The 113,843-nt window shown below is 64.7% G+C and carries 106 protein-coding genes, 1 tRNA gene, 1 pseudogene and 1 riboswitch (2 of these 109 running past the window's edge); of the genes and pseudogenes, 56 read left to right on the top strand and 52 right to left on the bottom strand.

All coding sequences use genetic code 11. From position 1 onward, the window contains the following. The 8 genes from BA190_RS11395 to mutL form a co-directional block, all read left to right on the top strand. Positions 1-1,217, top strand: part of the annotated coding region (locus BA190_RS11395) for a pseudouridine synthase (protein WP_371260313.1) (this coding region is incomplete at its 5' end). Its footprint begins 858 nt before the window's first position; 1,217 of its 2,075 annotated nt are in view. 10 nt (positions 1,218-1,227) lie between these two features. Next, positions 1,228-1,785, top strand: coding sequence for a 16S rRNA (guanine(966)-N(2))-methyltransferase RsmD (rsmD, locus tag BA190_RS11390; protein ID WP_068286410.1), 558 nt, complete (start codon positions 1,228-1,230; stop codon positions 1,783-1,785). Positions 1,786-1,897: 112 nt separating this feature from the next. Next, on the top strand, positions 1,898-2,305 hold the full coding sequence (locus BA190_RS11385) for an OsmC family protein (RefSeq protein ID WP_068286408.1): 408 nt from the start codon (positions 1,898-1,900) through the stop codon (positions 2,303-2,305). Next, positions 2,302-2,562, top strand: a complete 261-nt coding sequence (locus BA190_RS11380) for a TfoX/Sxy family protein (RefSeq protein WP_068286403.1) — start codon at positions 2,302-2,304, stop codon at positions 2,560-2,562. Before BA190_RS11385 ends, BA190_RS11380 begins: the two co-directional genes overlap by 4 nt. Positions 2,563-2,687: 125 nt before the next feature. After that, positions 2,688-3,995 carry a pitrilysin family protein gene (locus BA190_RS11375; protein WP_082979659.1) on the top strand — a complete coding sequence of 436 codons (1,308 nt, stop codon included), beginning with the start codon at positions 2,688-2,690 and terminating at the stop codon, positions 3,993-3,995. A gap of 176 nt (positions 3,996-4,171) precedes the next feature. Beyond that, positions 4,172-5,413 (top strand): pitrilysin family protein, encoded by a 1,242-nt coding sequence (locus BA190_RS11370; protein ID WP_068286397.1) that lies wholly within the window; start codon positions 4,172-4,174, stop codon positions 5,411-5,413. A gap of 252 nt (positions 5,414-5,665) precedes the next feature. Beyond that, a complete protein-coding gene (locus BA190_RS11365; RefSeq protein WP_156771485.1) occupies positions 5,666-6,091 on the top strand; it encodes a hypothetical protein in 426 nt (141 codons plus the stop codon). A 290-nt stretch (positions 6,092-6,381) separates the two neighbouring features. Further along, on the top strand, positions 6,382-8,220 hold the full coding sequence (gene mutL / locus BA190_RS11360; RefSeq protein WP_068286390.1) for a DNA mismatch repair endonuclease MutL: 1,839 nt from the start codon (positions 6,382-6,384) through the stop codon (positions 8,218-8,220). A 79-nt stretch (positions 8,221-8,299) separates the two neighbouring features. Here the strand turns inward: mutL and BA190_RS11355 are convergent, their stop codons facing one another. The 3 genes from BA190_RS11355 to ileS all read right to left on the bottom strand — a co-directional run bounded on the left by BA190_RS11355 (position 8,300) and on the right by ileS (position 12,691). Beyond that, positions 8,300-8,929: a hypothetical protein gene (locus BA190_RS11355; RefSeq protein WP_068286388.1), complete on the bottom strand. Its 630-nt coding sequence runs from the start codon at positions 8,927-8,929 to the stop codon at positions 8,300-8,302. 123 nt (positions 8,930-9,052) lie between these two features. Beyond that, positions 9,053-9,607, bottom strand: a complete 555-nt coding sequence (gene lspA, locus BA190_RS11350; protein ID WP_068286387.1) for a signal peptidase II — start codon at positions 9,605-9,607, stop codon at positions 9,053-9,055. A gap of 3 nt (positions 9,608-9,610) precedes the next feature. Next, a complete protein-coding gene (gene ileS, locus BA190_RS11345) occupies positions 9,611-12,691 on the bottom strand; it encodes an isoleucine--tRNA ligase (protein WP_068286383.1) in 3,081 nt (1,026 codons plus the stop codon). Between the two features lie 311 nt (positions 12,692-13,002). Here ileS and yghU point away from each other — a divergent pair, with 311 nt between their 5' ends. Next, positions 13,003-13,878, top strand: coding sequence for a glutathione-dependent disulfide-bond oxidoreductase (gene yghU / locus BA190_RS11340; RefSeq protein ID WP_068286378.1), 876 nt, complete (start codon positions 13,003-13,005; stop codon positions 13,876-13,878). 217 nt (positions 13,879-14,095) lie between these two features. On the opposite strand, the gene BA190_RS11335 is transcribed toward yghU, so the two are convergent. The 8 genes from BA190_RS11335 to BA190_RS11300 form a co-directional block, all read right to left on the bottom strand. Beyond that, a complete protein-coding gene (locus BA190_RS11335) occupies positions 14,096-15,001 on the bottom strand; it encodes a S1C family serine protease (RefSeq protein ID WP_068286375.1) in 906 nt (301 codons plus the stop codon). Between the two features lie 166 nt (positions 15,002-15,167). Beyond that, positions 15,168-15,839, bottom strand: coding sequence for a spermidine synthase (locus BA190_RS11330; RefSeq protein ID WP_068286480.1), 672 nt, complete (start codon positions 15,837-15,839; stop codon positions 15,168-15,170). 162 nt (positions 15,840-16,001) lie between these two features. After that, complete coding sequence (locus BA190_RS11325; protein ID WP_068286477.1) at positions 16,002-17,726, bottom strand: biotin carboxylase N-terminal domain-containing protein; 1,725 nt, start codon at positions 17,724-17,726, stop codon at positions 16,002-16,004. A 5-nt stretch (positions 17,727-17,731) separates the two neighbouring features. Further along, the gene (locus BA190_RS11320) at positions 17,732-19,339 is read right to left on the bottom strand and encodes an urea amidolyase family protein (RefSeq protein WP_068286372.1); all 1,608 of its coding nucleotides are present in this window, start codon (positions 19,337-19,339) and stop codon (positions 17,732-17,734) included. Further along, the gene (locus BA190_RS11315; RefSeq protein WP_068286369.1) at positions 19,339-20,115 is read right to left on the bottom strand and encodes a LamB/YcsF family protein; all 777 of its coding nucleotides are present in this window, start codon (positions 20,113-20,115) and stop codon (positions 19,339-19,341) included. Before BA190_RS11315 ends, BA190_RS11320 begins: the two co-directional genes overlap by 1 nt. 47 nt (positions 20,116-20,162) lie before the next feature. After that, positions 20,163-20,846, bottom strand: a complete 684-nt coding sequence (gene pcp / locus BA190_RS11310; RefSeq protein WP_068286366.1) for a pyroglutamyl-peptidase I — start codon at positions 20,844-20,846, stop codon at positions 20,163-20,165. 124 nt (positions 20,847-20,970) lie between these two features. Next, positions 20,971-21,924, bottom strand: coding sequence for a DUF979 domain-containing protein (locus BA190_RS11305; RefSeq protein ID WP_068286363.1), 954 nt, complete (start codon positions 21,922-21,924; stop codon positions 20,971-20,973). A 1-nt stretch (position 21,925) separates the two neighbouring features. Continuing rightward, positions 21,926-22,660, bottom strand: a complete 735-nt coding sequence (locus BA190_RS11300; RefSeq protein WP_068286359.1) for a DUF969 domain-containing protein — start codon at positions 22,658-22,660, stop codon at positions 21,926-21,928. A 420-nt stretch (positions 22,661-23,080) separates the two neighbouring features. Here BA190_RS11300 and BA190_RS11295 point away from each other — a divergent pair, with 420 nt between their 5' ends. Further along, positions 23,081-23,776, top strand: coding sequence for a GntR family transcriptional regulator (locus BA190_RS11295; protein ID WP_068286356.1), 696 nt, complete (start codon positions 23,081-23,083; stop codon positions 23,774-23,776). Positions 23,777-23,801: 25 nt separating this feature from the next. On the opposite strand, the gene BA190_RS11290 is transcribed toward BA190_RS11295, so the two are convergent. Both BA190_RS11290 and BA190_RS11285 read right to left on the bottom strand, forming a co-directional pair. Further along, positions 23,802-24,116 (bottom strand): DUF6665 family protein, encoded by a 315-nt coding sequence (locus tag BA190_RS11290; protein ID WP_068286353.1) that lies wholly within the window; start codon positions 24,114-24,116, stop codon positions 23,802-23,804. An 82-nt stretch (positions 24,117-24,198) separates the two neighbouring features. Then, entirely contained in the window at positions 24,199-25,851 is a 1,653-nt protein-coding gene (locus tag BA190_RS11285; protein ID WP_068286351.1) for an FAD-binding dehydrogenase, read from the bottom strand. A gap of 194 nt (positions 25,852-26,045) precedes the next feature. Here BA190_RS11285 and BA190_RS11280 point away from each other — a divergent pair, with 194 nt between their 5' ends. The 3 genes from BA190_RS11280 to BA190_RS11270 are packed head-to-tail and all read left to right on the top strand — an operon-like array spanning position 26,046 to position 27,800. Further along, positions 26,046-26,633, top strand: coding sequence for a hypothetical protein (locus tag BA190_RS11280; protein WP_068286348.1), 588 nt, complete (start codon positions 26,046-26,048; stop codon positions 26,631-26,633). Continuing rightward, a complete protein-coding gene (locus BA190_RS11275; RefSeq protein WP_068286345.1) occupies positions 26,630-27,193 on the top strand; it encodes a hypothetical protein in 564 nt (187 codons plus the stop codon). Before BA190_RS11280 ends, BA190_RS11275 begins: the two co-directional genes overlap by 4 nt. Continuing rightward, complete coding sequence (locus BA190_RS11270; RefSeq protein WP_068286342.1) at positions 27,180-27,800, top strand: hypothetical protein; 621 nt, start codon at positions 27,180-27,182, stop codon at positions 27,798-27,800. Before BA190_RS11275 ends, BA190_RS11270 begins: the two co-directional genes overlap by 14 nt. Here BA190_RS11270 and BA190_RS11265 read toward each other — a convergent pair. Then, complete coding sequence (locus tag BA190_RS11265) at positions 27,775-29,040, bottom strand: hypothetical protein (protein WP_082979655.1); 1,266 nt, start codon at positions 29,038-29,040, stop codon at positions 27,775-27,777. The genes BA190_RS11270 and BA190_RS11265 overlap by 26 nt on opposite strands. Positions 29,041-29,349: 309 nt before the next feature. Between BA190_RS11265 and BA190_RS11260 the strand changes: the two genes are divergently transcribed. From BA190_RS11260 to BA190_RS11245, 4 genes and pseudogenes are all read left to right on the top strand, one after another. Continuing rightward, positions 29,350-31,179, top strand: coding sequence for a glycoside hydrolase family 15 protein (locus tag BA190_RS11260; protein ID WP_068286339.1), 1,830 nt, complete (start codon positions 29,350-29,352; stop codon positions 31,177-31,179). A 45-nt stretch (positions 31,180-31,224) separates the two neighbouring features. Further along, a pseudogene (locus BA190_RS11255) lies at positions 31,225-31,605 on the top strand (VOC family protein); the annotation flags it as partial. A gap of 111 nt (positions 31,606-31,716) precedes the next feature. After that, the gene (locus BA190_RS11250; RefSeq protein WP_202908455.1) at positions 31,717-32,292 is read left to right on the top strand and encodes a TetR/AcrR family transcriptional regulator; all 576 of its coding nucleotides are present in this window, start codon (positions 31,717-31,719) and stop codon (positions 32,290-32,292) included. A 17-nt stretch (positions 32,293-32,309) separates the two neighbouring features. Then, on the top strand, positions 32,310-33,248 hold the full coding sequence (locus tag BA190_RS11245; RefSeq protein ID WP_068286471.1) for a DMT family transporter: 939 nt from the start codon (positions 32,310-32,312) through the stop codon (positions 33,246-33,248). Positions 33,249-33,256: 8 nt separating this feature from the next. Here BA190_RS11245 and BA190_RS11240 read toward each other — a convergent pair whose 3' ends face one another. From BA190_RS11240 to BA190_RS11205, 8 genes are all read right to left on the bottom strand, one after another. Further along, positions 33,257-33,946, bottom strand: a complete 690-nt coding sequence (locus BA190_RS11240; RefSeq protein ID WP_068286332.1) for a DUF4336 domain-containing protein — start codon at positions 33,944-33,946, stop codon at positions 33,257-33,259. Positions 33,947-33,990: 44 nt separating this feature from the next. Further along, on the bottom strand, positions 33,991-34,761 hold the full coding sequence (locus BA190_RS11235) for a pyrroline-5-carboxylate reductase (RefSeq protein WP_068286329.1): 771 nt from the start codon (positions 34,759-34,761) through the stop codon (positions 33,991-33,993). Continuing rightward, entirely contained in the window at positions 34,758-35,717 is a 960-nt protein-coding gene (locus BA190_RS11230; protein WP_068286326.1) for a bifunctional riboflavin kinase/FAD synthetase, read from the bottom strand. The genes BA190_RS11235 and BA190_RS11230 overlap by 4 nt, the downstream gene beginning before the upstream one ends. A 5-nt stretch (positions 35,718-35,722) precedes the next feature. Beyond that, the gene (locus BA190_RS11225) at positions 35,723-36,595 is read right to left on the bottom strand and encodes a TIGR01459 family HAD-type hydrolase (protein ID WP_068286323.1); all 873 of its coding nucleotides are present in this window, start codon (positions 36,593-36,595) and stop codon (positions 35,723-35,725) included. 160 nt (positions 36,596-36,755) lie between these two features. Continuing rightward, positions 36,756-37,607 (bottom strand): patatin-like phospholipase family protein, encoded by an 852-nt coding sequence (locus BA190_RS11220; protein ID WP_068286320.1) that lies wholly within the window; start codon positions 37,605-37,607, stop codon positions 36,756-36,758. Between the two features lies 1 nt (position 37,608). Beyond that, positions 37,609-38,880, bottom strand: a complete 1,272-nt coding sequence (purD, locus tag BA190_RS11215; protein ID WP_068286317.1) for a phosphoribosylamine--glycine ligase — start codon at positions 38,878-38,880, stop codon at positions 37,609-37,611. Between the two features lie 169 nt (positions 38,881-39,049). After that, positions 39,050-39,988 (bottom strand): 4-(cytidine 5'-diphospho)-2-C-methyl-D-erythritol kinase, encoded by a 939-nt coding sequence (locus tag BA190_RS11210; protein WP_068286313.1) that lies wholly within the window; start codon positions 39,986-39,988, stop codon positions 39,050-39,052. Next, complete coding sequence (locus tag BA190_RS11205; RefSeq protein ID WP_068286310.1) at positions 39,978-42,101, bottom strand: tetratricopeptide repeat protein; 2,124 nt, start codon at positions 42,099-42,101, stop codon at positions 39,978-39,980. Before BA190_RS11205 ends, BA190_RS11210 begins: the two co-directional genes overlap by 11 nt. A gap of 271 nt (positions 42,102-42,372) precedes the next feature. Between BA190_RS11205 and BA190_RS11200 the strand changes: the two genes are divergently transcribed. Both BA190_RS11200 and BA190_RS11195 read left to right on the top strand, forming a co-directional pair. After that, entirely contained in the window at positions 42,373-43,605 is a 1,233-nt protein-coding gene (locus BA190_RS11200) for an MFS transporter (RefSeq protein WP_068286468.1), read from the top strand. 153 nt (positions 43,606-43,758) lie between these two features. After that, positions 43,759-45,582: a tetratricopeptide repeat protein gene (locus BA190_RS11195; RefSeq protein ID WP_068286306.1), complete on the top strand. Its 1,824-nt coding sequence runs from the start codon at positions 43,759-43,761 to the stop codon at positions 45,580-45,582. Between the two features lie 40 nt (positions 45,583-45,622). On the opposite strand, the gene BA190_RS11190 is transcribed toward BA190_RS11195, so the two are convergent. Further along, a complete protein-coding gene (locus BA190_RS11190; RefSeq protein ID WP_068286303.1) occupies positions 45,623-46,837 on the bottom strand; it encodes an N-acetylglucosamine-6-phosphate deacetylase in 1,215 nt (404 codons plus the stop codon). An 81-nt stretch (positions 46,838-46,918) separates the two neighbouring features. Between BA190_RS11190 and BA190_RS11185 the strand changes: the two genes are divergently transcribed. Further along, positions 46,919-47,680 carry a DeoR/GlpR family DNA-binding transcription regulator gene (locus tag BA190_RS11185; RefSeq protein ID WP_082979653.1) on the top strand — a complete coding sequence of 254 codons (762 nt, stop codon included), beginning with the start codon at positions 46,919-46,921 and terminating at the stop codon, positions 47,678-47,680. Between the two features lie 27 nt (positions 47,681-47,707). Here BA190_RS11185 and BA190_RS11180 read toward each other — a convergent pair whose 3' ends face one another. Together BA190_RS11180 and BA190_RS11175 are read right to left on the bottom strand one after the other, a co-directional pair. Then, positions 47,708-48,079, bottom strand: a complete 372-nt coding sequence (locus BA190_RS11180; RefSeq protein ID WP_068286299.1) for a hypothetical protein — start codon at positions 48,077-48,079, stop codon at positions 47,708-47,710. Positions 48,080-48,094: 15 nt separating this feature from the next. Beyond that, positions 48,095-49,771: an electron transfer flavoprotein-ubiquinone oxidoreductase gene (locus BA190_RS11175; protein ID WP_068286297.1), complete on the bottom strand. Its 1,677-nt coding sequence runs from the start codon at positions 49,769-49,771 to the stop codon at positions 48,095-48,097. A gap of 455 nt (positions 49,772-50,226) precedes the next feature. Here BA190_RS11175 and BA190_RS11170 point away from each other — a divergent pair, with 455 nt between their 5' ends. The 11 genes from BA190_RS11170 (at position 50,227) to BA190_RS11120 (ending at position 60,861) form a co-directional block, all read left to right on the top strand. Further along, complete coding sequence (locus BA190_RS11170) at positions 50,227-51,243, top strand: SPFH domain-containing protein (RefSeq protein WP_068286294.1); 1,017 nt, start codon at positions 50,227-50,229, stop codon at positions 51,241-51,243. 230 nt (positions 51,244-51,473) lie between these two features. Continuing rightward, positions 51,474-52,154 (top strand): DUF4178 domain-containing protein, encoded by a 681-nt coding sequence (locus BA190_RS11165; protein ID WP_068286291.1) that lies wholly within the window; start codon positions 51,474-51,476, stop codon positions 52,152-52,154. Next, the gene (locus BA190_RS11160) at positions 52,154-53,722 is read left to right on the top strand and encodes a DUF4178 domain-containing protein (RefSeq protein ID WP_162275088.1); all 1,569 of its coding nucleotides are present in this window, start codon (positions 52,154-52,156) and stop codon (positions 53,720-53,722) included. Before BA190_RS11165 ends, BA190_RS11160 begins: the two co-directional genes overlap by 1 nt. Continuing rightward, on the top strand, positions 53,719-53,919 hold the full coding sequence (locus tag BA190_RS11155; protein ID WP_156771484.1) for a hypothetical protein: 201 nt from the start codon (positions 53,719-53,721) through the stop codon (positions 53,917-53,919). The genes BA190_RS11160 and BA190_RS11155 overlap by 4 nt, the downstream gene beginning before the upstream one ends. 9 nt (positions 53,920-53,928) lie before the next feature. Next, positions 53,929-54,156 carry a DUF350 domain-containing protein gene (locus BA190_RS11150; RefSeq protein WP_156771483.1) on the top strand — a complete coding sequence of 76 codons (228 nt, stop codon included), beginning with the start codon at positions 53,929-53,931 and terminating at the stop codon, positions 54,154-54,156. Between the two features lie 166 nt (positions 54,157-54,322). Next, a complete protein-coding gene (locus BA190_RS11145; RefSeq protein WP_068286283.1) occupies positions 54,323-55,831 on the top strand; it encodes a polyamine aminopropyltransferase in 1,509 nt (502 codons plus the stop codon). A 123-nt stretch (positions 55,832-55,954) separates the two neighbouring features. After that, positions 55,955-57,607 carry an FAD-dependent oxidoreductase gene (locus BA190_RS11140; protein WP_068286280.1) on the top strand — a complete coding sequence of 551 codons (1,653 nt, stop codon included), beginning with the start codon at positions 55,955-55,957 and terminating at the stop codon, positions 57,605-57,607. 26 nt (positions 57,608-57,633) lie between these two features. Continuing rightward, positions 57,634-58,041, top strand: a complete 408-nt coding sequence (speD, locus tag BA190_RS11135) for an adenosylmethionine decarboxylase (protein WP_245314667.1) — start codon at positions 57,634-57,636, stop codon at positions 58,039-58,041. 59 nt (positions 58,042-58,100) lie between these two features. After that, positions 58,101-58,490, top strand: coding sequence for a GntR family transcriptional regulator (locus BA190_RS11130; RefSeq protein ID WP_068286277.1), 390 nt, complete (start codon positions 58,101-58,103; stop codon positions 58,488-58,490). After that, on the top strand, positions 58,487-59,380 hold the full coding sequence (locus BA190_RS11125; RefSeq protein ID WP_068286274.1) for an ABC transporter ATP-binding protein: 894 nt from the start codon (positions 58,487-58,489) through the stop codon (positions 59,378-59,380). Before BA190_RS11130 ends, BA190_RS11125 begins: the two co-directional genes overlap by 4 nt. Continuing rightward, positions 59,377-60,861 carry a hypothetical protein gene (locus tag BA190_RS11120; RefSeq protein WP_068286270.1) on the top strand — a complete coding sequence of 495 codons (1,485 nt, stop codon included), beginning with the start codon at positions 59,377-59,379 and terminating at the stop codon, positions 60,859-60,861. The genes BA190_RS11125 and BA190_RS11120 overlap by 4 nt, the downstream gene beginning before the upstream one ends. Positions 60,862-60,887: 26 nt before the next feature. Here BA190_RS11120 and BA190_RS11115 read toward each other — a convergent pair whose 3' ends face one another. The 8 genes from BA190_RS11115 to ctrA form a co-directional block, all read right to left on the bottom strand. After that, positions 60,888-61,286, bottom strand: coding sequence for a hypothetical protein (locus BA190_RS11115; protein WP_068286268.1), 399 nt, complete (start codon positions 61,284-61,286; stop codon positions 60,888-60,890). A 60-nt stretch (positions 61,287-61,346) separates the two neighbouring features. Next, on the bottom strand, positions 61,347-62,912 hold the full coding sequence (gcvPB, locus tag BA190_RS11110; protein WP_202908454.1) for an aminomethyl-transferring glycine dehydrogenase subunit GcvPB: 1,566 nt from the start codon (positions 62,910-62,912) through the stop codon (positions 61,347-61,349). Further along, the gene (gcvPA, locus tag BA190_RS11105) at positions 62,912-64,252 is read right to left on the bottom strand and encodes an aminomethyl-transferring glycine dehydrogenase subunit GcvPA (protein WP_068286264.1); all 1,341 of its coding nucleotides are present in this window, start codon (positions 64,250-64,252) and stop codon (positions 62,912-62,914) included. The genes gcvPB and gcvPA overlap by 1 nt, the downstream gene beginning before the upstream one ends. 3 nt (positions 64,253-64,255) lie before the next feature. Further along, complete coding sequence (gene gcvH, locus BA190_RS11100; RefSeq protein ID WP_068286260.1) at positions 64,256-64,627, bottom strand: glycine cleavage system protein GcvH; 372 nt, start codon at positions 64,625-64,627, stop codon at positions 64,256-64,258. Positions 64,628-64,726: 99 nt separating this feature from the next. Further along, the gene (gene gcvT / locus BA190_RS11095; RefSeq protein WP_068286257.1) at positions 64,727-65,881 is read right to left on the bottom strand and encodes a glycine cleavage system aminomethyltransferase GcvT; all 1,155 of its coding nucleotides are present in this window, start codon (positions 65,879-65,881) and stop codon (positions 64,727-64,729) included. Positions 65,882-66,060: 179 nt separating this feature from the next. Then, positions 66,061-66,167, bottom strand: a riboswitch (glycine riboswitch). Between the two features lie 92 nt (positions 66,168-66,259). Continuing rightward, the gene (locus BA190_RS11090; RefSeq protein ID WP_068286251.1) at positions 66,260-66,856 is read right to left on the bottom strand and encodes a hypothetical protein; all 597 of its coding nucleotides are present in this window, start codon (positions 66,854-66,856) and stop codon (positions 66,260-66,262) included. Positions 66,857-66,952: 96 nt separating this feature from the next. Then, positions 66,953-67,735, bottom strand: coding sequence for a 5'-methylthioadenosine/adenosylhomocysteine nucleosidase (locus BA190_RS11085; protein WP_068286453.1), 783 nt, complete (start codon positions 67,733-67,735; stop codon positions 66,953-66,955). Positions 67,736-67,900: 165 nt separating this feature from the next. Then, positions 67,901-68,602, bottom strand: coding sequence for a response regulator transcription factor CtrA (gene ctrA, locus BA190_RS11080; protein ID WP_068286247.1), 702 nt, complete (start codon positions 68,600-68,602; stop codon positions 67,901-67,903). A gap of 852 nt (positions 68,603-69,454) precedes the next feature. On the opposite strand from ctrA, the gene fliJ reads away from it, so the two are divergent. Then, positions 69,455-69,814 carry a flagellar export protein FliJ gene (fliJ, locus tag BA190_RS11075; protein WP_068286244.1) on the top strand — a complete coding sequence of 120 codons (360 nt, stop codon included), beginning with the start codon at positions 69,455-69,457 and terminating at the stop codon, positions 69,812-69,814. A gap of 72 nt (positions 69,815-69,886) precedes the next feature. Here fliJ and BA190_RS11070 read toward each other — a convergent pair whose 3' ends face one another. Genes BA190_RS11070 through chpT form a run of 3 tightly spaced genes read right to left on the bottom strand, consistent with a single transcriptional unit; the run spans position 69,887 to position 71,286 of the window. Beyond that, positions 69,887-70,195: a hypothetical protein gene (locus BA190_RS11070; protein ID WP_082979650.1), complete on the bottom strand. Its 309-nt coding sequence runs from the start codon at positions 70,193-70,195 to the stop codon at positions 69,887-69,889. A 55-nt stretch (positions 70,196-70,250) separates the two neighbouring features. Beyond that, positions 70,251-70,631, bottom strand: a complete 381-nt coding sequence (locus BA190_RS11065; RefSeq protein ID WP_068286241.1) for a RidA family protein — start codon at positions 70,629-70,631, stop codon at positions 70,251-70,253. Positions 70,632-70,641: 10 nt separating this feature from the next. Then, entirely contained in the window at positions 70,642-71,286 is a 645-nt protein-coding gene (gene chpT, locus BA190_RS11060; protein ID WP_068286236.1) for a histidine phosphotransferase ChpT, read from the bottom strand. Positions 71,287-71,533: 247 nt separating this feature from the next. Between chpT and cysQ the strand changes: the two genes are divergently transcribed. From cysQ to BA190_RS11045, 3 genes are all read left to right on the top strand, one after another. Beyond that, positions 71,534-72,340, top strand: coding sequence for a 3'(2'),5'-bisphosphate nucleotidase CysQ (gene cysQ / locus BA190_RS11055; protein WP_256390527.1), 807 nt, complete (start codon positions 71,534-71,536; stop codon positions 72,338-72,340). Positions 72,341-72,636: 296 nt separating this feature from the next. Beyond that, positions 72,637-73,230: a DUF1134 domain-containing protein gene (locus BA190_RS11050; protein ID WP_068286233.1), complete on the top strand. Its 594-nt coding sequence runs from the start codon at positions 72,637-72,639 to the stop codon at positions 73,228-73,230. A gap of 221 nt (positions 73,231-73,451) precedes the next feature. Next, positions 73,452-74,624 (top strand): hypothetical protein, encoded by a 1,173-nt coding sequence (locus tag BA190_RS11045; protein WP_068286231.1) that lies wholly within the window; start codon positions 73,452-73,454, stop codon positions 74,622-74,624. 131 nt (positions 74,625-74,755) lie between these two features. Here the strand turns inward: BA190_RS11045 and BA190_RS11040 are convergent, their stop codons facing one another. Next, positions 74,756-75,655 (bottom strand): pseudouridine-5'-phosphate glycosidase, encoded by a 900-nt coding sequence (locus tag BA190_RS11040; RefSeq protein ID WP_068286229.1) that lies wholly within the window; start codon positions 75,653-75,655, stop codon positions 74,756-74,758. Next, the gene (locus tag BA190_RS11035) at positions 75,652-76,590 is read right to left on the bottom strand and encodes a carbohydrate kinase family protein (protein ID WP_068286222.1); all 939 of its coding nucleotides are present in this window, start codon (positions 76,588-76,590) and stop codon (positions 75,652-75,654) included. Before BA190_RS11035 ends, BA190_RS11040 begins: the two co-directional genes overlap by 4 nt. Positions 76,591-76,827: 237 nt before the next feature. On the opposite strand from BA190_RS11035, the gene BA190_RS11030 reads away from it, so the two are divergent. The 3 genes from BA190_RS11030 (at position 76,828) to BA190_RS11020 (ending at position 79,935) form a co-directional block, all read left to right on the top strand. Beyond that, the gene (locus BA190_RS11030) at positions 76,828-77,826 is read left to right on the top strand and encodes a lytic transglycosylase domain-containing protein (protein WP_068286220.1); all 999 of its coding nucleotides are present in this window, start codon (positions 76,828-76,830) and stop codon (positions 77,824-77,826) included. A gap of 293 nt (positions 77,827-78,119) precedes the next feature. Further along, a complete protein-coding gene (locus BA190_RS11025) occupies positions 78,120-78,932 on the top strand; it encodes a transporter substrate-binding domain-containing protein (protein WP_068286216.1) in 813 nt (270 codons plus the stop codon). Positions 78,933-79,101: 169 nt separating this feature from the next. Next, entirely contained in the window at positions 79,102-79,935 is an 834-nt protein-coding gene (locus BA190_RS11020) for an amino acid ABC transporter permease (protein ID WP_068286209.1), read from the top strand. A gap of 6 nt (positions 79,936-79,941) precedes the next feature. On the opposite strand, the gene BA190_RS11015 is transcribed toward BA190_RS11020, so the two are convergent. Then, positions 79,942-80,292, bottom strand: coding sequence for a DUF6717 family protein (locus BA190_RS11015; protein ID WP_068286202.1), 351 nt, complete (start codon positions 80,290-80,292; stop codon positions 79,942-79,944). A 60-nt stretch (positions 80,293-80,352) separates the two neighbouring features. Here BA190_RS11015 and ftrA point away from each other — a divergent pair, with 60 nt between their 5' ends. Further along, positions 80,353-81,351, top strand: coding sequence for a transcriptional regulator FtrA (ftrA, locus tag BA190_RS11010; RefSeq protein ID WP_068286444.1), 999 nt, complete (start codon positions 80,353-80,355; stop codon positions 81,349-81,351). An 18-nt stretch (positions 81,352-81,369) separates the two neighbouring features. On the opposite strand, the gene BA190_RS11005 is transcribed toward ftrA, so the two are convergent. After that, positions 81,370-81,669 (bottom strand): helix-turn-helix transcriptional regulator, encoded by a 300-nt coding sequence (locus BA190_RS11005; protein WP_068286200.1) that lies wholly within the window; start codon positions 81,667-81,669, stop codon positions 81,370-81,372. Positions 81,670-81,814: 145 nt separating this feature from the next. Between BA190_RS11005 and BA190_RS11000 the strand changes: the two genes are divergently transcribed. Then, on the top strand, positions 81,815-82,879 hold the full coding sequence (locus tag BA190_RS11000) for an alkene reductase (protein WP_068286198.1): 1,065 nt from the start codon (positions 81,815-81,817) through the stop codon (positions 82,877-82,879). 271 nt (positions 82,880-83,150) lie between these two features. Here BA190_RS11000 and BA190_RS10995 read toward each other — a convergent pair whose 3' ends face one another. After that, entirely contained in the window at positions 83,151-84,758 is a 1,608-nt protein-coding gene (locus tag BA190_RS10995; protein ID WP_068286191.1) for a peptide chain release factor 3, read from the bottom strand. Positions 84,759-84,980: 222 nt separating this feature from the next. Here BA190_RS10995 and BA190_RS10990 point away from each other — a divergent pair. After that, positions 84,981-85,055, top strand: a tRNA-Gly gene (locus BA190_RS10990). 202 nt (positions 85,056-85,257) lie between these two features. Here BA190_RS10990 and BA190_RS10985 read toward each other — a convergent pair. Continuing rightward, positions 85,258-86,010 (bottom strand): SDR family oxidoreductase, encoded by a 753-nt coding sequence (locus tag BA190_RS10985; protein ID WP_068286189.1) that lies wholly within the window; start codon positions 86,008-86,010, stop codon positions 85,258-85,260. A 197-nt stretch (positions 86,011-86,207) separates the two neighbouring features. On the opposite strand from BA190_RS10985, the gene BA190_RS10980 reads away from it, so the two are divergent. Then, a complete protein-coding gene (locus BA190_RS10980) occupies positions 86,208-86,753 on the top strand; it encodes a TetR/AcrR family transcriptional regulator (RefSeq protein WP_162275087.1) in 546 nt (181 codons plus the stop codon). 365 nt (positions 86,754-87,118) lie between these two features. On the opposite strand, the gene BA190_RS10975 is transcribed toward BA190_RS10980, so the two are convergent. The 5 genes from BA190_RS10975 to BA190_RS10955 form a co-directional block, all read right to left on the bottom strand. Next, positions 87,119-88,024, bottom strand: a complete 906-nt coding sequence (locus BA190_RS10975; RefSeq protein WP_068286440.1) for a substrate-binding domain-containing protein — start codon at positions 88,022-88,024, stop codon at positions 87,119-87,121. A 300-nt stretch (positions 88,025-88,324) separates the two neighbouring features. Then, positions 88,325-88,816, bottom strand: a complete 492-nt coding sequence (locus tag BA190_RS10970) for a hypothetical protein (RefSeq protein ID WP_068286186.1) — start codon at positions 88,814-88,816, stop codon at positions 88,325-88,327. 80 nt (positions 88,817-88,896) lie between these two features. Then, positions 88,897-90,120, bottom strand: coding sequence for a PLP-dependent aminotransferase family protein (locus BA190_RS10965; protein ID WP_068286182.1), 1,224 nt, complete (start codon positions 90,118-90,120; stop codon positions 88,897-88,899). 191 nt (positions 90,121-90,311) lie between these two features. Then, positions 90,312-92,708 (bottom strand): glucan 1,4-alpha-glucosidase, encoded by a 2,397-nt coding sequence (locus BA190_RS10960; RefSeq protein ID WP_068286176.1) that lies wholly within the window; start codon positions 92,706-92,708, stop codon positions 90,312-90,314. Further along, complete coding sequence (locus BA190_RS10955; RefSeq protein ID WP_068286166.1) at positions 92,705-93,595, bottom strand: ROK family protein; 891 nt, start codon at positions 93,593-93,595, stop codon at positions 92,705-92,707. The genes BA190_RS10960 and BA190_RS10955 overlap by 4 nt, the downstream gene beginning before the upstream one ends. Positions 93,596-93,610: 15 nt before the next feature. Between BA190_RS10955 and BA190_RS36815 the strand changes: the two genes are divergently transcribed. Beyond that, on the top strand, positions 93,611-94,195 hold the full coding sequence (locus BA190_RS36815; RefSeq protein WP_245314665.1) for a DUF1127 domain-containing protein: 585 nt from the start codon (positions 93,611-93,613) through the stop codon (positions 94,193-94,195). Positions 94,196-94,415: 220 nt separating this feature from the next. Here the strand turns inward: BA190_RS36815 and BA190_RS10950 are convergent, their stop codons facing one another. From BA190_RS10950 to BA190_RS10930, 5 genes are all read right to left on the bottom strand, one after another. Continuing rightward, positions 94,416-94,619, bottom strand: coding sequence for a hypothetical protein (locus tag BA190_RS10950; RefSeq protein WP_068286156.1), 204 nt, complete (start codon positions 94,617-94,619; stop codon positions 94,416-94,418). After that, positions 94,616-95,332, bottom strand: a complete 717-nt coding sequence (locus BA190_RS10945) for an aldolase (RefSeq protein WP_068286149.1) — start codon at positions 95,330-95,332, stop codon at positions 94,616-94,618. The genes BA190_RS10950 and BA190_RS10945 overlap by 4 nt, the downstream gene beginning before the upstream one ends. Positions 95,333-95,447: 115 nt before the next feature. Then, positions 95,448-96,401, bottom strand: a complete 954-nt coding sequence (mbfA, locus tag BA190_RS10940; protein WP_068286146.1) for an iron exporter MbfA — start codon at positions 96,399-96,401, stop codon at positions 95,448-95,450. Positions 96,402-96,476: 75 nt separating this feature from the next. Further along, on the bottom strand, positions 96,477-97,052 hold the full coding sequence (locus BA190_RS10935; protein WP_162275086.1) for a Yip1 family protein: 576 nt from the start codon (positions 97,050-97,052) through the stop codon (positions 96,477-96,479). Positions 97,053-97,135: 83 nt separating this feature from the next. Beyond that, a complete protein-coding gene (locus BA190_RS10930; protein ID WP_068286144.1) occupies positions 97,136-98,299 on the bottom strand; it encodes a dihydrodipicolinate synthase family protein in 1,164 nt (387 codons plus the stop codon). Between the two features lie 331 nt (positions 98,300-98,630). Here BA190_RS10930 and BA190_RS10925 point away from each other — a divergent pair, with 331 nt between their 5' ends. The 13 genes from BA190_RS10925 to BA190_RS10865 all read left to right on the top strand — a co-directional run. Beyond that, positions 98,631-99,689, top strand: a complete 1,059-nt coding sequence (locus BA190_RS10925) for a LacI family DNA-binding transcriptional regulator (protein ID WP_068286141.1) — start codon at positions 98,631-98,633, stop codon at positions 99,687-99,689. After that, positions 99,689-100,711, top strand: a complete 1,023-nt coding sequence (locus BA190_RS10920) for a Gfo/Idh/MocA family protein (protein ID WP_068286139.1) — start codon at positions 99,689-99,691, stop codon at positions 100,709-100,711. The genes BA190_RS10925 and BA190_RS10920 overlap by 1 nt, the downstream gene beginning before the upstream one ends. Before the next feature lie 4 nt (positions 100,712-100,715). Next, complete coding sequence (locus BA190_RS10915) at positions 100,716-102,308, top strand: acyl CoA:acetate/3-ketoacid CoA transferase (RefSeq protein ID WP_068286136.1); 1,593 nt, start codon at positions 100,716-100,718, stop codon at positions 102,306-102,308. Positions 102,309-102,323: 15 nt separating this feature from the next. Continuing rightward, on the top strand, positions 102,324-103,097 hold the full coding sequence (locus tag BA190_RS10910; RefSeq protein ID WP_068286133.1) for an enoyl-CoA hydratase/isomerase family protein: 774 nt from the start codon (positions 102,324-102,326) through the stop codon (positions 103,095-103,097). Further along, a complete protein-coding gene (locus BA190_RS10905; RefSeq protein WP_082979643.1) occupies positions 103,094-104,623 on the top strand; it encodes an aldehyde dehydrogenase family protein in 1,530 nt (509 codons plus the stop codon). Before BA190_RS10910 ends, BA190_RS10905 begins: the two co-directional genes overlap by 4 nt. Positions 104,624-104,805: 182 nt before the next feature. After that, the gene (locus BA190_RS10900) at positions 104,806-106,071 is read left to right on the top strand and encodes an ABC transporter substrate-binding protein (protein ID WP_068286130.1); all 1,266 of its coding nucleotides are present in this window, start codon (positions 104,806-104,808) and stop codon (positions 106,069-106,071) included. A 103-nt stretch (positions 106,072-106,174) separates the two neighbouring features. Then, positions 106,175-107,104, top strand: coding sequence for a carbohydrate ABC transporter permease (locus BA190_RS10895; protein ID WP_068286127.1), 930 nt, complete (start codon positions 106,175-106,177; stop codon positions 107,102-107,104). Continuing rightward, a complete protein-coding gene (locus tag BA190_RS10890; protein ID WP_068286123.1) occupies positions 107,104-108,039 on the top strand; it encodes a carbohydrate ABC transporter permease in 936 nt (311 codons plus the stop codon). The genes BA190_RS10895 and BA190_RS10890 overlap by 1 nt, the downstream gene beginning before the upstream one ends. 4 nt (positions 108,040-108,043) lie before the next feature. Then, positions 108,044-109,156 (top strand): ABC transporter ATP-binding protein, encoded by a 1,113-nt coding sequence (locus BA190_RS10885; RefSeq protein ID WP_068286121.1) that lies wholly within the window; start codon positions 108,044-108,046, stop codon positions 109,154-109,156. Positions 109,157-109,434: 278 nt separating this feature from the next. Then, a complete protein-coding gene (locus BA190_RS10880; protein WP_068286119.1) occupies positions 109,435-110,928 on the top strand; it encodes an FAD-dependent oxidoreductase in 1,494 nt (497 codons plus the stop codon). After that, the gene (locus tag BA190_RS10875) at positions 110,925-111,701 is read left to right on the top strand and encodes a 3-ketoacyl-ACP reductase (RefSeq protein ID WP_068286115.1); all 777 of its coding nucleotides are present in this window, start codon (positions 110,925-110,927) and stop codon (positions 111,699-111,701) included. The genes BA190_RS10880 and BA190_RS10875 overlap by 4 nt, the downstream gene beginning before the upstream one ends. Positions 111,702-111,935: 234 nt before the next feature. Continuing rightward, positions 111,936-113,549: a GMC family oxidoreductase gene (locus BA190_RS10870; RefSeq protein ID WP_068286111.1), complete on the top strand. Its 1,614-nt coding sequence runs from the start codon at positions 111,936-111,938 to the stop codon at positions 113,547-113,549. A 12-nt stretch (positions 113,550-113,561) separates the two neighbouring features. Continuing rightward, a protein-coding gene (locus BA190_RS10865; RefSeq protein ID WP_068286108.1) for a Dabb family protein crosses the window boundary here: on the top strand, positions 113,562-113,843 show its 5' portion. 27 nt of this gene lie beyond the right edge of the window; only the first 282 of its 309 coding nucleotides appear in the window; it begins with the start codon at positions 113,562-113,564; its stop codon lies off the right edge, out of view.

Here is a 113,843-nt window from a genome sequence, read left to right as displayed (position 1 = left end):
AGGGGCTGACGGTCGACGGCGTCGACTATGGTCGCATCGAAGCGCGCCTCGACAAGGAACAGGGTTCCAATTCCTGGCTGACCCTCGGCTTGCGCGAAGGCAAGAACCGCGAAGTCAAGAACGTGCTGGGCTCCATCGGCCTGGAGGTCAACCGCCTGATCCGCGTGTCCTACGGGCCGTTCCAGCTCGGCGACCTGGCCGAGGGCGCGGTCGAGGAAGTGAAGACCCGGGTTCTGATGGACCAGCTCGGCCCCGAGCTGGTTGCCGAGGCCGGCTGCGAGTTCGAGGCGCCAATCCACGAGGCCGCCGGCGAAAAGCCGGTCAAAGCTGCGGCCAGGCCCGCAAAGGGTGGCCCGGCGCGCGGACTGCGTGTCAAGTCGGAGGAAGACGGCAAGGAACGCGTGATGCGTGGCAGCCTGGTCGAGGATCGCCATGGCCGGCGTGTGCTGGTCCAGCGGGTCGCTGACGTGGCCGACGAAAAGCCGGCTCGGCGCAAGCCCTTCCGTTCCCGCGACGAGGAGGGCGGCGACCGCCCCTTCAAGGCCCGCGCGCCTTTCCGGGATCGTGACGAAGGGGGCGAGCGTCCGCGCAAGCCCTTCCGTGCGCGTGCCGAGGAGGGCGGCGACCGTCCCTTCAAGCCCCGTCCTTCCTTCCGCGACCGCGACGAAGGGGGCGAGCGCCCGCGCAAGCCCTTCCGTGCGCGTGCCGAGGAGGGCGGTGACCGCCCGTTCAAGCCGCGTCCTTCTTTCCGCGACCGCGACGAAGGGGGCGAGCGCCCGCGCAAGCCGTTCCGGCCGCGTGGCGAGGAGGGCGGCGACCGCCCATTCAAGCCGCGTCCCTCCTTCCGCGACCGCGACGAAGGGGGCGAGCGTCCGCGCAAGCCGTTCCGGCCGCGTGGCGAGGAGGGCGGCGACCGCCCATTCAAGCCCCGTCCCTCCTTCCGCGACCGCGACGAAGGGGACGAGCGTCCGCGCAAGCCGTTCCGGCCGCGTGGCGAGGAGGGCGGCGACCGCCCGTTCAAGCCCCGTCCCTCCTTCCGCGACCGCGACGAAGGGGGTGATCGTCCGCGCAAGCCGTTCCGCCCGCGCGATGGAGAGGGCGGCGACCGCCCGTTCAAGCCCCGTCCTTCCTTCCGCGATCGCAATGATGGCGGTGAACGTCCCTCGCGTCCACGCCCAGGCGGCAAGCCGGGCGGTGCGCCGCGCCGGGGGCGTTGACGGCTGACCGATGCGCATCATCGGCGGGCAATTTCGCGGCAAGCAACTGGCTACACCGAAGTCGGAGGCGATCCGGCCGACTTCGGACCGCTTGCGTGAGACCTTGTTCAACATCCTCGCGCATGGCTATGACGATCCCGTGCGCGACGCACGCGTGATCGATCTGTTCGCCGGCACGGGCGCGCTCGGTTTCGAGGCCCTGTCGCGCGGAGCCCGCTTTGCCACCTTCGTCGACGAGGGCGCGGAGGCGCGTGGGCTGATCCGCTCCAATGTCGAGGCGATGTCCCTGGGCGGACGCACCCGCCTGTTCCGCCGGGATGCGACCAAGCTGGGCATGATCGGGCCGGGCGAGCCCTTCTCGCTGGCTTTTCTCGACCCTCCCTATGGCAAGGGGCTGGCATCACAGGCACTCGTCAGCCTTGCCGATGGCGGCTGGCTGACCAAGGGAGCGCTCTGCGTGGTCGAGGAGGCGACGGACGCCCCCCTCGAAGCGCCGCCCTCCTTCGCTCTGGCCGATCAGCGCGACTATGCGGGCACCAGGCTCAGCTTCCTCCATTACGAGCCCTGATGTCCGACGCCGGGGCGCATTGATCGGGCGACGGCTTCAGCCTCCGCTTGGCATCGCTTTCGCCTTTGCCGCCTTGCTGTCATGGTCGGTCGTATCCAAAACGGGGGCAGGCATGGCGACGGTAACGGTCGAACTGCGCAATGTCGGTGAGACGCAGGCAGCCATGGGCTGGGCCGGCGGACATACCATCGTGGTGGACCGCCCCGAGGGCAACGCCGGCGGCATGGGGCTCGGCTTCAATGGCGCCCAGCTGCTCGCTCTGTCGCTTGGCGGCTGCTTTTGCAACGACCTGCGCTACGCTGCGGAAGAAATGGGTGCCGCCGTCGATACCATCGCAGTCAGCGTCGCGCTGGAGCTCGAGGGCAAGCCGCTGTTGGCGACTGCTGCAAAGCTCAAGGTGCGCTGCCGCATGTCGGACGGGTCAGACCCGCAGCCGGTGATCGAGCGCGCGAAAACGATCTGCATGGTGGCCAATTCCCTGCGCAGCGGTGTACCGGTTGGCATCGAGATGGTCGCGTGAGCAGGCGCATCCGGGACATGCGCAATCTTGGCCCGGTCACCGAGCGCATGCTGGTCGAAGTCGACATCTGCAGTCCGGAGGATCTCCGGCGGCCGGGAGCCGTCGCCGCCTATCGGCGCCTGAAGTTCCGGTTCGGGCGCGGCATCAGCCTGAACGCCCTTTATGCCTTGGAAGGAGCCTTGAGCGATCGGGACTGGCGCGAGATCGACCGAGGCTTGAAGGAATTGGTCGACCGGAAGGAGGAAGGGAGCCGGTAGGGATTGTTTTCTTCGGACCTATGCCTTGCTAGGCTCATGCTCCAGGGGGTAAGGGATACTTCACTTCCCGCGTTTCCTACCCATATTGGGTGGATCTTTCGCTTTCCCTCCCGATCGGACCTTTCATGACGCTTGCGCTTATCCCCGGTCTCGGCGGTGCTTCCCATGCCCAGGGCCCGGCGATCACGGATTTCACGCTTCCCAACGGCTTGCATGTGGTGGTCATTCCCGACCGCCGTGCGCCGGTGGTCACCCACATGGTCTGGTACAAGGTGGGCGGGGCGGACGAGCCGAAGGGCAAGTCGGGCATCGCGCATTTCCTCGAGCATCTGATGTTCAAGGGCACGGAGAAGAACCCGGGCGGCTTTTCCAAACAGGTTGCGGAGCTGGGTGGCCAGGAGAACGCCTTCACCTCCTATGACTACACCGCCTATTTCCAGCGGGTGGCCAAGGAGCATCTCGGCACCATGATGGCCTTCGAGGCCGATCGCATGACCGGGCTCGCCCTTACCGACGAGGTCGTCGACCCCGAGCGCAACGTCGTGCTCGAGGAACGCAAGATGCGGGTCGACAACGATCCCAATTCGCAGCTTGCCGAAGAGATCGCCTCGACCCTGTTCACCCACCATCCCTATGGCACGCCGATCATCGGCTGGGAGAACGAGATCGAAGGCCTCAGCCGGCAGGACGCCATCGATTTCCACAGCCGTTTCTACACGCCGAACAATGCCAGCTTGATCGTGGCTGGTGACATCACGGCCGACGAGGTGCGCGAACTGGCCGAAACCCATTACGGCCCCGTGGCCAGGCGTGCCGACCCGCCGCCGCGTCTGCGGCCGCAGGAGCCCAGGCAGCGCGCCGACCGCCGCGTCCGGCTGGCCGACAAGCGGGTGGAGCAGCCGATCTATCAGCGCCATTGGCGTGCGCCTTCCTATATCCAGGCCCGCAATGGCGAGGGCGAGGCGCTCGACCTCCTGTCGCAGATCCTTGGCGGCGGGCAGACTTCGCGGCTTTATCGTGCCCTGGTGGTCGACAAGAAACTGGCTTCGGCCGCCGGCGCTTTTTATGGCGGTTCCGCCGTGGACGAGACGCGTTTCGGCGTCTGGGCCATCCCGATGCCCGGCGTCAGCTTCGAGGCGCTGGAGGCAGCCGTCGACGAGGAGATCGGGCGCATCGTTGCAGAGGGCGTGAGCGAGGCGGAATTGGAACGCGCCAAGACGCGCCTCGTCGCCGACGCGATCTATGCCCAGGACAACCAGTCGACCCTGGCGCGCTATTACGGCGCCACCCTGTCGGTCGGCGGCAAGGTGGAGGACCTGCAGCTCTGGCCGCAGCGCATCGCCGCCGTGCCGTCCGGAAGACTGCCGGAAATGGGCCGGGCCGTTCTGCTGGAGGGCAAGTCGGTGGTCGGCCTGCTCGAAGGGCAGGCTTGATACGTTTCGCACGTCATGATGGATGCAGCCAGGCAGACCGGCAGCGCCGTCTATGATTGTCTGGATTGCTGCGCCGCGCTTTTCCTGTCGGGAGTCTTGCAGCGGCGTATCAGTCTCCTGCCGTCATCGCCGGCCTTGCCGGTTGTGACGATCGGTTTTTGTGAACGAGTGTTTTCATGATCCAGAAGATCGTCTCGCCTCTTGGCATCGAAGCCTGGCTGGTCGAGGACTATGCCGTACCTGTCATCGCCATCGACTTCGCCTTCAAGGGCGGAGCGGCGCAGGATCCGCCCGATAGGCCAGGCCTTGCCCACATCATGTCGGCGCTGTTCGACGAAGGGGCCGGTCCGCATGACGACGAGGCCTTCCAGCGCCTGATGGAGGAGAATGCCGTCGAGCTTTCCTTCCATGCCGCTCGCGACCAGATCAATGGCTCGTTGCGCACGCTGGCTGATCGCAAGGCTTTCGCCTTCGATCTTCTCCACTATGCCGTCAGTGAGCCGCGTTTCGAGGAAGCCGCGGTGGAACGCGTGCGCCAGAGCCTGCTGGCCAGCTTGCGCCGTGAGGCCAGCGATCCCAACGCCATGGCATCGCTGGCTTTTTTCGCCGGGCTTTTCCCCGACCACCCCTATGGCCGTCCGACCCGCGGCACGCTGGAGAGCATCGGTGCCGTCAACCGGGACGAAATCGCGGCCCAGCACCGCCGCCTGCTCGCCAAGGACGGGCTGACGGTGTCCATCGTCGGCGCCATCGATGCCCACGATGCCGAGGAGATGCTGGACAAGGTGTTCGGCTCGCTGCCGACCACGGCCCTGCTGCAGCCGGTGCCGGAGGCCCAACTCGCGGGCCTGGGCACTCGCAAGGTGATCGATCTCGACGTGCCGCAGACCGTACTGCAATTCGCCACCCCCGGCGTGAAGCGCGACGATCCCGACTTCATGGCCGCCTTCCTGCTCAACCACATCTATGGCGGCGGCAGCTTCTCCTCGCGCCTGTTCCAGAAGGTGCGCGAGGAGAGGGGCTTAGCCTATTCGGTCTCCACCCAGCTCGGCGCATTGGCCCGCGCCGCCTTTGTCGGCGGTGGCGTTGCCACACGAAACGACAGGGCGGCTGAAAGTCTTGCCATCATCGAGGCGGAGATGGCCGAGCTCGCCAGCAACGGGCCCGGCGCTGCTGAATTGGAAAGCGCCAAGAAATACCTTACCGGCTCCTATGCGCTGCGCTTCGACTCATCGACAAAGATCGCCAACCAGCTGACCATGATCCAGATCGAACGGCTTGGCATCGATTTCATCGATCGCCGCAACGGCCTGGTCGAAGCGGTGACGCTGGACGACACCAAGCGCGTGGCCCGGCGGATGTTTGGAGGTGGCAAACCCTTCGTCGTGGCCGTCGGGCGCCCGGAAGGGCTGTCCTAGGATCGCAGGAGAACTCCTGATGCCGACCCGCGTCATCCCGGCGATGACCGGGTAAAGGCATTGCACCACAAAGAACATGGCGAAGAACGGCAAGAAACGACGAGAAGATCGAGCTCGATCGAACGTTTTCTTCTCGCCGGACAAGGTTAAATCGTTCTGCTTACGTCACACTGACTATTGCACGAAGGGGCCGACTGCATCACCCTGTCGCTCGTCGAGAAGCGGCGGGGGTCGCTCAAGCGGGAGGATGTCATGAAGCTTTGGAGTGTTTCGGCTGTCGTCCTTGTTGGTCTCATGGCGGCAGGCTGCGTGAGCACCGGTCTAGGCACCTCGCGCGGGCCTGGCGCCAGCGGCGCTGCCGTCGCGGTGCAATCCGGGCTCGTCAGCAAGATCGATCAGTTTTCTTATATTACCCCAGCCTGCCGGGAAGTGCCGGGCGTCGCGGCTAGCGTCACCAAGCAGGCGGGCTATGGCCGGGTGAATATCCGTAGGACCCGCGACTTTTCTCCTTATGAGGCCGGCAATTCCAGCGCCGCCTGCAATTCACGGCGCGTGCCGGTCTGGCAGGTGCTCTATACTTCCGCACCCGGTTATCGAGGTCCGGACCAATTTGCCTATCGCAAGGCTTTCCCCGATGGCAAGGTGCTCGACGTCATCGTCAATGTCGATGTGCAATAGGGCAAACAGGCGTTCATGACCGGACGCTTCCTTGCTCGCGCTCTTTGCTTCCAGCCGGTCCAACGGATCGGCTAGAGTATCTCTGCGATTTGCAGTGCTTTCGCCAAATCGCAAAACGCCTTGGAGCTTGAGGCTTGCCTGCCGGCCGTTCCGATGGCCGGCCCCATGGTGTATTGTTTCCGGCACGTGACGCATTCGTTCTCCACTCGGAAGGGCGAATGCATCAAGCCCTTGATTTTGCGCCTGATTTTTCTCTGGTGGAAAGCAGGCGCTGATGGACGATTCGCCCTATGGCCATCCGTGCTCTCCCCCAGATCCTGATCGACCGCATCGCCGCCGGCGAGGTGGTGGAGCGGCCGGCGAGTGCCGTAAAGGAATTGGTGGAGAACGCCATCGACGCCGGCGCCCGCCGCATCGAGATCGTCACCGAGGGCGGCGGGCAGCGCCTGATCCGCATCGTCGACGACGGTTCAGGCATGTCGCCCGAGGACCTGGCTTTGGCCGTGCAGCGCCACGCGACGTCCAAGCTGCCGACCGAAGACCTGCTCGCCATCGACACGCTGGGTTTTCGCGGAGAAGCCTTGCCATCCATCGCCTCGGTGTCGCGCCTCAGCATCACCACGCGCGAGCGTGGCTCGTCCACAGGGGCCGTGATCGCCATTGAAGCCGGCGAGCACCAGGCAATCCGCCCGGCAGCGATCGGGGAGGGCACGCGCATCGAGGTGCGCGACCTTTTCTATGCCACTCCGGCCCGCCTGAAATTCCTCAAGACTCAGCGTACCGAAGCGGCCGCGATCGGCGATGTCGTCAAGCGTCTCGCGATGGCCAACCCCGCCATCGCCTTCACTTTGGCCGGCGAAGACCATTCTCCCTCGACCTGGCCGGCCGGTGACGAGGAGACGCGCCTCGGCACCTTGCTGGGTGCCGACTTCATCGACAATGCGATTGCCATCGACGTGACGCGCGGGGATGTCCGCCTGCATGGCCATATCGGTCTGCCGACCTTCAATCGCGGCACCGGGCAGCACCAATATCTGTTCGTCAACGGGCGGCCGGTGCGCGACAAGCTGTTGCTGGGTGCCGTGCGCGGTGCCTATGCCGATCATCTGCCCAAGGACCGCTTTCCGGTTCTGGCCCTCTTCCTCGACATCGCCTCGCAGAATGTCGACGTGAATGTCCATCCGGCCAAGGCGGAGGTCCGCTTCCGTGATGGCGGCTTGGTTCGCGGCCTGATCGTCTCGGCGATCCGCTCCGCGCTGGAGCGGGAGTCAGGCCGTAGCTCAAGCGGCAATGCCGATGTCGCCCTCGGCCTGCTCGCCCGCAGCCTCAACCGCCCTGCCGATCTCGACTGGGATTGGCGGGCGTCGCCCGCGGCGCCTCATCTTGCGGGTATGGGAGACGGCGGCCTGGCTGGCGGTGGCATGGGCAATGGTGGCTTGGCTGCAGGAAGCGGTTTCGCGGCGCCCGCCCAGGCCGGATTCGACGCGCTGGTGATGCCTTCCGCGGATGCGCGCGCCACGGCAGTGTCTCCCGCGCCCGACAGTCTCGACCGGCCGCTCGGCGCAGCCCGCGCGCAGCTGCACGAGACCTATATCGTGGCCCAGACTCGGGAGGGCGTCGTCATCGTCGACCAGCACGCCGCCCATGAACGCCTGGTCTATGAGCGCCTGAAGCGCGAGCGCGCGGCCGCCGGTGCCAAGTCGCAATTGCTGCTGATTCCGGAAGTCGTCGACCTCGATCCTGCCGATGTCGAGCGCCTGACTGCGGCGAGCGAGGATCTGGCGGCTCTCGGCCTGGTCGTTGAGCCGTTCGGGCCGGGTGCCCTTCTGGTACGCGCCACCCCGGCTGCGCTCGGCAGCACCGATCCGGCCGCGCTGATCCGCGACCTCGCCGACGGCTTTGCCGAATGGGGTTCGGAGATCGTGCTGGAGCGGCGCCTCGACCATGTCGCTGCCACCATGGCTTGCCACGGCTCCGTACGGGCCGGGCGGCGCCTGTTGCCGGCGGAGATGGATGCGCTCCTGCGCGAGATGGAAGTCACTCCCAATTCAGGCCAGTGCAACCACGGCCGGCCGACCTATGTGACGCTGAAGCTCGGCGACATCGAGGCCCTGTTCGGGCGACGGTAAACCCGAAACGGGAATGCACAAACGAAAGGGCCGGTCTTGGAACCGGCCCTTTGGCATTTCGCTTGTTCGACCGCTTTTCTTACTTCACCCGCGGGGTCTTGAAGACTCGGTCGAACCAGGATTCACTCTTGTTGCCCTCGGAAGGCAGGGGCTCGTTGCCGGCAAGCGGGGCCGAGGCGAGCGGCTTGCGGTAGCCAACAGGCGGCTCAGTCAAGGAACGGCGTGGCGGTTCGACGCCGGCGGCGAGTGGCGTGTTGTCCTCGCCGAGGTTGAGGCGCTTCTGCAGCTCGCTGGGCTTGAGCGGAACCGAACTGGCCTTGGCCGCGTCAAACGGCTCCGGCGCGTCGACCCGACCGGCACCCGGCACGCGGCCTGCCGCCATCTCGTCAGGCGAGAGCCGGCCATCGCCGTGCTCGGCCTTGCTGCGCGGCATCACGCCGGCGGCCTTGCGCTTCTTGTAGTCGGGATCCACCGGCCAGTTCGGGTCATTGTCCGAAGTCGCAGCCGTGCCGGGCGGCGGCAAGTCTAGCTTGCCCGGCTTGGCCAGCGGTGCACGGTCGGAATAATTGATCGCCGGCGCATCGTCACTGGTGCCGAGCATCTTCTGGAAGAAGTTCTGACCGAGGGACTGCGCATTCGCCGCACCCGTCGGCGCCAGGGCAACCAGTGCCGTCGCCGCAGCCAGGCCAAGCCAAATCTTTGTCCGCATCCTGTATCCCAATCACTGCTAGATTTCGGTGCAAATTCCGGGAGAGACTTTCGCTCTACTGCCCGGAAAATGCGTCAAAACCAAGAAACCACCGCTCCTACGAGCAACCAGTACCTGAAAAAGTCAGGAAGACCCGTGCGTCTGTGGCTCTTTGTTCACCACCATGTCATACAACAGCAGGGCCACGCCCGCAACGATGGCGACATCGGCCAGGTTGAAGACATACCAGGAAAAATCGCCGGCATGGAGCAGGAAGAAGTCGGCAACGCCTTCCCGCTGCAGCCAAGTGGGGGCCAGCGGTCCCTCTATCGCCAGCAACCCGTCGACGGCATTGCCGATGGCGCCGCCTATGATCAGGCCGATGCCGATCGCCGATGATTTCGTGTGGATACGGGCAAGCCAGGCGAGAAGAAGCACGGTGGCAATGAGGCGAAAGGCGACGAGCAGGATGAGGCCGATCTGGCTTTCCTGCTGGAACAGGCCGAACGATACTCCCCGATTCCAGACCAGGGTGAACTTCAGGAACGGCGTCCAGTCGACGGCCTCCTGATACATGATCAGCTCACCGATCTGGAAGATGTGGAGCGCCCAATATTTGAAGCCCTGATCGATGATGATGGCGAGAACCGCCACCATCACCCCGATGAAGGTGTAACGCCCGAAAAACACTGACTTCATCCCTCAGGCTCCCGCCGCCTGCCATTCGCGCATCGCCGCCGCGTCGCGCGGGGTGATGTCCGGGAAGGCGGGGTCGGCGGTCTTCGGATCGAAATAGCGCCAGGACCGCGCGCATTTGACACCATCGGCCCGGCCGGGAACGACGGCGATGCCGGCAACGCCGTCGAGGCGATAGGCCTCGGCCGGACCTTCGTCGGCCTGTAGCGTCAAGCCGGAGACGATGCAGACATCCTCGAAATCGACGCTGTGCAGGACCGCCAGCGTCGCTTCGTCTGCGACATGGACGGTTGGTGCAGCCTCGAGCGAAGAGCCGATGCGCTTGGCCGCGCGCTCATGCTCCAGTGCGCCGGTGACCACGCGCCGTGCCTCGCGCACGAGCTCCCACTTCTGCGCAAGCGCCGGGTCGAGCCAGGCAGGATCGGCCGCCGCGAAGGGCTGCAGATGCACCGAGTTCTCCTCGCCGAAGCGGGAGGTCCAGGCCTCTTCCATGGTGAAGCACAGCACCGGCGCCAGCCAGGTCGTCAGGCAGGTGAAGAGCCTGTCGACCACGCTCAGCGCAGCCCGGCGGCGCAGGGACGATTTCGGATCGCAATAGAGCGCGTCCTTGCGTACGTCGAAATAGAAGGCGGAGAGATCAGCCGTCATGAACGTCGCCAGCAAGGCGACCACGCGCTTGTAGTCGTAGCTTTCATAGGCGGCCCGCACCTCGCCATCGAGCTCGGCCAGCCGATGCAGCATCAGCCGTTCGAGTTCCGGCATCTGTCCGGCGGCGACACTGTCGCCTGCCTCGAAATGGGCGAGCGTGCCCAGCATCCAGCGGATGGTGTTGCGCAGCTTGCGATAGGTGTCCTCGACCGTCTTCAGGATCTCGGGCCCGATGCGCTGGTCATCGGCATAATCGGTGGTGGCGACCCAAAGGCGCAGGATATCGGCACCGGAACGCTTGATCACGTCCTGCGGGGCGACGGTGTTGCCGATGGACTTCGACATCTTGCGGCCCTGCTCGTCGAGCGTGAAGCCGTGGGTGACCACGATGTCATAGGGCGCCCGCCCGCGCGTGCCGCAGCTTTCCAGGAGCGAGGAATGGAACCAGCCGCGATGCTGGTCGGAGCCTTCCAGATACATCACGGTGTCGTCGCCGCCATCGACCTTGCGCTTGATGCCGGCGAGGCCCGGGAAGTGCTTGGGATCCTCCAGCGTGAAGGCATGGGTGGAGCCGGAGTCGAACCAGACGTCGAGGATATCGTTGACCTTGACCCAGCCTTCACCGGCGCGCGCGCCGAGGAAACGCTCGGCGGCACCCTCCTGGTACCAGGCGTCGGCGCCTTCGGTTTCGAAGGCTGCCGATATCGCCTGGTTGACGGCCTCGTCCTTGAGGATCTCGACGCCACCACCCGGCTTGTCACGCATGAACACGGCGATCGGCACGCCCCAGGCGCGCTGGCGCGACACCACCCAGTCAGGGCGGTTGGCGATCATGCCGGTGATGCGGTTCTCGCCGGCCGCCGGCACCCATTGGGTCTGCCGGATGGCGTTGAGGGCGAGCTCGCGCAGCGACGAGCCGTCACCGAGCGTCGGCCCGACATCGTTGCGCAGGACGCCCTCCTCCGTACGGGCCGGCGTCGCCGCCGGTACGGTGCCCGGAGCCACCTCGTCGATGGGCTTGTCCATCGCGATGAACCATTGCGGCGTGTTGCGGAAGATCACCGGCTTCTTCGAGCGCCAGGAATGGGGGTATTGGTGCTTGATACGGCCACGGGCCACCAGCTTGCCGTCGGCGACCAGTGCCTTGATCACGGCGTCATTGGCATCGCCCTTGTCGCCCTTCTCGGTGATGACGCGCTTGCCGGCAAAGCCGGGGGCGTCGGCCGTGTAGAAGCTGTCGCCATCGACGGGATAGGGGATATGCGTGTTGATGCCGCGCGCGTTCAGTTCGCGCTGATGCGCCGTCCAGACGTCGAAGTCCTCGCGGCCATGGCTGGGGGCGGTATGCACGAAGCCGGTGCCGGCTTCGTCGGTGACATGCTCGCCCTCGAGCAGCGGCACGTCGAAGCCGTAGCCGGGGTCGAAGCCCGCCAGCGGATGGGCGGCGGTGAGGCGCGCCAGCTCGCCGGCCTCGACGCCGCCGAGGCGCTCATAGGCTTCCACCTTGGCTGTTTTGAACACCTCCTCGGCCAGCTTGTCAGCCAGGATGAAGCTGTCGCCCACCTTGGCCCAGTTGTTCTCGGGCGCTGATGTGACGAGATAGAGCCCATAGGCGACGCGGCTCGAATAAGCGATGGCGCGGTTGCCCGGGATGGTCCAGGGCGTGGTGGTCCAGATCACGAAGGCGGCCTTGGCCAACTCGTCGCGCGTGGCACCCGAGCGCACCGGAAACTTCGCCCAGATCATGTCGGAGGTATGGTCCTCATACTCGATCTCGGCCTCGGCCAGAGAGGTCTTCTCCACCACCGACCACATCACCGGCTTGGAGCCGCGATAGAGCTGGTCGCTCATGGCGAATTTCATGATCTCACGGGCGATCTGCGCCTCGGCCGCATAGGCCATGGTGAGATAGGGATGCTCCCAGTCGCCTTCGACGCCCAGGCGCTTGAACTCCTCGCGCTGCACGCCGACCCAGTGCTCGGCGAAGGCCCGGCATTCGCGGCGGAACTCGACCAGCGGCACCTCGTCCTTGTTCTTGCCCTTGGCGCGGTACTGCTCCTCGATCTTCCATTCGATCGGCAGGCCGTGGCAGTCCCAGCCCGGGACATAGTTGGAATCGAAACCGAGCATCTGCTGCGAGCGCGTCACCAGGTCCTTCAGGATCTTGTTGAGCGCGTGGCCGATATGGATGTTGCCATTGGCATAGGGCGGGCCGTCATGCAGCACGAATTTCGGCCGGCCGGCCGAGATGTCGCGCAGGCGCTGGCGCAGATTCTGGGCCTGCCAGCGGGTCAGGATCTCCGGCTCCTTCTGCGGCAGGCCGCCGCGCATGGGGAAGGCCGTCTGCGGCAGGAACAGGGTCTTGGAATAGTCGTAAGCCCCAGAGCTCGCCTTCGAGCTCTCGGCGGTCTCGCTGGAGGGGGACGCAACATCGGTCATGAACAGGGATCCGTCGATACGGAGGAAAGGGAAAAGCGGCGCAAACCCGGACCTTCCGCGGAGCTCAGCCGAGCCCGCACGCGGAAGCCGGGACGATAATTCGGGCTATGCGCAGCATATATGTCATGCGGGCGTGAATAGCAGGCTCTGCGCGCGGGATAAAGCGGTGAGGGGAGGAGAGGTCGGGATTTTCTGGGGCAGTGCCACCTGTCTTGCCCTAGCATGAGCTTCCGCCTCACCCTATCTGCCATGAAGGCAGCCCCTGTACTCGCTGGCCCTTTCACTGATAGGCTCTGACCTGGAGTTCGAGAATGACCGGTTCGTCCGACTACACGCCCCCGAAGATCTGGACCTGGAACAAGGCGAATGGCGGTGCGTTCGCCAATATCAACCGGCCGATCGCCGGCCCCACCCACGACAAGGAGCTGCCGGTCGGCCGCCATCCCCTCCAGCTCTATTCGCTGGGCACGCCGAACGGCGTCAAGGTCACCATCATGCTGGAGGAATTGCTGGCTCAAGGCCACAAGGGCGCCGAATATGATGCCTGGCTGATCGAGATCGGCAAGGGCGACCAGTTCGGCTCAGGCTTCGTCGACGTCAATCCGAACTCCAAGATTCCGGCCTTACTCGACCGCAGCGGCCCCGAACCGATCCGGGTGTTCGAATCCGGCTCGATCCTGTTCTATCTCGCCGAGAAGTTCGGCGAGTTCCTGCCGAAGGACCCGGCCACCCGCGCCGAATGCATGTCCTGGCTGTTCTGGCAGATGGGGAGCGCGCCCTATCTCGGCGGCGGCTTCGGCCATTTCTACGCCTATGCGCCGACCAAGATCGAATATGCCATCGACCGTTTCGCCATGGAGGTGAAGCGTCAGCTCGACGTGCTCGACCGCCGCCTGGACGAAGTCGAGTATCTGGCCGGCAGCGACTACACCATTGCCGACATGGCCGTCTGGCCCTGGTATGGCGGCCTTGCCAGGGGCTGGCAGTATGGCGCGGCAGAGTTCCTGCAGGTCGAGGACTACAAGAATGTCCAGCGCTGGGCCGAGGCGATCTTCCAGCGGCCGGCCGTGCAGCGCGGGCGCATGGTCAACCGCACCTCGGGCGAGCCGTCGAGCCAATTGCGCGAGCGCCATGACGCCAGCGATTTCGAGACCAGGACGCAGGACAAGCTGGAGGCCGCGAGCTGATGGTCATCCCGGACGCGCTGCAGCACGTAGTGATGCGGCGCGGATCCGGGGCGGCGAGCAGGATGAAGCATAATACCAACGGCGGCGATGTTTGACCCGTGTGTCATTGCGAGCGCAGCGAAGCAATCCAGGAGCCGTGGCCGCTACGTTTTCCAGCACTGGGTTGCTTCGCTGCGCTCGCAATGACGATGCAGATCCGGGACGACCTTTTGTCTCGTCACTGCAAAGGCGGCTTGCGCAGGAAGGCGTTGCGATCGGCCGATTTGACGCGCAGCCAGCTCTCCCGGCCATCGCGCAGGACCCGCATCGGCACCTCGACGCCGGCCGGGCCGCCGCTCCACACCTTGCGATAGAAATCGGCGAGGCCCCGGACTTCCTCGTTGCGGATGTCGGAGATGATGTCGCCCGCCTTCAACCCCGCCTTGGCGGCCGGTGATCCCTTGGCCACGCTGGCGACCACGACCTTGCCGTTGCTTTCGGCCGAGAAGGCACCGAGCCAGGGGCGCGGTGGCTGGTCGACCTGGCCCCGTGTCAGGAGATCGTCGAGAATGGGGGGCAGGAGGTCGATGGGCACGACCATGTTGATGTCGAAATCCTCGCCGCCGCGTTCCATCTGCAGGAGCAGGGATCCGATGCCGAGAAGCCTGCCGTCTTCGCCGACCAGGGCCGCGCCTCCCCAGCCGGGGTGGGCAGGCGCGATGAAGATCGCCTCGTCGAGCAGATATTCCCAATAGCCGGCGAATTCCTGCTTGGCCACGATACGGGCGTCGACATGACGCCCCGCACCGTCGACGAACACCGCCTCGTCCCCGACAGCCGCCTTGCCGGAGCTGCCGAGCCCCAGCGCCGGCAGGCCGAGCCGGCCGAGCGCCTGTACCAGGCCGAAGCCCGTCGCCTGGTCATAGGCCACGACATGGGCGGGAACCACACGCCCATCCTGGGTGGTCAGCCAGATCTCGTCGGCTTCGGTAACGAGATAGCCGATGGTGAGCACCAGCCCGTCATCGCGGATGACCACCCCGCTGCCCTCCCGCTCGGTGCCGAGCGCGGTTGCGGTGAAGGCGTCCTGTGGAATCTTGGCACGCACGGCCACGACCGAGCGCATGATCGAACGAAGTGTCATGGCATTCATCTTGGTGAAGAGCGTCCGCGGCGAGGCAGGATGCGCAATACCCGGGAAGCGGGCAAGAAAGATCTTCTAGAGTTATGCAGCCGGGCGGCGTGCTGCAAGGGCATAGGAGGCAAGAGCGGCGATCGTGGAGTGGACCCGGCCGTCGGCCGGATCGCAGTCAGCTTTTCTTGGCAAACCAGATCACATGCCGGGCGCCGCTTCGCCCCTTGTTGGCCCGGACGCGGACCTCGTCCACCGCAAAGCCTGCCTGGCGTAGCCGCCTGTCGAAGGCCGAAGAGGGGCCTTGCGACCATACTGCCAGCAGGCCGCCCGCCGTCAGCGCTCCCCGGGCAGCCGCGAGGCCTTCCAGGCTGTAGAGGCGGTCATTGCCGGCATGGGTCAGCCCTTCGGGGCCGTTATCGACGTCGAGCAGGATCGCATCGAAGCGGTGCCCGGCGCGGATCACGCCGTTGACATCGCCGAGCTCGATGCTGACGCGTCGATCATCGAGGCTGCCCGCGAAGATCTCGGCCATCGGTCCCCGGGCCCAGGTCACGACGGCTGGCACCAGTTCGGCGACCACGATCTCGGCATCGTCCGGGAAACTTGCCAGCGCGGCGCGCAAAGTGAAGCCCATGCCGAGGCCACCGATCAGGATGCGAGGGTGCCTGCGCGCCGCCAGGCGCTCGGCGGCCAGCGTTGCCAGCGCTTCTTCCGAGCCGCTCAGCCTGCTGTTCATCAATTCGTTGCTGCCGAGCATGATCGAGAATTCGCTACCGCGCTGCTTGAGGCGCAACTCGCCGCCGCCGTGGGGGATCGTCGCAGTCTCGAGGTGCTTCCAGGGGATCACGGCGGGCTCATAGGCGGGAGGCGATGGCAAGCGTCTAGCAGAACGTGGCGACAATTCCAGTTTCTATCGGCGGGTCCACTAGAAACCGGCGCAACAAGCCTTCTCCCGCAAGGGGAGAAGGCTGGTCGCGCTCATTCTTGCGAGTATGGCGTGTCGTCGCTCCTATCCGATGCGCGCCATCACCATGCCGGCCGTCACGGTGGTGCCGGCTTCGATCTCCTGCGCCAGCTTCCCGGCCCGGTGGGCCTTGATTTGCATTTCCATCTTCATCGCTTCCATCACGGCGACGACATCGCCCTCCGCGACTTCGGCGCCGTCTTCCGCCTGCCAGGAGCGCAGCGTGCCGGCCATCGGCGCGATGACCGCATCGGGGTGGGCCTCTGCTGGGGCTGCTGCGGACGGCGCCGCGGATGGTGCGGCCTGCAGCCCACCCAGCAGGGCGGCGGGCAGGCCGAGGGTGACACGCCGGCCATCGATCTCGACCGCGGTACGGAACAGTGTCGCTGCCGGCAGCGGTTCGGGCCGTGTGGCGGCAGCGAGGGTGGCGGCAAAGTCGGTCTCGATCCAGCGAGTGTGGACCTTGAAATCCTGCTCGCCGGTAAAGTCGGTGTGGCCGATCACCGTGCGATGGAAAGGCAGCACCGAGGCGACCCCCTCGATGCGGAATTCGGCGAGGGCCCGCCGGGCACGCGCAATGGCCTCGCGCCGCGTCGCGCCGGTGACGATGAGCTTGGCCATCAGGGAATCGAAGCTGCCGGGAATGGTCGAGCCGGCGGCGACGCCGCTATCCAGGCGGATACCGGGGCCGGAGGGCGGCTCGAAGGCGGTGATGAGGCCGGGGGTCGGCAGGAAGCCGCGCCCGACATCCTCGGCATTGATGCGGAACTCCAGGGCGTGGCCTCGTGGCGCTGGTGTCTCGGTGATGCCGAGGGAATGGCCATCGGCGACGCGCAACTGCTCGACCACCAGATCGATGCCGGCGGTCTCCTCCGTCACCGGATGCTCCACCTGCAGGCGGGTATTGACCTCCAGGAAGGAGATCGCGCCCGAGGCGCTCAAGAGGAACTCCACCGTGCCGGCGCTGACATAGCCGGCCTTGGCGCAGATATCGCGCGCGGCCTGGTGGATGCGGGCGCGCTGCTCGTCGCTCAGGAAGGGGGCCGGGGCTTCTTCCACCAGCTTCTGGTTGCGGCGCTGCAGCGAGCAGTCTCGGGTGCCGAGCACCACGACATGGCCATGGCGATCGGCGATCACCTGCGCCTCGATATGGCGGGGGCGGTCGAGATATTGCTCGACGAAGCATTCGCCGCGCCCGAAGGCGGTGACCGCCTCGCGCACGGCCGAGTCATAGAGTTCGGCGACCTCGTCCATGCGCCAGGCGACCTTCAGCCCGCGCCCGCCGCCGCCGAAGGCGGCCTTGATGGCGATCGGCAGGCCATGCTGCTCGGCAAAGGCGAGGACTTCGTCGGGGCCACTCACCGGATCGGCGGTGCCGGCAACCAAGGGGGCGCCGACCGCCAAGGCGAGCTTACGAGCCTGCACCTTGTCTCCCAATTGCTCGATGGCCGATGGCGGCGGGCCGATCCAGGTCAGGCCGGCATCGATCACGGCCTGGGCAAAGGCGGCGCGTTCGGAGAGGAAGCCATAGCCCGGATGCACGGCGTCGGCGCCGCTGCGGCGGGCGATGGCGATGAGCTTGTCGATGTCGAGATAGGTTTCGGCCGGCTTGTCGCCACCCAAGCCATAGGCCTCGTCCGCCATGCGGGCATGCAGGGAGTCGATGTCGGCATCGGCGTAGACGGCGACGGAGGCGACGCCATAGTCGGCGCAGGCCCGTATCACGCGCACGGCAATCTCGCCCCGGTTGGCGATCAGGACCTTCTTGATGGGCATTATAGTCCCCCTGGAAACTGGGTGATCGGCCGGAAACGGATCTGCGCTCCGATGGGAATCTGGCCGGCGCGATCGAGATGGTACGGGGCGACGGCGGCGATGACGGGATAACCGCCGGTCAACGGATGATCGGCGAGGAACAGTACCGGCTGCCCCGACGGCGGTACCTGGATCGAGCCCTGGATCGTGCCTTCGCTCGGCAGTTCCTTGCCTTCGCTTGCCGGCGCGCGCTTCAGCGCCCGCTCGCCGGCGAGGCGGATGCCGATGCGGTTGGACTGGGGCGTCACCGACCAGGATTGGCTCTCAAAGTTCTCGAGAGCCTGTTTGGAGAGCCAGTCGGAGCGCGGACCCATGACGACGTCGAGAATGACGGGGTCACCCGGCTTCGGTAGCGTGGGTGGGATGTCCGGCAGCCCCGTCACAGCGCCGGGCGGCGGCGCGAGCCCGGACAGGCGATCGCCGACCGCAATGGCCGGCGGCCCGATCTGGGCCAGCGTGTCGGTGGCGGCGCTGCCAAGTACCGGGGCAACGGCGAAGCCGCCGCGCACGGTGAGGTAGGAGCGCATGCCGGCCTGGGGCTCCCCGAAATGCAGCCTGTCGCCGGCAGTGAGTGCGATGGCGGCGTAGCGCGGCACCAGGTAGGCAGACCCTCCGGCGGTCGTCAGGGTGAGCGGTCCCTCGGCGCCGGTGACGGCGACCACAGTCTCGCCGAGGCACAGGAGTTCGCAACCGCCATAGGCGATCTCGATGCCTGGCAATGGGCTGGGGTTGCCGACCAGCCGGTTGGCGCTGCGCAGGGCAGCGCGGTCCATCGCGCCGGAAACGCTGACGCCCTGCCGCGCCTGGCCGGGGCGGCCCAGATCCTGGAACAGCATCTGGGGACTTGGCTTGACGACGTCGAAGAGCGGGATGGAAGAAGGGATGCCCTCATCCTGGCCTTGTGCCAGCCGGGGGAGGGAAGCGCTGGCGTCGCGTTTCCGCGTCTGATCCTTCCTGCCGCTGGCTTCGACGAAACGTACGCGGTCGCCGGGCTGCAGCAGAGCGGGGCGCTCGCGTGCAAGGTCCCACATCGGCAGGTCCGTCACGCCGATGATCTGCCAGCCACCGGGGCTGGCCTGCGGGTAGACGGCGCTGAAATGCCCGGCAAGACCCACGGAACCTGCGGCCAGGCGTGGACGCGGCGTGGCGCGCCGGGGCAGGTCGAAGCTCGGATGGCCGCCGCTGAGATAGGCAAAGCCCGGCGCGAAGCCGGTAAAGGCCACGGTGTATTCGCTGCCGGTATGGCGCCGGATCACCTCCTCGACCGGAATTTCGAGGAGATCGGCAACCTCGGCAAGATCCTCCCCATCATAACGGACCGGGATCTCGATCAGGGTGCCGCTCTGCTCGACCTTGGCATCGAGGCGACGCCGGCTGATGGCGCTGATCAGCTCTCCTTGTGCGATGGCGGCCGGACGAAAGCGCACCAGCAGGGTCCTGGCCGCCGGCACGATGTCCTCGATGCCGGCGATGGGCTCGGTGCGCAGGGAGGCCTGCAGGGCCAGGGTTTGCGGCAGGTCGGGTAACTCCACCATGAGGGCATCGAGATTGACCGGCAGGAAGCGCATCAAGGCTCTCCGTCCGCTGGCGTCATGAAGGAGCGCACGGCCACCCCCGAGCATTCCAGCAAGGCACGGATCTCGCGGGCCATGGCGACGGCACCGGGGCTGTCGCCATGGACGCAGATCGAATCCGCTTCGATGCGGACTGCGCTGCCGTCGATGGCGGGAACCGTGCCTTCGGTGACGAGGCGCAGCATGCGTGCCGCCACCTCTTTGGGATCGTGCAGCACCGCGCCGGGCTCGCGGCGAGACACCAGCGAGCCGTCGGGCATATAGCCCCTGTCCGCAAAGGCCTCGGCGACCACGGTGAGGCCGGCGGCCCAGGCCCAGCCGATCAGGGGAGAGCCGGCCAGCGCTACCAAAGTGAGCCCCGGATCGATCTGCCGGATCCCCTCGATGATGGCCTCGGCCTGCCGCCGGTCGTTGGCTATGGTGTTGTAGAGGGCGCCATGCGGCTTGACGTAGGACACGCGGGTGCCGGCGGCGATGGCCAGGCCCTTGAGCGCGCCGATCTGGTAGATGGTGTCGGCGATCAGGTCCTCGCCGGCGACATCCATGTTGCGCCGTCCGAAGCCGCCGAGATCGGGGTAGGCGATATGCGCGCCGACGGTAACGCCCTTGGCCGTGGCGGCCCGCAGCGTGGCGAGGATGCCGGTGGGATCGCCGGCGTGAAAGCCGCAGGCGACATTGGCGCTGGAGACGATGGCGAGCATCGCCTCGTCGTCGCCCATGCGCCAGGCGCCGAAGCTCTCGCCGAGATCGCTGTTGAGATCGATATTCATGGCACGAAGCTCCCGATGACGTCACGCCGCCCGGCTTGCCTGGCGGCTCAATGGATCTGCCCACCGCTCTCCCGTACGTCGTCCTGGACGGTGAGGGCGGTGCGCGTGAGGTACCTGATCGCCTCCACCTGCGTCGCCAGCGCCAGGCTCGGCAGCCCGGACCGGCGCGCGGCATGCTCGGGCAGGCAGGGCATATGGACGAAGCCGCCCCTCGTGCCGGCAAGTGGGCGGTGCGTCGCCAGCCGATGCATCAGGGCGAAGAAGACATGGTTGCACACGAAGGTGCCGGCTGTGTTGGAGAGCGAGGCCGGGAGGCCCGCCGACCTGAGGTCGCGCACGATCGCCTTGACCGGCAGCGAGGAGAAATAGGCAGCCGGCGCCCCCGATATCACTGGGATATCGATCGGCTGGCGGCCGTCATTGTCGGCAATGCGCGCATCGTCGAGATTGATCGCCACGCGCTCTGGCGTGATCTCGGCGCGCCCGCTCGCCTGTCCGAGGCTGATGACGAGGCGAGGCCGCCATTGCCTCAGGGCCTCGTCCAAGCGCTCGATGGCGGCCCCGAACACGCAGGGCAATTGCACCGCGCGGACCAGGGCACCCTCGCAGATCCAGCCATCCAACGCCCGGGCAACCTCCCAGGAAGCGTTGGTCTCATCGTTTTCGAACGCTTCGAAGCCGGTGATCAACACGGTTGGCGGCGTCTGGTCTGGCGGCTTTTTGGGGCTCATGACTGCTTTCCGCAAAGGATGTCCTGGAGTGCTTTGCGATTTGACGGAATCGCCTGGAATCGCAAAGACGCGTCGAAACAAGGAGTTAGAGTAAATAAGCGTTCATACTTGAACGCGTTTTGCTCTAGAGAGGCATCAGGACATAGAGCAGTACGACATTGGCGGCGAGCAGCGCCAGCGCCGTCGGAATCTGGGCGCGGATCACCGCATTCTTGTCGATCTCCAGCAGAGCGGCCGGCACGATGTTGAAATTGGCAGCCATGGGGGTCATCAGCGTACCGCAATAACCCGACAGCATGCCAACGGCGGCGATCACCGCTGGATTGCCGTGATAGACGCCGATCAGGACCGGCACGGCGACACCGCCCGTCATCACCGGAAAGGCGGCAAAGCCATTGCCCATGATCACGGTGAACAGCGCCATGCCGACGACATAGAGAGCGACCGCCACCAGGCGAAGGTCCATGTTGACATAGCTGGTGGTGAGGTGGGCGACTGCCTTGCCGACACCGGCATCGGAAAAGACCAGGCCGAGCATGCCCAGCATCTGCGGCAGGACCAGGGCCCAGCCGAGTGCATCGGTGAGACGGCGGGATTCGCGCAGGCCCTGGACGGGTGTTTCGCGCGTCAGCCAGCAGGCGAGGACGAGCGCAACGATGCAGGCGATGCCGAGGGCGAGCAGGGTGGTGTTCTTGGGATCGAACAGCGGCGTGCCGCCGATGGCGGCGTAGTGGCCCGACAGCGTGATCACCATGGTCAGCAGCGGAATGGCAAGCGCCGGTACGAACAGCTTGTTGCCGAGCCGTTTTGCACTGGCCACCGCTGCGGCGACGCTGGGAATGTCGTGGCGGCCGGCACCGACCCCGCCGAGCCCGGCAATCAGCGCCAGCACGACGACGCCCACGCCGACCACGGCCGGCGGCAGGAAGTCCCCGATCAGAAAGGCCAGTGCATAGAGGCCCCAGAACAGCGCGCTGCTGAAGCGCTTGGGATGGTTGCGGTCGGCCAGGGTCATCACGGCGGTGACGGCCAGGATCGCCCCGACGAGATAGAACAGGTGTGAAAGGGAGAGGATCATGTCAGCCCTCCGACTGCACTTCAGGCCGCAGGCCGGCATCGGACGGAGCCTCGGCTAGATCGCGGGCAATGGCCGCATCGAGGCGTGACAGCCGGAAGGCATGGATGGCAAAGGCCGTCAGCGCCGTCGGGATGCCCCACAAGGCAACATGAAGCGGCTCGACCTCGACGCCGGCCTCCCGGAGGAATGTCGTCATCAGGACGATCGCGCCGAAGGCGACGAAGATGTCCTCGCCGAAGAACAGGCCGACATTGTCGGTGGCAGCGGCAAAGGCCCTGAGCTTATGGCGGACCCGCTCGGTGAGCGAGCCATGCCGGACTTCGGCCGCGCCTTCCGCCATGGGGGCGATCAATGGGCGCACCATCTGGGGATGCCCGCCGAGGCTGGTCAGGCCCACCGCTGCCGTCAGCTGTCGGGCGGCGAGATAGACGATGAGCAGGCGGCCCGATGTCGCCGAACGGATCCTGCTGATCCACGCCTGGGCATGCTGGCGCAGGCCATGGCGTTCGAGCAGGCCGACCACGGCGAGCGGCAGCAGCAGGATCACCGCCAGATTGCGCGTCTTCAGGAAGCCGGTGCCGATGGCGGAGAGAACCTGCAGCGGCGGGAAGCTCGCGGCGAGGGCCGTGCCGATGGCGGCAACGATCACGACGAGCATGGGATTGAAGCGCAGGACGAAGCCCGCGACGATGATGGCCACGCCGATCAGGGGCCATAGGCTGATGTCACTAGGCACGGTGTTCGCTCCCCGGGGACATTGGATGGTCTGGATACGTGATCGGCTCTTGTAGGGTAATATTGCCCGATCCACCGGCAATATCATCGAAATTGATGCCTTGATCAAGGACTTTGATTGAACGTATATAAATTATTGTTCAACAATATGATGATGCTTTCCGAACGATCGGAACGCGGGACCTTAGGCGATGCCTTTTGACCGGGTCCTGTCCGCGTGGCAGCCGGGTTTCCGCCCTTCAGGCGCGGACGTGGCCTGCCCGGCAGCACGCCTTCTTTTCAGCCCAGGCCGTTTGTCGCCGTGAGACCCTAGGGGCTTCGTTGTGAATCCCGAGGATTGCCCTACAATCCGGCTCGTCGTCATGGACAGATGGAATGGCTACGTTGAGTGAAGATTGGACAATGGCACGAGGCACCGCCCATGACGCAACCGGGTGATCCCCGTCCGGCCTCATCCGTCCTGACGCTCGGCGAGCGTGTGGCCGAGCAATTGCGACGCAAGATCACGCAGGGCGAATTCGGCCCCGGACAGCGCCTGTCGGAGCAGGCGCTCAGCGACGATCTGGCCATTTCCCGCAACACGCTGCGCGAGGTCTTCCGGGTGCTGACCAAGGACGGCCTGCTCAGGCACGTTCCCAATCGCGGCGTGTTCGTGGCGGTGCCGAGCATCGCCTCGATCATCGACATCTATCGCGTCCGGCGCCTGATCGAATGCCAGGCCCTCGCCCAGGCCTATCCGCGCCATCCTGCCAAGAAGCGCATGCGCGATGCGTTCGAGGAAGCCCTGCGCTGCCGGACGGTGGAGGATTGGCCCGGGGTGGGCACGGCCAACATGGCCTTTCATATGGCCGTGGTGGAACTGGCCGACAGCGAAAGGCTGAATCTGCTCTTCGCCCAGGTTCTGGCGGAGCTGCGGCTCGCCTTCGGCATGCTGCAGGATGCCGAATTCCTGCACGCTCCCTTCGTCGACAGGAACCTTGCCATTCTCGAACTGGCCGAAGCGGGGCAGTTCGACAGGGCGGCCGCCTTGCTCGGTGACTATCTCATCCATTCCGAACGCCTGGTCCTTGCGGTCTATGCGCGGCGCATGGCGGATGGCAGCATTGGGGAATTGTAGGGCGTCCGCTTCTCGATGGACCGTGTCAGCGCTTGACGCCCAGCCTGACCAGCACTTCGGGCGGGATCCTGAGCTCGCGGATGACACCGCCATGGGAAGCCATGCCCATCAGCTCTCGCTGGATGAAATAGCCATAGACCGCGTCGACGGCGTCGGCCAGCAGGCGGGAGCGGGCGGGGTCCTCGGGTGCCGCCGCGTGCAGGGCGGCCATGGCCTGGCCGGCGGCCTCACCCGCCCGTTCCAGCGAGGCGGCCTTCTCCACGCGGATCTCGGCGCCGAGGACGTCGAGGGCCGAGCGGGCGGTGGCAGGGGAGAAATTCTGGGGCAGGCGGACGCTCATGCCGACATACTGCCGCTGGCTGGAACGCTTGTCGATATCGTCTTGGCGAGAAGCCTGCGCTCGTAGTGGCTGCGGGTCGCGGCTACAGTGCTGCAGCCGCCGCCCGTCCGGCTTGCCGCCCGCTGAACAGGCAACCGCCGAGAAAGGAACCTTCCAGCGCCCGATAGCCATGCATGCCGCCGCCGCCGAAGCCGGCGGCTTCGCCAACGGCATAGAGGCCGGGCAGGGGAGCAAGGTCCCCGCCGAAGACCCGGCCGTCGAGATCGGTTTCCAGGCCGCCCAGCGTCTTGCGCGTGAGGATGTTGAGCTTGACTGCGATCAGCGGGCCATGGGCGTGATCGAGCAAGGCGTGCGGCCGCGCGGTACGGATCAGCCGGTCACCGAGATAATGGCGGGCATTGCGGATGGCCATGATCTGACCGTCCTTCCCGAAGCGGTTGGCGAGGTCGCGGTCGCGTGCCTCGATCAACTGCCGTATCGCGGCGGGGTCGAGCAGGGGCTCCTGCGTCAGGGCGTTCATGCCGGCGACGAGACGTTCCAGGTCGTCGGCCACCACGAAATCGGCGCCATGCTGCTTGAAGGCTTCCACCGGCCCGGTCGCCCGCCGGCCGATGGCGCGACGCAGCGTCAATTTCCAGTTGCGGCCGGTGAGGTCCGGGTTCTGCTCCGAGCCCGAGAGCGCGAATTCCTTGCGGATGATGCTCTGGGTCAGGATGAACCAGCTATGGTCGAAGCCGGTAGCGCGCAGGTGAGCCAGCGTTCCCAGCGTGTCGAAGCCCGGATAGAGCGGGCCGGGAAGGCGATTGCCGCGCGCGTCGAGCCAGAGCGGGGAGGGGCCAGGGAGGATGCGGATGCCGTGGCCGGGCCAGATCGGATCCCAGTTCCTGAGGCCTTCGACATAGTGCCACATGCGGTCGCGATTGATCAGTCGCGCTCCCGCCTGTGCCGCAATGGTGAGCATGCGCCCGTCGACATAGGCTGGGACGCCGGTGACCATCGTCTCCGGCGGCTGGCCGAGCCGCCGCGGCCAATGGCGGCGTACCAGCTCGAGGTCGCCGCCGATGCCGCCGCTGGCGATGATCGTCACCGGCGCAGTCAGGGAAAAGTGACCCACCACCTCGCGCGAGGTGGCGGCCCCACGTGGCGCGTTGCTGGGCGCGAGCAGGCTGCCTTCCACGCCGGCGATCGCCCCACCCGCATGGATCAAGCCGTCGACGCGGTGGCGAAACCGCAGCGCGAGCCTGCCTTCCGCCTCGGCGGCCAGGGCGCGCCGTTCGAACGGCTCGACCACGCCCGGACCCGTGCCCCAGGTGAGATGGAAGCGCGGTACCGAATTGCCCGGGCCGCCGGCACTGCCGCCACCCCGCTCGGCCCAGCCGACGACGGGGAAGATCCGATGCCCCATCGCGCGCAGCCAGGCGCGTTTCTCGCCCGCGGCGAAGGCGAGATAGGCCTCGGCCCAGCGCCGGGGCCAGTAATCCTCCTCGCGGTCGAAACCGGCCGTGCCGAGCCAATCCTGCAAGGCGAGCTCGAAACTGTCCTTGATGCCAAGGCGACGCTGCTCGGGGCTGTCGACCAGGAAGAGGCCGCCAAGCGACCAGAAGGCCTGGCCTCCCAGATTCTGGCGAGGCTCCTGGTCGAGCAGGATGACCCGCTTGCCCGCGGCAGTGAGCTCGGTGGCCGCGACCAGTCCGGCCAGGCCCGCCCCTACGACAATGGCATCCGCGTCGGCCATGGCCTCTCCCGCGACTCGCGATGTCAGGCATCATGCAATGAATGCCCCGGCGGCAGAAGCCGGTGAATGTGACGATCGCGACACGGGCATGATGCTGAAATTGCACGTGGGTGCGATGTTGTCCGCGCCTGCGGCATCTTGCCCGGGCGGCATTCAGCGACTAAGTCGGTTTGATGGTCGATGCGAATGGGACATTGTCGAAGCTGCGCGCAGGATTTTCGCGCCAGAGCCTCAAGACGAAGGTGCTGACCGGCATCGGCGGGTTCGCAGCCGCCGCGATTTCGCTGGGGGTCTCGCTCTATCAACTGCGCAATTCCGAGCAAGTGCCGGACAGGACGGCCGGGCAGACGATCGAGGCGGGGCGCTGGCTCGTCACGCCGAATGCAGCCGCCCTGGCCGCGGTGCTGCCGGATGGCCGCCCGATCAAGGCTGGCCGCCGCGCGGTGGTGCTCGAACTCACGCTTGCCAACCGTACCGAGCGCACCTCCAATGCCGTTGCCGGCATCCTGAAGCTCACCAATGTTGCCGGCGCGGAGGGGCCTGATTTCTACCTCGTCCGAGACAGGGAGCGGCTGATGGCGCTGCAGCCCCGCCTGCCGGAGCGCCTGCAGGCCGTCTGGATCCTGCCGGCCGATGCCGCCTTGCCCAAGACGCTGGAGCTCACCGTCGCCGGTGCGACCTTCAAGCCGAAGGACAATCTCTACGGCGCCCCAGGCTGGTTCAATCCGCATGATGTCGCCCGCGTCAGCGTGCCCCTCGATGCCACCGGGAGCCCGGGATGAAGAAGGCCGCCATCACCGTGGTGATCGTCCTGACCGGCATCGCCCTGCTGGCGCTGCTGCGCTGGACGACACCCGGCTATGCCGTCCTCACCGGGCCGATCGAGACGGCAGGCAGACAGGGAACACCCGCTCAAACTGCCGAGTTCAGCCTGAAAGTCGACAAGCTCATTCTTTCGGAACTGCTGGTCTTCCAGCGCTACGGCAGGAAGGTCGAACGCGGCACCGGCGGCGTCTGGGCCGTGGTCACGGCGGATGCGTCCGCCACCAATCGCACACTCGTGCTGGCGGGCATTTCGCTCCGCGGGGCCAGCGGCCGGACCTATATGCAGAGTTCCCGGGTGGACGGCATGGCCCAACTGCTGTCGGGCAAGGAGTTGCAGCCAGGCCTGCATCAGCCGGGCCTCTTCATATTCGAGCTGCCGGCCGACGAACTCGCAGGTGCGGAATTGGTCGTTTCGCGGGAGGCCTTTCCGCGGCTCACGGCCCAGCTCGCCATCTCCCTGAACGAAGGTTCCGCCATCCGTCGCACCGTCCTGGAGATCGGCCGTGACCCCCTCTGAGCAGGCACTCCAGGAAAGCCGTTCCGCCTCGCGCTGGTTTTGGCGCAGCCTGATCGCGATACCCGTGCTCCTGCTGGCCGTCTTTGTGTTCGGTGCCCGGGTCGACATCATGGACTATGTCGCCTCGCACGAATTGCGCATCACCACGGTCAAGCCCAGCGGGGCTGCCCCCTATGCGCATGCCGACTGGTCGCTTGTTTCCGCCCGGTTCGCCGATAGCGGCGAGGGTACGCGCCTGCCCTTGCCGAAGGATCGCAGGCTTCTCATCGTCCGTCTCAAGGCGGTGCCCGAGGAGAAGATCGTCGACGAGGCGCAGCGGCAGGCCATATGGCTGGGCTGCAGCCTGACCCTGCTCGATGGCCGGGGGCAGCGCTGGAGCCCGTTGTCCTTCGTGTTGTCCCGCGACATCAGCCGCGCGCTGGAGCCCACGGCGACGCCCGTGGCGGGGTGCTTCGAGGCCGCCCGTTCCATCGGCCTCGATGGCCAGCCGACGCTGGTCGAGGAGAAGTTCCTGCTTCCGGCCGAGATTGCTTCGGACCTTTCCGTGCGGCTTTCCTTCCGTTCGGCCCTGCCGGATGCCCTCAGCTTCCCGCTGGAACCGCGCTGATCGGCCGGCGCGCATTGCGCCATTGCCGGCCCTGGGCAAAGCCCGTTTCCAGCCCGGCGGCGAGCAGGGTGATCTTCAGCGGCATGATCAGCGCGCCGCTGCCGGGTGCGCTCGGGCTGCCCAGCAGGATGGAGAGGCCGTGGGCGATGATCTGCCACAGGCCGATCTCGTGTGGACCGATCAGGCGCGTGGCGCCGTACCAGGCCCAGGCCGAGCCCCAGTCCAGGATTCGGAAGGCGACGAGAACGGCGGCGACGAGGGCAAGGCCCGTGCCGAAAGTCAGGCCGACACCCTCCGCCAGCGCGCGATAGCGCCTGGCCGTACCGGCCACGAAATGGGTGAGAAAATCGCGCAGGAACTTGGGAAGCCCGTCCCAGCGTGCGATCGCCCTGCTCCAGCGGCCCTGTGCGGAAGCTCCCGTCCGCCCGATGTCATAGCCGTAGACCAGTGCTGCCAGGGTCAGCCAGACAGCGGGGTAGAGCGCATAGGAGAACAGGGCCGACAGCATGTCCCACCAGGAGGCAGACGCGGCCTCGACGGGCGGATCGACGCTTGCCGCGCGAGCGGCCGATAACAGCGAGGGGTTCAGGAATTCCGGCAGACGGGCAATCCAGGCCATGATCTTGTCATGCCAGGCCTGCAGCACATAGAGCGCGATAAAGGCCCAATTGGCTTCACACACCACGATCAGGAAAGGCCAGAGCACGCGCTTGGAGCGCTTGTGCATATATTTGGCACCGAGCCTCACCAGCCAGGCAATCGCCACCAGCAACAACAGCAGCCCGCCGCCGCTGACTTCGAGAATGCGGGCATTCTCGCCAAAGGGAGTCAGATCGAGGGCAAGCTTGGAATATTCACGTATCGTATCGCTGAGGAAACCCCAGGCCGCATAGAAGGCGAAGAACGGCACCAGGGCCAGTGACAGGGCCATGGTGAAGCCGGCAGGCCCGCCCTCCCGAGGTTGGCTCTCCGGTGATTCGGCCGCCCTTGCCGCCGCCTGCAGGGAAGGCAATCCAGGCCGGACGAGTTCGAACAAGGCGACGATCACCACCAGCTTGACCAGAACCACCAGCGTAAGCGTCGAGAGGCCAGCCAGGCGATTGAGGAAGCCGATGCGCACGGCGATCTCGGTCAGCACGCCCTCGGCCAGTATGCCGATCAGCCAGATTGCCATCAATTGCGGCCAATGGCGCCAGAGCAGGACCATCCAGGTGGAAAGGAGACGGGTGAACGCCGACAATGTGCTGGAGGCCTTCTGCTGGTGGCAGCGCGGTTGCGGCGCCGGATTTCGGTGCGAACCATAGCAATCGAAAGTAGGATGGGCCAGTTGAGAGGCCGGCCGAGCGGCTCTCCGGAGGGGAGATCTTCGCCGCTCTCAGGCTGCAACCTCCGGTTTCGGCACTAAATCGCCGCATTCCGGAGCAGAAAATAGAGGTGAATCACCCGGGGCTCCGGTCGAAATCCAGCATGTGAGCCGATTTCGCGAGAAGGCGTTGCGGGTGCCCCGTCGCGGGCATGCCGCGTCCCGGCTGTCGAAAGGAGAGATCCCTTGACGTCTCGGATTGAAGATTATGCCCTCATCGGCGATTGCGAAACGGCGGCCCTGGTGTCCCGCGACGGGTCCATCGACTGGCTGTGCTTTCCTCGCTTCGATTCGCCCGCCAGTTTCGCAGCGCTGCTCGGCACGCCGGAGAACGGGCGCTGGCGCATTGCCGCCACCGACAGGAAGGCACGGATCAGCCGCCGCTATCGGCCCGATACCCTCATCCTGGAGACGACCTACGAAACCGATGAAGGGGTCGCCACCCTGATCGATTTCATGCCGCTGCGCGACGGAACGAACGACCTCATCCGGCTGGTGGTGGGCCAGAAGGGCACCGTCGCCTTCAGCACCGACTTCGTGGTGCGTTTCGACTATGGCCGCACCGTACCCTGGGTCACCCGCGCCGATGACGGCACCATCACGGCCGTGGCCGGACCGGATCGGTTGATCCTCTCGACGCCGGTGCCTCTGGAGGGCGAGGACCTGCACACCGCAGGGTCTTTCAAGGTCAGCGCCGGTGAGCAGGTGCCCTTCGTGCTGACCTACGGCCCTTCCACGACGCCACGGCCGACCCAGCCCGATGTCGAGGCTGCGCTGGCCAATACGGAAAGCTATTGGCGCGATTTTGCCGCGCGCTGCCCATCGGTCGGCCCCTGGACCGATGTCGTCAGGCGCTCGCTGATCACCCTCAAGGCGCTCACCTATATGCCGACGGGCGGCATCGTGGCCGCTGCCACCACGTCGCTGCCCGAACAGATCGGCGGTCCACGCAACTGGGATTACCGCTATTGCTGGCTGCGCGATGCCACCATGACGCTGCAGGCTTTCATGAAGCTCGGCTATTACGAAGAGGCGTCCGCCTGGCGCGAATGGCTGATGCGGGCCATCGCCGGAGCCCCCGAGCAGATGCAGATCATGTATGGCCTGTCGGGCGAGCGGAACCTCCTGGAATGGGAGCCTCATTGGCTCAGCGGCTATGAAGGTTCGCGGCCTGTGCGGATCGGCAATGCCGCTGCCGAGCAGTTCCAGCTCGATGTCTATGGCGAGGTTGCCGACGCCATGATGCAGGCCTCTGCCGGCGGCCTGCAGCGCCATCCCCGCACCCGGGCGCTTAGCGAAGTCATCATGAACTTCCTCGAGACCGCCTGGCGTCGTCCCGACGAGGGGATCTGGGAGGTCCGCGGCGGCGCGCAGCACTTCACCCATTCCAAGGTGATGGCTTGGGTGGCCTTCCACCGGGCCGCCAACATGGCGATCAAGTCCGGAGACAGGCCCGCCTTTGCCGAGCGCTGCCAGCGCGTGGCCGACGAGATCCATGACGATGTCTGCCGCAAGGCCTTCGATCCCGACCTCGATAGCTTCGTGCAGTCCTATGGCTCGAAGACGATCGACGCCAGCCTGCTGCAGATCCCGCTTGTCGGCTTCCTGCCGGCGGACGATCCCCGGGTGATCGGCACGGTCAAGGCGGTCGAGACCATGCTGATGCGCGACGGCTTTCTGCTGCGCTACAACACCGACCATGTCGATGACGGCCTGCCGCCGGGCGAGGGAGCCTTCCTGGTCTGTACCTTCTGGCTGGCGGATGTCTATGTGCTGCAGGGCCGCGAGGAGGATGCGCGGCGCCTCTATGAGCGGCTGGTGGGCCTTTGCAACGATGTTGGGCTGCTGTCGGAAGAGTACGATCCGATCGCGGAGCGCATGCTCGGCAACTTCCCGCAGGCCTTCAGCCATATCGGATTGATCAACACCGCCCTCAATCTGGCGCGGCGGACCGGTCCCGCCGAGGAGAGGGTGGAGGCGAGCGGCCAGCCGGTGGCGCAGGCGGATCCCGTCTGATCGCCGCCAGCGAAACCTTCACGCACGATTCCTCGGGAACCCGCCATGTTGCATCACATTTCCTTCGGCGTCGGGGACATCGAACGCTCCGCCGCTTTCTACGACGCGGCCCTGGGAGCGCTCGGTTATGTGCGCGTGTGGGAGGATCTGCAGCCCGATGACCCGGACCAGGCGGTGGGCTACGGCCTGCCCGGCGGCGGAGACAAGTTCACGATCAAGCTGAGGGGCAAGCGGGCGCGATCTCCCGGCACCGGTTTCCATCTGGCCTTTGCCGCATCCAGCCGGCAGGCCGTTGCACAGTTTCACCGGGCGGCGCTCGCGCATGGCGGCGTCGACAACGGCGCGCCCGGCCTTCGCGCCCATTACGGTCCGACCTATTTTGCCGCTTTCGTGATCGATCCGGATGGCCATCCCATCGAGGCCGTCTGCAAAGTCGGAACAGTAGGCGCTCGAAGCCGTTCCATCTCGCCCACGGGAAGGGGCTTGACAGACGACTTGATTAGGTAGATCGGTCTACCTAATCAAGGAGCCAGGAACGTGACGGATCGCATGCCAGCCAGGGAGCGCCTGCTGAAGGCCGCAGCCGAACTGTTCTACAGCGAGGGCGTCGGCGCCACCGGCATCGACGCCATCACGGCAAGGGCCGGGGTCGCCAAGATGAGCCTCTACAATAATTTCTCGTCCAAGGCCGATCTTGTGAATGCCTATATCCAGGGTAGGCGCACCGAATGGCAGGAGATCTATCAGGAGCGGCTCAAGAGCGCGGCAACGCCGCAGGAGCGGGTGCTGGCGATCTTCGATTCCTATCTGGACCACGCCGGTGCGGCCTATGAATGGGGTTTTCGAGGTTGCGGCCTCCTCAACGCCGCGGCGGAACTGCCGGTCGGCGATCCGGGCCGTGCGTCGGTCGCCTCGCAGAAGGAAGAAGTCGAGCGCCTGTTCAGGGCCTATCTTGGCGAGATGCGGCCTGACGCGGGCACGGCGATCGATGAAACCGCTGAACATCTTTCCTTCCTGCTCGAAGGCGCCATGTCGCGCGCCGGGCTGGACGGGCATGACGGGCGCCTGAAGACCGCACGCAGGATTGCCGCCTCGATCCTGGAACGGTTCTGAGCCCGGATGTCATGCCCATGAGTGAGGCTGTCAGCCCATCTTCTCCCCGGGAGAACAAGGTTGTGGCGATTGCCGTGCTGCTCGTGCTCGAAGCGGCATTGGTGATCTCATGGAGTGCCGGGTTCGTCGGCATCCGGTTTGCCATCGACCATGCCCCGATCTTCCTGATCCTGCTGTGGCGCAGCCTGGTCTCCGGCCTAGTCTTATTGCCCTTCGCCCTCACGATGGGGCCGCCGCTGCGCTGGAAGGACGTGCTGCCGCAGATATGGTTCGGCGCGCTGGCGATGTCCGGCTACCTCGCCGGCTTTGCCCTGGCGATCGTCTTCGGCGTGCCGACCGGCCTCGTGGCCCTGATTGCCGACATGCTGCCTTTGGCCGTGGCCATCCTGTCCTGGCCGGTGCTGGGGCAGGCCTTGAATGCGCGTCAGTGGCTTGGTTCGTTCCTTGGCCTGGCCGGTGTCCTGATCGCCTCGGGCTGGTCCCTCGACATGGGCCATGTCCCACTCTGGGCCTATGGCCTGCCCGTGCTCGGGACACTGTCACTGGCCCTGGCGACCTTGCTGCAGAAGCGCAGCCCGGCCGGCGCCATGCCGGTGCATCAGAGCCTGTGCATCCAATGCCTGTCCGCTTCGGCAATCTTCGCCCTGTTCGCCTGGCATGAGGGCAGCGTCCTGCCTGTCCTCGACAGGGGTTTTGTCGGCGGCATCCTCTGGCTGGTTTTCGTTGCGACTTTCGGTGCCTGGAGCCTCTATTACGTCGCCCTGCGCAAATCCTCGCCCACCCGCGTCACCTCGGTGCTGTATCTCAGTCCCCCGGTGACGATGATCTGGGCCTGGCTGATGTTCGGCGAGCCGCTGTCTTGGGCCATGGCGGCGGGCTTGGTGGTTTCCCTGGCCGGGATCGTCATCGTCGCGCGATCGCCGGCCATCGCGGCGGGCCACGCCGGCGATCCCTGAGGGGCGGATCATTTGATCAGCCAGGCGAAGGCCCTGGCAAGGAAAGCCTGGCCGTCCCCTGTGATGGGCTCGCCATGCGCCATCAGCACCTTCGCGGTCGGCCATGCCAGGATACGCTTGACCGCCTCGCGTGCGGCGGGCCGGTTCACGAAGGCCATGCGGAACTTGCGGGGCACCGACGGTTCGGGGGCGACCATGAGGTCGAGTTTCGCCACCACCGCCCGCCAGCCGTCGAACCAGGCGGCGTCGAAATGCTGGATGAGATCGGTGAACAGCGTCGTACGGCTCGGGCGATGGAAAAACACCACCTCGGTGGTGATCAGATTGCCCGGCACGAGGACATGGTCGAGATCATCGGCCCAAGCCGGAATGGGCGCCTCACCGAGATCGAAGTCAAAGCGGATGTCCTTGCGTTTGGTCCTGAGGCCGGGCGGTGCATAGACGCTGGCGCCGGGATAAGCGTGCTGCCAGTCGCCCAGGAAGAGGTGATGAAGCGAATTGGGGGGCACCAGATAGCGCACGGCGCCCAGTGCGTCGACCTGAGCCTGCAGATCCTGCGACAAGGCGATCGGGGACCAGACGAGGAGATTGCCGCCGGATAGCCGGATGATGGCCATGCGGGTGGGGTAGTGAAAGCCGGCCACCGAGGTGGTCGGGCCATCCGCAATCCAGATCTCGTCACCGAAATTCTTCAGCATTGCCGATCTTCCCGCGGTTTGCCGGGTTCCGTTCGATCGCCTGCTCAGGACGCCGTAATGCGTCGGTGCACGCCGTCGAGGCTCTCGGCGAAAGCCTCGAAGAGCTTGCGATCCGTCAATTCGCGCAGGACCTGTTCGTTGATGCCGCCGCGCGTCGCATATTCCTGCGCCAGATGCATGAAATCGGCATTGGGCGCCGCTTCCGGCGCCTGGGCCAGGGCCTTGAAGAGGGCGCCGACATAATCGCGTGCCGCCGGATCGGCAACGCCATGGCCCTGCAGCCAGCCGTGAAGGGTGTCGAGATATTTGAAATAAGTGGCGAATGTCGCGGTGGCAACGCTCAGCGCATCGAACTCGGCAACATCCTTCACCGCAAAGGCTTTGCCGAACCGGGCGAAGAAGGTCACGACGTCGGGATCGGGCGGATAGATGATCGTCGGCCCCTGCCTCTGGGCGACCATCGGCATCGGCAGCGCCTTGGTGACGCGCTCGGCCGGGGAGACGAGGGCGGCGATCTCCTCGAGAGACAGAGTGGCGATCAGGCTGATGACGCGATGGTCCGGGCGGAACCGCAGACCCGACAGCACGTCATCGGCGATCTGGGGCCGCACGGCGAGCATGATCGTGTCGCAGGCGTCGAGGACGGCTTGGTTGTCGGCCGCGATCCGCACATCGGCAAAACGCGCTGCGAGGTCGGCGGCAATAGCCTCGTTGCGCGGCGACAGCACGACCGGCACGTCGTTGTCGGCGACCGACTTGAGACCCGTGACGATTGCCGATGTCAGCGCGCCCGTTCCGATGAAGCCGAGTTTCATGGAGCGCTCCGCGCCGTCATCTGGCGGGCGATGCGACTGTCCTCGTTCATGCGCTCGACCAGGGCTTCGATCGAATTGAATTTCAGTTCGCCGCGGATATAGCCGACGAAAGCGATCTCGATCTCCTTGCCATAGAGGTCGCCAGCATAGTCGAACACGAAGGTCTCCAGCAAGGGCGGGCCATTGTCGAAGGTCGGGCGGCGGCCGAAACTGGCGACACCGGCATGCACCACGCCATCGATCAGCGCACGCACGGCGTAGATACCAAGGGCGAGGCCGCATTGCGGATCGAGCGCCATGTTCGCCGTGGGAAAGCCGAGCTCGCGGCCACGCTTCTCGCCGTGGACGACGGTGCCCAACACCGACCATTCATGGCCGAGCAGGCGATTGGCACGCGTGATGTCGCCCGCCGCCAGGGCGCGGCGAATGGAGGAGGAGGAAACGGCCTCGCCGCTCTCGCGCGTCGGCGCCACGATGGCGATGTCGAGGCCGAGGGCGCGGCCATGCTGCACCAGGAATTCGGGGGTGCCGCGGCGATCCTTGCCGAAATGAAAATCATAGCCGACGGCGACGGCATGGGCGCCGAGCCGCCGGACCACCAGCTCTTCCAGGAATTCCTCGGCCGTCATGCCGGCAAGCGCCCGGTCGAAGGTGAGGGTGACCAGCGCGTCGAGCCCGGCCTTCTCCAGGAGGCGGGCCTTCAAGGCGGGCGGTGTCAGTCGGAACAGGGGCTCGTCCGGCCGGAACAGGCTGCGCGGATGCGGCTCGAAGCTGAGGGCGACGGCCGGCCGCGACCGATGGTGCGGTCCCGGCTGCGAGCCCCTGGCGAGAGCCTCGGCCGCATCGATCACCGCCAGGTGACCGCGATGCACGCCGTCGAAATTGCCGATCGCGATGGCGGCGCCGGCAAGATGGGCGGGCAGGGTGACGGGATCGAGAAACTGCTCGAAGGCCATGATGTCTACCAGATCAGCCGCGGCATGACCGCGTCGGGAATGACGCCCTTGTCGGCAAGGAAGGCAGAGAGCGCCTCGGGGTCGACGCCATCGCCTTCATGGCCGGCCTCGAGCGCGTGGATGCCGCCGGAAATGAACAGCGCGCCGCACCCGATGGCGGCGGCGCCGGCGAGATCGGTTCGCACGGAATCGCCGATGGCCAGTGTACGCGCGGAGGATGTCGGCTTGCCGCGGAGCGAGGCGGCCGTCTCGAAGGCGGCGTCATAGATCGGCTTGTAGGGCTTGCCGCAGATGGCCACCTCGCCGCCGATGGCGCGATAGGCTTCCGCCAGCGCACCGGCGCAATAGATGATGGTGCCGCCGCGATCGACGATGAGGTCGGGATTGGCGCAGATCATCGGCACGCCGCGCGCCCTGAAGCCCGCCAGCATATCCCTGTAGGTCTCGGGCGTCTCGATGGTGTCGTCGAACAGGCCGGTGCAAACGACCACCTCGGCCTCCTCGGGCGTGTCGGCGAAACGGATGCCGAGGCCGTCATAGAGCGGCCGGTCGCGATCGGGGCCGAGATGGAAGACCCTCCTGGCTGCCACATGGGCGATCTGCGCCCGCGTCACGTCCCCCGAAGTGACGATGGCGTCCCAGCATTCGCGCGGCAGGCCGAGCCGGTCGAGCTGCGGCATCACCGACTGGGCTGGCCGCGGCGCGTTGGAGACCAGCACCGCAACGCCGCCCTGCCGGCGATAGGCAATGAGGGCGTCGGCAACACCGTCGAACACCCTGTGGCCGTTGTGGATGACGCCCCAGATGTCGCAGAAGATCAGGTCATAGGCGCTGGCAATCTCGCGAAAGCCATGGATGAGACGGGGCGAGGAAGCCAAGGCGGAGCCTTTCCGGTCGAATGGGTTAAGCGGTGCGGGGCGACGGTGCCCTTCACATAAGCCCTCAGGGCCGGGCTGGGAAGAGACAAGGGAGCGGGGGCGTCGAACGGGGCCGGAAAGAGCGCCACCGCCTTCTCCCGCAAGGGGAGAAGGATCCTGGCTAAACCCGCTCCAGCAGCTTGGCCAATTTTCGTTTCAGTTCCTCCTTTGCCGGCCTCGCCAGGCGGAAGACCACGCTGGAGCGGGCGAAATCGAGGGCGCGGATGCTGCCGACATTGGGGCGGATCAGGATGTCGGGACGATAATGCGCCGCCTTGGCATCGACGATCGCGGCCTGCATGATCTGCAGGGCGCCGAACATTGCCTCGAAGGTGCCGGGCATGTCGGTCTCGGCAGCGATGGTCGCGGCACCCGAGACGTCGATGCCGACGAGAATATCGGCCTTGCCGGCAAGGTGGTCGAGCGGCAGCGGGTTGACGGTGGCGCCATCGACCAGCACCTGGCCGTCGATGCGCACCGGTCTGAAGGCGCCGGGGATCGCCATGGAGGCGGCGACGGCCTGGCGCAGCGGGCCGGCGGTGAAGGCCCGCTCACGGCGGCCGTAATAATCGGTGGCCACAATGGTGAGCGGGATGGCAAGATCGGCAAAAGCCTGGGGCACGGCCTCGGGCAGAAAGGCGTCGCAAAAGACCTCGGCATCGATCATCACCGGATTGCCGAGGCCGGAAAACAGGTCGGCCAGCCGCCCGCTGCGTGCTGCCATCAGCTTGTTGCGCATGCCGCGCCGATCGGCGAGCATGGCCAGCGTATAGGCATGAAGCTCGGCGGCCGAGAGGCCGGCGGCATAGGCTGCGGCATAGATTGCGCCCATCGAGGTGCCGGCCATGGCGACCGGCCGGATGCCGAGCTCGTCGAAGACTTCCAGCATCGGGATATGGGCGAGGCCGCGTGCACCACCGCCACCCAGGGCCAAAGCCACGGTCTTGCTGGAACGCGTGACCGTGGGCGTCATGTCAGGCCTTGCCGATGGCGCGCCAGCCGATGTCGCGGCGGCTGAAACCTTCGGGCCAGTCGACGAGATCGACGGCCTCATAAGCCCGCTTCTGCGCCTCCGCGACGGTCTTGCCGCTGGCGGTGATGCCGAGTACGCGTCCGCCATTGGCGAGGATATGGTCGCCCGAGCGCTTGGTGCCGGCATGGAAGACCAGCACGTCGTCGAGCGAAGCCGCCTTGGCGAGATCCCGGATTTCCGAGCCGCGCTGGAAACTGCCGGGATAGCCCTTGGTCGCCATCACCACGCAAAGCGCCGCGTCGTTCTTCCAGCGCAGGGAGATGGTGGAGAGCACGCCGTCGGCCGAGGCGATCAGGGCCGGCAACAGGTCCGAGCGCAGCCGCGGCATCAAAACCTGCGTTTCCGGATCGCCGAAGCGGACATTGTACTCGATCAGCTCAGGGCCGTCCTTGGTGATCATCAGGCCGGCGAAGAGTACCCCCTTGAACGGCGTGCCGCGGGCGGCCATGGCCCGTACGGTGGGGCGGATGATGGTTTCCATCACGCGCTCTTCCATCTCTGATGTCATGATGGGGGCAGGCGAATAGGCGCCCATGCCGCCGGTATTCGGGCCCTTGTCTCCATCGAAGACGCGCTTGTGGTCTTGCGCGGAGATGAGGGGAAGGGCGGTGGTGCCGTCGCACAGGGCGAAGAAGCTCGCCTCCTCGCCCTCCAGGAACTGCTCCACCACCACTTCGTGGCCGGCCTCGCCGACGCTGCCGGCGAAGATGGCGTCGACGGCGGCAAGGGCATCGTCCAGCGTCATCGCCACCACCACGCCCTTGCCGGCGGCCAGGCCATCGGCCTTGATCACGATCGGGGCGCCCTGTTCGCGGACATAGGCGCGCGCAGCGACAGCATCGGTGAAGCGCCGATAGGCAGCGGTCGGGATGGAAAATTCCTGGCAAAGATCCTTGGTAAAGCCCTTCGAGCCTTCGAGCTGGGCAGCGGCCTTGGTAGGGCCGAAGGCCTTGATGCCGGCCGCAGCGAGATCGTCGACCAAGCCGGCGACCAGCGGCGCCTCGGGACCCACCACCACGAAGTCGATCTCGTTCTCGCGGCAGAAGGCGATCACCGCCGGATGGTCGGCCGGGTCGAGGGCGGCACAGATCGCGCATTCTTCCATGCCGGGATTGCCGGGCGCGGCATAGAGCCTCTCGCAGAGCGGGCTTGCCGATATCGCCCAGGCCAGGGCATGTTCGCGCCCGCCCGATCCGATCAGAAGAATGTTCATCGTCACCGCCTGCAGAAATTCCGTTGGCCGGACCTTTGCCCGATCAGGGGGCAGGATGCAATGTCGAAGCGTATTCCCTGGGAGTGCGGACGTCCTCGCCCGCTCTTGGAAACGCTGCGCTTGGGGGGAGGAGCGGACGAGGACGTCCGCGTTCCCAGGAGTTCCTTCCTCAGCCGATGGCGGTGTCCACCACCCACCAGCCTGGTCGATGCCGTGCGATTGCTTGTCTTGCTGCGACTGCGGTCTCCGCCGTCTCGAAGAGGCCGAACACGGTGGCACCCGAGCCTGACATGCGGGCGAGACGGCAGGCGGGCTGGTCACGCAAGACGGCGAGCGCCTCGCCGATGGCAGGGCGCAGGGCAAGGGCCGGTGGTTCGAGATCGTTGCGGCCCCGATCGAGATGGCCGATCAATGCCGCCGGACGCCGCTCGCCTTCGATGGTCGCGGCCAGGGAAAGGTCGGGGGAGGCGACCGACCCCACGGGAAGGGCAAGCGCTCGGAAGACGTCCGCCGTCGGCGTGGCAATCCCCGGATTGAGCAGGACGGCGGGCAGGGGGGGCAGGGGAACTGGAACGGACAGGGTTTCTCCTGCGCCACGCATCCAGCGGCTGACGCCTTGCAGGCAGACGGGCACGTCCGAGCCCGTGGCGCGGGCAGCGGCCAGGACTGTCTCCTCAATCGAACCTTTCTTGTCCGTCAACGGCAGGCCATTGGCGCGGGCGAGCAGGCGCAGGGCAGCTGCGGCATCGGAGGAGCCGCCACCGATGCCGGCGGCCGCCGGCAGGCGCTTGTCGAGGCGGAAATGGCCGAGCATGAGGCCATCATGCCTCTCGGCGAGGGCCCTGGCCGCTTTCAGGACGAGATTGTCGCCAATGCTGCCGGTCTCTTCCGCACGAGGCCCGAAAACCTCCAGGGAAAGGCCGGGCCCCGGTTCGAGACTGAGCTCGTCGGCGATATCGGCAAAGGCGACCAGGCTGTCGAGCACGTGAAAGCCGTCAGCGCGTCGCCCCAGCACGGCCAAGGTCAGATTCACCTTGGCACGCGCTTTCTCGCTCAGCCGGGCAGGCGAGACTCTCGCCTCGCCCGCTCCCGGAACGTCAGCCGCCATTGTTGTTGGACGGCGCGGCAGGCTTCACGGGTTCTGCAGGTTTGGGTGCATCAGCCGGCTTAGCCGGATCGACGGGCTTGGGAGCCTCGGTCGGTTTGGAGGGATCAGTCGGCTTGGAAGTATCGGCCGGCTTGGGTGTGTCGGCCGGCTTTGTCTCGCCTGCGGGCTGGGGAGCGTCAGCAGGCTTGCTTTGGTCAGTAGATTTGGGTGCTTCCGCGGGTTTGTCGGCATCGGCCGGCTTTTCGGGCTGCGAGGGCTGGGCAGCATCCGGCGTCTTCGGTGCATCGGTGGGTTTTGCCTCGTCCGCGGGCTTGGACGCATCCGCCGGTTTGGCCGCATCAGGAGACTTGGTCGCATCAGGAGACTTGGCCACGTCACCGGTCTTGCTGGCATCGGCCGAGGCCGTGTCCCGCATGCCGTCCTTCAGCTTCTGCTCGATCTTGGCTTTCTCGTCCGGCTCGGGCTTGGCATCGAGAGCGTGGCGCCACTGGAAGGTCGCCTCCAGCTTACGCCCGATCTTCCAATAGGCATCGCCGAGGTGGTCGTTGATGGTCGGATCGCTCGGCTTGAGGGAGACCGCGCGCTCAAGCTGTTCGACCGCCTCGTCATATTGGCCGAGCTTGTAGTTGGCCCAGCCGAGGCTGTCGACGATATAGCCGTCGTCCGGGCGCTGATCGACGGCCTTCTTGATCATCTCCATGCCTTCCTGGAGATGCATGCCCTGATCGATCCAGGAATAGCCGAGATAGTTCAGCACCGAGGGCTGGTCGGGGAAGAGTTCGAGCGCCTTCTTGAAGTCCGCCTCGGCCTTGGGCCACTGCTTGATGCGCTCATAGGCGATACCGCGGTAATAGAAGGTGGCCCAGTCATTGCGGGTGGGTTTGCCGATCACGTCGACCGCCTGCGAGAACGCCACGGACGCCTCTTCCCAGCGCTTGCGCTGATTGAAGATGCCGCCGAGCGAGATGATGGCGTCCAGATCCTGCGGATTGGCCGAAATGATCTTCTTCAGATGCGCCACGCCCTCATCCGTCTTGTCGAGCTCGTCCAGCGTGGTGGCAAGCTCGATTTCGGCGTTGCGCTTGAGCGGCGAGGAAGCGGGCACGCTCTTGAACAGGGTTTCGGCGGTCTGGGGCTGCTTGAGGTCGCTGTAGAGTTCGGCGAGGCCGATCAGGGCCGTGGCATTGGCGGGCTCCAGATACAGCGCCAGGCGATAGAACACCACAGCATAGTCGGCACCGCCCTGCTTGGCGATGCCGGCGGCGACCGAGACCAGGATATCGGCCGCGCCCTGCTGGGCCGTGGTCACGGCCGGCGCGATGCGCTTGCCCGCCTTGATGTCGGCGATCAGTGCTGCGACGATCGGCTGGCGAGGCACCTTGGCTGAATAGGCTTCCAGCACCTTGAGCGCATCGTCCTTCTTGCCGGCGCGCGCCAGTGCCCGGGCATAGGCGTCGACGATGGAGACGGCATTGGCATCGCGCTCATGGGCGTCCTTGAGCCGGGCGATCGCCTCATCGCGCATCCCCGCCATGTCGAGCATCATGCCGGTCGAGAAATTCTTGAAGGTGGAAAAGCCGTCATTGGACGAGATGTCGTCGCTGGCCACCACGCCTTTCTTGGTCTGGCCGGCACCCGCATAGGTCCAGGTTGAGATCAGGGGCGTCGCCAGCTGCAGGATGGGCTTGTCGAGCGTGAAGGCGAGCTCGTCGCGGGCCTTGGTGTAGTCCCGCCCCTTCAACGCCCTGATGCCGAGCACGAGATGGGCGATCGGGTTCTTCTTGTCGATCGCCACCACGCGCCGGGCGAAGGTGACGGCCTTGTCCATTTCGCCCGAGGTCAGCAAGGCAATGAAGGTGCGGTTGGTCAACTCCTGGCGAGCCTGCTCGTCCTTGAACAGGCCGCTGCTCAGCGCCTTGGCATAGAAGGAGGCCGCATTGTCGTCGTCGCGCACATTGGCGGCCAGTCGCCCGGCCAACAGGCTGCCTGAAGCGGAAGTCGGCCGGAATGGACGTTCGAGCGCCTTGGCCGCCAGTGCCGGCGCCATCAGGGTCGTCGAGAGGGCGATCGCCAACAAGGCGGCGGAAAAAGACGTGCGGGAAGACAGGGGCACAGGGAAGAAAACTCCGAATCAGCCGGCCGCCTCGACACAGGCGACGCAGTCGCGAATTATTCGCCGCTACCATGGCTGCTTTGAGGCGAGGGAACAACCCACCCTCCGCGCTAATCCGCCGATTTTGCCGGGCCGTTTTGCCCGTCTTCGATCGGCCGCCGCCGGCCTGCAACCCCAGCGGGCGCCCGTGCCGGCAGGTATCGACCGCTCCTCTTGGAATGGCCCGGGATCGGTGCTTGACAAGCTGACGCTGGGATACGACCCCTTGGTCATGTCCGCTCCCGCCGCCTATGCGCCCCCCGTGCCCCATGTCGCTCGCGGGTCGGCTGCCTACCGCAAGATCAGCCTCGCTCTCTTCCTCGCCGGTTTCGGCACTTTCTCGCTGATCTATTGCGTTCAGCCCCTGCTGCCGCTGCTGGCCGAGGAATTCCATGTCGGCGCGGCCCAGAGTTCGCTGGCGCTCTCCCTGACCACCGGCGCGCTCGCCTTTGCCATCTTTGCGGCCGCCGCCGTTTCGGAGCGATTCGGCCGGCGCGAACTGATGTTCGCCTCCATCGGCCTTGCCAGCCTCCTCAATCTTGCCGTGGCGGTCACGCCGGGATGGCATGCCATCCTGGCTTTGCGTGCCGTCGAAGGGCTGGCCATTGGCGGGGTACCGGCCATCGCCATCGCCTACCTGGCCGAGGAGATCGAGCCCAATGGCCTGGGTTTTGCCATGGGGCTCTATATTGCGGGCACCGCGCTTGGCGGCATGGCGGGCCGGGTGCTGACCGGCATCCTTGCTGAATTCCTGACCTGGCGGCTCGCCTTGGCGATCGTCGGTCTCGGCGGCCTCGTCCTGGCGCTCGGCTTCGTCCTGCTCCTGCCGCCCTCGCGGCATTTCACGCCGCGCAAGGGTTTCGATCTTCGCTATCACCTCAGGGCGTGGGCTTCGCATGTCGGCCGGGAGAGGCCCGGTGCCGTGCTGGCAAAGCCGCTTTTGTTCGCCGTTGCCTTTTGCGGCTTCGGCAGCTTCGTGACCGTCTACAATTACGCTGGCTTCCGGCTGATGGCGCCGCCCTTCGACCTCAGCCCGACGCAGACCGGCCTGATCTTCACCGTCTATCTGTTCGGCACCGTCTCTTCCTCGCTCGGCGGCATGGCAGCCGACCGGCTGGGGCGGGCGCCGGTGCTGATCGCCGGCCTCCTGACCATGGCGGTTGGCATCGGCCTCACGCTCTCCTCGAGCCTCACCGGCATCATTGCCGGCATTGCGGTGCTGACGGCGGGCCAGTTCGCCTGCCATGCGGTGGCGAGCGGTTGGGTCGGCCGGCTGGGCGGTGCCAGCAAGGGCCACGCCGCCTCGCTCTACATGCTCGCCTATTATCTCGGCGCCAGCATCGTGGGCTCGACGGGCGGCTGGTTCTGGAGCGTCGGGGGATGGCAGGCCGTGGTCGGCTTCACGCTGGTGCTGATCGCGCTTGCCGTCGCATGCGCGGTGCGGCTGATCCGTTCCGGGCGTTGATGAAAGAGCCGGGCGTCGCTCCAAGCGAAGAAAGCTGTCGACCTGCGCTCGATTGACGGCCATGTTCGGCGCGATAGGGACGAGGGGAGGCGGGCGGCTTTGCCGTCGCCGTGCCGTCGGCAGGATCGAGCCGGGGCGCCGGGGAGCGGGATCATGAACGCATATCGCCTGATGATCGTGGCTGCGGCAATGCTCCTGTGGCTGGCCGGCCAGGCAGCCGCGGCTCCCAAGGGCGGCTGCGCCTCGGATGATCCGGCCGTCGCCATTCCTGCCTGTACTGCCGCCATCAACCGCATCTCGGTGACGCCTGGCAGCCAGGCTACCGCCTACCTGCAGCGCGGGCGCGCTTATTACCGGCAGAAGCAATATGGCCTTGCGATCAACGATCTCAGCGCGTCGATCCGACATAACGACAAGAGCTATCTGGCCTATGTCTTTCGTGGCCTCAGCTCTGCCGAACTCGGCGACCACAATGCGGCGATCGACGATTATGACAAGGCCATCGCCATCAAGCCGGGATCGGCGGAGGTCTATTTCTATCGTGCCAATTCCCGTTCGGAGCAGGACGATATCGAAAACGCCGTCGCCGATTATTCGCGCGCCGTCGATCTCGATCCGCGTATGGGCCCCGCTTTTGCCAATCGCGGCAATCTGCAGCAGCGGCTCGGCCGCCATGACAAGGCCGTCGCCGACTATACCAGGGCAATCTCGCTGAAGCAGGGGGTCTCGCTGATCTACAGCAATCGCGCCAATTCCTATGTCAACCTCAAGCGCTACGACCTCGCCATGGCCGATTTCGACAGGGCGATCGCGGCCGATGCCGGCAATTTCAACGCCTATAACAACCGTGCCAACCTGCATTACGCCCAGGGCGAGATCGACGAGGCCATCGCGGATGTCAGCAAGGCGATCGCCCTGAATCCCGGCATGGCCGAGTTCCATTCGGGCCGCTGCGCGCTCTATCTGGCCAAGGGCGCATTGCGGGAGGCGCTGGCGGATTGCGACACGGCAATCGCGACACGGCGCGACTATGCCGAGGCCTATCTCAATCGCGGACTGGCCCATTGGCGCCTCGAGGAGAGGGAAGCCGGCCTGTCCGACATGGAAATGGCCTTCTCGATCAATCCGAACCTGCCCAATGTCCAGCGTTATGTGACGCTCTTCCGGGCCTCGAAGGCAGTGCAGCAGGCCGAGGCCGGCAAGAAGAACCTGCCGGCCGCCGCCCAGAAGGCTACGGCCGACGGATCGCGGCGGGTCGCGCTGGTCATCGGCAATTCGCGCTATCAGGCCGTGTCGCAACTGCCCAATCCCAGGCGTGACGCTGACCTCGTCGCCGCGGCTCTGCGAACGGCTGGCGTGCAGGACGTCACGGTCGCCTACGATCTCGGGCGTGCCGGCATGGTCGATGCCCTCAGGGCTTTCTCTGCCAAGGCCGATACGGCCGACTGGGCCATCCTCTATTATGCCGGCCATGGCATGGAGCTGACGGGGCAGAATTATCTCATCCCCGTCGATGCAAGGCTGCAGTCCGATCGCGATGTCCCCGACGAAACCGTCAGCCTGCAGCGAGTCCTGTCGGCGTTGAGCGGCGCGCGCCGCCTGAAGCTGGTGCTGCTGGATGCCTGCCGCAACAACCCCTTTGCCGCGCAGATGACGATGACGGCCGCAACCCGCTCGGTCGGGCGCGGCCTCTCGCGGGTCGAGCCTTCGGGAGCGACGCTGGTGGTCTATTCGGCCAAGGAGGGCACGGTGGCCGAGGATGGCGACAGCCGGCACAGCGCCTTTGCCGAAGCCTTCGCCAGACGGGTGGTGGAACCAGGGCTGGAGATCAACAAGGTATTCCGCTTCGTGACCAGCGACGTGATGTCACGAACCGCAAACCGGCAGGAGCCCTTCGTCTACGGCTCGCTGCCGCCCGAGGATTTCATCTTCACCGGCGTGCAGAACCAGCCGTCATCGGCATCGTCCTCGCCCTGACCCCGCGCGCGGCCTTCTGGCAGGCGAGGGCGGTGGGCGCTCAGGCTGCCTGATCGGTCCCCGCAGCGGTGACGGACAGGGGCTCGCCATCGATGAAGACGCGTTCGACCTCTAAATTTCCATCGAGAACCACGATGTCGGCCCGCTTGCCCGGCGCTAGGCTGCCGACCTCGCCGGCGATGCCGGTAAGCTCGGCCGGCGTCAGCGAGGCCATGCGGATGATGGCGGGCAGGTCCTGGCCGATGGCCTTCGCCATGGTCTTCACCATCCGGTCCATGCCATGCATCGAGCTCGCCAGGCTGCCGTCCGCGCCCCGGACGGAATGGCCGTCGCTCCAGACCCAGCTGCCGTCCGCCTGTGAGCCGAAGCGATATTGGCCGGGCGGCATGTCCATGGCGCGGTTGGCATCGGTGACGAGGCAGCAGCGCCGGGGCCCGATCAGGCGGAAGGCGAAGCGCAGCAGGTCGTCGGAAAGGTGGACGCCGTCGGCGATCACCTCGGTGCTCATCGCCGGGTTGGCGAGGACATATTGCTCCATCCCGGCCTGCATGGGCGTGCCGAAGCGCTTGCGCAGGGAAGTGACCGAACTCATGGCGCACCAGAAATGGTCGACGTGGCGCATGCCATGCGCGAAGGCCGCCTCCAACTCGCTCCAGCAGGCATTGGAATGGCCGCAGGTGACGAAGCAGCCTCGTTCGCGGGCATGGCCGAAGAAATCGAGGGCGCCGGGCAGTTCGGAGGCGCAGGTCGCGATCTTGATGATCTTCCGGCCGAGGAAATATTCATATTCCTCCCGCACCGGGTCGCGCCGGCCCTCCGGCGCGTGGATGCCGACCTTGTCCTCCGCGAAATACGGGCCGTAGAAATGGATGCCGGCGATGCGGGCGCCGTCCGCGGGCGTCCAGGATGCCTGCACATTTTCGCACGCTTTCACCATCGCATCGAGCTGAGCAAAGGAACCCGTCGTGGTGGTCGGAAAGATCGAGGTCGTGCCGTGCCTGGCATGGGCGACATTGGTCCGTCGCACGGCATCGATGGTGCCATCCATATAGTCGGCGCCGGCACCGCCATGCACGTGAATGTCGACGAAACCCGGCGACAAATAGCGGCCGGTGAAATCGAGCAATCCCTTGCCTTCATGCGTGGAAGCATAGGGCTCGATCGCGTCGATCCGGCCGTCCGTGCAGCGGATCACGGCGTCTTCGTGAATGGCGTCTTCGAGGATGACGTTGCCCTTTAACAGGAGCTCTTTCATGCTGGATCCGTCGGCAGGTGTTGTGATAGGAGATGCATGTATCTATCGATATCGGCGTAAACGTGCAATCGAGGAATCATCGTGCCCATCGAATCCACGCCTGATGAACGGCGCGCTTTCGTCCTGTCGGAGCTGGAGGCCAAGGGCCGGCTCTCGACCCAGGAGGTCTCGGCCCATTTCGAGGTTTCCGAGGACACCATCCGGCGCGATTTCCGGGACATGGCGGCCGAAGGCCTGATCAAGCGCGTCCATGGCGCCGCCCTGCCGGTCTCGCCGGGCGGATTGCCCTTCCAGGGGCGCTACAAGATCGCAGCAGGCCTGAAGGCGCGCCTAGCCCGGGCGGCGGCCGGGCTCGTGCTGCCGGATCAGGTGGTCGTCATCGACGGGGGCACCACCAATCTCGAAGTGGCCAGGCAGTTGCCCCGCGATCTCCGGGCGACCATCGTCACCAACAGTCCGCTGATTGCGAGCGCAACGACCGAGCATCCGCATCTGGAGGTCATTCTGCTCGGCGGCATCTTCGACAAGCGCAGCCAGATGGTGCTGGGCGCGCGCGTGCTCGACCAGCTTCACGCCATCAATGCCGATCTGTGCTTCATCGGCGTGCACGGCATCCACGAGGAGTTCGGGTTGACCACTGCCGGCTATGACGAGGCTGCGATCAAGGCGGCCATGATCAAGGCGGCTGCCGAGGTCGTCGCGGTGGCGACCCCGGATAAATTCGGCACCGTGGCGGCGCACCATTTCGCTACGCTGTCGTCGATCGATACGCTGGTCACCGAAGAGACGCCTCGTGCCCGCAACCTGCTGGAGAAGGGTGGCGTGAAGGCGATTTATGCCTGAGACGGGGCAAGCCGCACTGCCTTGGAGTCAGGCCTCGCTCCGCCTTTTCGACTGCCGGGAGGCTGCCGCCGCCGCACCCAGGGCACCGATGCCGGCGCCGATCAGCGCGCAATTGATGAGGATGCCGACGAGATCGGTGCGATTGGCCGCCGCGATCGCCTGCGCCGCCTGCTCGGCACCGACGCCCCCGGTCCTCGCATCCATCATGGCGACCATGCCCGGCTCGTTGCATTTGGGCAGGAGCGTGTATTTGGCCTCGTCGCTGCCGCCATAGATCTTCTCGATGGCCTGCTCGCAGCGCAGCCGGTCGGCCGGGGAAACCCCGGGCGTGCCGAACTGCAGATAGAGGCCGGCGCCGAGGAGGATGACCCCGAGGCCGGCGTAAAGAAGCGCCTTCACCCGCACGCGCTCCGCTTACATGTTCGGATAGTTCGGGCCGCCGCCGCCCTCCGGCGTCACCCAGTTGATGTTCTGGGCCGGATCCTTGATGTCGCAGGTCTTGCAGTGCACGCAATTCTGCGCGTTGATCACGAAGCGCGGATCCTTCCTGGCCGCTTCGTCGCCATAGACCACCTCATAGACGCCCGCCGGGCAATAGAGCCGGGCCGGCTCGCCATAGACCGGCAGGTTCTTCTCGATCGGAACCTTGGGGTCCTTCAATGTAAGATGGATCGGCTGGTCTTCCTCGTGATTGGTCGAGGACAGGAAGACGGAGGAGAGCTTGTCGAAGGACAGCTTGCCGTCCGGCTTGGGATAGTCGATCGGTTTGCATTCGGCGATCGGCTTCAGGGTCGCATAGTCGGGCTTGCCATGCTTGAGCGTGCCGAACAGGGAGAAGCCGAGCTTTTCGTTGAGATGCATGTCGATGCCGCCGAGCACCACGCCGGCGAAGGTGCCGAGCTTTGACCATAGCGGCTTGACGTTGCGCACCTTGTAGAGGTCGCGGCCGATCTCGCTGGAGCGCCAGGCGGCCTCGTAGGAGGCTGGCTCGTCATGCGAACGGCCCTCGGCCAGCGCCTTGGAGAGGTGTTCGGCCGCCAGCATGCCCGACAGCACGGCATTGTGGCTGCCCTTGATGCGCGGCACGTTGACGAAGCCGGCCGCGCAGCCGATCAGGGCGCCGCCGGGGAAGGAGAGCTTGGGCACCGACTGGTAGCCGCCCTCGGTGATGGCGCGCGCGCCATAGGCGATGCGCTTGCCGCCCTCGAAGGTCGGCGCGATCAGCGGATGGTGCTTGAAGCGCTGGAACTCGTCGAAGGGCGAGAGATAGGGATTGGTGTAGTTGAGGTGGATGACGAAACCCACCACCACTTGGTTGTTTTCAAGGTGATAGAGGAAGGAGCCGCCGCCCGTCTTCGAATCCAGCGGCCAGCCGAAGGAATGCTGCACCCGGCCCGGCACATGCTTGGCCGGATCGATCTGCCAGAGCTCCTTGATGCCGATGCCGTATTTCTGGGGCTCGCGGCCGTCGGCGAGATTGAACTTGGCGATCAGCGTCTTGGTCAGGCTGCCGCGGGCACCCTCGGCGAAGAGGGTGTATTTGCCGTGGAGTTCCATGCCGCGGGTGAAGCCGGATTTGGGCTGGCCGTCGCGGCCGATGCCCATGTCGCCGGTGGCAATGCCCTTCACCGCGCCCTTGTCGTCATAGAGCACTTCAGCGGCGGCAAAGCCGGGATAGATCTCGACGCCGAGGGCTTCGGCCTGGGTCGCCAGCCAGCGGCAGACATTGCCGAGCGAGCCGACGAAATTGCCGTGGTTCGACATCAGCTTGGGCATGCCGAAATTGGGCAGGCGCAGGGCGCCGGACGGGCCGAGATAATAGAACTGGTCCTCGGTGACCTCGGTCACCAGTGGGCGATCGTCCGCCTCGCGCCATTCCGGCAGCAGCTTGTCGAGGCCGATCGGATCGATCACCGCGCCGGAGAGGATATGGGCGCCGACCTCCGAGCCCTTCTCCACCACCACCACGCTGGTTTCGGGATTGAGCTGCTTGAGATGGATCGCGGCCGCCAGACCGGCAGGTCCGGCGCCGACCACGACGACATCATATTCCATCGCCTCGCGGGGGCCGAGATCGGCACTGTCGGTCATCGAGTAGTCTCCGGTGGTTTGAAAGAGCTTGGAGTGATCGTGCTTTTTTCACGTTTTTGGAATGGGTGCAAACAATGCCGCGACGGTTTCCCAAACTAAGTAACCAATTGGTGCGTTAATGTCACGTTGGGCAGGGCCGTCGGTTCCATCCGCGGGCAGCAGTGTTCGGGATCACGGCATCTTCTCCCGTTGCGGGGGGCGACATTTCGCCAGCATGGCCGGCAGCACACGAAAAGACGATATCGATCGCAACGATGCCCTTGATCCGTCACTGATTGTCATATTCTCCCGGAAAAGGCGTGGAAGGGTTTCGCCGTTCTCCAAGAAGGCCGGTTCTGCGGCCCTATACTGATGCAGATGATGCTGTCTCTTGGGTTACCCTTTCCCATTGCCACGCGTGCTAGGTAGAGTAGGCTGTCTGCGGCTTGCGATCCGTCGGTATGGAGCATACGGGCATGGGCATTCTGGACTTCATCTCCAAGCAATTTATCGATGTCATCCAGTGGACGGCCGAGGAGCCGGGCCTGTTGGCCTACCGCTTCCCGATGTCCGGCATGGAAATCCAGAACGGCGCCCAGCTCGTGGTGCGCGAGACGCAGAAGGCGGCCTTCTTCAACGAAGGCAAGATCGCCGACATCTTCGGCCCCGGCACCTATACGCTCACCACCCAGACCCTGCCGGTGCTGACCTATCTGAAGAACTGGGACAAGTTCTTCGAATCGCCCTTCAAGTCGGACGTCTATTTCTTCGACACCAAGGACCAGATCGACCGCAAATGGGGCACCACCCAGCCCCTCACCATCCGCGACAAGGAATATGGCCCGATCCGCATTCGCGCCTTCGGCAATTATTCCTATGCGATCGGCGATGTCGGCGCGTTCTGGTCGCGCCTGGTCGGTACGGCCGAGCGCTGCACTTCCGAGATGATCGAGGGACAGCTCCGCGGTGCCGTGCTCACCGCCATTGCCTCGACGCTCGGCCAGAGCAATGTCGCCTTCATCGACATGGCCGCCAATCAGGAGGCCTTCTCGCAGAAGCTGGCGGAAGCCATCCGTCCGGCGCTTCGGGACTACGGCATCGACGTCAAGAGCTTCTACGTCCAGAGCCTGTCGCTGCCCGAGGAACTCCAGCGCATCCTCGACAAGGCCAGTTCCATGAACATGCTGGGCGATCTCAATCGCTACGCCCAGTTCCAGACGGCCGAATCCATTCCGCTCGCCGCCGAGAATCCGGGCGGCCTTGCCGGGGCAGGGGCAGGGCTCGGCGCCGGCATGGCGATCGGCCAGGCCATGGCGCAGGGCTTTGCCAATGCGGCGCCGGCCCAGGTCCCCGCGGCGCCGGCCGCGCCCGTGCAGCCGGCCGAGGACCCGATCCAGCTCCTCGAAAAGCTCGGCGGGCTGCTGGCCAAGGGCATCCTGACCCAGCAGGAATTCGATGCCAAGAAGGCCGAATTGCTGTCGCGGATCAAGTGACCCCGCTCGCCGGGAAATCAATCGAAGAGCGTGTCATCCCCGGCCGAGCTACTCGCGAGCGCAGCGAGAGAGGGCGAGGGGAAGGGGATCCAGGGGTAATGAAAAACATCGATGGGCCCCTGGATCCCCTTCCCTCGGCCTCCGGCCTCGCCGGGGATGACAGAGCCCTTATCTTGGAACCGTCCCTCGGCGCAGGAAGCCGGTCAATCCCGTGATCCATACGAGGCCCAATGCGTAAATTCGCCTGCCCTTCCTGCGGAGCGGATGTCGTGTTCCGGTCGGCGCAGTCGGTCTATGCCGTCTGTGCCTATTGCCAGTCCATGGTGGTGCGTACCGATGTGGACGTGACGTCGCTCGGCGTGATGGCGGCGCTCCCCGACGACATGAGTCCCCTTCAGCTCGGCACCGGCGGCGTGTTCGACGGCCAGTCCTTCACCATCATCGGACGCCTGAAGATCGGCTGGAGCGACGGGCTGTGGAACGAATGGCACATGCTGTTGGATGACGGCCGGGAAGGCTGGATCGGTGAGGCACAAGGGTTCTTCTCGGTCAGCTTCGAGGCGGAGGAGGCGACCTGGGGGGGCGTGCGCGAAGCCTTGGAGCGCTGCCGGCCGCTGCTGGAGGGGAGCGAGACGGGCACCGCCGGCATTGGGCCGGGCTTCTCCGTGGCGATGAATGGCGTTCAGCTCAGGGCTGTCGACATCAAGCTGGCGACCTGCCTGGGGTCGGAGGGCGAATTGCCCTTTGCGGCCCCCAAAGGCAGGCGCACCGTGTCGATCGATTGCGTCGGCGCCGAGGGCGAATTCGCCACGCTCGAACATGATGGCGAAGAGGTCAATGCCTATTTCGGCCGCTATCTGGAATGGGATGCCTTGCGCTTCTCCAATCTCAGGCCGCTGGAGGGCTGGTGATGGACGAGCCTCTCACGCCGCCGGCACCACCTCTATCCGCGCAGCGACCGCCCGGGCGACCGCGAACTTTTGCCTGCCCCAATTGCGGCGGGTCGGTGACCCTGCGCGCCGTCGGCCAGTCGATCAGCGCCACCTGCAGCCAGTGCTCCTCGCTGATCGACGTCGCCGACGAGAATCTGCGCATCATCCAGAAGGCGCAGGCTGCGCTGGAACCCTCGGAGATTCCGATCGGCGCCCGCGGGCGGCTGCAGGACGTCGAATGGGAGGTCGTCGGCTATATGCGCCGGAGCGACCGGACGGGATATTACGAGTGGATCGAATATCTCCTCTACAATCCCTATCGAGGCTATCGCTTCCTGGTCCGGGAGGCCGGTCACTGGACCCTGGTGAGAATGCTCACCCGCGACGTGCCGGCGGCCGGCAGCACCATCGACCTCACGGTCGAGGGGCGGCGCTATGCCTTTTTCAGCAAGGGGCAGGCGCTTACCAAATATGTCGCCGGCGAATTCTATTGGCGGGCTTCCACGGCGGATGTCACCGAGACGGCGGACTATATCGCTTCGCCCCACCGGCTGATGGTCGAGAGCAATGCCGAGGAAATCATCGTCTCCGAAGGTGTCTATCTCGAACCCAGCCTGGTGGCGCAGGCCTTCAAGCTGCCGCTGGCGGACGAACGCCATGGGCCCGGCGTCAACCAGCCCAATCCGCACAAACGCTGGCTGAGGGTGCCCCTCGCCGCGCTCGGCCTGGCGACGCTGCTGCAATTCGGCTCGCTCGCCCTCTCGCCCGGACGCCAGGTTGCCTCGCAGACCTTCACCCTGACGTCCGCCGACAAGGGCAAGACTTTCGCCTCCGAGCCGTTCCGCCTGGATGGCCGCGGCAATGTCGAGTTCGAGACCAGCGCCGAGCTCAAGGACGATTGGCTGGAACTCGACGTCGCCCTGGTCAATGTCGAGACAAATCGCAGCTACCATGCCTCCCAGGGGCTGGAGAATTACCGCAGCGGGCGGGTTACCGAGCGCACCAGCGAATTGCTGTCGCCGGTGCCGGCGGGCACCTACAAATTGCTGATCGACACCAATGCCGGCCTGTTCACCAAGGCGGCGGAGACCGTGCCGATGGTGGCGCGCGAGGATTACCTGCAGACCTGGTTGCGCAACAATGGCCAGGGCGGCAGTTTCCCCTCCTCGCAGCCCGCCATTGCTCCTGCGCCCGCCAATCCGCTGCCTTCGGAGAAATTCACCGTCACGGTCCGGCACGACGTGCCGATCTGGTCTAACTATCTCGGTGCCGTCGGCCTCCTGGCTCTCGGCGCCGGCTTCGGCTTCTTCCGCGACCGGCGCTTCGAGCAGTCGCGCTGGGAGCAGGGCGGCATCGACGAGGAAGCGCCATCGGTGTCCGGCAACCTGGCGGCGGGCGGTTTCGTTGCTGCCGCCGGCAGCAGCAGTAGCAACTCCGATTCCGGGACCGACAATTGGTGGTCGTCGAGCAGCGACGATGACGACGACAGCGGTGGTTCCTCATCGAGCGACGATTCCAGCAGCAGTTCCAGCAGCGAGGACACGTGAGCAGGATTCAGATGATCTTCGCCGGGGCGGTCGTGTTCGGCATGGCTCTCGGCAATTTCGGCGGCTATTCGCTGGCCAATATGTGGCACGCCAAGCAGACCACCAGCCGCGGCATCAGGAGCAGCGACGATGGTGGCTCCTTCGGCTGGTTCGGCGGCGGCAGAAGCTCCGGCGGCGGCTATTCATATCACAAATAGGGGGCTTTCATGGATGTCTCGGGCCTGATCGAACTGAAATATGTGGTGGCCTCGCTGGTCTATTCCGGCATCGGCCTCCTCGTTTTCGTCATCGCCTTCTGGCTGCTCGACCTGCTGACGCCGAAGGTGCAGGTGTGGAAGGAATTATGCGAGAAGCGCAACACCGCGATGGCGATCTTTCTGGGTGCTGTGGCGCTCGGCATCGCCATCATCATCGCCTCGGCGATCCATGGCTGACGGCGTGTCAGGCAGGACTGTCATGCTTTGGCCTTTCAGTCATTGCGAGCGCAGCGAAGCAATCCAGCCGGTCCCATTCCAGGGCCCCTGGATTGCTTCGCTGCGCTCGCAATGACGTGAGGTTTGGGTGGTAATCCCACCACAACAGTAATTCGAAAGCGCGTTCGTGGAAATCCTGCTGCTTTTCTCCGCCTTCGTGATCGCGACCTGCGGGCTGATCTACGAACTGATCGCCGGCACGCTGGCGAGCTATCTCCTTGGCGATTCCGTCACGCAGTTCTCCACCATCATCGGCACCTATCTCTTCGCCATGGGCGTGGGCTCCTGGCTTTCACGCTATCTCGAGCGCGATCTCCTCGGCCATTTCGTCCGCATCGAACTGCTGGTCGGGGCGGTCGGCGGCAGTTCGGCGGCGGCCCTCTTCATCCTGTTCGACCATGTCGCCTCCTTCCGGCTCTGGCTCTATTCGCTGGTCGGGGTAATCGGCATCCTGGTCGGCATCGAGATCCCGCTGCTGCTGCGCATCCTGGAAGGGCGGCTCGCCTTCAAGGACCTGGTCTCCAAGGTCTTCACCTTCGACTATATCGGCGCGCTCTTCGCTTCCCTGTTGTTCCCGCTGGTGCTGGTGCCCTATCTCGGCCTGATCCGCTCGGCCTTCCTGTTCGGCATCCTCAACACGCTGGTGGCGATCTGGGTGCTCTATGCCATCAAGGCCCCCATCCTTCGGCGCGGTGCGCACAAGGCCGCCGCCTTCGCCGTGCTGGCCCTGCTCGGTGCCGGCTTCGCCTGGTCCGAGCGCATCCAGTCGATTGCCGAGGCGAGCGCCTATCCGGGCACGGTGATCTATGCCGAGTCCACGCCCTATCAGCGCATCGTGGTGACCCGCCAGCAGCGCGACATCCGCCTCTTCCTCAATTCGAACCTGCAATTCTCCTCGCTCGACGAATATCGCTACCACGAGGCGCTGGTGCATCCGGTGATGAGCGCCCTCAAGGCGCCGCGCAAGGTGCTGATCATCGGCGGCGGCGACGGGCTGGCGCTGCGGGAGGTGCTGAGATATCCGGCGGTCGAGGCCGTTACCATGGTGGATCTCGATCCGGCCGTGACGCGCCTGTTCTCGCACAACGAGATGATGACGGGCCTCAATGGCGGCTCGCTGTCCTCGCCCAAGCTGACCCTGATCAACGCCGACGCCTTCCTCTGGCTGCGAGAACAGAAGACGGCCGAGATGCGCTTCGACGCCGTGATCATCGACCTGCCCGATCCGTCCAATTTCTCGATCGGCAAGCTCTATTCGCTCACCTTCTACCGCCTCTTGAAATCGGCGGTGAACCAGGACGGTCTGGTGGTGATCCAGAGCACCTCGCCTCTGGTCGCACGCAAGTCCTTCTGGTGCGTCAACAACACGCTGGCAGCGGCCGGCTTCCAGACAGCAGCCTATCACCTCTTCGTGCCGTCCTTCGGGGAATGGGGCTTCATCATCGGCTCCTTCTCACCCTATCGTCCGCCGGAGCGCTTGCCCGAGGGGCTTCGTTTCCTCGATGTGACCACCATGAAGGCGATGTTCCAGTTCCCGCCCGACATGGCCCATGTCCAGACCGCCATCCAGCGCCTCGATGACCAGCCGCTGGTGCGCTATTTCGACGAGGAGTGGGGCAATTACCTCATTTATTAGATATTCAGCTTCGACCCTGCCGGCCGTCATTGCGAGCGCAGCGAAGCAATCCAGCTCTGCCCCGCCCAACGGATTGGATCGCTTCGCTGCGCTCGTAATGACGTTTTCAGGGCGGCCTTCACCATGACCCGGATCAGCCGCAAGCAATTCCTCGCCTTGGGGGCGGCCTCGCTCGGCCTGGCCGGCGCCGGGCTGGTCGGCGGGGAATTGCTGGCGGGCAAGGGGATGACTGGAAGCGGCGAGGGTGGTTCCGTGCCCGGGGAACTGGTGGGTGCGTCTTCCCGCATCGGTCACAGGTTGCGGACCGGCAGCTTCCCGATACCAGGGGAGATCCTGAAAACCGACATCCTCATCGTGGGCGGCGGCATAGCGGGCCTCGGCGCCGGCTATCGCCTTGCCAAGGCCGGCTATGACGATTTCCTTCTGCTCGATCTGGAGGCTTCTCCCGGCGGCAATGCTTCCAGCGGCCGCAACGAGGTTTGTGCCTTTCCCTGGGGCGCCCACTACGTGCCGCTGCTCACCGAGGAGGCCAGGGCTGTCAGGGCGCTGTTCCAGGATTTCGGCGTCATCACCGGCTACGACGCCAAGGGCACGGCCATCTATGACGAATATGCCCTCTGCGCCGATCCCTCGGAGCGGCTCTATCGCTATGGGCGCTGGCAGGAGGGCCTGATGCCTTCCATCGGCCTCGACGCCGACGAGGAGGCCGACGGCAAGCGCTTCTTTGCGGCGATGAAGGCGTTTCGCCAGCGCATCGGCAGCGACGGCCGGCGCGCCTTCGCCATTCCACTCGACCTGAGCTCCCAGGACGACGATCTGATGGCACTCGACGGCCTCACCATGACGGCCTGGATGGAGCGGGAGGGCTATCGCTCGCCGTCATTGGCCTGGTATGTCGATTATTGCTGCCGCGACGATTACGGCACGCGCTCGCGCGACGTCTCGGCCTGGGCCGGCATCCATTATTTCGCCGCCCGCAACGGCCGCGGCGCCGATGCCGAGGACCAGGGCCTGGTCACCTGGCCCGAGGGCAATGGCTATCTGGCGCGCCGTCTTGCCGACGCGCTCGGCCCCCGCATCCGGACACGATCGCTCGCTTATGCCGTCGAGGCGAAGGGTGATGGCGTTACCGTCGACGTCTGGGACGCGGCCGCCGACAAGGCTTTCCGCATCGAGGCCAAGGCGGCCATCCTGGCGACGCCGCATTTCGTCACGGCACGGTTGCTCCGGGATCCGAGCCTTGCCGCCGGTTTCTCCTATGCCCCCTGGGCAGTCGCCAATATCACGCTCGACCGGCTGCCCGGCGGCACCGGCGCCAATCTGAGCTGGGACAATGTCGTGTTCGACAGTTCCTTGCTTGGCTATGTCGTCGCCACCCATCAGATCACGCAGATGCGCCCGACGCGGACGGTGCTGACCTATTACTGGCCGATCAGCCATCTGCCGCCCGAGGATGCCCGCCGCGAGGCGCTCGCCCGTCCCCTGGCGGACTGGCAGGCGATCTTCCTGAAAGAGCTCCTCGCCGTGCATCCCGAGCTCGAAGGTCATGTCGAGCGGGTTGATGTCTGGGTCTGGGGCCATGCCATGATCCGGCCTGTGCCGGGCTTCATCTGGGGCACTCAGCGGCGGGCCGGCCTGCAGCAGCGCCCGCCGGTCTTCACCGCCCATTCCGACATGAGCGGCGTCTCCATCTTCGAGGAAGCCTATACGCATGGCGCGCGTGCGGCGGAGAGGGCCATGGCCTATAGTGGCCATCCCTTCGAAACGGTGCTGTGATGGCGCGGGCAGATCAGGGAAAGCCATTGGCAGCGCAAGCGCAAACCTCGAGAGCCGGGCCGGCTCCGCCGGCGGATGCTACGCCCATCCAGGCCCGCGCCTTCGCGCCTGGCCTGCATCTGCTCATCGACTTCTGGGACTGCCAGGGCCTCACCGATGCCGCGGGCATCGAACGCGCCCTGCGCAAGGCCGCAACCGCCTGCGGCGCCACGGTGCTCGGCGTCAAGCTGCATGGCTTCGGCGAGACAGGCGGCATCACCGGCGTCGCCCTGCTCGCCGAATCCCATATCAGCATCCACACCTGGCCCGAGACCGGCTATGCCGCCCTCGACATCTTCATGTGCGGGCGCTGCGATCCCCGCCAGGCCCTGCCGGTGCTGGAGGCCCATTTCGCGCCGGGGCGAGTGAAGGTGAGCGAGCACAATAGGGGCTGAGGCCACCGTTCCTTTTCATGGCGATTGCATACCGCAGGTGTATTGCTATATTGATACACATGGACGCTTCGGAATTCGCCATTCTGCCCGGTGCGGCTGAGCCGATCTATCGACAGATCGCCGGCCAATTGCGCCGCATGATCGTGAGCGGCCAGTTGGAGAAGGGCGCGTCTTTGCCCTCTGTGCGTGAGGTGGCCGGCTTCCATGCGATCAATCCGATGACGGTGTCGCGTGCCTATTCACTGCTGGAAACCGAAGGGCACCTCGAACGCCTGCAGGGACGAGGCATGATCGTCGCGACGTCGTCCCGGCGCGCTGCCTCACTCGACCAGCGCCTCGCACTGATCGAACCTCATCTCGTGGAACTGGCGCGTCAGGCGCGTGAATTGGAACTGCCCGACGACGTCATCTTGCGCAGGCTGACGGCCTTGCTGGAGGGGAAGGAATGACGAATTTTGCGTCGACTCAATCGATTCCGGCAGCGACGCCGATACGCGCGGCTGGGCTCAGTAAGGTCTACGGTACGCATCAGGCCCTCACCAATGTCAGCGTGCGCATAGAGCCCGGCGAGATCGTCGGGCTCGTCGGTCGAAACGGCGCCGGCAAATCGACGCTGATCCGGGCTTTGCTCGGCCTGATCGAAGTCGAGGCCGGCACGGCCTGGGTCTTCGACGAACCGGCCTTGACCATGAGCGACGGCGTCAAGGAACGTCTGGCCTATGTGTCGCAGACCCCGACCGCACTCGAATGGATGTCGGTCAAGCAGATGATGCACTTCATCGCCCGACTCTATCCGAGATTGGATCGAGACTATGTGAATGAGGCACTCAAGCGCGCCCAGATCCCGATCGATCGCAATCTCTCGGCACTTTCGCCGGGAGAACGCCAACAGGTCGAACTGGTGCGCGCACTGGCCATTCGTCCCGAGCTCCTGGTCCTGGACGAGCCCGCCGCTGCGCTCGATCCTGCGGTCCGCCGGGAGCTCTTACGCGACATCGTGATCCGGGCCGGGGAAGGCGGAACCACCGTGTTGTTCTCGACGCATATCGTGTCCGATCTCGAACGCGTGGCCTCGCGTATCCTGTTCCTGCATCAGGGACGCGTCATCCTGGATGCTCCGGCGGATGATCTCAAGGAATGCGTGGCCCAGGTGGTCGTGCCGTCCCATGCACTGCCGGAAAGCTCCATTGTAGGAGAGCTTCATCGTCGAATTCTGGCTGATGGCGCCATCTCGCTGGTGCTTCGGCGCTCGCCCGCCGAAGACTGGCCCGATTTCGCCCGTCGGGCTGGGATCAGAACGCTCGGCATCGAGGATCTCTTCGTGGAGATTGCGCAATGAAACGGGAGCAGATCTGGCTGAAATTGACGTTGGGTTGCGATCCTGCAGCCGCAGCTTCTTATCTGCTCTCGTTTGTGGTGCTACTCGTCATATCTCCTTTGCTGCGCCTCGACGGTCAAGTTTACACGCGCGTGATGCCCATCTATCTCGGTTCTTCTGCAGCGTGCTGGTACTATGCCTTGGAAGTGGCCCGACATCGTGTTGAGGCGGCAAAGGACTTGCTCGTTCCTCGCCTTGACCGCTATGCCGTCGAGGGACTTCTTATTTCAGCGGCTGCCCAGACCGCTCTGCCATCCTTGATCATTGGATTGTGCCGACGTTCCTTGACCGAAGGGTTGGTTTGTTGCGCCATTCAGGCTTGCCTCGCCATGGGAGGCTTGGTCGCGTTACGAACTGGCTCCGACAAGAAGATGCAACCGAGGGTGAAGGCAGGTGTTCTGGTCGGCCTCGCTGCAGCACTATTTGTACTTGAAGAAACAGGGCGGCGGGCAGAGATTCCTCATTTTTTCGAATGGGCTGTATTGATGCTGACATTGTGCCTGATTGCTATCGCCATGCATCTCTACTGGCCCGCAACCGAGTTGCCAAGACTTGTCGCCTCGCAGCCAATTGGATACAAAGTTAAGACTTCAATAGGGGCCGTCAGTAAAGCTCTGCTAGTGCAAACTCAGCCTACTGAACGCAAGCCAGCGATGCCGAGTAGCTCTGCTTTTGTCTTTGAGCCGGTAACTCCGCCAGAAGGGCCGGTATCGTCGGTCGAAGCACTGCGGTGTCTCTTATGGAGAAACCTCAACATTGGCTTTGGGTGGCGACAGGCAGTGGTTGGACTGCGGCGCCGTTTCGTGGTTGTCGGCTTAATTGCAGGTATAATGATTGGTTTCGACTATTTTCTTGCCGGCAATTTAAATCCGTCTCCGAATTTTTTTTGGTTCTTTCTCGCTATATTTAATTCATCAAGCCGAGATCAGGACGAAATGGTTTCGAAATTCAATCAGGATAAGTCGTCTGATCGTGAGTTTGCGGCATTGATGCCGATGAGTGGGCAGGGGCAATCTCTGAAGGTTGGGTTTCTCGGTGTCGTTATCTCACCGGCAATTCAAGATTTTATCTTAGATGCTTTGAGTATAAATATTGGCATGATAATTGTATTTTTGTATAATATGAATTATGCGTTGTTGGATTTCTTACCGTGGCTTTCTGTAATTAATATTTTATTGCTTGCCGTAAGTTTTATCAGGGCGCGGTTTATTTTAAAAGATATATTTAGAAAGGGTATTGAGATAAATTTAAAAGAAGAATATACTATGATTATATTGTTGCCTTTTGCATTGGCCCTCGCGATTATTTTGGCATTTACTGGATCATTTGCAGTCGTAGTAGGGGGGCTTTGTATGGTTGCAATTCTATGGGCTGCTATGCTGATGAAGGAGGATTTACGCGTTTATTACATGCACCCGCATCCGTTCTTGCCAAAACGATAACATCATCCTTGCTTAATTGCTGTTACTTACTCCTCCACGCCCATATCGGCGTCGGTGAGGTAAATCGTCTCAATCTTCCCCGATGGGTGCACGCAATACCAGCTATAGGGGTTCAACTCCTCGTCGGTGATGATCGAGTAGCAATCCGCTACCTTCGAAAAATAGATCGCGAAGCGTCGCTCCTCTTCGAGCGAGTCCGGGCCGGGTTGCCAGACTTCGAGCAGGAGAGGATAGGTTTCGCTCAGAGCTTCCACGATGACATGGACGTCGAGCGGGGTGCTGCTACTCGCACCCCAGCTCTCGATCATTTCGTCCTTGGAACCGAAATAGGTGATCGTCCGGTCCGGCCCGAAATAGTGCCGGATGGCGCTTCTGATCGTCTCGGTGTCGAGATTGCGGTCGACGGAGAGCTGGAAAAAGCCCATGCTTGGCTCGGTCTCTGTGCAAGCCCCGCCGGGCTTGTGTCCGGCGGGAATGATCGTTTCCTATTCCGCCGCGTCCTTGATGGGCTCGGGCTGCGTCCAGCGCAGCACGGGCTGGCGGGCGGCACGGGTTTCGTCCAGGCGCCGGCGCGGGGCGTGGTAGGGGGCGCCGGAGAAGCGCTCGATCTCGCCGCGCCTGGCTGACAAGGCAAGGTCGCGCAGCGCGGCGATGAACAGATCGAGCGAGGCCTTGGATTCGCTCTCCGTCGGCTCGATCAGCATGGCGCCGTGCACCACGAGGGGGAAATACATCGTCATCGGATGATAGCCCTCGTCGATCATCGCCTTGGCGAAATCGAGCGTGGTCACGCCGGTATCCTTCAGCCAGGTGTCGTCGAACAGCGCCTCATGCATGCAGGGCTGGTCGCCGAAGGGGGCCGACATCAGATCAGCCAGGCCGGCACGGATATAGTTGGCGGAAAGGACCGCATCTTCCGAGGCCTGCCGCATGCCGTCGGTGCCATGGGAGAGCATGTAGGTCAGCGCCCGCGTGAACATGCCCATCTGGCCGTGGAAGGCGGTGAGGCGGCCGAAGGGCGTCTCGCCATTCATCACCTCTTCGGCCCGTTCGACCAGCACGCGGGCATTGACGACATAGGGGAAGGGCGCGAAGGGCGCGAGCTTTTCGGAGAGCACCACCGGCCCCGCGCCCGGCCCACCGCCGCCATGGGGCGTCGAGAAGGTCTTGTGCAGGTTGATGTGCATGGCATCGATGCCGAGATCGCCGGGACGGACCTTGCCGACAATGGCGTTGAAATTGGCGCCGTCGCAGTAGAAATAGGCGCCCGCCTCGTGCACCACGTCGGCGATGGCGCTGACGTCGCGCTCGAACAGGCCGCAGGTGTTGGGGTTGGTCAGCATGATCGCGGCGACATGCGGGCCCAGGGCCTTCTTGATTTCCGCCGGATCGACGGTGCCGTCCGCGCGCACAGGGATGGACTCCACCGTGAAGCCGATCAGGGCGGCGGTGGCCGGATTGGTGCCATGGGCCGAATCGGGCACCAGCACGACCTTGCGGGTCTCGCCTTCGCCCCTGGCCGCGATGGCGGCCTTGATCGCCATCATGCCGCAGAGCTCGCCATGCGCGCCGGCCTTCGGGCTCATCGCCACCGCCGGCATGCCGGTGAGGGTCTTGAGGTAATGGGCGAGATGATCGATCACCGCCAGCGCGCCGGGCACGGTTGAAATCGGCTGCAGCGGGTGAATGTCGGCAAAGCCCGGCAGCCGCGCCACCTTCTCGTTGAGGCGCGGATTGTGCTTCATGGTACAGGAGCCGAGCGGGAAAAGCCCGGTATCGATGCCGAAATTCTTCTGGCTCAGGCGCACGAAATGGCGCATCGCCTCCGGCTCGGCAAAGCCGGGCAGGCCGATCGGATCCTTGCGCTCGAAGGCACCGAGCCTCGGTTCGAAATCCTCGACCTCCTCGACGTCGACGCCGGTCACATCCGTGCGGCCGATCTCGAACAGCAGGGCTTCCTCGATGATGAGGGCGCGGTTGCCGGTGAAGGTGGGGTTGAAGGCCTCGGCGCCTTCGCCGGGGGAGGAGGGACGCCCCTGACGGTTCAACATCAGACCAGCTCCTTCAGGGCGCTGACGAGGGCGGTGCGGTCCTCGTCGGTGTTCACTTCGGTGGAAGCGATGATCAACAGATCCTTCAGCTCCGCATTGGGCGACAGGCGCGAATAGGGCACGCCGCCCAGAATACCCCGGGCTGCCAGCTTCTCCAGTAGCGAGGCGGCACTGCCTGATACCCGGATGGTGAACTCGTTGAAGAAGCTCTGCTGGATGATCTCGATCCCCTTCACCTTGCCCAGCATGTCGGCCAGCTTCACCGCATTGGCATGGTTGACGCGGGCGAGCCTGCGCAGGCCCTTCTCGCCGAGCAGCGCCATGTGAATGGTGAAGGCCAGCACGCACAGGCCCGAATTGGTACAGATGTTCGAGGTCGCCTTGTCGCGGCGGATGTGCTGCTCGCGGGTGGAAAGCGTCAGCACGAAGCCGCGTCGGCCCTCTGCGTCCACGGTCTGCCCGCACAGGCGCCCCGGCATCTGGCGCACATATTTCTGCCTTGTGGCGAACAGGCCGACATAGGGTCCGCCATAGCTGAGGGCATTGCCGATGGACTGCCCCTCGCCGACCACGATGTCGGCACCCATTTCGCCCGGCGATTTAATGAGGCCGAGCGAGACGGCCTCGGTGAACACCGCGATCAGGAGGGCGCCGGCCTTGTGGCAGGCCTGCGCGATCGGTGTGAGATCGCGCAGATTGCCGAAGATATCAGGGTTCTGCACCACGACGCAGGAGGTCTCACCATCGATCCCCGCAATCAGATCCTCGCTACCGTCGACGTCGGCGGGCATGGCCACCTCGGTATGGCCGGCCATCTTGGAGATGGTATGCACCACATCGGTGTAATGGGGGTGCAGGCCGCCGGAGAGGATCGCCTTGGAGCGGCGGGTGACGCGGTGGGCCATCAGCACGGCCTCGGCCGTGCCGGTCGAGCCGTCATACATCGAGGCATTGGCGACTTCCATGCCGGTCAGCAGCGCGACCTGGGTCTGGAACTCGTAGAGATATTGCAGCGTGCCCTGCGCGATCTCCGGCTGGTATGGCGTGTAGGAGGTGAGGAATTCCGAGCGCTGGATCAGGTGGTCGACGGTTGCCGGCACATGATGCTTGTAGGCGCCGGCGCCGACGAAGAAGGGTACCGAGGATGCCGTGACATTGCGCGAGGCGAAGGCGGTCATGATCTTCTCGACCGCCATTTCGCTCTTGGCGTTCGGCAGCACCGGCGGCGCTTTCAGGAGCTTGTCGGCGGGGACGCTGGCGAAGAGATCGTCGATGCCGTTGACGCCGATCTTCGCCAGCATGGCGCCGCGATCATCGGCGGTCAGGGGTAGGTAGCGCATGGATCAGGCTCCGATATGAGCCTTGTAGGCCGCATCGTCCATGAGAGCGTCGAGTTCGGCCGGATTGGAGAGCTTGATCTTGATGAACCAGCCCTTGCCGAGCGGATCCTCGTTCACGGTGGACGGTGCGTCGGGCAGGGCCCCGTTCACTTCCAGCACCTCGCCGGAAACCGGCGCATAGACTTCGCTGGCGGCCTTCACCGATTCCACCACCGCGGCTTCGTCGCCCTGCTTGAGCGTCTTGCCCGCGGCGGGAAGCTCGATGAACACCACGTCGCCGAGCTGCGACTGGGCGTAGTCGGTGATGCCGATGGTGGCGACGTCACCCTCGACGGATACATATTCATGGTCGCTGGTGAATTTGATCGTGGCCATGGGACAGTCCTCTGGTGGAATCGGTTGGTGGAGTTGGGGGATGGAAATCGATAAGTTTTGTACGACAGGGGCAGCGCAACCGGTCACGTTGAAATGCCTCTACGATTTATGAAAGCGGTGCGGGACGAAGGGCATCGGCGCGACCTGGATCGGCAGGTCCTTGCCGCGCAGCTCGACGAGAAGGCTGGTGCCGTCAGCCGACAGGGCAGGGGGCACGTAGCCGATGGCGATGGGGCCGCCCACGGTGGGCCCGAAGCCGCCGGAGGTGACGATGCCGACGGTTTCGCCAGCCGCATTCTTCAAGGCCGCCCCCTCGCGCACGGGCGCTCGACCTTCCGGCTTGAGGCCGACGCGGATACGCGCGGGGCCCGAGGCGATTTCGCGCTGGATGCGCGACGCGCCGGGAAAGCCGCCCTGTTCGCGGCGGCGCTTCTGGATCGACCAGATCAGGCCGGCCTCGATCGGCGAGATGGTCGGATCGAGCTCATGGCCATAGAGGCACAGGCCCGCCTCCAGGCGCAACGAGTCGCGGGCGCCAAGCCCGATCGGCTTGACCCGCTCGTCGGCCAGCAGCGTGCGCCACAGGGTGACGGCCTTGTCGTTGTGAACCGAGATCTCATAGCCGTCCTCGCCGGTATAGCCCGAGCGGGAGAGGCCTATGGCGATGCCGTCGAAGCTCGCGCGCTGCGAGGCCATGAAGGGCATGGCCGAGGCATCGGAACAATGATCGCCCAGCACGGCGGCAGCGAGCGGGCCCTGCAGTGCGAGCAGCGCGTAGTCTGCAGCGACAACCAATTGGGCGCTGTCGCCGAGCTTGTCGCGCAGCAGGGCGAAGTCGGCATGCTTGCAGCCGGCATTGACCACCAGGCCGAGCTTGCCGTCTTCGGCCGGATCGGTCGAGCGTGCCACCATGAGGTCGTCGAGCGTGCCGCCCTCATCGTTCAGGAACTGGGTGTAGCGCTGGCGGCCCGGGGCGAGATTGAGAATATCGGCCGGCACCAGCGTTTCCAAGGCCGCAGCGACGGCTTCATGGCTGTCGGCGATCAGATAGGCCTGCCCCATATGCGAGACGTCGAACAGGCCGGCCGCATTGCGCGTATGGTTGTGCTCGGCGATGATGCCGGTGGGATACTGGACCGGCATGTCATAGCCGGCAAATGGCACCATGCGTGCGCCAAGGGCGACATGCTCGGCATGAAGAGGCGTCTTGAGAAGCGGGGCTTGCTGATCTGGGCTTGCGGCTGGCTCGGCCATGGGCACTCCGGCAAAAGGTTGCACGCCGGACGAATGAATGTCCGGTTGTGCCCCCTCTGTCGCGGTTACCTGAGAGATTTCGCGACCCCGCACCCAAGTTCCAGGTGCAAGAACTGGGAGCCACTTACGCCCTTCGGTGAGCCCGAATGCTCGCGCATTCGTGCCGCTTTCCAGAGTTTCGTTCCCCCGCGGTCCGGTTGCCTGAGAGTTTCCGGGGCGGTTGCTCCTTCGGCGCCGGTCCGTGATTCCTCAAGGGAATCAGACCGAACTCTTCCGCGGGGATCGGCCGAATGCCGGGAAGCTATCCCTCGCCTCAACTGTCGTCAACCCAACAGAATGAGGCGCCTTGGGAAAAGGTCTGAAGAATTTTGAGCCCGCTCAGCGCCGGCGTTTTTTCTTGGTGACAGTGCCGCCCTTGCCGTCGAATCCGACCACGATGTCATAGGAACTGAGCGGCTGCTCCAGGCCGATGGTGATCGGGGCCGAGGTGTCGACCACCCGGAAACTGCCAGGACCGCCGCCGGGCGTCGCCGCGGCGGAGACGCGGATCACCTTGGTGTAGACGGGCTTCTCGTCGCGGTCGCGGATGGTGATACGCACTGGCGCCGAATAGCCACCGCCGCCGGACGAAGCGACGTGACCCTCCACGCCGACCTTGATGGTGACGGTATTGCCGCTGGCGAGATCGCACTCACGGGCGAAGTTGGTGATCGAGAATTGCGCACTGGGGGGACCGTAGGCGGCCGCGCCGGTAGGAATGTTGATCTGCGGGCACTCGGTGTCGGGGTCGAAATCCACCCGCAGCGGGACCTGGGATGCGGTCTGCGTCTGTGTCGGCGCAGCCGTTTCCGTCGGCGTGCCGTAGACACCGGTAATCATGCTGCTGGTGCAGCCGCCGAGAAGGAGCGCCGGGGCGACCACACCTGCCAACAGGGCGCTACGAGCCGCCCAGACGCCATACTGACTGCCAACCATCGTCACGCTCCGCTGAATGCACGGCGTCCTTATAGCATGCCGTTCGGCTTCGGCCAGTCCGCCGCGAGCCCGCTATGCACAGGCCCCTTGAACCAGTCACCAGTCGTCGCGCTGCAGGAAGCGCCGCAGGATGTGGTGGGAGTAGAAACTGGCAACCGTGGCGAGGAAGGCCGGGAAATCGACATGGGCATTGTCGTCGGCACTGTCGGAGATGGTGCGCAATACGCCACAGGGAACGCCGTAGTCATGGCAGATCTGGGCCACGGCCCCGCTTTCCATCTCGATGGCAAGGGCGTCCGGAATGTCGTCGCGCAGGGCTGCGACCGCCGCGTGACCGTTGACGAACTGGTCGCCGCTGATGATCAGCCCGCGATGAAGGCGAGGAGCGGCAAGAGCGAAGCGTTCGCGAATCTCGGCGGAGAGCTGCGGCAGATCCTCGGCCAGGAAGGCCTCGATCGCTCCCGACAGGCTGTTGCCGATGGGAGCATCGGCGGCGAAGCGGGACACGCCCGTCAGGGGAACCTCGTAGCGCGGGAAGATCGGGCGCGCGTCGAGATCGTGCTGGAGCATGGCATCGGCCACCACGATATCGCCGACCCTGACCGATCGGGCGCCACCGCCGGCCACGCCGACATTGAGGATGGCGCCAACCTGATAGGCATGGATGAGGCCGGCGGCGGCAGTGGCGGCGGCAACCTTGCCGACCCGCGAGAGCGTCAGCACGCAGGGGCGGCCGAAGAGATGGCCGCTATGGTAGTCCCGGCCGCCGATGCGCTGCGTCTGCGTGGCGCCGTCCTGCTTCATCAGGGCGAAAAGCGCTTCGGCCTCCTCGGCGAGCGGGACGAGGATGCCGAGGGGAGAGGTAGAAGAGACTGTCATGCAAGCTTCCGAGCGGGCGGGTTCAGCGAAGGCGGGAACGGACACCATAGGCCATTCGTTCATCGCCTTGATGTCAAGCCATTCCGCTGGGGCGACATGCCTTCCAAAAAGAAAGGCCGGGACTGAGCCCGGCCATCTCGTCTCGTTGGTGGGGGAGGTGCGGCGTCAGACCGCGATGCGCTCTTCGATCTCGTTGGGCTCGCGCAGCACATAGCCGCGGCCCCAGACCGTCTCGATGTAGTTGGTGCCGTTGGTGGCGTTGGCCAGTTTCTTGCGCAGCTTGCAGATGAAGACGTCGATGATCTTCAGTTCCGGCTCGTCCATGCCGCCATAGAGATGGTTGAGGAACATCTCCTTGGTCAGCGTGGTGCCCTTGCGCAGCGAAAGCAGCTCGAGCATCTGATATTCCTTGCCGGTCAGATGCACGCGCGAACCATGGACCTCGACCGTCTTGGTGTCGAGATTGACCACGAGGTTGCCGGTGGCGATCACCGACTGGGCATGGCCCTTGGAGCGGCGGACGATGGCGTGGATGCGCGCAACCAGCTCGTCCTTGTGGAAGGGCTTGGTCAGGTAGTCGTCGGCGCCGAAGCCGAGGCCCTTCACCTTGTCCTCGATGCCGGCAAGGCCGGACAGGATGAGGATTGGCGTCTTGACCTTGGCCACCCTGAGCGAGCGCAGGACCTCGTAGCCCGACATGTCGGGGAGGTTCAGGTCGAGCAGGATGATGTCGTAATCATACAGCTTGCCGAGATCGACACCTTCCTCGCCCAGATCCGTCGTATAGACGTTGAAACTCTCTGACTTGAGCATCAGCTCAATGCTTTGCGCCGTGGCGCTATCGTCTTCGACAAGAAGTACGCGCATCTCAATCCCCCACTGCGGCCTCGGAGGGTCGACCGCCGTCGCGAATGCGCAGACGGCACGGTGAAGTCACCTCGTCGATGATCAACCGCGACGCTACGCAGGCATGGTTAACAAATTGTGATTCTCTCATGCAAGCGAAACTTGAAAACAAGGTCCAAAACTCCCTGTAACACATTGCCTGAAAGACAGATTCGGTGAGCGACGAGCGTCAACATTCACATGAAGAAACTCGCCTAAGCGATTCAATCGACTCACCCATTCGCCGCAGAATTTCGACAAACGTGGCGGTGAGTTCGTTGACCGTTGTTAGGGATCATTAACGAGGCAGGTAAATTAATGGTTACCGTCAGGGCAGGTTCTTAGGGATTCAGAGCGAATCAACAGCTTTCCCCGAGCCGCCCGCGCCATGGTGGGCGGAGTGGCAGTCTCGTCGGCGACCCAGGAGGAAGACCGGTTCGCTGCGGAGCAGCTTCGTCGAATCCGCCTGCTTCTTCAAGTTGTTAGAAACAAGTAAACGCAGTATTAATTCTACGATTCCTGTCTGATGTGAAGCATATCTTCCGCATGAATCGGTAGTCCTGCTGCAGCTCGCTGCTCCCCGGAGAAATATTAAGAAAAGCGGCGGCGACGTGGAGAAATGGCGCGCCGACTTGGTAAATCATGGCGTACGATTTTCTTGATTGTCGACTGTCCCGCCTTGGTTCGCGGCTTTTTTGCGGCGAGTAAGGAAGAATTCACGTCCATGCCGGATGGTGTGGGTCTTCGCCGGGCCGATGGCCTGGCGATCCGATTGTGCGGCCTGTCCCCCACGGTAGGGGCGGCGGGCCGATGCGGCTGATGGAGTAGTGAGTAATGAAGTCGCGCGATACCCTTATTCGTCTCAAGCGCTTCCAGGCAGACGAGAGACGCCGCCAGGTCATCCAGATCGAAACCATGGTGGCCGAGTTCGAGCGCATGGCAAGCGAACTCGAACGCGAAATCAAGGCCGAGGAAGCCAAGGCTGGCATCACCGATCCGAGCCATTTCGCCTATCCGACCTATGCCCGTGCAGCCACTGCACGCAGGGACAATCTGCGTGGTTCGGCCGACGATCTGAAGATCAAGCTGGAAGACGCCAGGAGCGCGCTCACCGATGCGCTGGACGATCTGAAGATGGTCGAGACGCTCGACGATCGTGAAAAGGCCAGCGAGCGCAGCATCGCTGCCCAATAGAAGGCTGACGTTGGACAGCCAAATCCTGGCCAACCTCGGGCTTGGACAACCGGTACGATACGAGGCCGTCGCTCACTGCTTGGGCGTCGGCGGCTTGGTGCTGGTACAGCGCAGATCCTTGCGCACGCAGGAAATGCCCGGGGTCGAACACATCGGCTTGCCATTCACCACCGCGCAGATGATGCATTCGTCGGTGACCTCGCTGCAATCGGGATTGCCGGCGATGAAGGAAAGCACGCGCTCGTCGGGGGCGATGGGTTGGGAGGGCGCCGGAGGCTCCGGCGGCTTGGCCTGGCTGTCCTGCGCCCGTGCCGGTGACCATCCCTGGCCGATAGTCAGCATGGCGGCAGCCAGACACAGGCGGATCAGTACGCTGCGCATTAGGGCACACTCCCTGCAACCGGCCTTCAAAACCAAGACTTACAGCAAAACAGCGTCAGCCGCGAAACGCCGTGACCTCGATCTCGACCTTGATCTCGGGCTTGATGAGATCGCAGATCAGCATGGTGGCCGCAGGTCGAATCTCCCCAAAGACCCCGCCGGTGACCGCCATCACGGTCTCCACATGGTCGGTGCTGGTCACGTAATAGGTCGCGCGCACCACCTGGCTCATGGCAAAACCACCCTCGGCCAAGGCCTTTTCGATGGTGGCCAGCGTGTTCTCGGTCTGGGTGGCGACGTCTTCCGGCAACGTCATGCGGGCATAGTCATAGCCGGTGGTGCCGGAGACGAAGCACCAGTCGCCCTGCACCACGGCGCGGGAATAGCCGGCGCTGCGTTCGAGCGGGGAACCGGTCGAGATCAGTTTACGGGGCATGGATGTTTCCTCACACAGGCGCGGCGGTGATGCGCACGCCGCCATCGATCGCCTCGATCGTCACGGACATGCCGGCGGCCCGGGCAATCAGCCCGGTGTAGTAGGGCTGGATCAGGTGGCTATCGAGCGTGCCGTTTTCGGGCTCGCCCGCCAGAAGGCTGATCAGGCCGGGGGGAATGCGCGAATTGCCGCCAAGCGAGACGACCTCGAAGGTCGGCGCCTCGGGATCACCGGTCACCTTGGCATTGATGGAGCCGCCACGCGGAATGGTGGTGGTGGCGACCACGAGCAGGTTCAGCAGCAGCTTGACCTTGTTTTTCGGCATGAACTGGCGCGGTGCCGACCAGCTCAGCGTCACCTTCTCGTCCTGGATGAAGCCGCGGGCGACGTTCTCGGCATCGCCGAGATCGATCGAAGCGCCGGCCGAGCCGGCGGCCCCAAAGGCGATCCGCGCAAACTGCAGGCGGGCCGAGGCGTTCCGGGAACTTTTCTTGATCAGGTCGAGGGCAAAGGCCTTCATCGAGGCATCGTCTTCGTCCTCGAGGACTTCGAGCCCGTTGACGATGGCGCCGACCGGATTGATCACGTCATGGCAGACGCGAGAGCAGAGCAGGGCGGCCAGATCAAGCGCATCGAGTTGAAAACCAGCGGTCATCGCAGCACCCAGAATAAATCAGGAGAGAAAGGCAAATCGGAAGAGAATCAGGTCTCGGGAACCTGTTTTTCAGATAGACTCTGCGGCGCGGGATGTGAAGGCGCGAGGTGCCTGCATGTCCCGTTCCGCCCTGTTTGCAACCCTGGAGTGCGCTGACGAAGGGGGTGCAAAGATGAGCAGCAGACCCAATATTCTTGCGGTACGACGCCAATCAGGACTAAACAGGCCGCTGCTATCGGAGGCCCTTTTGACCCAGACCGCTCAGACTTCACTCTCGCCCCTTCCCAGCCCGGACGCGATTGCGCATGCCTTTGCCGAGATCGCCCGTGAGGCGGGCGCTGCGATCATGCAAGTCTACGCCAAGGGATGCGACGCCCGCATCAAGGACGACCGCTCGCCGGTGACGGAAGCGGACGAAGTGGCGGAAGCGATCATCCTGCGGCGGCTGGCGGATGTGATGCCGGACGTTCCGGTGGTGGCGGAAGAATGCGCTGCCAAGGGGGTGATTCCGGAAGTCGGCAGGCGCTTCATCCTGGTCGATCCGCTCGATGGCACCAAGGAATTCCTCAACCGCAACGGCGAGTTCACCGTCAACATCGCCCTGATCGAAGATGGCAGGCCGGTCGCCGGTTGTGTTTTCGCGCCGGCGGTCGACACGCTTTACGCGGGAGGTGATACGGCCTGGCGCGTTCGGGACGGCGCCGAAGAAACCATCTCGACGCGGGCCTACCCCGCCGAGGGATTGACGGCGCTGTGCAGCCGTTCCCATCCCGACGCCAAGAGCGAAGCCTTTCTGGCCGAATATGCCATTGCGGACCGGCGCGAGGCCGGATCCTCTTTGAAGTTCTGCCGGGTGGCGGAAGGCGTCGCCGATGTCTATCCGCGCTTCGGGCCGACCATGGAGTGGGATGTCGCGGCCGGCCATGCCGTGCTTTCCGCCGCGGGCGGGCAGGTGCTGATGCCCGATGGCGAAGACTTTCTCTATGGCAAGGCCGCTGCCGGCTTCCGCAATGTCGCTTTCGTGGCCTGGGGCCAGGACGCTCCTCGCAAATAGCTGAGTTGCCGCGGCTTTTCCTCGTTATCCTTGCCTCAATCCCGCGCAGATGCGGCCATGTTTCCGGGCGTTTTGCCTGCTGGAATCGCGTGGTCGTATCGCCAAGGCCTCTTGTGACCCGGTGGCCTCACCGGGACCCGCGCGGACGCGTCGAAACGAAGAACGAGGGCAGGAAGGGCAGCCATTCGGATGCACTTCGCTCTTGGAAGCAATTTGTTAACGCTGATAGGCCACAAAATAGGGCTCACAGACGCCCAAAACAGGGCTTACAGAGGCCTAAGCCAACGAGGCTCGCGATGAACGACATTCTTCCCCGCCGCAAGGCTCTTACCATGATGGCCGGCATGGCTCTGTCCGCGACCGGCTTCGTCTCCCCCTCCCTGGCGCTTGCGCAGTCGGAGCGGCCGGAGCGCATCTCCTCCAACGAACTCGTCAATTCCGGCCACCGTTTCTTCGGCACCGTGTCGAGGGATCTGGCGCTCACCATTCAGAAGGCCGTGGCGCGCTGGGGCGAGCCCAATGGCTACATCCTCGGCCAGGAAGGGTCGGGCGCCTTCATCGGCGGGCTTCGCTATGGCGAGGGCACGATGTTCACGCGCAATGTCGGCGACCGCAAGGTCTACTGGCAGGGCCCCTCCGTGGGATGGGATTTCGGTGGCGACGGTGCTCGCACCATGATGCTGGTCTACAATATGGATCGGATCGACGAGATCTATAGCCGCTTCCCCGGGATCGCCGGTTCGGCGTATATCATCGGTGGCTTCGGCATGACTGCGCTGGGTGATGGCAATATGATGGTGGTGCCCATCAAGTCCGGCGTCGGCGCCCGTCTCGGCATCAATCTGGGTTATCTCAAATTCACGCCGTCGGCGACGTGGAATCCCTTCTGATCCCGCGCAACTGTGCGGCATCTGTGGGTGGTTGCTGGTGTTCATCCCAGCCGGGAAATGCAGATACCAGTGCTGCGGTCAGATCATCTATACAAACCGTACGCAATGGACGCCAGTTGGACATCCAAGTGCGATTTTAAGCACGCTGTGCGTTTTCATCCTGCATTGTCGTCGAATTGACGTATAGTACGGCGAAGATATCGCCGTACTGAGACTCTGCCGTGCTCGATTATGCGATTGCCTTTTTCCTCGGAGCAGCGCTCGCTGCCTTGGCCGCACTGGCCATGGTGCCTGCGATCTGGGGACGTGCGCGTCGCTTGATCCGTCGTGAAATGGAAACCGCGTTGCCCCTGTCGATGGCACAGGTGCGGGCCGCCCAGGATCACGTCCGGGCGGAAGCGGCCATGCGACACCGTCGCCTTGAACAGAAAGCCGAGCATGAGCGGGCCCAACGGCATCAGCTGATGGCCGACTATGGCCGTCAGAGTGAAAGGCTGCGCCGGCTCGAGGCCCTGCTCGGGGTCGATGCCGCCAGGCTTGGTCAATTGGAAGACGGTGCAGCCCATGGCCAGCGCGACGTGCTCACCGCCCAGCAGGAGGTTGCGGCGCTGAAGGCGGAGCTGGCGGCGGCGCGAGTGACCATCGCGCTGCGCGATGACGAAGCCCTCGATCACGGCCGCGAGCTTGCTGCGGCGCAGGAAAGCAATGACAGCCTGCGCATCGAATTGGTCGCTCTTCGTACCAAGCTCGGTGCGGCGGAGGATGGCGCGGTTCTGCATCAGCACGAATTGCAGGAGGCGCTGGAACTGGCTTCCGGCAAGGATGACCGCCTCGCCACCCAGTCGATCGAGCTGATGCGGCGCGACACTGCCATCGCCGCGCTCGAGGCGCGGACGGCCTCGTTGCAGCGCGAATTGCAGGCGATGGCCGACAAGAGACAGGTAGCCGAAACCGAGCGATCTGACAGCCTGGTCCGACTTTCGGACTGGGAGGCGGATTTGCGCCGCAAGGATGCCCTATTGGCCGAACGCGATGCCCGGCTGGCCCTGGCGGGGGGACGGGAGGCCGAACTGATCGCCGAGCTCAATCGCCTGCGCCGCAGTGCGGAGCCGAGCGCCGCCGAGGAAGAAATCGGTGCCCTGAAGATCGAGCGCGCCCGCTTGCAGGCCGAGCTTGCCGCTCTTCGCGAGGAAGCCCATGAATCCTGGCTGCGCATCGAGGCCGACAACAGCCTTCTGCGCCGCGAAATGGCGCAGGTCGCTGCCGAAATCGCCCGCGAGGCGGCAACCCGCCGGGCCGTCGGTGTGGTGCCCGGACCGGAGCGTCAGGCGGCGAATGATCCGGCTGCACAGGACCAGGCAGCACAGGCAAGCCAGGAAGCCCGGCCGAACTGACCTCGCTCTCAACGCATTTCGAGGGTATGGCTGCGCAAGGATTCCTTCGGCCACACCTGGTCGATCGGCGCGCTGCCGAAGTAGCAGAGTGGCGGGAGCATTCGTCACTCCCGTCAGTGACCGGGCTGATATTACAGCGCGGCGGCGATCTTCGCCGCCAGGCGCGCATTGTTCTCCACCAAGGCGATATTGGCGATCAGGCTGCGCCCCTCGGTGAGGTCGAGCATGCGCGAGAGCAGGAAAGGCGTGAGAGCCTTGCCGGAAATGCCCATGGCATCGGCTTCGTCCACGGCCGCTTCGATGGCGGGATTGATCTCGTTGGCGGCGATCTCGTCGGCCAGCGGGATGGGGTTGCCGACCAGCACGCCGCCGTCGAGCCGCAATTCCGCGCGGGCTCGGATCAGGGCGGCGATGTCGGCGGGGTCGTCGAGGCGCATCGGTGCCGCCAGGCCGCTCTTGCGGCTCCAGAAGGCAGGGAATTCGTCGGAGCCATAGCCGACGACCGGCACGCCGAGCGTCTCCAGGGTCTCCAGCGTCTTGGGCAGGTCGAGGATGGCCTTGGCGCCGGCGCAGACGACGCAGACCGGCGTGCGCGCCAGTTCCTGCAGATCGGCCGAGATGTCGTAGGTCTTCTCGACGCCGCGATGCACGCCGCCGATGCCGCCGGTGGCGAAGACGCGGATACCGGCCCGGTCGGCGGCGATCATGGTGGCGGCCACCGTGGTGGAGCCGTTCTTGCCCGTGGCGACGGCATAGCCGAGGTCGGCACGGCTGAGCTTCAGGAAGCCGGTAGCCTTGCCCATGGCTTCGAGCTGGCTGTCCTCCAGCCCGGCATGAATGACGCCGTCGAGCACGGCGATGGTTGCCGGCTCGGCACCGCCGGCCCTGACCGCCGCTTCGACCTTGCGGGCCGTTTCGACGTTCTGGGGCCAGGGCATGCCATGGGTGATGATGGTGGATTCCAGCGCGACGACCGGCTTGCCGGCCTTGAGGGCGGCAGAGACAGCGGCGGAATGAGCAATGGACGTCATGATGCTATCGTTTCGGTTGGATGGGAATTGATGTAGCGGGCCAGCACGGCCTGCATGGTGAGATCGGAACGCACGGTCTGGGGCGACTCGACCGTGAGGGCTGCGGCAGCCATGGCCCGGTGGGCCGCCATGAGGAAGCCGTCGCCGGCGGCAAGGCGTGCGAGCGTGGCCCCGGCCAGCGCATCGCCGGCCCCGTTGACGTTGGTCGGGCGGGAGGCCAGCGCTGCGATCGGGGTTACCTTGCCTGCTTCCCAGGCCAGGGCTCCGCGCGGGCCGAGGGTGAGCAGTCCGCGTGGCACCGGGCCCGCCGCGAGCCTTGTAGCCAGGGCTTCCGCTTCCTCCTCGCTTCCGAGCAAAGCGCGCGCCTCGTAAAGATTGAGGAAGAGGATATCGATCGAGGCCAGGATCGGTACGAGCTTGGCCAGCTTCTGCACCGAGACGGGCACGCAGGCGAGGGGGCGGGGTCCCTTCGCTTCCGCCACGGCCTGCAAAGCGGCCGGCGGCAGATTGGCGTCGGCGAACACGTACCCTTCCGGAGGGAAGCTGGCTATGCGGATGGCGATGGTTTCGGGCTCGATCCGGTCGAAGATCGCCATGTCGGCGAGACCGATCACCAACTCGCCCTCGCCGCTGAAAATAGCGGTGTAGGAGGCGGTGGTGGCTCCGGCGGCCAGCCTGACGCAGCTCATGTCGATGCCGGCCCGGTTGCTTTCCTCGACGACACGCCGCCCCTCCAGATCGTCGCCGACCAGCGAGACGAGGCCGACCTCGATGCCCAGGCGCGCCAGATTCTCAGCCACGTTGCGGGCGACACCGCCCAGGCTGGTGCGCATCGTGCCGATGTTCGAGGTGTAGAGGCGCTCCTTCGCATCGGCGGTCTCGCCGACACGGTCGATGACGCAGCCGCCTGCACATAGAACGGGACGATAGGCCATGGCTCCTCGCGACGGGCCCATAGGCCCGAAAGCGCATTCCGTGCCACAGATTCGCGCCCGCAACAATGCGACGCTCCGCCGGTTGCCGCTTTCCTCTTGCGTCACGCCGCGATTGCCGTCATGAGAATCCCGCCTTCCAAGCGCATCCGGGACAGGCCTTGCTCTTTCCCGGTAACCGCCACATTTTGCGCATTCTTGTTTGGCTTTTGTGGCTCTTCTTCCCTCCGAGATGATTTCATGCGCACTGCCCCCTTGCTTGCCGCCCTGTTGCTGATGGCCTCGCCAGCCCTGGCCCAGACGGAGCCGCAGCCTTCGTCGCCCCAGGCCCAGCCACAACCTCAAGCCCAACCGCAGCCTCAAGGCCAGCCTGAGCCCCAAGCCCAGCCTCAAGCCCAGCCTCAAGCTCAGCCGCAATCCGGGGCGCAGCCCGCCGCACAGCCGCAGCCGCAAGGCCAGCCACAGGGGCAGGCGCAGCCCCAGACCCAGGTGCAGGCCTGCACCACGCCGACCGATCCCGCCGGCTTCCCGGCCTGGCTGGAGAATTTCAAGAAGGATGCCGCGGCCAGGGGCATTGGCGCCCAGGGCATGGCCGCCCTGGAGGGCGTTGCCTACGATCCCAAGGTGATCGGGCTCGATCGCGCCCAGCGGAAGACCTTTTCGCAGACCTTCGAGGAATTCTCGGGCCGCATGGTCAATGCCTATCGCATCAAGCGCGGCAAGCAGGTGATCAAGAAGTATCAGGCGGTGTTCGACAAGGCCGAGGCCGAATATGGCGTGCAGGCGCCGATCATCGCTTCTCTCTGGGCGCTCGAGACCGATTTCGGTGCCAATGTCGGCAAGTTCGAGAGCATCCGCTCGCTGGCAACCCTCTCCTTCGACTGCCGCCGTGGCGACAAGTTCCGTCCCGAACTGATCGCCGCCCTCACCATCGTCGACAAGGGCGACGTGCCGCTGCACGAGATGCGTGGTGCCTGGGCCGGTGAGATCGGCCAGGTCCAGTTCATGCCGACCTCCTATCTCAAGCACGCCGTGGACTTCGATGGCGATGGCCACAAGGATCTGGTCAAGAGCCAGGCCGACGTGATCGGCTCGGTCGCCAAGTTCCTGTCGGGCCGCTGGCAGCGTGGCGCCGGCTGGAATCCCGGTGAGCCGAATTTCGACGCCCTCAAGGCCTGGAACGGCAGCGAGCTCTATCGCAAGACGGTCGCGCTGCTGGCCACCAAGATCGCGGAATAGGCCAAAGGCCGGTCTTGCGACCCGATGCAGCTCACGTTGGCAAACACTGCAATTTGTCATAGCCGGGCTTGACCCGGCTATCCAGAAGCCACATGCGCAACCGGATCGAAGAGCTGGATTGCCGGGTCAGGCCCGGCAATGACAAAGGTCGTGCAAACTCGAAGACGCTAAAATGAACCGCGATGCGGTTCGGGGACCCGCTTTTTCCATGTGGGGACCGTGAAAATCCCCTGTTCGGCATGAAACCCGCGTGGCAAGGTTGCGGCTTGAGCCCGCCACACCGGAGTTTCCCGATGCTTCGCCGCACCTTTCTCGCCCTTGGCGCCATCGCAGCCTTGGCCGTTCCCCTAGGACTGGCCCAGGGGCCGGCCGAGGCCCAGACGCTGCCTGACCTGAAGGGCCGGACCATCGTCGCCGTCACCGAGAACGCCTATTTCCCGTTGAACTTCACCGATCCCAAGACCGGGCAGGGCATCGGTTGGGAATATGACGCGGTCAACGAGATCGGCAAGCGGCTCAATGCCAAGATCGAGTGGAAGACCTCGTCCTGGGACGCCATGATCCAGGCGGTGCAGAACGGCCAGTTCGACATCGGCATGGACGGCATCTCCATCACCGACGAGCGTAAGAAGCAGATCGCCTTCTCCGACCCCTACATGGTGTCCGAACAGTTCATGCTGGTTAGGGCCGACGAGAAGCGCTTCGCCGATTCCAAGAGCTTCGCGGCCGACGACAAGCTTTTCGTGGGCGCCCAGTCCGGCACCACCAATTTCTTCGTCTCGGTCACCGACCTGCTCGGCGGCAACGACAAGAGCCCGCGGCTCAAGCTGTTCGAGACCTTCGGGGCCTCGGTGCAGGCGCTCAAATCGGGCGATGTCGATACGGTGCTGATGGACAAGGCCGGCGCCGAGGGCAACATCGCCGCCTCACCGGACAGCTTCAAGATCGTCGGCAACGGCCTTGGCCATGACGAGTTCGGCTTCATCCTCAAGCAGGGCTCCGATCTCATCGGTCCGGTCAATGCCGCGCTGGCCGCAATGAAGGCGGATGGGACGACCAAGGCGCTCGATAAGAAGTGGTTCTTCGACTACAAGACCGCGAACTGAGCCGGGATCGGCTTCCCGGCACCACGGTGTCATTGCGAGCGGAGCGAAGCAATCCAGTTTTCTGCGGGCGGCGAAGTCCGGATTGCTTCGCTCCGCTCGCAATGACCAAATTGTCCGTCGCTTCGACCCTTGAGCCGCCTGCCTTACTCCCGGATCTTCCTGCCTTCACATGACGACGTCTCACGCGCCACCGCCGCCACCCTCCTTCCTGTCGAAAGTGCCCTGGTGGCTGGTGATCCTCATCGTGCTGGGGACGGCCGTCCTGATCGGCGGCCTGGCCAGCGAGCAATATCGCATCATCTTCGGCGTGGTGGGGCAGGGGCTCTTCGTCACCATCCGGGTAACGGTGATCGCCTTTGCTGCTTCGCTGGTGCTCGGCACCATTCTGGCGCTCGGGCTGGTGTCGCGGTCGCGCTGGCTGGGGGAGGGGCTCAAGGCCTATGTCGAGATCATGCGCGGCGTGCCCATGATCGTGCTGCTCTATTACATCGCCTTCGCGGTCGGCCCGGCCTTGATCGAAGGCTATGTCGCCCTGTTCGGCCCGGCCATCGCCGCCGGCTTCATGCCGGAGATCACCATCCGGGATTTCAGCTTCGAATGGCGGGCGATCTTCGCGCTGACGCTGGCCTATTCGGCCTTCATCGCCGAGATCGTGCGCGGCGGCATCCAGTCCATCCCGGCCGGACAGTTCGAGGCGGCCCAGGCGCTCGGCCTGACGCGCTTCAAGACCATGCGCCTCATCGTGCTGCCGCAGGCCTTCAAGACGATGACGCCGCCTCTCGGCAACGACCTCGTCTCCATGCTGAAGGATTCCTCCCTCGTCTCCGTGCTCGGCATTGCCGATATCACCCAGAACGGCAAGACCTATACGGCCTCGACCTTCCGCTTCTTCGAGACCTATACGGTGGTGGCCTTCTTCTATCTGGTGATGACCATCGGCCTGACCCTGCTGGTGCGCCGTCTGGAGCAGCGCATGCGCCGCAACGAGGTCCGGCAGGATTGAGTCTACTTATTGCGGATCCTGGGCTCTGATCTGCACATGGATGGCCATTGGCGGCTGATCGAAATACCGCAGCAGCGCCGGACATAGCCAGCCTTCGTTGCCGAAGTCGGGCGAGAAGTAGATATTGCCGCTTCCATCCGCGCGTCGCCATTCCAGCTGGAAAGTACTGCCAGGAAAGGGTGATGCGGAAAACACCATGACGAAGCCCTTGCTTGCATTGGGTATATGGGCTGTCGCCTGATCAATCAGCGTATCAGCGCCGCCAACAAAAGGCTCCTGTACGAGCCCAACCTTCGGATCATCGAATACCCACATGCCGAGGTGACGATAGGGGGCAATCACATTGATGGCATTCATGAGCGTCGTCCTGTCGGGTCTTTGCAGCATCGAGAGAAATCTTGTCTGGTCATGGCCTTGATGCCACACTTCGTCAAGATCATGCCAAACATGCCCTCCCTCAGCGGCCCCCTCGTGGCTGTGCTCGTCTATGATGGCCTCTGCACCTTCGAATTCGGGGTGGCCTATGAGGTCTTCGGCCTGCCGCGTCCTGAGATGGGGCCCTCCTGGTATCGCTATGCCACCTGCGGCATCGAGTCGGGGCCGCTTCATGCGGCGGGTGGGCTGACGGTCGAGCCGCATTCCGGCCTGGAATTGCTGGAGGAGGCCGATCTCATCATCGTGCCGGGCTGGCGCGGTATCGCCAGCCCTGTACCGGCGGACCTCATCGATGGCCTCAAGCTCGCGCATCGGCGTGGCGCCCGCCTGATGTCGCTGTGCTCAGGCATTGCCGTGCTGGCTGCCTGCGGCCTGCTCGATGGTCGGGAGGCGACGACGCATTGGCGCTATGCGGCCGATATCGGCGCGCGCCATCCTACCATCGTACTCGATCCCGACCGGCTCTATGTCGACCTTGGCGACATCATGACCGCCGCCGGAAGCGCAGCGGCGCTCGATCTCTGCCTGCATGTGATCCGGCGCGATTTCGGCCCGGATGCCGCCAACACCGTGGCCCGCCGGCTGGTGGTGCCTCCGCATCGCGACGGCGGCCAGGCTCAGTTCATCGAGCGGCCGGTGCCGCGTGAGCGTGAATCCGCCCGGCTGGCTCCCTTGATCGATTGGCTGCGCCAGAATTTGGTCGCGCCCCACCGCATCGAGACGATCGCTGCCCGCTCCGGCATGAGCCAGCGTACCTTCCAGCGCCGCTTCGAGGAGACGACGGGCCTGCCGCCGGGCGAATGGCTGGTGGCCGAGCGCGTGCGGCTGGCCCGCGAGCAGCTCGAGCGCGATCTCGGCGCCTCGCTCGGCGACATCGCCGCAAGCTGCGGCTTCAATTCGCTGGAGACGATGCGCCATCATTTCCGGCGTCGCGTGGGCCTCAGTCCTGCAGCCTATCGGGCGCGCTTCCGCTCGGAATAGCTGTTCCGGACAAGAAGTTTAGTCGGCAAATTTCAGCACGGATTGCAGCAAGCCCGGGAATTTTTCATCGATATCCGGGCGCAGGGCGACGAAGCAGCGCGTGCCTTCCTTGCGGTGGCTGACGATGCCGGCCTCGCGCAATTGCTTGATGTGATGGCTCAGCGTCGAATTGGCGACCTGGCAATCGAATTCCGTCGATCCCTTCTCGCCCTCCGCGAGCAACGTGGTGACGATGTGCAGCCGCACCGGATCACCGAGGGCGGCCAGAACGCCGATCAGATTGATGTCATTCACATCGGGGTGAGGGTGTTGCTTCATGCGTTCTTCTACCTATATTCGACGAATATCGAACTTTGAGACTTTAACGCCTCGGCGAGCCGACCACCAGTTAAGTCTGTGTAAGCCAGGTACGGGAGTTTCAATCGATCGCCCAGAAAAGCCATTTGGAACAAGGTTTCTTTTAATGCCCTCGCTGCTCGACCCCATTCGCATCGGCGCGCTCGACCTGCCCAACCGCGTCATCATGGCCCCGCTGACCCGCACCCGGGCCAGCGCGGGCCGCGTGCCCAACACGCTGATGCGCGACTATTACGTCCAGCGCGCCTCCGCCGGCCTGATCCTGACCGAAGCCACCGCTGTCACGCCGATGGGCGTCGGATATCCCGACACCCCCGGCATTTGGTCGCGGGAGCAGGTCGAGGGCTGGAAGGTCATCACCAAGGCCGTGCATGAGGCCGGCGGGCGCATCGCTCTGCAGCTTTGGCATGTCGGCCGCATTTCCGATCCCGTCTATCTCGACGGGGCCCTGCCGGTGGCACCGAGCGCCATTGCACCTGCCGGCCATGTCAGCCTCATCAAGCCTGAAAGACCCTATGTCACGCCGCGTGCGCTCGAGCTCGAAGAAATTCCCGCCATCATCGAGGCCTATCGCCAGGGCGCAGCCAATGCCAAGGAAGCCGGCTTCGACGGTGTCGAGATCCATGGCGCCAATGGCTATCTGCTCGACCAGTTCCTGCAGGACTCAACCAACAAGCGCACCGATGCCTATGGCGGCTCGATCGAGAACCGGGCGCGGCTGATGCTCGAGGTCACCGACGCGGTGATTTCGGTCTGGGGCGCCGATCGCGTCGGTATGCATCTGGCTCCGCGCGGCGATTCGCATTCGATGGGCGATTCCGATGCGCCGGCCCTGTTCGGCTATGTCGCCCGGCAATTGGATGCCCGCGGGATCGCCTTCATCTGTGCCCGCGAATATGCCGACGGCTCCAGCGTCGCCCCGGTGATCCGCAGCAATTTCAAGGGCGTGTTCATCGCGAACGAGAAGCTGACGGCCGAAAGCGCCGAGGCTTTGGTCGAGAGCGGCGAAGCTGACGCGGCGGCCTTCGGCAAGCTCTTCATCTCCAATCCGGACCTGCCCACGCGCCTGTCCCTCGGAGCCCCGCTCGCCCCCTGGAATGCCGCGACCTTCTACGCCAAGGGCGCCGAAGGCTATACGGACTATCCGGCGCTGGAAGAAGTGCCGGCGTGATCTTCCTGGGAGCGCAGACACCTAGTCCATGAGCGCTAACTTAAGTCGGACAAGGCATGACCAAACCCTCCCCTCGATGGGGAGGGTCGACGCGTAGCGTCGGGGTGGGGTGACTTCTTTGCAAGAATCTACCGCTTCCGCTGTGGAGACCTGCGTATTTTCACCCCACCCCGGCCTTTCAGGCCGACCCTCCCCATCGAGGGGAGGGTAAAGAACCCGCGCCTCCAACCTTATGTTAGCGCCTATGGACACCCAGTCCGCGCTCCAGAAATCACTTCACCTTCTTCACGTCCTTGATGTCGGCGAACACGATGGAAGGCGACCGCTCGCCCTGGTAGCGCAGGTCGAAGGCGGATTTGGCCATGAACACCGGATCGCCGTCGAGATCATCGGCGATCGAGAAATTGTGGGACGTGACGAAGCTGTCGAGTTCCGGCTTCGTCGGCGCCGAGATCCAGCGCGCCAGTGCGAACTCGGACGGCTCGAAGCGGATCTCCAGCCCATATTCGGCGGCGAGCCGGCCCTGCAGCACGTCGAGCTGCAGGGCGCCGACCACGCCGACCAGGGCAGGGGAGCCGTCGCGCGGGCGGAACACCTGCACCACGCCTTCCTCGGCGAGGTCCTGCAGGGCATCCTTGAGCTTCTTGGCCTTCATGGCGTCGGGCAGGCGCACCCGGCGCAGGATTTCCGGGGCGAAACTCGGCACGCCGAGAAAGGCGATCTCCTCGCGCTCGGTCAGCGTGTCGCCGATGCGCAGGGCGCCGTGGTTGGGAATGCCGACGACGTCGCCCGCATAAGCCTCCTCGGCCAGGGCACGATCCTGGGCGAAGAAGAATTGCGGCGCGTTGAGGCTCATCGACTTGCCGGTGCGCACCTGCTTCACCTTCATGCCGCGCGTCAGCTTGCCCGAGCACAGGCGCACGAAGGCGATGCGGTCGCGGTGATTGGGATCCATGTTCGCCTGGATCTTGAAGACGAAGGCGGAGAGATTGTCCTCCGTCGCCTCGACCATGCGGGTGGCTGCTGCCTGGTCGCGCGGCTGGGGCGCATAGTCGCCCAAGCCCTTGAGCAGGTCGCCCACGCCGAAATTCTTGATGGCCGAGCCGAAGAACACCGGCGTCATATGGCCTTCGCGGAAGGCGGCGAGATCGAACTCGCCGCAGGCTTCCTGCACCAGAGCGATCTCCTCCGAGGCTGCCTCGGCATCGATCGAAGGCACGGCGCGGGCCAGCGCCGCGGCATCGCCGGCCTCGACCGGGATCGGCGCGGTGTCCTTGTCGAGCAGGCGGACATGGCTGGCCTGGAGATCATAGGTGCCGGCGAAATCGCGGCCGCGGCCGAGCGGCCAGGTCATCGGCACGGTGGAGAGCGCCAGCGTCTTCTCGATCTCGTCGAGCAGCTCGAAGGGATCGCGCCCCTCACGGTCCATCTTGTTGATGAAGGTGACGATGGGAATGTCGCGCAGGCGGCAGACCTCGAACAATTTGCGCGTGCGCGCCTCGATGCCCTTGGCCGCGTCGATCACCATCACCGCCGAATCGACGGCCGTGAGCGTGCGATAGGTATCTTCCGAGAAGTCCTCATGGCCCGGCGTGTCGAGCAGGTTGAAGACCAGGCCCTCATATTCGAAGGTCATCACCGAGGTGACCACCGAAATGCCGCGCTCGCGCTCGATCGACATCCAGTCCGAGCGGGTATTGCGCTTTTCGGCCTTGGCCTTGACCTGGCCGGCGAGCTGAATCGCACCGCCGAACAGCAACAGTTTTTCCGTCAGCGTGGTCTTGCCGGCGTCCGGATGGGAAATGATGGCGAAGGTGCGCCGCCGCTCGACTTCGCGGGCGAGCGGGGTGAGGGCCGAAGTGTGTGACAGATCGTTCAAGGCGGACCTAAGGAAAAGTTTGCAGCCCCAAAGCAGGGGAGATCATCGGGAATTGGCGCGCTTTTGGCACGAAACGGTGTCCGCGTCACCCCCGACGATGTCAGCGCGGCCTGTGGATGAAACACGCAATGCAAAAAAACTGAAACTTGCCTGTTGCAATCCGTCACGGGCTTTGGCATAGAGCGCCCACGCCGATGCAACGAGCATCTGCGGCCCACGGAAGCGGGTGTAGCTCAGGGGTAGAGCACAACCTTGCCAAGGTTGGGGTCGAGGGTTCGAATCCCTTCGCCCGCTCCAGTGGTCCCTTCGGGGAAAAACAAAAAAGCGGTCCTTCGGGGCCGCTTTTTGCTTTTGGAGCCGTTTCCGCCTGGAATCGAGCCGGTGGTGATGTCGAAGCCGGGCTTGATTCCGCCGGCCTGCATGGCGGCGAGCGAGAGGGCGAGATAGTTCTGGGCCTGCGGGGCCTGCCAGGAGGCCGGCCGCCCCCTCGGGTGGTAACTCAGGCGCTTATGCCACCATCGACAAGAATGCCCGAACCGGTAACGTAGGCGGCGCCAGGCCCGGCGAGGAAGGCAACGGCCTCGGCGACCTCCCGGGTCTTGCCGTAGCGGGCAATAGACAGGCTCGGGAGGATGGAAGGCGCGAGAGGGCCGTCGGCGGGGTTCATGTCGGTGTCGATTGGGCCGGGGCGGACCAGATTGACGGTAATGTCACGAGGGCCGAGTTCACGGGCGAGACCGCGGGTGAAGCTCTCCATCGCGGATTTGGTGGCCGCATAGACTGCTATACCAGCGAACGGGACAGACAGACCCGCATTGCTGCCAATAGTGACGACACGGCCACCATTCGGGATGTGTTGCAGCGCAACCTGGGTGGTCACGAAAACGCCGCGCACATTGACATTCAGCTGCAGGTCGATCTCCTCCAGTGATTGCGCGGAAAAGGCACCCGCAATGAGGACGCCAGCGTTGTTGACCAGGATGTCAAGGCCGCCGAGGTCGGCCACGGTCTGTTCGACCGCTGTCTTCGCGGCTTCCGGGCTGGCGGCATCGGCTTGGATGGCGAGGGCCTTGCGGCCCAGGGCACGAATCTCGGCGGCGAGAGCCTCTGCCTTGTCGGCCGACTTCTCGTAAGTGATAGCGACGTCGGCGCCGTCTTCGGCCAGCTTCAGCGCGATGGCCGCGCCGATGCCGCGCGCCGCACCCGTAACAAGGGCGCGCTTGCCGGCGAGAGGAAGAGTGGCAATGTTCATGGCAGTATTCCTAGGTTAGATCATTTCTGTATCGTTCAACACAGAAATGGTTATCGACCTTGCTCTGCCAGCACAAGAGAATTATGTAACGATTAGCAAAAAAAGAGAACCGCATGATGCCGCACCCATCGGCGCCCCTTGCTCCGAAGCGGGGCCGCCCTGTCAGTTTCGATCGAGAGGAGGTCTTGGAACAGGCAATGCGCGTGTTCTGGGCGAAGGGCTTTGCCGGCGCCTCAATGAGTGACCTCACTGCCGCCATGGGCATCGCCTCGCCCAGCCTCTACGCAGCCTTCGGTTCCAAGGAGAACCTCTATCGTGCGGCCCTCGATCACTATGTGGCGCTTCACAAGGAAATCGTGTTGCGCATCATGGAGCTGCCGACGGCACGCGAAAGTATTGAAGGCCTGTTGCGCAACGCTGTCACCGTCTTCTCGCGCACGGATTTCCCGAGCGGATGTATGGTCGAACAGACGGCCGGGGAGGCATGCGACATGTCTCCCGAACTCGCGGCGAGCCTTTGCGAATTGCGCGCGGCGAATGACGAGAACTTCTCGACACGGCTGCGCAAGGGTGTTGAGGACGGCGATGTCGCCGCCGGGACCGATATCCGCGCCGTCGCCGCCTTCTATGCCACCGTCCACAAGGGCTTGAGCCTAAGCGCGCGGGGCGGGACCGGGCCGGACGAACTGAATTCCGCCGTCACTTCGGCGATGGCGGCCTGGCCGTTGCTGGCGGGGACCTGAGAGCCCGAGTCCAAGAGCCTGTTTCAACTGGACGCTGGACTACCCCCCATATGTGAGACAGCAAAATTAAGTATGAGGAACGGGTTAGGTTAGAGATCTACAGCATCGAACCTGATTTCTGAATCAGGCTCGATGCTGAAATTCCTTGTTGCCGCATCTTTTTTGCCGAAAATCGGTACCCACTTTTCGGCGCGATGCTCTAATGTCGCGAGAAGTTTGGCGTTCCCACCTTCTTCTATCGCTACCGCACCGTGGACGGCGTCGAACTGCTGGTGGAGCACAAGGCTGCGCCGAGCCGCGACCGCATGGCCGACATTCTGCGCAGCCTCCGTAAGGCCTTTGTCGAAGGGGAATGACGTAGCTCCCTACTTCTTGCCGCCCATCAAGGCGATGAAGTCGGCGGCCTTGTCCTTTTCGTACATCGAGCCGGTGGTGATGTCGAAGCCGGGCTTGATTCCGCCGGCCTGCATGGCGGCGAGCGAGAGGGCGAGATAGCTCTGGGCCTGCGGGTCCTGCCAGGCAGCCGCCAGGACATAACCGTCCTGCACCTCGTTGGCGGTATCGAGCGAATTGCCCCAGCCGACGACCGGAATCTCGCCAGGCTTCACGCCGACCTGGTCGAACACGCGCTTGATGCTGCCGGAGACGAGATCGCCAAGCGGAAGGATCGCCTTGATCTTGCTGCGGTTGGCCGTGAGGTAGTCGCTCATGCGCGAGATGATGTCGGCCTGGTCGAGCGTCGAATCGGTGACCTCCCAGCTGATGTTCAGCGGCTTGAACACGCTGGCGATGCCCTTTTCCTGGTCGGCGCCATAGGTCGCGCCAGGCACTTCCACCGGCATCCAGACGAAATCGCCCGATTTCACCAGCCCCTTCTCGACGAGGTAGCGGGCATGGTCGGCGCCGGCCTTGATGTTGTCGCCGCCCACGAAGGTGGAAAAGCGGACCGTCTTGTCATCGGAGTTGAAGGCGATCACCGGGATGTTCTTGGCATTGGCTTCCTCGACCGGCTTGACCAGGCTGCCGGCGGCGGGGCTCGCCGTGACGATGCCGTCGGCGCCCGCCGCGATCGCGGCCCGGATGGCCTCCTGCTGCGAGGCGACGTCGCCATTGTGGAAGGAAGTGTTGACCTTGTTGCCGGTGTCCTTGGCCCATTGCTCGGCGCCGGCCAGGAAATAGGTCCAGACCGGGTCGGCGGCCGAGCCATGGGAGATCCAGTAGAACGTTTTTGGGGCCGCCTCGGCCGGCGACGGCGCAGACGAGAACGCCATGCAGAGTGCGGCGCCGGCGCCGAGACCCCAGCGCGCCATCCGCTTGGCGAGAACTTTCAGTGACATCAGATCCTCCCGATGTGATTGTTTGTTGTCCTTGTGAGATCGCGCCCGGCCCTTAGGGGCTGGTTCGCGCATCCCAGACGAAGCATCCTACATCGACAGTCGCGGCCGGATGCCGCTGATTCCACAATTCTTGTGCTGGCAGGTTTTTCGCTCCGGCGGAATCACCCGGGATCGAGCCTCGCTTCGGTAGATCGAGGCAGCCGCGATCATCCTCGCTGGCCTGCACAGGCTGAATCAGGGCCCGATCTGCCTGGCCTTGGCGAAGGCCTCTGCCTGCCGTTCCGCCTCTTCACGCTCCGCCGCCAGGCGTTCGGCGCGCTTTTCGCGCCGCCAGGCGATCAGGCTGTTGATGGTGAGTGCGGCGAAGCCGAGCGTATAGACGGCGGCGACGAAGGCGCTGAACCAGGCATTGTTGTCGCCGGTCCGCAAGGCGCGCTGGAGCTCGATAGTGGTGGCGACGCCGTAGATCAGCACCACCAGCATGACGAAGTTCTGCACCCGCGCGCCAAAGCGCCGGAGGATGAGATGCAGGCACAGATAGAAAAACGGCATCACCACGGCATTGGCGACGATACGGCCGATGGGATGGAAGATCGAGGGCAGCATCTCGCCGAGCCAGCGCGCCCCGACGAAAGGGACGATCAGCAGCAGGGCATAGAGCAGGCCGAGGCCGGTCCAATCCAGCAGGCGATTGGAAAATGCCGGTCTCGTCGGTTCTGCCGTCATGTTCCCGTTCCGTGGACTGCACCCGCTCCGGATTTAAGCATATTCCGGAGCCGATAACAGAGGAAACAGGAGCCCCGCGATCAGGCCGTGCCGGCTTCGCGAATGACGCGGCCGAGCCGTTCGATGCCCTGGTCGATCGCGGCATCATTGGCCAGCGAGAAGCTGAGCCTGAGCGTGTTGGCGCCCGAACCGTCGGCATGGAAGGCCTGGCCCGGCACGAAGGCGATGCGGGCGGTCTCGATGGCGCGGGCGAGAAGGCGGGCGCCGTCCATACCGTCCGGCAGCGTCACCCAGACGAACATGCCGCCCTCGGGGCGCGACCAGCGCACGCCCTCCGGCATGTGGCGTTCGAGGGCGGCCAGCATGCGGTCGCGGCGATGGCGATAGGCGCCGCGGATCTTCTCGACCTGGGCCGGGAAGGCATGCTCGGCCACATGATGCATCGCCATCTGGTTGATGGTGGGGCTGTGCAGGTCCGAGGCCTGCTTCATCAGCACCAGCTTCCTGATCACGCCGGCGGCGGCGCAGATCCAGCCCATGCGCAGGCCCGGCGCCAGCGTCTTGGAGAAGCTGCCGCAGGAGATGGTTCTGACAGCATCGATATGGCCCTCGCGGGCAATGTCGAGCGCCAGGATCGGCGGCACGTCGGCGCCGTCATAGCGCAGCGACTGATAGGCGGTGTCCTCGATCACCACGATGTCGAGTTCGCGCGCGAGATCGAGCACGTGCTCGCGCCCGGCCCTATCAAGCGTCTCGCCGGTCGGATTGGCGAAATCCGGCGTCAGATAGGCGAACTTCACCCGGCCGCCCGCCTTTGCTGCAGCGTCGGCATAGGCGGAAGGAGTCATGTTGCCTTCCACCGGCGCCAGCCTGTCATAGCGCGGCTCATAGGCGTTGAAGGCCTGCAGGGCGCCGAGATAGGTCGGCCAGGTGACGAGGGCGGTATCGCCCGGGGAGAGCAGCAGCTTGCCGAGATAATCGAGCGCCTGCTGCGAGCCGGAGGTGATCAGGATGTTGTCCGGGCCGCAGGTGACGCCGATGCGCTGCATCTGCCGGACCACCCAGTCGCGTAGCGGCGGAAAGCCCTCGCTGGTGGAATATTGCAGCGCCGCGCCGGCGCTCACATCGCCGAGCACGCTGGCATAGGCCGTCCGGAACGCTTCGTTCGGAAACAAGGCAGGGTCGGGAATGCCGCCGGCGAAGGAAATGATGTCCGGCTGTTCCAGCAGTTTCAAAAGTTCGCGGATTTCCGAGGCACGCATCCGTCCCGCCCGCGTGGCGAAGATCGCTTCCCAGTCCAAGATCCTGTTCTCCTGATAGACGGCGGCGAGGTGCTTGCCGTCATACGATCACGGCATCGTTTCCTGTCGGGAAGTTGCCCCTTTTCTGGGCGCGATGCTCATGTTGCGTGCAGCATCCTCCTTGCGAAAAAATATGTCAATAATGCTGACATATTTTTTCGCTTGTTGCGCCGCAAGGCCGCCGGCGTGGCCGATCAGGCCTTGACCGTCACCAGATAGTCCTCCTCCAGCCACGGGCCGCCGATCGGGGCGAGGCGGAAGCGGATCTCGCTGCCATCAGCCAGGGAAGAGGTCGGCAGGTCGAGGACGTGGAGGGACAGGCCGGCGTCATGGGTACGGCCCTCGTCGTGGCTCGCCCAGCCGTCGAAACTCCAGCGTATGGCCGAGAGGTCGGCAAGCTCGATGCGCAGGATCTGGCCGGGGGCGATGGCGTGGCGCTGGTGGTTGAGCCGCCAGAAACGGCGGTCGCTGACGATCTTGCGGGTCAGATAGCGCTCGACCGTCTGGGGCGGGGTGTCGAACACCGTCCCGTCGCGCAGCGAGCGAAGCAGCTTGATGTGCTCGCCATGGGCCCAGACCAGCGGCATGGCACTACCGGTCGGCTTGCCGAGAAAGAGTTCGTGCTCCGGCCGGTCGGCGCCGTCCCAGATCTGCTCGGGCAACTGGCCACCAGGACCTGCCGATGCTTCGAGCGCGGCCAGCAGGCGCCGGGCTTCCTCGGGCCGGCCTGCGGCGAGTTCGTAATGCGCCCTTTCACCAGTCAGCAGCGGCCAGAGTCGGCCGACGCCGGTGCCGTCGAAGGCGGAGCCATCCTCATGCTCGCCATAGCCGTCATTGTTGTAGCGATACCAGCAGGGGCCGTTGGGCAGGTCGCGTTTCAACAGGTGATCGATCGCCTTCACGGTCGCCACCATGCGTGGGTCGTCGGCGGCACGCAGGCCGAAGCGCACCAAAGCGAGGGCATCGGGACTGAGCAGCATCTTGGCGCTGAGCACGGCCTCCTGGGCGGAGCGGTTCTTGATGGCGACAGTACCGCCGAGCCCTGGCCCGTCCTCGTTGTCGCCGGGGCCGATGCGGACATAATAGCCGGGAATACCCAGCGTGCTCGCCAGTTCGGTATCGGTGGCGAAGGTCCAGGCATCGATCTCGGCATGCCATTCATCCGCCGTCTCCCGCAGCAGCGTGGCGGCATCCGGGCGATCCGCTGCGTCCATGGCGTCGGCGGCGGCGAGGAGGGCTGATATCTCGACCGCAAGCGTGAAGGGCGAATAGCCGGCGTCCTCTTCCCAGCGGTCCTCGTCGGTGACGGGGCCATTGCGCAGCACGAAGCTCGCCGCGTGTTCCACCATCGGCAGGAAGCGCCTGGCCTCGGCGGCATCGAGGCTGCCGGCCCGGACCAGCATGTCGAAAAGCAGGATGGGAAAGGCGGTCTCGTCCATCTGGATGCCGTCCCAATAGGGATGGCCGTCGATCCAGTTGTTCTGGGCCCAGTGGCCGTCGCCTTCCTGGATGGCGGCGAGATAGTCGAGGATGCCGCGCGCGTCGGCCGGACTGCCGGCCGCCAGGAAACCGCCGGCCGTCTCGACCAGATCGCGCGGCCAGACCAGATGGTAGCCGCCAAGGTCGTTGTCGCCCTTGTTGTAGCCCCAGGGCGTCGACAGGCTGGCAATGGCGCCGCCCGTGAAGGCGCCGGTGCGATGGGCGGCGAGCACCGCGGTGCTGGTGCGATAGCTGGTGCCACGCGCGGGGCTGACATGGTCGAGATCCTCGAGCCCGGCCTGCCAGCCTTGCCAGATGGCACGTACGCGCCGACGCGCGGGCTCGAGCCCCTGCTGCAGGCTGGCGATGGCGTTGAGGGCCGCTTCTTCCGGCCTGAGGCCGAGGCCGAGGGTGAGCAGCACACGGCCCTGGCTGCCGCGAAGGTCGAGCGTGCCGCTCAGCGCGACATTGCCGTTCTCGGCGCGGAGCCAGGCCGAATTCACGCCTTCGCCGCGTTTGAGGGTCTGCCAGCCATCGGAAAAGCCGACATAGCCGGCCGAGCGGTCCTGCCAGGGAACCGAGGCGGCGAGGGCGAGCGAATAGCCATAGCTGCCGCTGGCCATCAGCAGGCCATGCCCCTTGTAGTCGTCGACCCAGGCGGTGTTGCGGGTGCCCTGGTTGACCAGATGCGGCGACAGCAGCACGTGCAGGCCGTAATCCTCGGCCTCGCCCTTCAGGGCCTCGAAGCGGATGTCCTGCAGCAGGCTGTCGCGGAAGGGGTCGGCCAGGATGGTCTTGCGGATGCGGTAGCGCCCGTCCTTCGCCGTGTTGACGAGTTCGAAGACTGGCGTACCGTCGCTCTCCATGCGGATCTCGCCGTCCGCATCGCGCTTTTCTTCGGAAAAATAGTCCGCGGCCGTGACGAGGAGGCCGCAATCCCGGATGCAGGCAAGGTCGATGCGCGGATAATAGATCTCGTTGAGGATGCCGTGGCTGAGCGCGAACCAGACTCGGCTCGACGCGGAACCAGCGGTGCCGATTCCACTCTTGGCGGCCGAGGTCCAGCGAGGCTCGACGCCCGGGGCTCCGGGAGGTGGGGCGGTTTCGCTCATGCGCTAGTCTTCTTGCCGGCTGGCTTAGCAATGGTGATTATCTTGGCTTTGGCCGGTGATCTGGCCTTGGCAGGCGTGCTGGCCTTGGCGGGTGTTCCGGCCTTGGAAGGCGCCTTGACCTTGGAAGACGTCCTTGTCCTTGAAGGCGGTTGGGGCGCTTCCTCGGATTCGTGAAAATTCCTCAGGCGCCAGAGGGCCGCACCGCCATCGAGGCCGGCATCATTCGAGCCGAGCGTGACATTGGCCGGCAGAGTGAGCTTCACATGCTTGGTGTTGCCGCCGCCAAGATAGAGGTGGTCATAGTGGAACAGTACGAAGAGCACGTCGATGACGTGTTTCAGCCGCTTGTTCCAGCGCTTGTTGCCGATCTTCTCCCGTGCCGCCTCGCCGATATAGTCGTCATAGGTCTTGGTGCGGGTGATGGGGTGATGGGCCAGCTCCATATGCGGCATCAACTCGCCGTCGCGGAACACGGCTGTGCCCGCTCCGGTACCCAGCGTCAAGGCAAGCTCGATGCCCTTGCCCTTGATCAACCCGAGGCCCTGGACTTCCGCATCGTTGATCAGACGTATCGGCTTGTTGCCGAGCCGGGCGGCAAGCTTTTGCCCGAGCGGAAAGCCGTCCCAGCCATAGGGTGCGAGGTGCGGCGCGGTGAGGATGCGGCCATGCCGCACCAGGCCGGGAAAGCCCACCGAGATGCGGCTATAGGCGGGGAGGGACGCGACCAGCTCGGCCAGGGTCTCGACCAGCAGATCGGGCGGGCAGGGATGGGGCGTGGCAACGCGCACCCGCTCTCCCTGCATCTGCCCGCTCGGATTGATGATCGCCGCCTTGAGGCCGGTGCCTCCAATGTCGATGGCGAGGATGTCGGATGTCTCCTTGGCCACGGGCGGGCTCCCTGATTGACGGCGATCCCAGTTCTACCGGGCTTCGTCGATGGAAAGGCGCAATTGTGGCTGGCTTGTGTTGCCGGCTTTATTTTGGTGGTGATCCTATCAGCTCGGTTACCCCTAGAGCAAAGTGCGTTCATGACTGAACGCTTGTTTGCTCTAGCTCCTTGTTTCGACGCGTCTTTGCGATTCCTGGCGACTCCGTCAAATCGCAAGACACTATTGGGCAATTCGGAGGCGGAATCCGCCTCGGATCGGGCGGGCGGCATTCGATTGAGGCAGAATGTTGCCCTATTGCTAAGCGCTATGCACAAAATCCATGCAGCCGCCGCATACCGGGCATACGCGCCAGTCTGTGCGATTTTTTACCGTGCGGTGCAAAAGAGGAGTATATGCACTGCAACAAATCAATCTCTCTGGAAAGTAAGTGTCATGGTTCTCTTCGGTTTTGTTTCTTCGATCGCTTCTCGTTTCACGGCCTATCGCAATTATCGCCGTACCCTCCAGGCTCTCTCGGCTCTTGATGACCGCGAGCTTGCTGATCTCGGCATCTTCCGCGGCCGTATCGAGGAAATCGCTCGCGGCGCCGCTCGCTAATCGAGCCTAGCGTCCGTTACGGAATGCAAAGCCGCCGGGATGGTTCCCGGCGGCTTTTTCTTTGGTTATTGCTCGCGCCGATTCCCTGCAGAACAGCAGGACAGGCTATGCTGCACCTGCGAAGAGCAGCAATGACTAACCCATCGGCTGTGCGGAGCGCCTCTGCCAGGCGTCCACGCTCAGCGCATAGCTCGTGCGATGCGCAAACGGTCCCGGAGCTCTACTGGCGTTCGAACCAGGCCAAGGCCGGTTCAGCCTCGGTGAACTTGGTTTCCTCGTCCAGCTTAACCCGCTCGCCCCCCTTCTGTTCGAAGAGCCGGCCGCGATAGAAGGTTGCCACGCCGCCTTCGGGCAGCGGCTTGTCTAGCTTCCACAATTCCGCCCTGGCGTTCTGGCGGATCCGGACCCAGCGCAGGGTCGTCACAGGCCGTCGATCCGCATCAGCGCCTCGAAATGCAGTTTGGCCTGGTGGTCGAGCACATTCATCCATTCGCGGGCCGTGCTCTCGATGACCTGTTGGGGAATGAGCTTGAGTGGCCGGCCGGTCGACATGGCCAGCACCTGCTGGCGGCAGGCGCGGTCGAGATAGTAGAGGTCGTCGAAGGCGGTGGCGACGGACGGGCCGCCGACGATGATGCCATGATGGGCCAGGAAGACGATATCGGCCTTCTGGTCCGACTTGGCGGAGCTGGCGATGCGCTCGCCTTCCTTCTCGCCCGAGGCAAAGCCGCCGAATTCGTCATTATACGCCGTTCGGCCGTAGAAGCGGGCTGCCGTCTGATGGGCCATTTCGAGCCGGCCCCCCTCGATCATGGTGAGGCTGGTGGCCCAGGGCATATGGGTGTGCAGCAGGCAAAGATGGCGCGGATTGGCGCGGTGGCCGGCAATATGGATGTTGCGCGCGGTCGCCTCGAGCTCGCCTTCGCCTTCCAGGATCTGCCCTCGTCCATCGACCAGGAGAAGATCGGCCGGGCGCATCTCCGACCAGTGGACACCATAGGGATTGAAGAGATAGCGCTCTTCGGCGCCGGGGACCTGCACCGAGAAATGGTTGCAGATGCCCTCGTTGAAGTCGAACTTCGCGGCGAGGCGGAAAGCGGCCGCGAGTTCGCGGCGATAGAGGTCGATATCAGGCATTGCATTTGTCCGATCACGGGATGGAAAGCTTTCTTATCCCGTGATGCCGGGCGAACGGCAACGGCTATGTTGCCGCATTGGGCATTGCACAGGAAAGAGCCGGCTTGCCAGGGCCCTATTGGCTGCCGATCAGGATACCGGTAAGCAGCACCAGGATGCCGCCGAGGACGACCTGCACGATCGCCGACGTGAAGGGCGTGGCCATGAAGCGGGTACGGATCCAGGCGATGGCGATGAGCTCCAAGACGACCACGCAGCCGGCGACACCGGTCGCGACCCAGAAATCGGGAATGAGATAGGGCAGGGTGTGGCCGAGGCCGCCCACCGTGGTCATCACGCCGCAGGCCGCACCGCGCACCCAGGGGTGGCCGCGCCCGGTGATCTCGCCGTCGTCGGAGAGGGCTTCCGTCAGGCCCATGCTGATGCCGGCGCCGATCGAGGCGGCGAGGCCGACCAGGAAGGCGTCCCAGGAGTTCAGGGTGGCGAAGGCGGCGGCGAAGATCGGGGCGAGGGTGGAGACGGAACCGTCGATCAGGCCGGCAAGGGCGGGCTGCACGATCTGCAGCACGAACAGGCGCCGGGAGGTCTCGTCCTCGCTGCGCTTCTGGTCGGCCGGCAGCTTGGACTCCAGCGTTTCGGCCAGGCTTTCATGGCGTTTTTCCTCTTCGGCGAGGTCGGCCAGCAGGGTACGGATTTCGACGTCATGGGCCCGTTCCGCCGCCTTGGCATAGAAGCGGGCGGCTTCCAGCTCCATCGCCTCGGCCTGCTCGCGCACCGCGTCGATGCGCAGATTGTCGAGCAGCCAGATCGGGTTGCGCTTGAGGAAGCCGCTGACGTCCTGGCGGGTGATGTAGGGCAGGGTGTCGCCGAACTTGGCCGTGTAGGTCTCCAGCAGGCGGTGGCGATGGCCGTGCTCCTCCTGCGCCATTGCCTCGAAGATCCTGGCCGAACCGGGAAAATCGGCGCGCAGGCGATTGGCGAATTGCAGATAGATGCGCGCATCCTCCTCCTCGTTGGAGATGGCGAGCGCCAGGATCTCGGCCTCGTTCAGGTCGGAAAAGCGTTTCATGACGAACCTAGATTAGAATAGTTCTAAATTAAACTCCTTCTATCCCGCCCGCCGGTCCCTGTCGAGCCAAATCCCTCATCCCGGGAAGACGGGCGGCGCGAGCAATGCCGTCAGCATCGAACCCACCAGAAAGTTGAGGAGCAGGCCGATCAGCACCACTGCGATCGTATAGATCGGCGTCTTCATGGTAGGGATCCGCATCAGCACGGGAGCGCCGACGAACAGGAGATAGACGCTGTAGAGGCCGACGATGGCGAGCAGTCCCAGGGCCGGAACGATCGTGAAGATGTTGGCGAGCCAGGCCGCCGTCATGCTGTAGGCAGCGAGCTTGAAGGCGCTGAGGAAGTCGGACCTGCCTCCGAAATGAGGAGCCAGTCGGTCGATCACGATCGCCATGACATGGAGCATGGCAAGGGTGATCACGTAGCGCAGGGCGGCCAGAACGAGGCCGCCGACCAGGCCGATGCGAATGCCGCCGATGCCGATCAGAGAGGTGCCGATGAAGCCGGCGACCGGCCCGATGGCGGCGAGGTAGAGGACATAGTCCCGATAGATGCGCTCGACGCTGGTCGCCTCGGCGGCGATATTTCGCCATTCCGCCGACGGCGACAACAACAGGTTTCGCGCCCGCGCCACGACATCCATGACCATGATGATGACACCTCCGATCGATCGCTCCCCCTGCATAGCATGGGGCGCGGCATCGTCATGGCCCGTCGCAGGTGCCTCGAGAGTTATCCAATACCGTTGAGGGCACAGAGCAGCTTCATGCGATGGGCCGCCTTCTCGGGATCGACGAGGAGCTGGGCCTTGTCCGCCAGGCGGAAGATATCGGCGTAGTGGGCGACGCCGCGGGCCGATTCGGCGCCGCCCACCATGCGGAAATGCGACTGGAAGCCGTTGAGCCAGGCCAGGAACACCACGCCGGACTTGTAGAACTGGGTGGGTGCCTCGAACAGGCGGCGGGCGAGGGTCACGGTCGGATCGAGGATGACGCGGTAGCCCTCGTCATTGCCGGCGGAAAGCCGATCCATCGCGGCGGCGGCGGCCGGTGCGATCGGATCGAAGATGCCGAGCAATCCATGCGAGAAGCCCTGCAGATCGCCCTGGATCAGTTCGGCATAGTTGAAATCGTCGCCGGTATACATCGCCACGCCCTCCGGCAGCAGCCGGCGCATGGTGATTTCCTTGCCGGCGTCGAGAAGGGAGATCTTGATGCCGTCGATCTTGCCTGCATGGCTGCGGATCAGTTCCAGCACCGTCTGCATGGCGGGTTCGAAGGTCTGCGAGCCCCAATAGCCTGCCAGAGCCGGGTCGAAGGCCTCGCCCAGCCAGTGCAGGATGACCTTGTCGCGGGTCTGCTCGATCAGCCGCCCATAGACGGCGAGATAGTCGTCGGGGCCTTTGGCGACACGACACAGCGCCCGGCTCGCCATCAGGATGATGCGCCCGCTATGCTTCTCGACATGGGCGATCTGTTCCTCATAGGCACGGATGACGTCGTCGAGCGTGGAGGCGGCTTCGGGAGTGAGCTGGTCGGTGCCGGCGCCGCAGGCCAGGTCCGCGCCGGGCACGCTGCGGGACTCGGCCAGGGAGCGCTCGATCAGCTCGGCGGCACCGGGCCAGTCCAGGCCGAGGCCGCGCTGGGAGGTGTCCATCGCCTCGGCGATCTTGAAGCCGAGCCCCCACAGATGATGCCGGAAACGCAAGGTTGCGTCCCAATCGATCGCCGGCCTGCGCCAGGGATCGTCCAGCCGGCGAGGATCGGCGACGACATGGGCGGCCGCGTAGAGAATGCGTGGAAAATTGCCGGAATGGACGAGGGGATAGGGCGAGGACGGCCCGTAATGATAGGCCTCCAGGCCACCATCGACGGTTGGCAATATCAGTGCACTCATCGGCCTCTCCTCGTTCCTCTCTTATTCGGCTTCTTCGATGCGCCGGCAATTTTCACCCGATGACGGGATCTCGCGGGGAATCTGCTGCAAAGCAGGATCCAACACATCGTCCCAGGATTCCGGTGAAAAATGGCCGAGGCGTCGCGGCCTTGGGGATAAGCATGGCTATTAGAACGTTCCAAAGTCAAGAATATTTCATCTAAGACAAGATTTATTCTTTTGCATCAATGGGTTCCTGCCCATTCGAAAGCGGTATTGACACAGCTGTAGGAACGTTCCAAAAATACTGCCCACTGGCCCGGTTCAAGAGGCCGGCTGAGGGAGCGCAAGGATGAGCGGAGGCAAGCGCGGCGTAAGCCGGGCCACGACGATCGTCGATATTGCCAGGGCTGCCGGCGTGTCGAAATCGACCGTGTCGCTGGTGCTCAAGGAGTCTCCCCTCGTCAAGTCGGCTACGCGCGATCGTGTCATCAGGGCCATCGACCAGCTCGGCTATGTCTATAATCGCTCGGCCGCGAGCCTGCGCACCGCCCGTTCGAGCTTCGTGGGCATGGTGATCTCAGACCTGATGAATCCCTTCTTCACCGAGCTTGCCGTCGGCATCGAGGACGGGCTGCACAATATGGGCTTCGTGCCCATCCTGGCCAACACCAACGAAGACGTCGAGCGGCAGACCCGCGTGTTGCAATCCCTGCGCGAACATGGGGTTGCCGGCATCATCATGAGCCCGGCACGGGGCACCGATGTCTGGTCGCTGGCCGAAACCCTGCCGCGCTCACTGCCGATGGTGCTGACCATGCGACGGGTCGAGGGCAGTACCTTGCCCTATATCGGCCCCGACAACCGCACCGGCTCGCGCGAGGCGGTGAGCCACCTCATCAATCTTGGCCATCGCTCCATCGCCTTTTTTGGCGGCTTCGGCACCATGACCACCCAGAAGGAGCGCATTTCCGGCTATCGGGACGCGCTGATCGAGGCCGGCCTGCCGCTGCGCGACGAACTGATCTTCGAGGCGATGCCGACACGCGCTGGCGGCGCCGAGGCGATCGCCGCGGCTTTGGCGAGCGTCCACAAGCCGACGGCTGCCTTTTGCTACAACGACATCGTGGCGATGGGGGCGACCCGCGCCCTGGGGTTGCGCGGCATCCGTGTCGGCATCGACTTTGCCGTGATCGGCTTCGACGACATCGTCGAGGCCGAGCACAATGCTCCGCCCCTCACCACCGTCAATGCCGATACCAGGATCATGGGCACACGTGCGGCCCGCAGCCTGCTTGGCCTGATCGACGGCGCCGATCCCGAAGCGATGTCCTTCATCGGCACGACCCGTTTGGTCGTGCGGGAATCCTGCGGCGCGCACGGACGTACTATCTTGAAGGAGACGGCATAATGGCCCAGGAAGCGGCGAGAAGAGGCTTGCGCTGGGGGATCGTCGGCGCCACGACGATCGCCAGGGAATGGATGATCGGCGCCATCCGCGAGACGGGCGGCGACGTCGTCAGTGTGATGTCTTCCGATGCCGAGCGCGGCAAGGCCTACGCCAAGGCGAACGGCATTCCCCATTCGACTCGGAGCCTTGCGACCCTGCTCGCTAGGGATATCGATGCCGTCTATATCGCCACCACCAACGAAAAGCACAAGGCGCAGACCCTAGCCGCCGCCAAGGCCGGCATCCATGTGCTGTGCGAAAAGCCTTTGGCCCTCAAGCTTTCCGATGCGCACCGGATGGTCGCCGCCTGCAAGGAAGCCGGCGTCGTCATGGCGACCAACCACCATCTGCGCAATGCCGCCGCCTTTCGCGCCATGCGCGAGGCCGTTGCCTCCGGCAAGATCGGCAAACCGCTGTTCGCCCGGGTCTTCCACGCCGTCTATCTGCCGCCCCACTTGCAGGGCTGGCGCATTAGGGATGCCAAGGCCGGTTCCGGCGTAGTGATGGACATCACCGTGCACGATGCCGACACGCTGCGTTTCGTGCTCGGCGAGGAGCCGGTGGCGGCAACCGCTTTCACCCAGCAGGGTGGCATGGGCGGCACAGGTATCGAGGACGGCGTCATGGGCGTGGTGCGCTTCGAGAGCGGGCTTCTGGCTCAGTTCCATGACGCTTTCACCACTGCCTATGCCAATACGGGCTTCGAGGTGCATGGCAGCGAAGGCTCCCTGATCGGCACCAATTGCATGACGCAAAAACCTGTCGGCGAGGTCGCGCTGCGCAATGCGTCCGGCGAGCACAAGCTGCCCTTCGAGCCGGAAAACCTCTATGTCCGCAGCGTCGCCAATTTCCAGAACGCCGTTCGTGGCAAGGGCACGCCGTCGGCCACCGGCGAAGATGGCATCCGCTCGATGGCACTGGCCCTGGCGGTGCTGAAATCGGCCAAGACGGGCCGCGAAGTCGCTGTCGAGCCGGGGCTCTGATCCGATGGCCTTCCCCAAAATCCTTTCGGCCGACCAGGCTGCCGCGCTGATCCCCGACAATGCCGTGGTGACCGTCTCGTCCTCCTCCGGTCTTGGCTGTCCGGATGCGATGCTCGCCGCCATCGGCCGCCGCTTCGATGCAACAGGCCACCCGCGCAACCTCACCACGCTGCACCCCATCGCGGCGGGCGACATGTGGGGCATCAAGGGCGTCGATCATATCGCCAAATCAGGCCTGCTCGCCCGCATCCTTGGCGGCTCCTATCCGTCCGGCCCCTCTTCGGCCGAGCCGCCGGCGATCTGGAAGATGATCACCGGCAACGAGATCCCCGCCTACAACATCCCCTCCGGCATCCTGTTCGACATGCATCGCGAGGCGGCTGCCAAGCGCCCGGGCGTGCTCACCAAGATCGGCATGGACACCTTCGTCGATCCGGCTCGCGAAGGTTGCGCCATGAACGGTCGGGCGGCCGAGACGCCGATCGTGCGCAAGGTCGAGTTCGACGGCGAGGACTGGCTCTATTTCAAGACCATCGTGCCCGAGGTCGCCATCATCCGCGCCACCACGGCCGACGAGCGCGGCAATCTCTCCTATGAGCATGAGGGCGGCTATCTCGGCCCGCTCGACCAGGCCCTGGCCGTACGCAACAATGGCGGCATCGTCATTGCCCAGGTGAAGCGCCTCGCCGAGAGCGGCACGCTCAAGCCACAGAACGTGCTGGTGCCGGGCGTCTTGGTCGATGCCATCGTCGTCGCCCCAGACCAGATGCAAACGACGCAGACGCCCTACGAGCCGGCGATCTCGGGCGAGATCTTCCGGCCCCTGTCGAGCTTCGAAATCCCCGAATTCGGCGTTTCCAAGGTGATTGCCCGCCGGGTAGCGCAGGAATTGCGCCATGGCGATGCCGTCAATATCGGTTTCGGCATTTCCGCCAATGTGCCGCGCATCCTGATCGAGGAGGGACGGCATGGCGAGGTGACCTGGGTGATCGAGCAGGGGGCCGTCGGCGGCGTGCCGCTGCTCGACTTCCAATTCGGCTGTGCCTCCAATGCCGAGGCGATCATGCCTTCGCCCTATCAGTTCACCTATTTCCAGGGTGCGGGCTTCGACGCCTCGCTGCTCTCCTTCCTGCAGATCGACCGCGAGGGCAGCGTCAACGTCTCCAAGCTCGGCGTGCGTCCGCATGTGACGGCCGGGGCGGGCGGTTTCGTCGACATCACCGCGCGGGCCCGGCGCATCATCTTTTCCGGTTTCTTCACGGCCGCCGCCGGCCTTGCCGTCGAAAACGGCGCGCTGGTGATTTCCAGGGAAGGCAAGGTCAGGAAGCTGGTTGAGACGGTGGAGCACGTCTCCTTCTCCGGCCGCCGCGCCGTCGCGCAGGGCCAGGACATCACCTATGTCTCCGAACGCTGCGTGCTCAAGCTGACCGAAAGGGGCATCGTGGTCACGGAGATCGCGCCCGGCGTCGACCTCGAGCGCGATGTCCTGGCCCAGGCCGAGTTCCCGCTTGGTGTCACCGACGATCTCAAGACAATGGATGCCGCGCTGTTCCGGCCGGAGCCGATCGGATTGGATCTGGGGGGAGGGAAGGCGTGAAAAGGAACCGCACCCATGTCTGACCCCGTCCGCCTCGACATCGAGGACGCCATCGCCATCATCACTTTGGCGCGGCCCGAAAAGCTCAACGCCCTCGATGAGGCGATGATATCGGGGCTTGCCATCGCAGCAGAGCGGATCGATGCCCATGGTGCCATCCGGGCCGTCATCCTCACCGGCGAGGGCAAGGGCTTCTGCGCGGGTGGCGACATTGCCGCCTGGGGCAAGCTCTCGCCGCTCGACATGGGCCAGCGCTGGGTGCGCGACGGCCATCGCGTTTTCGATCGCCTGACCCGGCTGCGCGCGCCCTTGATCGCCGCCATCAACGGCCATGCGCTGGGCGGCGGCCTGGAACTGGCGGCGACGGCCGATATCCGCATCGCCGAGGAGCAGGCCAAGTTCGGCCTGCCCGAGACCGGCATCGGCATGGTTCCGGGTTGGTCCGGCACGCAGCGCCTCGTCACCCGCTTCGGCACGGCCGCAGTGCGCCGCCTGGCCTTGACCGGCGAGATCGTCACGGCCGAGCGGGCGCTGCAACTCGGCCTGATCGACGAGATCGCGCCCAAGGGGCAGGGGCTCGAGCAGGCACGCGAACTTGCCCGCAAGATCGCGGCGCGCGCGCCCATCGCCAATGCCGTCGCCAAGCAGATGATCAATGCTGCGGAGGGCGAGGATGCCGCCGCCGCCATCGAAATACTCGCCGGATCGCTGGTGTCCTACACCGACGATCTCAAGGAGGGCGTCGCCAGCTTCGTCGAGAAGCGCACGCCCGATTTCAAGGGAAGATGACCGTGACGATCGCCGTCCGCCTCGACAAGGCTCGTTTTGCCGCCGCGCTCGCCGGCATTCCCCGTGAGCACCAGCTTTTCATCGCCGGCACCTTCGGGCCTGCCGTGGAGGGGCGAACCATTGAACGCCTCAGCCCCGGTCATGGCGAGCGGGTGGGCCTCTATCCGCAGGCGGGTGTCGCCGATCTCGATCGTGCCCTGGCTGCCGCGCGCAAAGCCTTCGACGAGGGGCCGTGGCCATCGATGACGGGAGCCGAGCGCTCGCGGCTCATCCACAAGGTTGCCGACCTGATCGAGGAGAGGCTCGAGATCTTCGCCACGCTCGACAGCCTGGAATCCGGCAAGCCGATCAGCCAGGCCCGTGGCGAGATGGCTGGCGCCGTCGATATCTGGCGTTATGCGGCAGGCCTTGCCCGCGACCTCAATGGCGAGAGCTACAACACCATCGGCGCCAACAAGCTCGGGCTGGTAATGCGCGAGCCGATCGGCGTGGTCTCCATCATCACGCCCTGGAACTTCCCCTTCCTTATCGTCAGCCAGAAGCTGCCTTTCGCGCTTGCCGCCGGCTGCACCGCGGTGGTCAAGCCGAGCGAGATGACCTCGGGCTCGACCCTGCTGCTCGGCCATCTGCTGGCCGAAGCCGGCTTGCCCGAAGGGGTCGTCAACATTCTCTCCGGCTATGGCCCGGAGATCGGCGGGCCGATGACCACGGACGGGCGTGTCGACATGGTCTCCTTCACCGGCTCCACCCGGGTGGGCAAGGCGGCGATGGCGGCGGCTTCGGGCACGCTCAAGAAGCTGTCGATGGAGCTCGGCGGCAAGAATCCGCAGTTGATCTTCCCCGATGCCGATCTCGACGCCGCGCTCGATGCCGCCGTGTTCGGCTCCTATTTCAACGCCGGCGAATGCTGCAATGCCGGCAGCCGCCTGCTCGTTCACCAGGACATCGCGGCCGAGTTCGAGGCCGAATTCGTCAAGCGCTCCCGCCAGGTCGTGGTCGGCGACCCCCTGGATCCGGTCACGCTCGTCGGCGCCCTGATCTCGCCGCAGCACCTGGCCCAGGTCGAGGGGCATGTCGCCAACGCCCAGGCCGAAGGAGCCGAGGTCGCCCTCGGAGGAGCGCGTCTGGACAGCGAGGCCGGCCAGTTCATGGCGACCACGGTGGTGGCAGGCGCCCGGGCCTCGATGGCGATTGCCCGCGACGAGGTGTTCGGGCCGGTGGCGACGGTGATGCGTTTCGCCAGTGCCGAGGAAGCCGTTTCCATCGCCAACGGCGTGGATTACGGTCTGTCGGCCAGCGTCTGGAGCCGGGATTTCGACACGGCGGTCGGCGTCTCCAGGCGCCTCAGGGCCGGGACGGTATGGACCAATACCTTCATGGACGGCGCCGCCGAACTGCCCTTCGGCGGCTTCCGGCAATCGGGGATCGGACGGGAACTCGGCCGCAATGCCGCAGCCGACTACACCGAGGAAAAGACGATGCATCTTCATTGCGGACCGCGCACGGCCTGGTGGCTGCCGCGGTAGGCGAATGAGACCAGGAGGCATTGAAAATGCCTCCTGGTGCCTTCTGCCGATTTTCTTCAAATCCCTGATTTGGAGAAGAGAAAATCGGCAGGTGTCCAAGCCGAGGATGCATCAGCATCTTCGAGGCTTGGAATGAGACGTCGCCGGAACGTATCCGGCAATCATGGTCATGGGAGGAATAGATGACCGTTCGTACCAAACTGATCGCAGGCGTGGCGCTTGCCGCTGCCAGCTTCGGCTTTGCCGGCGCGGCGCAGGCGCAGACCAAGGAAGTGCAGATGCTGCACTGGTGGACCTCCGGTGGCGAGGCGGCCGCGCTCAACGTGCTCAAGCAGGACCTGGCCAAGGAAGGCTATGCCTGGAAGGACGTGCCGGTTGCCGGCGGCGGCGGCGATGCCGCCATGACCGCGCTGAAGGCCATGGTCGCGGCCGGCAACAATCCGACGGCGTCCCAGATGCTGGGCTATACCGTGCTCGACTATGCTGCCGCCGGCAAGATGGGCGACCTGACCGAGCTCGCCAAGTCGGAAGGCTGGGACAAGGCGGTGCCGGCACCGTTGCAGAAATTCGCCGTCTATGACGGTAAATGGGTCGCCGTTCCCGTCAATGTCCATTCGGTCAACTGGCTGTGGATCAACAAGGCCGTGATGGACAAGATCGGCGGCACCGAACCGAAGACCTTCGACGATTTCATCGCCCTGCTCGACAAGGCCAAGGCTGCCGGCGTGACGCCGCTCGCCCTCGGCGGCCAGGATTGGCAGGAAGCCACCATGTTCGACTCGGTCGTGCTCTCCACGGGTGGCCCCGAATTCTACAAGAAGGCGATGAACGACCTCGACGAAGCCTCGTTGAAGTCGGACACCATGAAGAAGGCCTTCGACAACCTGGCCAAGCTCAAGACCTATGTCGATCCGAACTTCTCGGGCCGCGACTGGAACCTGACCACCGCCATGGTGATCAAGGGCGATGCCCTGGTGCAGGTGATGGGTGACTGGGCCAAGGGCGAGTTCAAGGCCGCCAGCAAGACCCCTGGCACCGACTATATCTGCATGCGCTTCCCGGGCACCGACGGCAGCGTCGTCTACAACTCCGACATGTTCGGCATGTTCGCGGTTCCGGATGATCGCAAGGAAGCCCAGCTTGCGCTCGCCAAGGCAACGCTGTCCAAGTCCTTCCAGTCCTCTTTCAACGTGGTCAAGGGTTCGGTTCCCGCCCGTACCGACGTGCCGGATACCGATTTCGACGCCTGCGGCAAGAAGGGTATCGCCGATCTGAAGAAGGCCAATGAAGGCGGCACGCTGTTCGGCTCGCTGGCCCAGGGCTATGGCGCGACGCCGGCTGTCGCCACCGCCTACAAGGACGTGGTGGACAAGTTCTTCAACGGCCAGATCAAGACCTCGGACGAGGCTGTCGCCCAGCTGGTCAAGGCCATCGACGAAGCCAAGTAAGCGCTGAAGCAAGCGTTTCTGTAGGAAGCGAACCGACCGGGCGCCGATTGCGCGCCCGGTCGACAGGCTCTCGGGGCACAAGAACAATAAGCGGGGAACCTTCATGACATTGGCTACGACAAGCGCGCCGCCTCGCCCGGGCTTGCGCGAGAAACTTCAGGATGCCTTGCCCAAGATCGTGTTGGCGCCCAGCTTCGCCGCGATCCTGGTGTTCGTCTATGGCTTCATCCTGTGGACGGTCTATCTGTCCTTCACCAATTCCAAGACCTTCCCGAGCTACGACCTGACGGGAGGCCTCGCCTATCAGCGCCTGTGGGGCTGGACCTTCGAGAGCGACCCGCCGTCGAGCTGGTATTATTCGATCACCAACATGGCGATCTTCGGCGTACTCTATGTCGGCATCTGCCTGGTGCTGGGCCTGTTCATCGCCATCCTGCTCGACCAGCGCATCCGGGGCGAGGGCATATTGCGGCCGATCTATCTCTACCCGATGGCGCTCTCCTTCATCGTCACGGGTGTGGCCTGGAAATGGTTTCTCGACCCTGGCCTCGGCCTGGAGGCGACGCTGCACAATCTGGGCTGGACCAGCTTCCATTTCGACTGGATCAAGAACAAGGACCGGGTGATCTACACCGTGGTGATCGCGGGCGTCTGGCAGGCCTCGGGTTTCGTGATGGCGATGTTCCTGGCCGGCTTGCGCGGCGTCGACGGCGAGATGCTCAAGGCCGCCCAGATCGACGGTGCTTCGACCTTCCAGGTCTATTGGCGCATCGTCATTCCGATCCTGCGGCCGGTCTTCCTGTCCGCCTTCATCGTGCTCGCCCATATGGCGATCAAGTCCTACGACCTCGTGGTCGCCCTGACATCGGGCGGGCCCGGTGGTTCGGCCTGGCTGCCCTCCAACTTCATGTATGAATACACCTTCAAGCGCAACCAGATGGCCATCGGCTCGGCCAGCGCCGTGATCATGCTGATGACGATCAGCGCCATCATCGTGCCCTATCTCTATTCCGAATTGCGGGAGAAGAAGTGATGAGCGCCGCCACCCGGGACGTTGCGGGGCCGGTCGGCTCCAATTGGGTCAGCCGCGTCGTGATCTACGGCCTCTTGCTGATCTTCGCCTTCGTCTATCTCGTGCCCCTGTTCGTGATGCTGACCACCTCGTTCAAGACCATGGACGAGATCCAGGGCGGCAACATGCTGGCCCTGCCCAACTCGCCGACCGTGCAGCCCTGGCTGAAGGCCTGGAACGAGACCTGCGTCGGCCTCACCTGCGCGGGGATCAAGGGCTATTTCTGGAATTCGCTCAAGATGGTGGTGCCCGCGGTGGCGATCTCCACCATCCTGGGCGCGCTCAACGGCTATGTGCTGACGAAGTGGCGTTTCCCCGGCCATAAGATCGTCTTCGCCATGATGCTGTTCGCCTGCTTCATCCCGTTCCAGTCGGTGCTGCTGCCGATGGCGACGGTGCTGGGCAAGTTTGGTGGCATCGGGTCCTTCCTGCAGTCGACCATCGGCACCTCGCTCGGCTTCGGTTCCTCGACCTTCAATCTCGTCTTCGTGCATGTGGTCTATGGCCTCGGCTTCACCACTTTGTTCTTCCGCAATTATTACGAGGCGTTCCCCAATGAACTCGTGCGGGCTGCGATGGTCGATGGTGCCAGCTTCTTCCAGATCTTCCGGCGCATCCTGCTGCCCAATTCGATCCCGATCTTCGTGGTCACGGTGATCTATCAGTTCACCAACATCTGGAACGACTTCCTGTTCGCCTCCGCCTTCGCCGGCACCGGCGATGTGATGCCGATGACGGCAGCGCTCAACAATGTGGTGAACACCACCACCGGGGCGGTCGAATACAACGTCAACATGGCGGCCGCGATGATCGCCGCCCTTCCCACCCTCTTCGTCTATATCGTCGCCGGCCGCTATTTCGTGCGTGGCCTGATGGCGGGCGCTGTGAAAGGCTGACCCAATGGCGTTCCTGGAAATCAACAATCTCAAGAAGCGCTACGGCGCCGTCGAAATCCTCAAGGGGATCAATCTCGACCTCGACAAGGGCGGCTTCCTCGTCCTGGTCGGCCCGTCCGGCTGCGGCAAGTCGACCCTGCTCAACACCATCGCCGGGCTCGAAAACATCACCGAGGGCGAGATCCGTGTCGACAGCAACAAGATCAACGACCTGCATCCCTCCAAGCGCGACATCGCCATGGTGTTCCAGAGCTACGCGCTCTATCCCAACATGACGGTGGGGCAGAACATCGCCTTCGGCATGGAGATGCGCGGTGTTCCCAAGCCCGAGCGTGACACGGCGGTTGCCCAGGTCGCCAAGACCTTGCAGATCAGCCATCTGCTCGACCGCAGGCCCTCGCAGCTCTCAGGCGGCCAGCGCCAGCGCGTCGCCATGGGCCGTGCCTTGGTGCGCGACCCCAAGCTTTTCCTGTTCGACGAGCCACTCTCCAATCTCGATGCCAAGCTGCGCGTCGACATGCGCGTCGAGATCAAGCGCCTGCATGCCACCACCGGCAAGACCATCGTCTACGTCACGCATGACCAGATCGAGGCGATGACGCTGGCCACCAAGATCGCCGTGCTCAAGGATGGCGAGCTGCAGCAGGTCGGCACGCCTGCCGAGATCTACAACAAGCCCAACAACCTCTTCGTCGCCGATTTCATGGGCTCGCCTGCCATGAACCTGATCCAGGCCAAGTCAGCGCGCGAGAATGGCAGGACGGTGCTCAGGATCCTCAACAAGAGCGGAGGCGGCGTCAGCCTGCCCGTGCCCGAGGATATCGCAAGCGCGCCGCTGGAGGATGGCCGCGAGTTGATCTTCGGCATCCGGCCGGAGGCGATCACGGATCATGACGGTGCCGATCGCAATTCCAAGGCGATCGAGACGGTGAACGCGGTGGTCGACGTGGTGGAGCCCGCCGGCGCCGACACCTTCGTCGTCACTCATCTCGGCGGCAAGGAGGTCACGGCACGCATGCGCTCCGATGCCGTGGTGGCGCCGGGCCAGGAACTGCCTTTCGCCTTCAATCTCGACAAGGCGGTGGTCTTCGATCCGGCCAGCGGGAAGAGGCTGTAATTCACTGGTTACACCACTTCCATGCGGATACGAGGCTGCTGAAGGATTGAGCGAGATGGCAGGCCAAAGAACATGGCTCGACGTTTGTGCCCCCTCGCCCCGCTTGCGGGGAGAGGATAGAGGTGAGGGGCTGCGCAATCCTCTATTTTGCACCCGTTATGCTTCCCCTCATCCCTCGCCGTTGCGAAGCAAGGGCGGACTTCTCCCCGTAAGAACGGAGCGAAGGAGGCGGCTGGCGTCGCGTTCTTCGCCACTCGTGAGCGCCGATCGGAATCTGCATGCCTTCGCCTGACATCGTCATCATCGGTGCCGGCATGGGCGGTGCGACGCTGGCTCATGCCCTGGCGCCGAGCGGGGCGGAGATCCTCATCCTGGACAAGGGCGGTCAACTGCCGGACAGGCCGGAGAACCGGGATGCCCGCGCGATCTTCCAGCGGGGCTTCTTTCGCCCCGAGGAGAGCTGGTACGACAGCGACGGCAGGCCGTTCAATCCGGGCAATTACTACTGCAACGGCGGCAATTCGAAATTCTACGGCGCAGTGCTCCTGCGCTACCGCGCCGAGGATTTCGACGGCATCGCCCATGCCGATGGCGATGCACCGGCCTGGCCGTTCCGCTATGGCGAACTGGCGCCTTACTATGACGAGGCCGAGCGGCTTTTCCAGGTGCGCGGCAGGGCCGGGGAGGACCCCACCGAGCCGCCTCGCACCGGCGACTTCGCCTTTCCGCCCGTGCCGGACGAAAGGGCGATCGCCGAGGTGCGCGAGCGCCTCACCCGCATCGGCCTGAAACCGTTTTCCCTGCCGCTCGGCGTCGACATCGACACATGGCTTTCCTATGGCAAGACGCCCTGGGACGCCTTTCCCGATGCGCGCACCGGCAAGATGGATGCCGAGACCTGCGCGCTGCTGCCGGCGCTCGAACATGCCAATGTTCGGCTGCAGAACCATTGCGAGGTGCGCCGGCTGATCCCGGCTGCCGACGGCAGGCGTATCGAGGCGGTGGAATATCTGGAGGGCGGTGAACTCAAGCGCGTCACGCCGCGCCTCGTCGTGCTGGCGGCCGGGGCCGTGCGCTCGGCGGCGATCCTGCTGGCTTCCGCGCCCGAGGGGCTCGCCAACAGCTCCGGCATGGTGGGCCGGCATTTCATGAACCACAATCTGTCGGCGATGATCGGCGTCGATCCGCGTTTCACCAACGATTCGATCTACCAGAAGACCTTCGCGCTCAATGATTTCTATCTCGGCGACGGCAAGGGCGGCCCGCCGCTCGGCAATGTCCAGCTGCTCGGCCGTGTCTCCGGTACCATCCTGAAGTCGGACCTGCGCAAGGTGCCCGAATTCCTGCTGAACGCCGTGGCCCGCAAGACCATCGATTTCCTGATCATGAGCGAGGACCTGCCGGATCCCTCCAGTCGCGTCCGGCTCGATGGCGAGAAGATCGTGCTGGAATGGCGGCGTTCCAACATGACAGCGCATGAAGGATTGCAGGTCGTGATGCGCAAGGCCCTGAAGCAAGCCGGTTTTCCGATCGTGCTCACCCATTTGTTCGACCGCAAGACGCCGTCGCACCAATGCGGCACCATCCGCATCGGTGCCGATCCCAGCGAGGCGCCGCTCGACCCCTTCGGCCGTGCCTTCGACCATCCCAATTTGTTCGTCGCCGATGCCTCGACCCTGGTAACCTCGGCTGCCGTCAACCCGTCGCTGACGGTGGCGGCCCTGTCCTTGCGGACTGCCAAGCATATTTGTGAAACGGAGCTGAACCGATGAGCCGTCCCGTCGTCCTCGTCACCGGTGCCCGTCGTGGCATCGGCCTTGCCATCGCGGTGGCCTTCGCCGAAGGCGGCTACGACATCGCCTTCACCGATATCGTCGACAATGACGATATCGACGATGCCGAATTGGCGATCGGCCAGGCAGGCGGCGCTGCGCTGTTCTTTCAGAACGACGTCGCGGATCTCGCCAGCCATCAGGGCCTGGTCGACGAGGTGCTGTCGAGCTATGGCCGGCTCGACTGCTTTGTCTCCAATGCCGGCATCGGCTCGCCGGTGCGGGGCGACCTGCTCGACCTCGAACCCGGCAATTTCGACCGGGTCATGAACGTCAACATGCGTGGTGCGATGTTCCTCAGCCAGGTGGTGGCCCGCACCATGCTGAAGCTGCCGCCGCCGCAAAAGCCCGTGCGCAACCGCTCCATCCTGTTCGTCACCTCGGTCAGCGCCGAAATGGCCTCGCCCGAGCGGGCCGATTACTGCGTCTCCAAGGCGGCGCTTTCCATGTGGGTGAAGAACCTCGCCGTCAGGCTGGCACCGGACAGCATCCCCGTGTTCGAGATCCGCCCGGGCGTGATCCGCACCGACATGACCGCCGTAGTCGCCGACAAGTACCAGGCTGTGATCGACCAGGGCGTGGTGCCGGCCCGGCGCTGGGGGGAGGGGGCCGATGTCGCGCAGATGGCGCTGGCGCTCGCCGGCAGTTCCTTCGGCTTCGCCACCGGCAGCGCCATCGCCTGCGACGGCGCACTCTCGATTTCGAGGCTGTGATGGCATCCGGGTGCACGGGCATCCTGCCCGTTCTTGGAAACGGCGCGCTTGGGGAGAGGAGGAGCGGACGGGACGTCCGCGGTCCCAGTCGCGCTGCTTCCTGTGCGATCCTGGCAAGGTTCGTGATGGAACCGCCAAAGCTGGGACCGCGGACGTCTCGTCCGCTCTTGCAAACGATGCGCTTGCAGGCAGGAAGAGCGGGCAAGATGCCCGCGCACCCGGAAAGAGTTCGCCATGACTGACTACATCATCGTCGGGGCGGGGCCGGCCGGTTGTGCCCTGGCGGCAAGGCTGAGCGAGGATCCGGCTGTCAAGGTCCTCTTGATCGAGGCGGGCGGGCGCGACAGCCACCCCTTTTTCCACATGCCGGCGGGTTTTGCCAAGATGACCAAGGGCATCGCCAGCTGGGGCTGGTCCACGGTGCCCCAGAAGCATCTGGATGGACGGGTGCTCTGGTACACCCAGGCCAAGGTGCTGGGCGGCGGTTCCTCCATCAATGCGCAGATCTATACGCGGGGCAATCCGCGCGATTACGACGTCTGGGCCTATGTGCATCGCTGCGAAGGCTGGAGCTATGCCGAGGTCCTGCCCTATTTCAAGCGGGCCGAGGACAATCAGCGCTTCGTCGACAGCTACCATGCCGCCGGCGGGCCGCTCGGCGTCTCCATTCCCATCAATCCTCTGCCGATCAACGAGGCCTTCATCCGCGCCGGCCAGGAATACGGCCTGCCCTACAATGCCGATTTCAACGGTGCCAGCCAGGAAGGGGTCGGCCATTACCAGGTCACGGTGCGCAATGCCCGGCGCTCTTCCGCCGCAGCGGCCTATCTGAAGCCGCTCGAGGGCAAGCGGCCGAACCTGAGCATCCGTACCGATGGGATGGTAACCCGCATCCTCGTCGAGAAGGGGCGGGCTGTCGGCGTCGAGGTCGCCGGCAAGGGCGGCAGGAGCGAACTGCGCTGCGAGCGCGAGGTCATCGTCTCCTCCGGTGCCATCGGCTCGCCGCGCCTGCTGATGCTCTCCGGCATCGGCCCGGCGGCTCATTTGAGCGAGGTGGGCGTCAAGGTGGTGCATGATCTGCCGGGTGTCGGCGAGAACCTGCAGGACCATCTCGACCTCTATGTCATCGCCGAATGCACCGGCGACCACACCTATGACAATGTCGCCAAGCCGCATCGTACGGCCTGGGCCGGGCTGCAATATCTCCTGTTCAAGAAAGGGCCGGTGGCCTCCACCTTGTTCGAGACCGGCGGCTTTGCCTATGCCGACAAGGGCGCCCGCTCGCCCGACATCCAGTTTCATCTGGGTTCGGGTTCGGGCATCGAGGCCGGCGTCGCCCGCTTGCGCAATGCCGGCGTGACGCTGAATTCGGCCTTCCTGCAGCCGCGCTCCCGTGGCACGGTGCGGCTCAAATCCGCCGATCCGATCGACCACCCGCTCATCGATCCGAATTACTGGTCCGATCCCTACGACAAGGCGATGTCGCTGGAAGGACTGCGCATGGCGCGCGAGATCTTCCGTCAGAAGGCGCTGGAGCCTTTCATCCTGGCCGAGCGCATGCCGGGGCCGGACAAGGTCAGCGAGGAGGATCTGAGCGACTATGCCTGCCGGACCTGCAAGACGGACCACCATCCTGCCGGCACCTGCAAGATGGGGATCGACGACATGGCCGTGGTGACGCCCGAACTCAAGGTTCGGGGGCTGGAAGGACTGCGCGTCTGCGATTCCTCGATCATGCCGATCGTCAACTCCTCGAACACCAACGCGCCCACCATCATGATCGGCGAGAAGGGTGCCGATCTCATCGCCGGCAAGCAGCCGCTTCCCGCCGTCAATTTCGGTTCCTGACAGGACAGCATCATGATCCGCCATATCGTTCTCGCCCGCCTGCGCCCGGACCTGTCGAAACAGGAGACCGAGGCATTGCTGGCCGCCATTCTGGACATGAAGTCGGCGATTCCCGGGATCGTGGCTGTTTCGGCCGGCCCGGACAACAGTCCGGAGGGGCTGGCGCGCGGTTATGGCCACGCCTTCACCGTGGACTTCGTCGACGCCTCCGCCCGCGACGCTTACCTGCCCCACCCCCATCACGCCAAGATAGCCCAGGCTCTCCTGGCTGCGACGCAAGGCGGTGTCGACGGC

Origin of the sequence: Labrys sp. WJW (genome assembly GCF_001676615.1) — a bacterium.
Taxonomy (GTDB): Bacteria; Pseudomonadota; Alphaproteobacteria; order Rhizobiales; family Labraceae; genus Labrys; species Labrys sedimenti.
This window is presented reverse-complemented; position numbering and strand designations above follow the sequence as displayed.

What these genes read in the sequence shown, in the direction of transcription:
- rsmD (WP_068286410.1), top strand. Translation starts at nt 1,228, where the DNA reads ATGCGCATCATCGGCGGGCAATTTCGCGGCAAGCAACTGGCTACACCG.
- BA190_RS11385 (WP_068286408.1), top strand. Translation starts at nt 1,898, where the DNA reads ATGGCGACGGTAACGGTCGAACTGCGCAATGTCGGTGAGACGCAGGCA.
- BA190_RS11375 (WP_082979659.1), top strand. Translation starts at nt 2,688, where the DNA reads ATGACGCTTGCGCTTATCCCCGGTCTCGGCGGTGCTTCCCATGCCCAG.
- BA190_RS11370 (WP_068286397.1), top strand. Translation starts at nt 4,172, where the DNA reads ATGATCCAGAAGATCGTCTCGCCTCTTGGCATCGAAGCCTGGCTGGTC.
- BA190_RS11365 (WP_156771485.1), top strand. Translation starts at nt 5,666, where the DNA reads ATGAAGCTTTGGAGTGTTTCGGCTGTCGTCCTTGTTGGTCTCATGGCG.
- mutL (WP_068286390.1), top strand. Translation starts at nt 6,382, where the DNA reads ATGGCCATCCGTGCTCTCCCCCAGATCCTGATCGACCGCATCGCCGCC.
- BA190_RS11355 (WP_068286388.1), bottom strand. Translation starts at nt 8,929, where the DNA reads ATGCGGACAAAGATTTGGCTTGGCCTGGCTGCGGCGACGGCACTGGTT.
- lspA (WP_068286387.1), bottom strand. Translation starts at nt 9,607, where the DNA reads ATGAAGTCAGTGTTTTTCGGGCGTTACACCTTCATCGGGGTGATGGTG.
- ileS (WP_068286383.1), bottom strand. Translation starts at nt 12,691, where the DNA reads ATGACCGATGTTGCGTCCCCCTCCAGCGAGACCGCCGAGAGCTCGAAG.
- yghU (WP_068286378.1), top strand. Translation starts at nt 13,003, where the DNA reads ATGACCGGTTCGTCCGACTACACGCCCCCGAAGATCTGGACCTGGAAC.
- BA190_RS11335 (WP_068286375.1), bottom strand. Translation starts at nt 15,001, where the DNA reads ATGACACTTCGTTCGATCATGCGCTCGGTCGTGGCCGTGCGTGCCAAG.
- BA190_RS11320 (WP_068286372.1), bottom strand. Translation starts at nt 19,339, where the DNA reads ATGCGCTTCCTGCCGGTCAATCTCGATGCCCTCATGGTGGAGTTACCC.
- BA190_RS11315 (WP_068286369.1), bottom strand. Translation starts at nt 20,115, where the DNA reads ATGAATATCGATCTCAACAGCGATCTCGGCGAGAGCTTCGGCGCCTGG.
- pcp (WP_068286366.1), bottom strand. Translation starts at nt 20,846, where the DNA reads ATGAGCCCCAAAAAGCCGCCAGACCAGACGCCGCCAACCGTGTTGATC.
- BA190_RS11305 (WP_068286363.1), bottom strand. Translation starts at nt 21,924, where the DNA reads ATGATCCTCTCCCTTTCACACCTGTTCTATCTCGTCGGGGCGATCCTG.
- BA190_RS11295 (WP_068286356.1), top strand. Translation starts at nt 23,081, where the DNA reads ATGACGCAACCGGGTGATCCCCGTCCGGCCTCATCCGTCCTGACGCTC.
- BA190_RS11290 (WP_068286353.1), bottom strand. Translation starts at nt 24,116, where the DNA reads ATGAGCGTCCGCCTGCCCCAGAATTTCTCCCCTGCCACCGCCCGCTCG.
- BA190_RS11285 (WP_068286351.1), bottom strand. Translation starts at nt 25,851, where the DNA reads ATGGCCGACGCGGATGCCATTGTCGTAGGGGCGGGCCTGGCCGGACTG.
- BA190_RS11275 (WP_068286345.1), top strand. Translation starts at nt 26,630, where the DNA reads ATGAAGAAGGCCGCCATCACCGTGGTGATCGTCCTGACCGGCATCGCC.
- BA190_RS11245 (WP_068286471.1), top strand. Translation starts at nt 32,310, where the DNA reads ATGAGTGAGGCTGTCAGCCCATCTTCTCCCCGGGAGAACAAGGTTGTG.
- BA190_RS11240 (WP_068286332.1), bottom strand. Translation starts at nt 33,946, where the DNA reads ATGCTGAAGAATTTCGGTGACGAGATCTGGATTGCGGATGGCCCGACC.
- BA190_RS11235 (WP_068286329.1), bottom strand. Translation starts at nt 34,761, where the DNA reads ATGAAACTCGGCTTCATCGGAACGGGCGCGCTGACATCGGCAATCGTC.
- BA190_RS11230 (WP_068286326.1), bottom strand. Translation starts at nt 35,717, where the DNA reads ATGGCCTTCGAGCAGTTTCTCGATCCCGTCACCCTGCCCGCCCATCTT.
- BA190_RS11220 (WP_068286320.1), bottom strand. Translation starts at nt 37,607, where the DNA reads ATGACGCCCACGGTCACGCGTTCCAGCAAGACCGTGGCTTTGGCCCTG.
- purD (WP_068286317.1), bottom strand. Translation starts at nt 38,880, where the DNA reads ATGAACATTCTTCTGATCGGATCGGGCGGGCGCGAACATGCCCTGGCC.
- BA190_RS11210 (WP_068286313.1), bottom strand. Translation starts at nt 39,988, where the DNA reads ATGGCGGCTGACGTTCCGGGAGCGGGCGAGGCGAGAGTCTCGCCTGCC.
- BA190_RS11200 (WP_068286468.1), top strand. Translation starts at nt 42,373, where the DNA reads ATGTCCGCTCCCGCCGCCTATGCGCCCCCCGTGCCCCATGTCGCTCGC.
- BA190_RS11195 (WP_068286306.1), top strand. Translation starts at nt 43,759, where the DNA reads ATGAACGCATATCGCCTGATGATCGTGGCTGCGGCAATGCTCCTGTGG.
- BA190_RS11190 (WP_068286303.1), bottom strand. Translation starts at nt 46,837, where the DNA reads ATGAAAGAGCTCCTGTTAAAGGGCAACGTCATCCTCGAAGACGCCATT.
- BA190_RS11175 (WP_068286297.1), bottom strand. Translation starts at nt 49,771, where the DNA reads ATGACCGACAGTGCCGATCTCGGCCCCCGCGAGGCGATGGAATATGAT.
- BA190_RS11170 (WP_068286294.1), top strand. Translation starts at nt 50,227, where the DNA reads ATGGGCATTCTGGACTTCATCTCCAAGCAATTTATCGATGTCATCCAG.
- BA190_RS11165 (WP_068286291.1), top strand. Translation starts at nt 51,474, where the DNA reads ATGCGTAAATTCGCCTGCCCTTCCTGCGGAGCGGATGTCGTGTTCCGG.
- BA190_RS11160 (WP_162275088.1), top strand. Translation starts at nt 52,154, where the DNA reads ATGGACGAGCCTCTCACGCCGCCGGCACCACCTCTATCCGCGCAGCGA.
- BA190_RS11150 (WP_156771483.1), top strand. Translation starts at nt 53,929, where the DNA reads ATGGATGTCTCGGGCCTGATCGAACTGAAATATGTGGTGGCCTCGCTG.
- BA190_RS11140 (WP_068286280.1), top strand. Translation starts at nt 55,955, where the DNA reads ATGACCCGGATCAGCCGCAAGCAATTCCTCGCCTTGGGGGCGGCCTCG.
- BA190_RS11130 (WP_068286277.1), top strand. Translation starts at nt 58,101, where the DNA reads ATGGACGCTTCGGAATTCGCCATTCTGCCCGGTGCGGCTGAGCCGATC.
- BA190_RS11125 (WP_068286274.1), top strand. Translation starts at nt 58,487, where the DNA reads ATGACGAATTTTGCGTCGACTCAATCGATTCCGGCAGCGACGCCGATA.
- BA190_RS11120 (WP_068286270.1), top strand. Translation starts at nt 59,377, where the DNA reads ATGAAACGGGAGCAGATCTGGCTGAAATTGACGTTGGGTTGCGATCCT.
- BA190_RS11115 (WP_068286268.1), bottom strand. Translation starts at nt 61,286, where the DNA reads ATGGGCTTTTTCCAGCTCTCCGTCGACCGCAATCTCGACACCGAGACG.
- gcvPB (WP_202908454.1), bottom strand. Translation starts at nt 62,912, where the DNA reads ATGTTGAACCGTCAGGGGCGTCCCTCCTCCCCCGGCGAAGGCGCCGAG.
- gcvPA (WP_068286264.1), bottom strand. Translation starts at nt 64,252, where the DNA reads ATGCGCTACCTACCCCTGACCGCCGATGATCGCGGCGCCATGCTGGCG.
- gcvH (WP_068286260.1), bottom strand. Translation starts at nt 64,627, where the DNA reads ATGGCCACGATCAAATTCACCAGCGACCATGAATATGTATCCGTCGAG.
- gcvT (WP_068286257.1), bottom strand. Translation starts at nt 65,881, where the DNA reads ATGGCCGAGCCAGCCGCAAGCCCAGATCAGCAAGCCCCGCTTCTCAAG.
- BA190_RS11090 (WP_068286251.1), bottom strand. Translation starts at nt 66,856, where the DNA reads ATGGTTGGCAGTCAGTATGGCGTCTGGGCGGCTCGTAGCGCCCTGTTG.
- BA190_RS11085 (WP_068286453.1), bottom strand. Translation starts at nt 67,735, where the DNA reads ATGACAGTCTCTTCTACCTCTCCCCTCGGCATCCTCGTCCCGCTCGCC.
- ctrA (WP_068286247.1), bottom strand. Translation starts at nt 68,602, where the DNA reads ATGCGCGTACTTCTTGTCGAAGACGATAGCGCCACGGCGCAAAGCATT.
- fliJ (WP_068286244.1), top strand. Translation starts at nt 69,455, where the DNA reads ATGAAGTCGCGCGATACCCTTATTCGTCTCAAGCGCTTCCAGGCAGAC.
- BA190_RS11070 (WP_082979650.1), bottom strand. Translation starts at nt 70,195, where the DNA reads ATGCGCAGCGTACTGATCCGCCTGTGTCTGGCTGCCGCCATGCTGACT.
- BA190_RS11065 (WP_068286241.1), bottom strand. Translation starts at nt 70,631, where the DNA reads ATGCCCCGTAAACTGATCTCGACCGGTTCCCCGCTCGAACGCAGCGCC.
- chpT (WP_068286236.1), bottom strand. Translation starts at nt 71,286, where the DNA reads ATGACCGCTGGTTTTCAACTCGATGCGCTTGATCTGGCCGCCCTGCTC.
- BA190_RS11050 (WP_068286233.1), top strand. Translation starts at nt 72,637, where the DNA reads ATGAACGACATTCTTCCCCGCCGCAAGGCTCTTACCATGATGGCCGGC.
- BA190_RS11040 (WP_068286229.1), bottom strand. Translation starts at nt 75,655, where the DNA reads ATGACGTCCATTGCTCATTCCGCCGCTGTCTCTGCCGCCCTCAAGGCC.
- BA190_RS11035 (WP_068286222.1), bottom strand. Translation starts at nt 76,590, where the DNA reads ATGGCCTATCGTCCCGTTCTATGTGCAGGCGGCTGCGTCATCGACCGT.
- BA190_RS11030 (WP_068286220.1), top strand. Translation starts at nt 76,828, where the DNA reads ATGCGCACTGCCCCCTTGCTTGCCGCCCTGTTGCTGATGGCCTCGCCA.
- BA190_RS11025 (WP_068286216.1), top strand. Translation starts at nt 78,120, where the DNA reads ATGCTTCGCCGCACCTTTCTCGCCCTTGGCGCCATCGCAGCCTTGGCC.
- BA190_RS11020 (WP_068286209.1), top strand. Translation starts at nt 79,102, where the DNA reads ATGACGACGTCTCACGCGCCACCGCCGCCACCCTCCTTCCTGTCGAAA.
- BA190_RS11015 (WP_068286202.1), bottom strand. Translation starts at nt 80,292, where the DNA reads ATGAATGCCATCAATGTGATTGCCCCCTATCGTCACCTCGGCATGTGG.
- ftrA (WP_068286444.1), top strand. Translation starts at nt 80,353, where the DNA reads ATGCCACACTTCGTCAAGATCATGCCAAACATGCCCTCCCTCAGCGGC.
- BA190_RS11005 (WP_068286200.1), bottom strand. Translation starts at nt 81,669, where the DNA reads ATGAAGCAACACCCTCACCCCGATGTGAATGACATCAATCTGATCGGC.
- BA190_RS11000 (WP_068286198.1), top strand. Translation starts at nt 81,815, where the DNA reads ATGCCCTCGCTGCTCGACCCCATTCGCATCGGCGCGCTCGACCTGCCC.
- BA190_RS10985 (WP_068286189.1), bottom strand. Translation starts at nt 86,010, where the DNA reads ATGAACATTGCCACTCTTCCTCTCGCCGGCAAGCGCGCCCTTGTTACG.
- BA190_RS10980 (WP_162275087.1), top strand. Translation starts at nt 86,208, where the DNA reads ATGCGCGTGTTCTGGGCGAAGGGCTTTGCCGGCGCCTCAATGAGTGAC.
- BA190_RS10975 (WP_068286440.1), bottom strand. Translation starts at nt 88,024, where the DNA reads ATGGCGTTCTCGTCTGCGCCGTCGCCGGCCGAGGCGGCCCCAAAAACG.
- BA190_RS10970 (WP_068286186.1), bottom strand. Translation starts at nt 88,816, where the DNA reads ATGACGGCAGAACCGACGAGACCGGCATTTTCCAATCGCCTGCTGGAT.
- BA190_RS10960 (WP_068286176.1), bottom strand. Translation starts at nt 92,708, where the DNA reads ATGAGCGAAACCGCCCCACCTCCCGGAGCCCCGGGCGTCGAGCCTCGC.
- BA190_RS10945 (WP_068286149.1), bottom strand. Translation starts at nt 95,332, where the DNA reads ATGCCTGATATCGACCTCTATCGCCGCGAACTCGCGGCCGCTTTCCGC.
- mbfA (WP_068286146.1), bottom strand. Translation starts at nt 96,401, where the DNA reads ATGAAACGCTTTTCCGACCTGAACGAGGCCGAGATCCTGGCGCTCGCC.
- BA190_RS10935 (WP_162275086.1), bottom strand. Translation starts at nt 97,052, where the DNA reads ATGGTCATGGATGTCGTGGCGCGGGCGCGAAACCTGTTGTTGTCGCCG.
- BA190_RS10930 (WP_068286144.1), bottom strand. Translation starts at nt 98,299, where the DNA reads ATGAGTGCACTGATATTGCCAACCGTCGATGGTGGCCTGGAGGCCTAT.
- BA190_RS10925 (WP_068286141.1), top strand. Translation starts at nt 98,631, where the DNA reads ATGAGCGGAGGCAAGCGCGGCGTAAGCCGGGCCACGACGATCGTCGAT.
- BA190_RS10920 (WP_068286139.1), top strand. Translation starts at nt 99,689, where the DNA reads ATGGCCCAGGAAGCGGCGAGAAGAGGCTTGCGCTGGGGGATCGTCGGC.
- BA190_RS10915 (WP_068286136.1), top strand. Translation starts at nt 100,716, where the DNA reads ATGGCCTTCCCCAAAATCCTTTCGGCCGACCAGGCTGCCGCGCTGATC.
- BA190_RS10910 (WP_068286133.1), top strand. Translation starts at nt 102,324, where the DNA reads ATGTCTGACCCCGTCCGCCTCGACATCGAGGACGCCATCGCCATCATC.
- BA190_RS10905 (WP_082979643.1), top strand. Translation starts at nt 103,094, where the DNA reads ATGACCGTGACGATCGCCGTCCGCCTCGACAAGGCTCGTTTTGCCGCC.
- BA190_RS10900 (WP_068286130.1), top strand. Translation starts at nt 104,806, where the DNA reads ATGACCGTTCGTACCAAACTGATCGCAGGCGTGGCGCTTGCCGCTGCC.
- BA190_RS10895 (WP_068286127.1), top strand. Translation starts at nt 106,175, where the DNA reads ATGACATTGGCTACGACAAGCGCGCCGCCTCGCCCGGGCTTGCGCGAG.
- BA190_RS10890 (WP_068286123.1), top strand. Translation starts at nt 107,104, where the DNA reads ATGAGCGCCGCCACCCGGGACGTTGCGGGGCCGGTCGGCTCCAATTGG.
- BA190_RS10885 (WP_068286121.1), top strand. Translation starts at nt 108,044, where the DNA reads ATGGCGTTCCTGGAAATCAACAATCTCAAGAAGCGCTACGGCGCCGTC.
- BA190_RS10880 (WP_068286119.1), top strand. Translation starts at nt 109,435, where the DNA reads ATGCCTTCGCCTGACATCGTCATCATCGGTGCCGGCATGGGCGGTGCG.
- BA190_RS10875 (WP_068286115.1), top strand. Translation starts at nt 110,925, where the DNA reads ATGAGCCGTCCCGTCGTCCTCGTCACCGGTGCCCGTCGTGGCATCGGC.
- BA190_RS10870 (WP_068286111.1), top strand. Translation starts at nt 111,936, where the DNA reads ATGACTGACTACATCATCGTCGGGGCGGGGCCGGCCGGTTGTGCCCTG.